This window comes from Pseudomonas putida (genome assembly GCF_002906855.1).
Classification (GTDB): domain Bacteria; phylum Pseudomonadota; class Gammaproteobacteria; order Pseudomonadales; family Pseudomonadaceae; genus Aquipseudomonas; species Aquipseudomonas putida_N.
In genome coordinates this window covers 681,937-793,499 of sequence record NZ_MINI01000038.1, presented here as the reverse complement: position 1 = coordinate 793,499, position 111,563 = coordinate 681,937, and the positions used below count along the sequence as shown (strand labels likewise).

At 61.7% G+C, this 111,563-nt stretch carries 121 protein-coding genes, 5 tRNA genes, 1 pseudogene and 1 riboswitch (2 of these 128 only partly in view); of the genes and pseudogenes, 39 read left to right on the top strand and 88 right to left on the bottom strand.

Translation table 11 applies throughout. From position 1 onward, the window contains the following. Both BGP85_RS16195 and BGP85_RS16190 read left to right on the top strand, forming a co-directional pair. Positions 1–1,130, top strand: partial view of a C13 family peptidase gene (locus BGP85_RS16195; RefSeq protein WP_103448819.1) — the 3' portion only. The gene continues 604 nt to the left of window position 1, outside the view; only the last 1,130 of its 1,734 coding nucleotides appear in the window; its start codon lies off the left edge, out of view; the stop codon is at positions 1,128–1,130. A 27-nt stretch (positions 1,131–1,157) separates the two neighbouring features. Continuing rightward, positions 1,158–1,802: an oxidoreductase gene (locus BGP85_RS16190; protein ID WP_103448818.1), complete on the top strand. Its 645-nt coding sequence runs from the start codon at positions 1,158–1,160 to the stop codon at positions 1,800–1,802. Positions 1,803–1,805: 3 nt separating this feature from the next. Here the strand turns inward: BGP85_RS16190 and BGP85_RS16185 are convergent, their stop codons facing one another. The 4 genes from BGP85_RS16185 to BGP85_RS16170 all read right to left on the bottom strand — a co-directional run bounded on the left by BGP85_RS16185 (position 1,806) and on the right by BGP85_RS16170 (position 6,036). Next, positions 1,806–2,081, bottom strand: a complete 276-nt coding sequence (locus BGP85_RS16185) for a YceK/YidQ family lipoprotein (protein ID WP_103448817.1) — start codon at positions 2,079–2,081, stop codon at positions 1,806–1,808. A gap of 8 nt (positions 2,082–2,089) precedes the next feature. After that, the gene (ubiX, locus tag BGP85_RS16180) at positions 2,090–2,719 is read right to left on the bottom strand and encodes a flavin prenyltransferase UbiX (RefSeq protein WP_060509549.1); all 630 of its coding nucleotides are present in this window, start codon (positions 2,717–2,719) and stop codon (positions 2,090–2,092) included. Beyond that, entirely contained in the window at positions 2,716–4,065 is a 1,350-nt protein-coding gene (gene mpl, locus BGP85_RS16175; protein WP_103448816.1) for a UDP-N-acetylmuramate:L-alanyl-gamma-D-glutamyl-meso-diaminopimelate ligase, read from the bottom strand. Before mpl ends, ubiX begins: the two co-directional genes overlap by 4 nt. A gap of 66 nt (positions 4,066–4,131) precedes the next feature. After that, complete coding sequence (locus BGP85_RS16170; protein WP_103448815.1) at positions 4,132–6,036, bottom strand: sigma-54-dependent Fis family transcriptional regulator; 1,905 nt, start codon at positions 6,034–6,036, stop codon at positions 4,132–4,134. A 255-nt stretch (positions 6,037–6,291) separates the two neighbouring features. Here BGP85_RS16170 and exaC point away from each other — a divergent pair, with 255 nt between their 5' ends. From exaC to BGP85_RS16125, 9 genes are all read left to right on the top strand, one after another. Then, complete coding sequence (exaC, locus tag BGP85_RS16165; RefSeq protein ID WP_103448814.1) at positions 6,292–7,812, top strand: acetaldehyde dehydrogenase ExaC; 1,521 nt, start codon at positions 6,292–6,294, stop codon at positions 7,810–7,812. A gap of 116 nt (positions 7,813–7,928) precedes the next feature. Beyond that, on the top strand, positions 7,929–9,377 hold the full coding sequence (eat, locus tag BGP85_RS16160; RefSeq protein WP_103448813.1) for an ethanolamine permease: 1,449 nt from the start codon (positions 7,929–7,931) through the stop codon (positions 9,375–9,377). Positions 9,378–9,423: 46 nt separating this feature from the next. After that, positions 9,424–10,818: an ethanolamine ammonia-lyase subunit EutB gene (locus BGP85_RS16155; RefSeq protein ID WP_103448812.1), complete on the top strand. Its 1,395-nt coding sequence runs from the start codon at positions 9,424–9,426 to the stop codon at positions 10,816–10,818. Positions 10,819–10,827: 9 nt separating this feature from the next. Then, positions 10,828–11,658: an ethanolamine ammonia-lyase subunit EutC gene (eutC, locus tag BGP85_RS16150; RefSeq protein WP_103448811.1), complete on the top strand. Its 831-nt coding sequence runs from the start codon at positions 10,828–10,830 to the stop codon at positions 11,656–11,658. Positions 11,659–11,767: 109 nt separating this feature from the next. After that, entirely contained in the window at positions 11,768–12,226 is a 459-nt protein-coding gene (locus BGP85_RS16145) for a GNAT family N-acetyltransferase (RefSeq protein WP_103448810.1), read from the top strand. 281 nt (positions 12,227–12,507) lie between these two features. Next, complete coding sequence (locus tag BGP85_RS16140) at positions 12,508–13,155, top strand: DedA family protein (protein ID WP_103448809.1); 648 nt, start codon at positions 12,508–12,510, stop codon at positions 13,153–13,155. A gap of 8 nt (positions 13,156–13,163) precedes the next feature. Continuing rightward, positions 13,164–13,979 (top strand): M90 family metallopeptidase, encoded by an 816-nt coding sequence (locus BGP85_RS16135; RefSeq protein ID WP_103448808.1) that lies wholly within the window; start codon positions 13,164–13,166, stop codon positions 13,977–13,979. A 93-nt stretch (positions 13,980–14,072) separates the two neighbouring features. Continuing rightward, positions 14,073–14,600, top strand: a complete 528-nt coding sequence (ppa, locus tag BGP85_RS16130) for an inorganic diphosphatase (protein WP_003255365.1) — start codon at positions 14,073–14,075, stop codon at positions 14,598–14,600. Between the two features lie 176 nt (positions 14,601–14,776). Next, a complete protein-coding gene (locus BGP85_RS16125) occupies positions 14,777–15,475 on the top strand; it encodes a LexA family transcriptional regulator (protein WP_103448807.1) in 699 nt (232 codons plus the stop codon). 308 nt (positions 15,476–15,783) lie between these two features. Here the strand turns inward: BGP85_RS16125 and BGP85_RS28725 are convergent. After that, positions 15,784–15,918: pseudogene (locus BGP85_RS28725) on the bottom strand (DUF3077 domain-containing protein); the annotation flags it as partial. After that, entirely contained in the window at positions 15,903–17,108 is a 1,206-nt protein-coding gene (locus tag BGP85_RS16120; RefSeq protein WP_103448806.1) for an RtcB family protein, read from the bottom strand. The gene BGP85_RS16120 and the pseudogene BGP85_RS28725, both read right to left, overlap by 16 nt. Before the next feature lie 92 nt (positions 17,109–17,200). Then, positions 17,201–17,342, top strand: a riboswitch (FMN riboswitch). Positions 17,343–17,422: 80 nt separating this feature from the next. Between BGP85_RS16120 and ribB the strand changes: the two genes are divergently transcribed. The 5 genes from ribB to BGP85_RS16095 all read left to right on the top strand — a co-directional run bounded on the left by ribB (position 17,423) and on the right by BGP85_RS16095 (position 23,408). Beyond that, on the top strand, positions 17,423–18,073 hold the full coding sequence (ribB, locus tag BGP85_RS16115) for a 3,4-dihydroxy-2-butanone-4-phosphate synthase (protein WP_103448805.1): 651 nt from the start codon (positions 17,423–17,425) through the stop codon (positions 18,071–18,073). Between the two features lie 191 nt (positions 18,074–18,264). Beyond that, positions 18,265–18,507 carry an exodeoxyribonuclease VII small subunit gene (locus tag BGP85_RS16110; protein ID WP_008092375.1) on the top strand — a complete coding sequence of 81 codons (243 nt, stop codon included), beginning with the start codon at positions 18,265–18,267 and terminating at the stop codon, positions 18,505–18,507. Further along, complete coding sequence (ispA, locus tag BGP85_RS16105; RefSeq protein WP_103448804.1) at positions 18,504–19,391, top strand: (2E,6E)-farnesyl diphosphate synthase; 888 nt, start codon at positions 18,504–18,506, stop codon at positions 19,389–19,391. Before BGP85_RS16110 ends, ispA begins: the two co-directional genes overlap by 4 nt. A 133-nt stretch (positions 19,392–19,524) precedes the next feature. Continuing rightward, on the top strand, positions 19,525–21,420 hold the full coding sequence (dxs, locus tag BGP85_RS16100) for a 1-deoxy-D-xylulose-5-phosphate synthase (RefSeq protein ID WP_103448803.1): 1,896 nt from the start codon (positions 19,525–19,527) through the stop codon (positions 21,418–21,420). Between the two features lie 116 nt (positions 21,421–21,536). Next, positions 21,537–23,408 (top strand): TonB-dependent receptor domain-containing protein, encoded by a 1,872-nt coding sequence (locus BGP85_RS16095; RefSeq protein ID WP_103448802.1) that lies wholly within the window; start codon positions 21,537–21,539, stop codon positions 23,406–23,408. Here the strand turns inward: BGP85_RS16095 and BGP85_RS16090 are convergent. The 12 genes from BGP85_RS16090 to nrdR all read right to left on the bottom strand — a co-directional run bounded on the left by BGP85_RS16090 (position 23,386) and on the right by nrdR (position 32,105). After that, positions 23,386–24,198 (bottom strand): cobalamin-binding protein, encoded by an 813-nt coding sequence (locus BGP85_RS16090; RefSeq protein WP_103448801.1) that lies wholly within the window; start codon positions 24,196–24,198, stop codon positions 23,386–23,388. The two genes, BGP85_RS16095 and BGP85_RS16090, sit on opposite strands and share 23 nt — an antisense overlap. Further along, a complete protein-coding gene (locus tag BGP85_RS16085; RefSeq protein ID WP_103448800.1) occupies positions 24,198–24,617 on the bottom strand; it encodes an MFS transporter in 420 nt (139 codons plus the stop codon). The genes BGP85_RS16090 and BGP85_RS16085 overlap by 1 nt, the downstream gene beginning before the upstream one ends. Further along, positions 24,614–25,231 carry a GTP cyclohydrolase II gene (ribA, locus tag BGP85_RS16080; RefSeq protein ID WP_103448799.1) on the bottom strand — a complete coding sequence of 206 codons (618 nt, stop codon included), beginning with the start codon at positions 25,229–25,231 and terminating at the stop codon, positions 24,614–24,616. The genes BGP85_RS16085 and ribA overlap by 4 nt, the downstream gene beginning before the upstream one ends. Positions 25,232–25,377: 146 nt before the next feature. Beyond that, positions 25,378–26,121, bottom strand: coding sequence for a substrate-binding periplasmic protein (locus BGP85_RS16075; protein ID WP_103448798.1), 744 nt, complete (start codon positions 26,119–26,121; stop codon positions 25,378–25,380). 16 nt (positions 26,122–26,137) lie between these two features. Further along, on the bottom strand, positions 26,138–26,641 hold the full coding sequence (locus BGP85_RS16070) for a phosphatidylglycerophosphatase A family protein (RefSeq protein ID WP_027917812.1): 504 nt from the start codon (positions 26,639–26,641) through the stop codon (positions 26,138–26,140). Next, positions 26,638–27,606, bottom strand: a complete 969-nt coding sequence (gene thiL / locus BGP85_RS16065) for a thiamine-phosphate kinase (protein WP_103448797.1) — start codon at positions 27,604–27,606, stop codon at positions 26,638–26,640. Before thiL ends, BGP85_RS16070 begins: the two co-directional genes overlap by 4 nt. Before the next feature lie 18 nt (positions 27,607–27,624). Further along, the gene (gene nusB, locus BGP85_RS16060) at positions 27,625–28,125 is read right to left on the bottom strand and encodes a transcription antitermination factor NusB (protein ID WP_003255393.1); all 501 of its coding nucleotides are present in this window, start codon (positions 28,123–28,125) and stop codon (positions 27,625–27,627) included. Beyond that, positions 28,122–28,598 carry a 6,7-dimethyl-8-ribityllumazine synthase gene (gene ribH / locus BGP85_RS16055; protein ID WP_103448796.1) on the bottom strand — a complete coding sequence of 159 codons (477 nt, stop codon included), beginning with the start codon at positions 28,596–28,598 and terminating at the stop codon, positions 28,122–28,124. Before ribH ends, nusB begins: the two co-directional genes overlap by 4 nt. A 91-nt stretch (positions 28,599–28,689) precedes the next feature. Continuing rightward, positions 28,690–29,781 carry a bifunctional 3,4-dihydroxy-2-butanone-4-phosphate synthase/GTP cyclohydrolase II gene (ribBA, locus tag BGP85_RS16050; RefSeq protein ID WP_027917815.1) on the bottom strand — a complete coding sequence of 364 codons (1,092 nt, stop codon included), beginning with the start codon at positions 29,779–29,781 and terminating at the stop codon, positions 28,690–28,692. 18 nt (positions 29,782–29,799) lie between these two features. Further along, complete coding sequence (locus tag BGP85_RS16045) at positions 29,800–30,465, bottom strand: riboflavin synthase (RefSeq protein ID WP_103448795.1); 666 nt, start codon at positions 30,463–30,465, stop codon at positions 29,800–29,802. Positions 30,466–30,507: 42 nt separating this feature from the next. Then, on the bottom strand, positions 30,508–31,638 hold the full coding sequence (gene ribD, locus BGP85_RS16040; RefSeq protein ID WP_103448794.1) for a bifunctional diaminohydroxyphosphoribosylaminopyrimidine deaminase/5-amino-6-(5-phosphoribosylamino)uracil reductase RibD: 1,131 nt from the start codon (positions 31,636–31,638) through the stop codon (positions 30,508–30,510). Positions 31,639–31,640: 2 nt separating this feature from the next. After that, positions 31,641–32,105 carry a transcriptional regulator NrdR gene (gene nrdR / locus BGP85_RS16035; RefSeq protein WP_009685710.1) on the bottom strand — a complete coding sequence of 155 codons (465 nt, stop codon included), beginning with the start codon at positions 32,103–32,105 and terminating at the stop codon, positions 31,641–31,643. A 105-nt stretch (positions 32,106–32,210) separates the two neighbouring features. Between nrdR and BGP85_RS16030 the strand changes: the two genes are divergently transcribed. From BGP85_RS16030 to trxA, 3 genes are read left to right on the top strand one after another with little or no spacing between them, the layout of a single operon-like run. Next, positions 32,211–32,663, top strand: a complete 453-nt coding sequence (locus BGP85_RS16030; RefSeq protein WP_103448793.1) for a YbaY family lipoprotein — start codon at positions 32,211–32,213, stop codon at positions 32,661–32,663. Next, positions 32,664–33,323, top strand: coding sequence for a class I SAM-dependent methyltransferase (locus tag BGP85_RS16025; RefSeq protein WP_103448792.1), 660 nt, complete (start codon positions 32,664–32,666; stop codon positions 33,321–33,323). Between the two features lie 31 nt (positions 33,324–33,354). After that, the gene (trxA, locus tag BGP85_RS16020) at positions 33,355–34,227 is read left to right on the top strand and encodes a thioredoxin (protein ID WP_103448791.1); all 873 of its coding nucleotides are present in this window, start codon (positions 33,355–33,357) and stop codon (positions 34,225–34,227) included. A 45-nt stretch (positions 34,228–34,272) separates the two neighbouring features. Here the strand turns inward: trxA and BGP85_RS16015 are convergent, their stop codons facing one another. Continuing rightward, positions 34,273–34,608 carry a hypothetical protein gene (locus BGP85_RS16015; RefSeq protein ID WP_103448790.1) on the bottom strand — a complete coding sequence of 112 codons (336 nt, stop codon included), beginning with the start codon at positions 34,606–34,608 and terminating at the stop codon, positions 34,273–34,275. 130 nt (positions 34,609–34,738) lie between these two features. On the opposite strand from BGP85_RS16015, the gene BGP85_RS16010 reads away from it, so the two are divergent. The 5 genes from BGP85_RS16010 (at position 34,739) to BGP85_RS15990 (ending at position 38,609) form a co-directional block, all read left to right on the top strand. Then, a complete protein-coding gene (locus tag BGP85_RS16010) occupies positions 34,739–35,314 on the top strand; it encodes a DUF2796 domain-containing protein (protein ID WP_103448789.1) in 576 nt (191 codons plus the stop codon). Position 35,315: 1 nt separating this feature from the next. Beyond that, a complete protein-coding gene (locus BGP85_RS16005) occupies positions 35,316–36,026 on the top strand; it encodes an ABC transporter ATP-binding protein (RefSeq protein WP_103448788.1) in 711 nt (236 codons plus the stop codon). After that, on the top strand, positions 36,026–37,291 hold the full coding sequence (locus BGP85_RS16000) for an ABC transporter permease (RefSeq protein WP_103448787.1): 1,266 nt from the start codon (positions 36,026–36,028) through the stop codon (positions 37,289–37,291). The genes BGP85_RS16005 and BGP85_RS16000 overlap by 1 nt, the downstream gene beginning before the upstream one ends. Before the next feature lie 9 nt (positions 37,292–37,300). After that, entirely contained in the window at positions 37,301–37,816 is a 516-nt protein-coding gene (locus tag BGP85_RS15995; protein WP_103448786.1) for a DUF3299 domain-containing protein, read from the top strand. 109 nt (positions 37,817–37,925) lie between these two features. Continuing rightward, positions 37,926–38,609, top strand: a complete 684-nt coding sequence (locus tag BGP85_RS15990) for an OmpW/AlkL family protein (RefSeq protein WP_054886541.1) — start codon at positions 37,926–37,928, stop codon at positions 38,607–38,609. Here BGP85_RS15990 and BGP85_RS15985 read toward each other — a convergent pair. Continuing rightward, positions 38,597–39,832 (bottom strand): MFS transporter, encoded by a 1,236-nt coding sequence (locus BGP85_RS15985; RefSeq protein WP_374755318.1) that lies wholly within the window; start codon positions 39,830–39,832, stop codon positions 38,597–38,599. The two genes, BGP85_RS15990 and BGP85_RS15985, sit on opposite strands and share 13 nt — an antisense overlap. Before the next feature lie 61 nt (positions 39,833–39,893). Between BGP85_RS15985 and BGP85_RS15980 the strand changes: the two genes are divergently transcribed. Then, complete coding sequence (locus BGP85_RS15980) at positions 39,894–40,337, top strand: winged helix-turn-helix transcriptional regulator (protein ID WP_103448785.1); 444 nt, start codon at positions 39,894–39,896, stop codon at positions 40,335–40,337. 30 nt (positions 40,338–40,367) lie between these two features. Here BGP85_RS15980 and BGP85_RS15975 read toward each other — a convergent pair whose 3' ends face one another. Beyond that, entirely contained in the window at positions 40,368–41,300 is a 933-nt protein-coding gene (locus tag BGP85_RS15975; protein ID WP_103448784.1) for an NAD-dependent epimerase/dehydratase family protein, read from the bottom strand. After that, entirely contained in the window at positions 41,293–42,177 is an 885-nt protein-coding gene (locus BGP85_RS15970; protein WP_103448783.1) for a sugar nucleotide-binding protein, read from the bottom strand. Before BGP85_RS15970 ends, BGP85_RS15975 begins: the two co-directional genes overlap by 8 nt. A 278-nt stretch (positions 42,178–42,455) precedes the next feature. On the opposite strand from BGP85_RS15970, the gene BGP85_RS15965 reads away from it, so the two are divergent. Both BGP85_RS15965 and BGP85_RS15960 read left to right on the top strand, forming a co-directional pair. Further along, positions 42,456–43,496: a hypothetical protein gene (locus tag BGP85_RS15965; RefSeq protein ID WP_103448782.1), complete on the top strand. Its 1,041-nt coding sequence runs from the start codon at positions 42,456–42,458 to the stop codon at positions 43,494–43,496. 17 nt (positions 43,497–43,513) lie between these two features. Next, the gene (locus tag BGP85_RS15960; protein ID WP_103448781.1) at positions 43,514–44,308 is read left to right on the top strand and encodes a TSUP family transporter; all 795 of its coding nucleotides are present in this window, start codon (positions 43,514–43,516) and stop codon (positions 44,306–44,308) included. 8 nt (positions 44,309–44,316) lie between these two features. Here the strand turns inward: BGP85_RS15960 and BGP85_RS15955 are convergent, their stop codons facing one another. Next, on the bottom strand, positions 44,317–45,126 hold the full coding sequence (locus tag BGP85_RS15955) for a helix-turn-helix domain-containing protein (RefSeq protein WP_103448780.1): 810 nt from the start codon (positions 45,124–45,126) through the stop codon (positions 44,317–44,319). Between the two features lie 178 nt (positions 45,127–45,304). On the opposite strand from BGP85_RS15955, the gene BGP85_RS15950 reads away from it, so the two are divergent. Continuing rightward, positions 45,305–46,747, top strand: a complete 1,443-nt coding sequence (locus BGP85_RS15950; protein WP_103448779.1) for an alanine/glycine:cation symporter family protein — start codon at positions 45,305–45,307, stop codon at positions 46,745–46,747. A 72-nt stretch (positions 46,748–46,819) separates the two neighbouring features. After that, entirely contained in the window at positions 46,820–47,806 is a 987-nt protein-coding gene (locus BGP85_RS15945) for an asparaginase (protein ID WP_103448778.1), read from the top strand. Between the two features lie 68 nt (positions 47,807–47,874). Here the strand turns inward: BGP85_RS15945 and BGP85_RS15940 are convergent. From BGP85_RS15940 to BGP85_RS15890, 10 genes are all read right to left on the bottom strand, one after another. After that, positions 47,875–47,970, bottom strand: a tRNA-Sec gene (locus tag BGP85_RS15940). Positions 47,971–47,976: 6 nt separating this feature from the next. After that, the gene (gene selB / locus BGP85_RS15935) at positions 47,977–49,899 is read right to left on the bottom strand and encodes a selenocysteine-specific translation elongation factor (protein ID WP_103448777.1); all 1,923 of its coding nucleotides are present in this window, start codon (positions 49,897–49,899) and stop codon (positions 47,977–47,979) included. Continuing rightward, positions 49,896–51,323, bottom strand: a complete 1,428-nt coding sequence (selA, locus tag BGP85_RS15930; RefSeq protein ID WP_103448776.1) for an L-seryl-tRNA(Sec) selenium transferase — start codon at positions 51,321–51,323, stop codon at positions 49,896–49,898. Before selA ends, selB begins: the two co-directional genes overlap by 4 nt. 145 nt (positions 51,324–51,468) lie before the next feature. After that, positions 51,469–52,389 carry a formate dehydrogenase accessory protein FdhE gene (gene fdhE / locus BGP85_RS15925; protein ID WP_103448775.1) on the bottom strand — a complete coding sequence of 307 codons (921 nt, stop codon included), beginning with the start codon at positions 52,387–52,389 and terminating at the stop codon, positions 51,469–51,471. 4 nt (positions 52,390–52,393) lie between these two features. Further along, positions 52,394–53,050 (bottom strand): formate dehydrogenase subunit gamma, encoded by a 657-nt coding sequence (locus tag BGP85_RS15920; protein ID WP_103448774.1) that lies wholly within the window; start codon positions 53,048–53,050, stop codon positions 52,394–52,396. Then, entirely contained in the window at positions 53,047–53,997 is a 951-nt protein-coding gene (gene fdxH / locus BGP85_RS15915; protein WP_103448773.1) for a formate dehydrogenase subunit beta, read from the bottom strand. Before fdxH ends, BGP85_RS15920 begins: the two co-directional genes overlap by 4 nt. Continuing rightward, on the bottom strand, positions 53,997–57,065 hold the full coding sequence (gene fdnG, locus BGP85_RS15910) for a formate dehydrogenase-N subunit alpha (RefSeq protein ID WP_146048987.1): 3,069 nt from the start codon (positions 57,063–57,065) through the stop codon (positions 53,997–53,999). Before fdnG ends, fdxH begins: the two co-directional genes overlap by 1 nt. Positions 57,066–57,209: 144 nt before the next feature. Beyond that, on the bottom strand, positions 57,210–57,971 hold the full coding sequence (locus BGP85_RS15900) for an SDR family NAD(P)-dependent oxidoreductase (protein WP_103448770.1): 762 nt from the start codon (positions 57,969–57,971) through the stop codon (positions 57,210–57,212). A 22-nt stretch (positions 57,972–57,993) separates the two neighbouring features. Further along, entirely contained in the window at positions 57,994–58,779 is a 786-nt protein-coding gene (locus BGP85_RS15895) for a sulfite exporter TauE/SafE family protein (RefSeq protein ID WP_099814604.1), read from the bottom strand. A 32-nt stretch (positions 58,780–58,811) separates the two neighbouring features. Beyond that, positions 58,812–59,837 (bottom strand): TauD/TfdA family dioxygenase, encoded by a 1,026-nt coding sequence (locus BGP85_RS15890; RefSeq protein WP_103448769.1) that lies wholly within the window; start codon positions 59,835–59,837, stop codon positions 58,812–58,814. A 425-nt stretch (positions 59,838–60,262) separates the two neighbouring features. On the opposite strand from BGP85_RS15890, the gene BGP85_RS15885 reads away from it, so the two are divergent. Continuing rightward, positions 60,263–61,663 carry an aminotransferase-like domain-containing protein gene (locus BGP85_RS15885; RefSeq protein ID WP_103448768.1) on the top strand — a complete coding sequence of 467 codons (1,401 nt, stop codon included), beginning with the start codon at positions 60,263–60,265 and terminating at the stop codon, positions 61,661–61,663. Between the two features lie 80 nt (positions 61,664–61,743). Here BGP85_RS15885 and BGP85_RS15880 read toward each other — a convergent pair whose 3' ends face one another. Together BGP85_RS15880 and BGP85_RS15875 are read right to left on the bottom strand one after the other, a co-directional pair. After that, a complete protein-coding gene (locus tag BGP85_RS15880) occupies positions 61,744–62,292 on the bottom strand; it encodes a single-stranded DNA-binding protein (protein WP_103448767.1) in 549 nt (182 codons plus the stop codon). Positions 62,293–62,301: 9 nt separating this feature from the next. Beyond that, complete coding sequence (locus tag BGP85_RS15875) at positions 62,302–63,696, bottom strand: MFS transporter (RefSeq protein ID WP_103448766.1); 1,395 nt, start codon at positions 63,694–63,696, stop codon at positions 62,302–62,304. A 129-nt stretch (positions 63,697–63,825) separates the two neighbouring features. On the opposite strand from BGP85_RS15875, the gene uvrA reads away from it, so the two are divergent. Then, the gene (gene uvrA, locus BGP85_RS15870; protein WP_181004530.1) at positions 63,826–66,660 is read left to right on the top strand and encodes an excinuclease ABC subunit UvrA; all 2,835 of its coding nucleotides are present in this window, start codon (positions 63,826–63,828) and stop codon (positions 66,658–66,660) included. Positions 66,661–66,732: 72 nt separating this feature from the next. Here uvrA and bfr read toward each other — a convergent pair whose 3' ends face one another. The 51 genes from bfr to tyrS form a co-directional block, all read right to left on the bottom strand. Next, positions 66,733–67,197, bottom strand: coding sequence for a bacterioferritin (gene bfr / locus BGP85_RS15865; RefSeq protein ID WP_003257116.1), 465 nt, complete (start codon positions 67,195–67,197; stop codon positions 66,733–66,735). 164 nt (positions 67,198–67,361) lie between these two features. Then, positions 67,362–68,801, bottom strand: coding sequence for a catalase (locus BGP85_RS15860; RefSeq protein ID WP_103448764.1), 1,440 nt, complete (start codon positions 68,799–68,801; stop codon positions 67,362–67,364). A gap of 172 nt (positions 68,802–68,973) precedes the next feature. Further along, entirely contained in the window at positions 68,974–69,360 is a 387-nt protein-coding gene (rplQ, locus tag BGP85_RS15855) for a 50S ribosomal protein L17 (RefSeq protein WP_003255451.1), read from the bottom strand. 42 nt (positions 69,361–69,402) lie between these two features. Then, entirely contained in the window at positions 69,403–70,404 is a 1,002-nt protein-coding gene (locus BGP85_RS15850) for a DNA-directed RNA polymerase subunit alpha (protein WP_003255452.1), read from the bottom strand. Positions 70,405–70,426: 22 nt separating this feature from the next. Continuing rightward, the gene (rpsD, locus tag BGP85_RS15845) at positions 70,427–71,047 is read right to left on the bottom strand and encodes a 30S ribosomal protein S4 (protein ID WP_027917844.1); all 621 of its coding nucleotides are present in this window, start codon (positions 71,045–71,047) and stop codon (positions 70,427–70,429) included. A gap of 15 nt (positions 71,048–71,062) precedes the next feature. After that, entirely contained in the window at positions 71,063–71,452 is a 390-nt protein-coding gene (gene rpsK, locus BGP85_RS15840; RefSeq protein ID WP_003255454.1) for a 30S ribosomal protein S11, read from the bottom strand. Between the two features lie 18 nt (positions 71,453–71,470). Continuing rightward, a complete protein-coding gene (gene rpsM, locus BGP85_RS15835) occupies positions 71,471–71,827 on the bottom strand; it encodes a 30S ribosomal protein S13 (RefSeq protein WP_003255457.1) in 357 nt (118 codons plus the stop codon). A gap of 131 nt (positions 71,828–71,958) precedes the next feature. Beyond that, positions 71,959–72,075, bottom strand: coding sequence for a 50S ribosomal protein L36 (gene rpmJ, locus BGP85_RS15830; protein WP_002555468.1), 117 nt, complete (start codon positions 72,073–72,075; stop codon positions 71,959–71,961). A gap of 28 nt (positions 72,076–72,103) precedes the next feature. Then, on the bottom strand, positions 72,104–73,435 hold the full coding sequence (secY, locus tag BGP85_RS15825; protein ID WP_103448763.1) for a preprotein translocase subunit SecY: 1,332 nt from the start codon (positions 73,433–73,435) through the stop codon (positions 72,104–72,106). Beyond that, positions 73,436–73,870, bottom strand: a complete 435-nt coding sequence (rplO, locus tag BGP85_RS15820) for a 50S ribosomal protein L15 (RefSeq protein WP_023382625.1) — start codon at positions 73,868–73,870, stop codon at positions 73,436–73,438. It lies immediately after the preceding gene. A gap of 3 nt (positions 73,871–73,873) precedes the next feature. Beyond that, a complete protein-coding gene (gene rpmD, locus BGP85_RS15815) occupies positions 73,874–74,050 on the bottom strand; it encodes a 50S ribosomal protein L30 (RefSeq protein WP_003255463.1) in 177 nt (58 codons plus the stop codon). A 2-nt stretch (positions 74,051–74,052) separates the two neighbouring features. Then, positions 74,053–74,553 carry a 30S ribosomal protein S5 gene (gene rpsE / locus BGP85_RS15810; RefSeq protein ID WP_003255465.1) on the bottom strand — a complete coding sequence of 167 codons (501 nt, stop codon included), beginning with the start codon at positions 74,551–74,553 and terminating at the stop codon, positions 74,053–74,055. A gap of 3 nt (positions 74,554–74,556) precedes the next feature. Then, positions 74,557–74,907, bottom strand: coding sequence for a 50S ribosomal protein L18 (gene rplR, locus BGP85_RS15805; RefSeq protein ID WP_003255467.1), 351 nt, complete (start codon positions 74,905–74,907; stop codon positions 74,557–74,559). 10 nt (positions 74,908–74,917) lie between these two features. Next, entirely contained in the window at positions 74,918–75,451 is a 534-nt protein-coding gene (gene rplF / locus BGP85_RS15800; protein ID WP_103448762.1) for a 50S ribosomal protein L6, read from the bottom strand. A gap of 12 nt (positions 75,452–75,463) precedes the next feature. Further along, positions 75,464–75,856: a 30S ribosomal protein S8 gene (gene rpsH, locus BGP85_RS15795; protein WP_003255471.1), complete on the bottom strand. Its 393-nt coding sequence runs from the start codon at positions 75,854–75,856 to the stop codon at positions 75,464–75,466. A gap of 209 nt (positions 75,857–76,065) precedes the next feature. After that, a complete protein-coding gene (gene rpsN, locus BGP85_RS15790; RefSeq protein ID WP_012316516.1) occupies positions 76,066–76,371 on the bottom strand; it encodes a 30S ribosomal protein S14 in 306 nt (101 codons plus the stop codon). 13 nt (positions 76,372–76,384) lie between these two features. After that, complete coding sequence (gene rplE, locus BGP85_RS15785) at positions 76,385–76,924, bottom strand: 50S ribosomal protein L5 (RefSeq protein WP_003255474.1); 540 nt, start codon at positions 76,922–76,924, stop codon at positions 76,385–76,387. 20 nt (positions 76,925–76,944) lie between these two features. Next, positions 76,945–77,259 carry a 50S ribosomal protein L24 gene (gene rplX / locus BGP85_RS15780; RefSeq protein ID WP_003255476.1) on the bottom strand — a complete coding sequence of 105 codons (315 nt, stop codon included), beginning with the start codon at positions 77,257–77,259 and terminating at the stop codon, positions 76,945–76,947. Positions 77,260–77,270: 11 nt separating this feature from the next. Further along, positions 77,271–77,639: a 50S ribosomal protein L14 gene (gene rplN, locus BGP85_RS15775; protein WP_008089810.1), complete on the bottom strand. Its 369-nt coding sequence runs from the start codon at positions 77,637–77,639 to the stop codon at positions 77,271–77,273. A gap of 23 nt (positions 77,640–77,662) precedes the next feature. After that, on the bottom strand, positions 77,663–77,929 hold the full coding sequence (rpsQ, locus tag BGP85_RS15770) for a 30S ribosomal protein S17 (protein WP_008089812.1): 267 nt from the start codon (positions 77,927–77,929) through the stop codon (positions 77,663–77,665). Between the two features lie 2 nt (positions 77,930–77,931). Next, entirely contained in the window at positions 77,932–78,123 is a 192-nt protein-coding gene (gene rpmC, locus BGP85_RS15765) for a 50S ribosomal protein L29 (RefSeq protein ID WP_002555481.1), read from the bottom strand. Continuing rightward, complete coding sequence (rplP, locus tag BGP85_RS15760; protein WP_003255479.1) at positions 78,123–78,536, bottom strand: 50S ribosomal protein L16; 414 nt, start codon at positions 78,534–78,536, stop codon at positions 78,123–78,125. The genes rpmC and rplP overlap by 1 nt, the downstream gene beginning before the upstream one ends. Positions 78,537–78,548: 12 nt before the next feature. Further along, positions 78,549–79,235, bottom strand: coding sequence for a 30S ribosomal protein S3 (gene rpsC, locus BGP85_RS15755; protein ID WP_003255481.1), 687 nt, complete (start codon positions 79,233–79,235; stop codon positions 78,549–78,551). A gap of 13 nt (positions 79,236–79,248) precedes the next feature. Further along, on the bottom strand, positions 79,249–79,581 hold the full coding sequence (gene rplV / locus BGP85_RS15750; protein ID WP_003103908.1) for a 50S ribosomal protein L22: 333 nt from the start codon (positions 79,579–79,581) through the stop codon (positions 79,249–79,251). An 11-nt stretch (positions 79,582–79,592) separates the two neighbouring features. Continuing rightward, positions 79,593–79,868, bottom strand: a complete 276-nt coding sequence (rpsS, locus tag BGP85_RS15745; RefSeq protein WP_003255482.1) for a 30S ribosomal protein S19 — start codon at positions 79,866–79,868, stop codon at positions 79,593–79,595. Between the two features lie 16 nt (positions 79,869–79,884). After that, positions 79,885–80,709, bottom strand: a complete 825-nt coding sequence (rplB, locus tag BGP85_RS15740) for a 50S ribosomal protein L2 (protein ID WP_003255483.1) — start codon at positions 80,707–80,709, stop codon at positions 79,885–79,887. 14 nt (positions 80,710–80,723) lie between these two features. Further along, entirely contained in the window at positions 80,724–81,023 is a 300-nt protein-coding gene (gene rplW / locus BGP85_RS15735) for a 50S ribosomal protein L23 (RefSeq protein WP_003255484.1), read from the bottom strand. Beyond that, positions 81,020–81,622 (bottom strand): 50S ribosomal protein L4, encoded by a 603-nt coding sequence (gene rplD, locus BGP85_RS15730; RefSeq protein ID WP_027917846.1) that lies wholly within the window; start codon positions 81,620–81,622, stop codon positions 81,020–81,022. Before rplD ends, rplW begins: the two co-directional genes overlap by 4 nt. A 12-nt stretch (positions 81,623–81,634) precedes the next feature. Then, entirely contained in the window at positions 81,635–82,270 is a 636-nt protein-coding gene (gene rplC / locus BGP85_RS15725; RefSeq protein WP_027917847.1) for a 50S ribosomal protein L3, read from the bottom strand. A gap of 80 nt (positions 82,271–82,350) precedes the next feature. Then, on the bottom strand, positions 82,351–82,662 hold the full coding sequence (gene rpsJ / locus BGP85_RS15720) for a 30S ribosomal protein S10 (RefSeq protein WP_003186070.1): 312 nt from the start codon (positions 82,660–82,662) through the stop codon (positions 82,351–82,353). A 142-nt stretch (positions 82,663–82,804) separates the two neighbouring features. Next, a complete protein-coding gene (locus BGP85_RS29625; protein WP_103466497.1) occupies positions 82,805–83,086 on the bottom strand; it encodes an EF-Tu C-terminal domain-related protein in 282 nt (93 codons plus the stop codon). A gap of 31 nt (positions 83,087–83,117) precedes the next feature. Further along, positions 83,118–85,265, bottom strand: a complete 2,148-nt coding sequence (fusA, locus tag BGP85_RS15710; protein WP_103448761.1) for an elongation factor G — start codon at positions 85,263–85,265, stop codon at positions 83,118–83,120. Between the two features lie 30 nt (positions 85,266–85,295). Further along, positions 85,296–85,766 carry a 30S ribosomal protein S7 gene (rpsG, locus tag BGP85_RS15705; RefSeq protein ID WP_023628750.1) on the bottom strand — a complete coding sequence of 157 codons (471 nt, stop codon included), beginning with the start codon at positions 85,764–85,766 and terminating at the stop codon, positions 85,296–85,298. A 106-nt stretch (positions 85,767–85,872) separates the two neighbouring features. Continuing rightward, a complete protein-coding gene (gene rpsL / locus BGP85_RS15700) occupies positions 85,873–86,244 on the bottom strand; it encodes a 30S ribosomal protein S12 (RefSeq protein WP_003255492.1) in 372 nt (123 codons plus the stop codon). 211 nt (positions 86,245–86,455) lie between these two features. Beyond that, positions 86,456–90,655: a DNA-directed RNA polymerase subunit beta' gene (gene rpoC / locus BGP85_RS15695; protein ID WP_103448760.1), complete on the bottom strand. Its 4,200-nt coding sequence runs from the start codon at positions 90,653–90,655 to the stop codon at positions 86,456–86,458. A gap of 64 nt (positions 90,656–90,719) precedes the next feature. Then, entirely contained in the window at positions 90,720–94,793 is a 4,074-nt protein-coding gene (gene rpoB / locus BGP85_RS15690; protein ID WP_103448759.1) for a DNA-directed RNA polymerase subunit beta, read from the bottom strand. Positions 94,794–95,012: 219 nt separating this feature from the next. Continuing rightward, on the bottom strand, positions 95,013–95,378 hold the full coding sequence (gene rplL / locus BGP85_RS15685; RefSeq protein ID WP_003255496.1) for a 50S ribosomal protein L7/L12: 366 nt from the start codon (positions 95,376–95,378) through the stop codon (positions 95,013–95,015). A gap of 77 nt (positions 95,379–95,455) precedes the next feature. Continuing rightward, positions 95,456–95,956 carry a 50S ribosomal protein L10 gene (gene rplJ / locus BGP85_RS15680; RefSeq protein WP_060513244.1) on the bottom strand — a complete coding sequence of 167 codons (501 nt, stop codon included), beginning with the start codon at positions 95,954–95,956 and terminating at the stop codon, positions 95,456–95,458. Positions 95,957–96,154: 198 nt separating this feature from the next. Beyond that, on the bottom strand, positions 96,155–96,850 hold the full coding sequence (rplA, locus tag BGP85_RS15675; RefSeq protein ID WP_103448758.1) for a 50S ribosomal protein L1: 696 nt from the start codon (positions 96,848–96,850) through the stop codon (positions 96,155–96,157). Further along, positions 96,850–97,281: a 50S ribosomal protein L11 gene (gene rplK, locus BGP85_RS15670; RefSeq protein WP_003255500.1), complete on the bottom strand. Its 432-nt coding sequence runs from the start codon at positions 97,279–97,281 to the stop codon at positions 96,850–96,852. Before rplK ends, rplA begins: the two co-directional genes overlap by 1 nt. A 119-nt stretch (positions 97,282–97,400) precedes the next feature. Further along, positions 97,401–97,934 carry a transcription termination/antitermination protein NusG gene (gene nusG, locus BGP85_RS15665; RefSeq protein WP_003255501.1) on the bottom strand — a complete coding sequence of 178 codons (534 nt, stop codon included), beginning with the start codon at positions 97,932–97,934 and terminating at the stop codon, positions 97,401–97,403. Between the two features lie 9 nt (positions 97,935–97,943). Further along, positions 97,944–98,312 carry a preprotein translocase subunit SecE gene (gene secE / locus BGP85_RS15660; RefSeq protein ID WP_008089117.1) on the bottom strand — a complete coding sequence of 123 codons (369 nt, stop codon included), beginning with the start codon at positions 98,310–98,312 and terminating at the stop codon, positions 97,944–97,946. Between the two features lie 44 nt (positions 98,313–98,356). Further along, positions 98,357–98,432: transfer RNA gene (locus BGP85_RS15655), tRNA-Trp, on the bottom strand. A 54-nt stretch (positions 98,433–98,486) separates the two neighbouring features. Beyond that, entirely contained in the window at positions 98,487–98,768 is a 282-nt protein-coding gene (locus BGP85_RS29620; protein WP_103466497.1) for an EF-Tu C-terminal domain-related protein, read from the bottom strand. Positions 98,769–98,847: 79 nt separating this feature from the next. Next, positions 98,848–98,923, bottom strand: a tRNA-Thr gene (locus BGP85_RS15645). 29 nt (positions 98,924–98,952) lie between these two features. Next, a tRNA-Gly gene (locus BGP85_RS15640) sits at positions 98,953–99,026 on the bottom strand. Positions 99,027–99,050: 24 nt separating this feature from the next. Beyond that, positions 99,051–99,134: transfer RNA gene (locus tag BGP85_RS15635), tRNA-Tyr, on the bottom strand. Between the two features lie 153 nt (positions 99,135–99,287). After that, on the bottom strand, positions 99,288–99,713 hold the full coding sequence (locus BGP85_RS15630; protein ID WP_103448756.1) for a hypothetical protein: 426 nt from the start codon (positions 99,711–99,713) through the stop codon (positions 99,288–99,290). A 7-nt stretch (positions 99,714–99,720) separates the two neighbouring features. Continuing rightward, on the bottom strand, positions 99,721–100,470 hold the full coding sequence (locus tag BGP85_RS15625) for a pantothenate kinase (RefSeq protein ID WP_103448755.1): 750 nt from the start codon (positions 100,468–100,470) through the stop codon (positions 99,721–99,723). Continuing rightward, complete coding sequence (birA, locus tag BGP85_RS15620; protein ID WP_103448754.1) at positions 100,460–101,419, bottom strand: bifunctional biotin--[acetyl-CoA-carboxylase] ligase/biotin operon repressor BirA; 960 nt, start codon at positions 101,417–101,419, stop codon at positions 100,460–100,462. Before birA ends, BGP85_RS15625 begins: the two co-directional genes overlap by 11 nt. A 395-nt stretch (positions 101,420–101,814) precedes the next feature. Continuing rightward, positions 101,815–103,014 (bottom strand): tyrosine--tRNA ligase, encoded by a 1,200-nt coding sequence (tyrS, locus tag BGP85_RS15615; protein WP_103448753.1) that lies wholly within the window; start codon positions 103,012–103,014, stop codon positions 101,815–101,817. 215 nt (positions 103,015–103,229) lie between these two features. Here tyrS and BGP85_RS15610 point away from each other — a divergent pair, with 215 nt between their 5' ends. Together BGP85_RS15610 and BGP85_RS15605 are read left to right on the top strand one after the other, a co-directional pair. Further along, positions 103,230–104,648: a peptidoglycan DD-metalloendopeptidase family protein gene (locus tag BGP85_RS15610; RefSeq protein ID WP_103448752.1), complete on the top strand. Its 1,419-nt coding sequence runs from the start codon at positions 103,230–103,232 to the stop codon at positions 104,646–104,648. Positions 104,649–104,651: 3 nt separating this feature from the next. Next, a complete protein-coding gene (locus BGP85_RS15605) occupies positions 104,652–105,743 on the top strand; it encodes an anhydro-N-acetylmuramic acid kinase (RefSeq protein WP_103448751.1) in 1,092 nt (363 codons plus the stop codon). A 58-nt stretch (positions 105,744–105,801) separates the two neighbouring features. On the opposite strand, the gene erpA is transcribed toward BGP85_RS15605, so the two are convergent. Both erpA and argC read right to left on the bottom strand, forming a co-directional pair. Then, a complete protein-coding gene (gene erpA / locus BGP85_RS15600; RefSeq protein ID WP_027917433.1) occupies positions 105,802–106,152 on the bottom strand; it encodes an iron-sulfur cluster insertion protein ErpA in 351 nt (116 codons plus the stop codon). 157 nt (positions 106,153–106,309) lie between these two features. Beyond that, positions 106,310–107,344 carry an N-acetyl-gamma-glutamyl-phosphate reductase gene (gene argC / locus BGP85_RS15595; RefSeq protein ID WP_103448750.1) on the bottom strand — a complete coding sequence of 345 codons (1,035 nt, stop codon included), beginning with the start codon at positions 107,342–107,344 and terminating at the stop codon, positions 106,310–106,312. A 142-nt stretch (positions 107,345–107,486) separates the two neighbouring features. Here argC and hemJ point away from each other — a divergent pair, with 142 nt between their 5' ends. The 6 genes from hemJ to BGP85_RS15565 form a co-directional block, all read left to right on the top strand. Continuing rightward, positions 107,487–107,912 (top strand): protoporphyrinogen oxidase HemJ, encoded by a 426-nt coding sequence (gene hemJ, locus BGP85_RS15590; protein ID WP_103448749.1) that lies wholly within the window; start codon positions 107,487–107,489, stop codon positions 107,910–107,912. A gap of 23 nt (positions 107,913–107,935) precedes the next feature. After that, positions 107,936–108,892 (top strand): NAD(P)H-dependent flavin oxidoreductase, encoded by a 957-nt coding sequence (locus BGP85_RS15585; RefSeq protein WP_103448748.1) that lies wholly within the window; start codon positions 107,936–107,938, stop codon positions 108,890–108,892. A 67-nt stretch (positions 108,893–108,959) separates the two neighbouring features. Then, a complete protein-coding gene (locus BGP85_RS15580; RefSeq protein ID WP_103448747.1) occupies positions 108,960–109,742 on the top strand; it encodes an SDR family NAD(P)-dependent oxidoreductase in 783 nt (260 codons plus the stop codon). Between the two features lie 62 nt (positions 109,743–109,804). Then, positions 109,805–110,143: a histidine triad nucleotide-binding protein gene (locus tag BGP85_RS15575; RefSeq protein WP_011531867.1), complete on the top strand. Its 339-nt coding sequence runs from the start codon at positions 109,805–109,807 to the stop codon at positions 110,141–110,143. A 66-nt stretch (positions 110,144–110,209) separates the two neighbouring features. Continuing rightward, complete coding sequence (gene coq7 / locus BGP85_RS15570; RefSeq protein ID WP_103448746.1) at positions 110,210–110,857, top strand: 2-polyprenyl-3-methyl-6-methoxy-1,4-benzoquinone monooxygenase; 648 nt, start codon at positions 110,210–110,212, stop codon at positions 110,855–110,857. A gap of 13 nt (positions 110,858–110,870) precedes the next feature. Further along, positions 110,871–111,563 carry the 5' portion of a DUF2157 domain-containing protein gene (locus BGP85_RS15565; RefSeq protein ID WP_103448745.1) on the top strand. Its footprint extends 348 nt past the window's final position, so the window shows 693 of its 1,041 coding nt (coding positions 1–693); the start codon lies at positions 110,871–110,873; its stop codon lies off the right edge, out of view.

Below are 111,563 nucleotides of genomic sequence, written 5' to 3'. Positions count from 1 at the left end.
GCCTGGAAGGCCGCGGCCGTTATGAAAATGCCGACGGCGACGTGTGGATCGGCGATTTCAAGGACGGTTCACTGGTTGGCGAAGGTGAATTGCTCGGCAGCGACGGCAGCCACTATAAAGGCACCTTCGTTGACTGGCGCCTCTCCGGCCAAGGCAGCCTGCAGCTGCCTGATGGCAGCAAGTACGTCGGCGGTTTCGACAACGATGCCTACCAGGGTCACGGCAAGCTGACCCTGGCCAGTGGCAAGGTCGAAAGCGGCATCTGGGCCAATGGCGTGCGCATTCGCGACCAGAAAGGCAAACTGCTGCCCGACCCGCTGGACCTGGCCCTGCTCAACCAAGGCCGCCTGCTCGAAGAAGCCCTGGCCCGGGTACCGCGCTCGGCCCCCCCCATCCAGCTGTACAGCCTGGTACTGGCCGGCGATGGCCAGCAGAGCGTGTTCCTGCGTGAAGCGGACTATGTCAGCAACATGCTCAAGGTGCGTTTCGGTGCCCGCGGCCAGGTCACCCTGGTCAACCACCGCGACCAGATGGCCACCCGCCCCATGGCTACCCGAGAGAACCTCACGCGCGCCGCCCGCACCCTGGCCGAGCGCAGCGGCCCGGAAGACCTGATCTTCATCTACCTGACCAGCCACGGCAGCCAGGACCACCAGCTGGTACTCGATCAGCCACGACTGCAACTGGCCGACCTGTCCGCCGACGAACTGGCCAGCGCCCTGGCACCGCTCAAGGACCGCGACAAGATCATTGTCATCTCCGCCTGTTATTCAGGTGGCTACATCGCTCCGCTAAAGGACGATCGCACGTTGATCATGACTGCGGCACGCGCCGACCGGGTGTCGTTCGGCTGTTCGGAAGAAGCCGATTTCACCTACTTCGGCGATGCCCTGTTCGCCGAGGCGCTGAACCAGACCGACGACCTGAAACAGGCGTTTGAACTGGCGCGCACCAGTGTTGCCGAAAGAGAACGAAGGGAAGGTTTCGAAGCCTCCGAGCCACAATTCTGGGCGCCGCCCGCAGTACTGGCACACTGGCAGCAACTGCGTCAGCAACAGGCCGAAGAAGCCTTGCGCAATGCGGCACAGGCCAAGGCCGAGGAACAGGCAAAAACGCCTGCCAGCCGCTAAGCTTGTGTGTAACAAGGGAGAGACATCATGTATTTGACGCCTCAGCATGTCCTGCTTGCCGGAGCTACCGGCCTTACCGGTGAGCACCTGCTCGACCGCCTGCTCAACGAACCCACCATCAGTCGCGTGCTGGCACCGACCCGCCGGCCACTGGCCGAACACCCTCACCTGGAAAACCCGGTGGGCGACCCGGCAGTGTTTCTCCCACAACTGGCCGGTCGGGTCGATATTGCCTACTGCTGCCTGGGTACCACCCTCAAGCAGGCAGGCTCGGAGCAGGCGTTTCGCGCCGTCGATCTGGACATGGTCGTCGCCTTCAGCAAGCGCGCGCGGGAAATGGGTGCGCGCCACCTGTTGGTGGTCAGCGCCCTTGGTGCCGATCCCAAGTCGTCGATCTTCTACAACCGGGTCAAAGGTGAGATGGAAGAAGCGCTCAAGGCTCAGGACTGGCCTCAACTGACCATCGTGCGGCCTTCGCTGTTGCTCGGAGAACGGATACAACCACGGTTGGGCGAGAAACTGGCGTCACCGTTTTCGAAGTTGATACCGGGCAAATACCGGGGGATCGAGGCCTGCACCCTGGCCCGTGCACTCTGGCGCCTGGCGCTGGAGGAAGAAGACGGCATTCGGGTTATCGAGTCTGACGAGTTGCGCAAACTCGGCAAGAAATAGCCCCTACAGGCCGCCCGTAGCCTGAAACCCTATGCCTGCCGCCGTCAGCAATGACAGCGGCAGGAACAGTGTATCCAGCAGCATGCTGCCAGGCAGGTCCAGGTGCGGATACGCTGGCGCCTCAGCCCCGAAGCGATCCTTGGGGCAACACCCGCCATTGATCACATACATGTCCAGCCGGGTCCCGGCGTATACCACCGGTGCCCCTGGTTTGTTGGCATCCAGCGTGCGCACCGTGGCGCAGCCGCCGAGCAGGCTTGCCGCCAGCAACCCGGCCATGAAACGCCTCAATCATCCGCCCCGAAATGATGCTCGCCCCAGCGCGGCAACATGTCCTGCGGAATGTTCAGCAGGTTGAGGATGCGCGCCACGACGAAGTCGACCAGGTCATCGATGGTCTGCGGCTGGTGATAGAAGCCCGGCGCCGCAGGCAGGATCACCGCCCCCATCTGCGAAAGCTTGAGCATGTTCTCCAGGTGAATGGTCGAAAACGGTGCCTCGCGCGGCACCAGGATCAACTGCCGGCGCTCCTTGAGAGTGACGTCGGCGGCCCGCTCGATCAGGTTGTTGCAGGCACCGGTGGCGATTGCTGACAAGGTGCCGGTAGAACACGGCACCACCACCATTGCCGCTGGAGCACCGGAGCCCGAGGCCACCGGTGACATCCAGTCTTCCTTGCCGTATACACGGATCTGCCCGTCGGCAGCACCAGTGTATTCGGTGAGAAACGCCTGCATGGCCTGCGGCTTGGCCGGCAGGACCACATCGGTCTCGGTGGCCATCACCAGTTGCGCAGCCTTGGAGATGAGGAAATGCACCTCACGGTCCTCACGCACCAGGCAATCGAGCAAGCGCAGGCCATACTGCGCCCCGGAAGCGCCGGTCATGGCCAGGGTGATACGTTCCGGTCCGCTCACTTCAAGGCCTCGGCCAGCTTGCCATGCAGGCCGCCGAAGCCGCCGTTGCTCATGATCACCACATGAGTGCCCGGGCGGGCCTGGCCCTTGACCCGCTCGATGATCGCGTCGAGGCTGTCGGCGACCACGCTTGGCACCTTGCACTGCGCGGCAGTGGCAGCCAGGTCCCACCCCAGGTTGGCGGGTGCGTACCAGATCACCTGGTCGGCGTCGTTGACGCTTTCCGGCAGGCCGTCCCGATGGGCGCCGAGCTTCATGGAGTTGGAGCGCGGCTCGATGATGGCGATGACCGGCGCTTCGCCAACCCGCTTGCGCAGGCCGTCGAGAGTGGTGGCGATGGCGGTCGGGTGGTGGGCGAAATCGTCGTAGATGGTCACACCCTGAACATCAGCAACCTTCTCCATGCGCCGCTTGACGCTCTTGAACGCACTCAGGCCTTCGATGCCCATGGCCGGCACCACGCCCACATGGCGGGCAGCGGCCAGCGTGGCGAGGGCGTTGGCGACGTTGTGCTGGCCGGTCAGGGCCCAGTCCACCACACCCTGCACTTCACCCTCGAACAGCACCTCGAAACGCGAGCCATCGGCACTGAGCAGGCGCGCCTGCCATTGGCCTCCTTCGCCGGTGGTCTGCACAGGGGTCCAGCATCCCATGCCGATCACACGCTCTAGCGCCTGCTCGGTGGTCGGGTGAATGACCAGGCCTTCACTCGGGATGGTCCGCACCAAGTGGTGGAACTGCCGTTCGATGGACGCCAGGTCAGGGAAGATGTCCGCGTGATCGAACTCAAGGTTGTTGAGGATCGCGGTGCGGGGGTGGTAATGCACGAACTTCGAACGCTTGTCGAAGAAGGCGCTGTCGTATTCGTCGGCCTCCACCACGAAGAACGGCGTGCCGCCCAGACGCGCCGACACCGAGAAGTTCTGCGGCACGCCGCCGATCAGGAAGCCCGGGCTCATGCCGGCATGCTCCAGCACCCAGGCCAACATGCTGCTGGTGGTAGTCTTGCCGTGGGTGCCCGCCACGGCCAGTACCCAGCGGCCCTGCAGCACATGGTCGGCCAGCCACTGCGGGCCGGACACATAGGGCAGCCCTTTGTTCAGCACATACTCCACCGCCGGGTTGCCCCGCGACATGGCGTTGCCGATCACCACCAGATCAGGTGCAGGGTCCAGCTGAGCCGGGTCGTAACCCTGGGTCAGCTCGATGCCCTGGGCTTCGAGCTGGGTGCTCATTGGCGGATAGACGTTGGCGTCGGAGCCGGTGACGCGGTGGCCGAGCTCTTTGGCCAGCACTGCCAGCGACCCCATGAAAGTGCCGCAAATACCGAGAATATGAATATGCATGGTCGACCTCGCAAAACTTCGAGGCAGGGTAGCCCAGGGCGCGGGAAATCGCACCCGGTGTTTTGCTCATACGCCCCTGGCGATGCCGTGTTTGCGCAGTTTTCGATACAAGGTATTGCGGCTGATGCCCAGGTGCTCGGCGACCCGGGTCAAGTGCCAGTGTTTTGCCTCCAGGATGTCCATTAGCGCCTGACGCTCGGCATCTTGAAGAAGCGCGCCCCCGTCCATAGCTAAACCCGCTCCTACATAGGTCTCATGAGCTTTGATGATGGCGGGGAGATCCGAGAACTCGATAAGCGAGTTTTCACACAGGGCCACCAAGGTCCGCAACACATTGCGCATCTGCCGCACGTTCCCCGGCCAGGCAAAGCTCAGCAGCGCCTGCCGCGCTTCTGGCGCCAGTTGCACAACCTGCCCCTGCGCCTCCTGGCGTAACAGAAAGTCCAGCAACGACTCCTTGTCGCTACGCTCGCGCACCGCTGGAAGCGCCACTTCCAAGCCATTTAACCGGTAGTACAGGTCTTCACGGAAACTGCCCTGCTCCACCCGCTCCAGCAGGTCCCGGTGGGTGGCACTGACGATACGCACATCCACCGCCTGCGGCTCACCGCCGATCGGTACCACCTGGCGCTCTTCCAGCACCCGCAACAGGCGGGTCTGCAAGGCCAGCGGCATGTCGCCGATCTCGTCCAGCAGCAAGGTACCGCCATCGGCCTGCAGCAGCTTGCCGCGCATGCCCTCCTTGCGCGCGCCGGTAAAACTTCCGCCGCGATAGCCGAACAGCTCGCTCTCGATCAGGCTCTCGGGAATCGAGGCACAGTTCACCGCTACGAAAGGCTTGCCACGGCGCTGACTGGCCTGGTGCACGGCCTGGGCGAAGGCCTCTTTGCCGCAACCGGTCTCGCCACACAGCAGCAGCGGCACATCGCGCTCGAACACGCGCACGGCACGGTAGAAGTCATGCTGCAAGGCCGGGTCCAGCAGGCAGATGCCCGGCTCCACGGCGGCCCTGGCCTGGGGCAGGCTGGCCGGCACCGTCCACAGCGGCGCCCTCGCCTGCCCGCGCAGGCTGGCGAACACCTGGCGGCCATCACGGGTGCGCAACGGCCAGACCGTACTGCCACCGGGCGTGGCACGGCTGAACAGCTCGTCATGGCTGCAGGCGAAGAACATTTCCAGCGGCTTGCCCAGCACGCCACCGCGAATGGTGCCTAACAGGTTCAGGGCACTCTGGTTGGCGGCGCAAATGCGGCCATCGCCGTCGAACGCCAGCAACCCTTCGCTGAACTGGCCGACCGACTCGGCCTGCACGTGAATGCGCAGCAACCACTGCTGCTCGAAATGGCGCAGGAAATAGCAGCTCTCGATCATCTTCGCCGAGAGGTTGACCAGTGCCATGGTGTGAAACTGGCTCTGGCGCGACACGTCCGGCCGCGCCGAGGACACATCGAGCACTGCCAGCAGTTCACCGTGCGGGTCGAACACCGGACTCGCCGAGCAGGTCAGTCCGGTATGGCGGCCGCGAAAGTGCTCATTCTGGTGAATGGTCAGGGCCTGGCGCTCGACCAGGCAGGTACCGATACCGTTGGTGCCCTCGCGGGCCTCACTCCAGTCCGCCCCCAGCCACAGCCCGGCGCGCTCGAAGTTGCGCCGCTCGGAGGGCGCGGTCACGCAGTTGAGGATCACCCCACGGGCATCGGTCAGCAGCACAGCATGGCCGGCGCCGGATAGCTGCTGGTGCAGGCTGTTCATTTCGTTGTCGGCGATCTTCAGCACCTGGCGCAGCCGTTCGCGGCTCTCCAGCAGGCGGCCGTGCTCAAGCACCACCGGAGCCTCGATCACCGACGGGTCGAGGTGATAGTCGTCCAGGCAGCGCAACCAGGAGCGGGCAATGGACGGATCGCTACCCGCTTCGCCTCGGGCAACGGTATGCACCTGCTGGGCATGGCGGCTGAATGAGTTGCTCTGCATTTGTTGTTGTTCTCCGCAGATAGAGATTCACGCCAGCATCCTCCACCCGCGCAGGCTTTGCAACGTGCCCGCCCGCCACGTGTCGCAAACGGTACAAAGTGTCACCCCGGCCGTGCCAGGCCTGGCACAGCGCGCCTTCCCGCTGCACCTGGGCATGACCCAAGTCGTTGATTCCACGAGGGTGCACCACGCTGGCCCAACCTTTGCTCTACGCTTTTCAACTCCTCAACAAACATAACAGCCAGGAGACACACCATGCGTTACGCACATCCCGGTACCGAGGGCGCGAAGGTTTCCTTCAAGAGCCGTTACGGCAACTTCATCGGCGGTGAGTTCGTGGCCCCGGTCAAAGGCCAGTACTTCGAGAACACCTCGCCGGTGAACGGCCAGTTGATCGCCGAATTCCCTCGTTCCACTGCCGAAGACATCGAAAAGGCCCTGGATGCCGCCCACGCCGCCGCCGACGCCTGGGGCCGCACCTCGGTCCAGGACCGCTCCAACGTCCTGCTGAAAATCGCCGACCGTATCGAACAGAACCTGGAACTCCTGGCCATCACCGAAACCTGGGACAACGGCAAGCCGATCCGCGAAACCCTCAACGCCGACATCCCGCTGGCCGTCGACCACTTCCGCTACTTCGCTGGCTGCATCCGCGCCCAGGAAGGCGGCGCCGCCGAAATCAACGAAACCACCGTGGCCTACCACATCCACGAACCGCTGGGCGTGGTCGGGCAGATCATCCCGTGGAACTTCCCGATCCTGATGGCCGCCTGGAAGCTCGCCCCGGCCCTGGCCGCCGGCAACTGCGTGGTGCTCAAGCCGGCCGAGCAGACCCCTTTGGGCATCACCGTGCTGGTCGAGCTGATCGGTGACCTGCTGCCCAAGGGCGTGCTCAACGTGGTGCAAGGCTATGGCCGCGAGGCCGGTGAAGCGCTGGCCACCAGCAAGCGCATCGCCAAGATCGCCTTCACCGGCTCCACCCCGGTCGGCTCGCACATCATGAAATGCGCGGCCGAGAACATCATCCCGTCCACCGTCGAGCTGGGCGGCAAGTCGCCCAACGTGTACTTCGAAGACATCATGCAGGCCGAGCCGAGCTTCATCGACAAGGCCGCCGAAGGCATGGTGCTGGCGTTCTTCAACCAAGGCGAGGTGTGCACCTGCCCATCGCGCGCCCTGGTGCAGGAGTCGATCTACCCGCAGTTCATGGAAGTGGTGATGAAGAAGGTGCTGCAGATCAAGCGCGGCGACCCGCTCGACACCGACACCATGGTCGGCGCCCAGGCCTCGCAGCAGCAGTTCGAGAAGATCCTCTCGTACCTCGAGATCGCCCAGAACGAAGGCGCCGAACTGCTGACCGGCGGCAAGGTGGAAAAACTCGAAGGCGCGTTGGCCACCGGTTACTACATCCAGCCGACCCTGCTCAAGGGCAACAACCGCATGCGCGTGTTCCAGGAAGAAATCTTCGGCCCGGTGGTCAGCGTCACCACCTTCAAGGACGAAGCCGAAGCCCTGGCGATTGCCAACGACACCGAGTTCGGCCTCGGTGCCGGCGTGTGGACCCGCGACATCAACCGCGCCTACCGCATGGGCCGCGGCATCAAGGCCGGCCGCGTGTGGACCAACTGCTACCACCTGTACCCGGCGCATGCCGCGTTCGGTGGCTACAAGAAGTCCGGCGTCGGCCGTGAAACCCACAAGATGATGCTCGACCACTACCAGCAGACCAAGAACCTGCTGGTGAGCTACGACATCAACCCGTTGGGCTTCTTCTAAAACAGTGCACTGGGGCCGCCGAATGGCGGCCCCAACCGCTCTGGCTCGCTTCCTGCAGTACCTATCACCATCGGCCGGCCCCCTTCCGGCCATCAAGAAAAAGAACAGGTGAATCTATGCCAAGCGATCATTCCGCCGGTGCGCCGGCAGGGTCTTCCGTCGACTTCGAAAAAGTCGGTTCGGACTATTTCCAGCAACGTGAACTGAAAAAAGGCGCCGCCGGATGGGTACTGCTGGTGGGCCTGGGCGTTGCCTACGTGATTTCCGGCGACTATGCCGGCTGGAACTTCGGCCTGGCCCAAGGCGGCTGGGGCGGCATGTTCCTCGCCACCTTGCTGATGGCCACCATGTACCTGTGCATGTGCTTCTCGCTGGCCGAACTTTCTTCGATGATCCCCACTGCGGGCGGCGGCTACGGCTTTGCCCGCAGCGCCTTCGGCCCATGGGGAGGCTTCCTGACCGGCACCGCGATCCTCATCGAATACGCCATCGCCCCGGCCGCCATCGCCACGTTCATCGGCGCCTATTGCCAGTCACTGTTCGGCATCGGCGGCTGGATGATCTACCTGGCGTTCTACGTGGTCTTCATCGGCATCCACATTTTCGGTGTGGGTGAAGCGCTGAAGCTGATGTTCATCATCACCGCCATCGCGGCTATCGCCCTGGCCGTGTTCCTGGTGGCAATGGTGCCCCATTTTGATGCAGCCAACCTGTTCGACATCGCCAAAACGGACGCCGCCGGCGCCAGCAGCTTCCTGCCATTCGGCTATGTCGGTGTGTGGGCCGCGATCCCTTACGCCATCTGGTTCTTCCTAGCCGTCGAAGGCGTGCCGCTGGCCGCCGAAGAAACCAAGAACCCCAAACGTGACCTGCCCCGCGGCCTGATTGGCGCGATGCTTGTGCTGTTGGCCTTCGCCCTGCTGATCCTGGTGGTCGGCCCTGGCGGTGCGGGTTCCGAAGCCCTGAAGGCCTCGGGCAACCCGCTGGTCGAGGCGCTGGCCAAGGCCTACGGCGGCGCCACCTGGATGGGCAGCTTCGTCAACCTGGTGGGCCTGGCCGGCCTGATCGCCAGCTTCTTCTCGATCATCTACGCCTATTCGCGGCAGATCTTCGCCCTCTCCCGCGCCGGCTACCTGCCGCGCAAGTTGTCGGAAACCAACAAGAGCAAGGCCCCGGTCATGGCGCTGGTGATCCCGGGCATCATCGGTTTCGCCCTGTCGCTGACCGGCCAGGGCGACCTGCTGATCCTGGTGGCGGTATTCGGTGCCACACTGTCGTATGTGCTGATGATGGCTGCGCACATCACCCTGCGCATCCGTCGGCCGAAAATGGAACGCCCCTACCGCACCCCGGGCGGCATCTTCACCTCGGGCCTGGCCCTGGTGCTGGCCTGCATCGCCGTGGTCGCGGGCTTCCTGGTCGACCCACGGGTGGTGATTGGCGCTGCGGTGATCTATGCGGTACTTATTGCCTACTTTGCGTTTTACAGCCGCCACCACCTGGTGGCGGGCACACCGGAAGAGGAATTCGCCGCGATCCAGAAGGCCGAAGAGGCCCTGCACTGATCGCCGCCACCTGCCGCGGGCCAGCCCGCGGCTCTGGAGATTCTGTATGGCAAGTTTCGTACACACAGTGGGCCACCTGGTCTACCGCTTCGACAGCCTCAAGGAGGTGATGGCCAAGGCCAGCCCGGCCCGTTCCGGGGACTTCCTGGCCGGTGTTGCCGCCAGCAACGACGGCGAACGGGTCGCCGCGCAGATGGCCCTGGCCAACATCCCGCTCAGCCATTTCCTCAATGAAGCGCTGATCCCCTACGAAGAGGATGAGATCACCCGGCTGATCGTCGACAGCCATGATGCCCAAGCCTTTGCCCCGGTCAGCCACCTGACCGTTGGCGGCCTGCGCGACTGGCTGCTCGGCGAAGAGGCCAACGAACAGAGCCTGCGTGCCCTCGCCCCAGGGCTGACCCCGGAAATGGCCGCCGCGGTGTCAAAGATCATGCGCGTGCAAGACCTGGTGTTAGTGGCGCAGAAGATCCGCGTGGTCACCCAGTTCCGCGGCACCATGGGCCTGCGCGGGCGCCTGTCCACCCGCCTGCAGCCCAACCACCCGACGGATGAGCCGGCCGGCATCGCCGCCAGCATCCTCGACGGCCTGCTCTACGGCAACGGTGACGCCATGATCGGCATCAACCCCGCCACCGACAGCATCGCCTCGATCTGCGCCCTGCTGGAAATGCTCGACGCCATCATCCAGCGCTACGACATCCCAACCCAGGCTTGCGTGCTGACCCACGTCACCACCTCGATCGAAGCGATCAACCGCGGCGTGCCGCTGGACCTGGTGTTCCAGTCGATCGCCGGCACCGAGGCGGCCAACGCCGGCTTTGGCATCAACCTCAACGTGTTGCAGGAAGGTTACGAGGCCGGCCTGTCGCTCAAGCGCGGCACCCTCGGGCAGAACCTGATGTACTTCGAGACCGGCCAGGGCAGCGCGCTGTCGGCCAACGCCCACCACGGTGTCGACCAGCAAACCTGCGAGACCCGCGCCTACGCCGTGGCCCGCCACTTCAAGCCGTTCCTGGTCAACACCGTGGTCGGCTTCATCGGCCCCGAATACCTGTACAACGGCAAGCAGATCATCCGCGCCGGCCTCGAAGACCACTTCTGCGGCAAGCTGCTCGGCGTGCCGATGGGCTGCGACATCTGCTACACCAACCACGCCGAAGCCGACCAGGACGACATGGACACCCTGCTGACCCTGCTGGGCGTGGCCGGGATCAACTTCATCATGGGCATCCCCGGCTCCGACGACATCATGCTCAACTACCAGACCACGTCATTCCACGACGCGCTGTATGCGCGCCAGACCCTGGGCCTGAAGCCCGGGCCGGAATTCGAGGCCTGGCTGCAACGCACCGGCATCTTCACCCAGGCCGATGGCCGCGTGCGCTTTGGCGACAACCTGCCGCCGGCATTCCGCCAGGCCTTGGCGCAACTGGCATAAGAGGTGACCATGGCAGACCGATCCCCACCCACGCTCTCTACCCAGGAAAGCCCTTGGCTGGCCCTGCGCAACCTGACCCCGGCGCGTATCGCCCTGGGCCGTTGCGGCACCAGCCTGCCCACCGGCGCGCAACTGGACTTCCAGTTCGCCCACGCCCAGGCCCGCGACGCCGTGCACCTGGCGTTCGACCACGCAGCCCTGAGCGAACAGCTCAAGGACCGTGGCCGCGACAGCCTGGTGCTGCACAGTGCCGCCAGCGACCGCCACCAATACCTGCAACGCCCCGACCTGGGCCGGCGGCTGAACGAAGACTCGGCCGAACGCTTGCGCCAGCATGCCCAAGCCAACCCCGATGGCGTCGACCTGGCCATCGTGGTCGCCGACGGCCTCTCGGCCCTGGCCGTGCACCGCCATACCTTGCCGTTCCTGGCCCGCTTCGAGGAGCAGGCCGCTACCGATGGCTGGACCAGCGCCCCGGTGGTGCTGGTAGAGCAAGGCCGGGTGGCGGTGGCGGATGAAGTGGGCCAGCTGCTCGGGGCGCGCATGACCGTGATGCTGATCGGCGAACGCCCGGGGCTGAGTTCGCCAGACAGCCTGGGCCTGTATTTCACCTACGCGCCCAAGGTCGGCCTGACCGATGCCTATCGCAACTGCATCTCCAATATCCGCCTGGAAGGCCTGAGTTACGGCATGGCGGCCCATCGCCTCCTATACCTGATGCGCGAAGCCTGCAGGCGACAGCTTTCCGGTGTGAATCTTAAGGACGAGGCCGAGGTCCATAGCATCGACAGTGAAAATGCCCCCACCCAGCGAGGCAACTTCCTGCTCGGTGAACGTTAAAGAACATGTAACGGAAGGCGGATTGCGCTGATGGCCAGCATTGGGGCAGCATGCCCATGAAAGCTGCAGGCATTCCGCTGTTTCCCCAAATGGACTCTGAGGGCCGCACATGCGCATCATCAAGGCAACCCTGGAACACCTCGACCTGCTCACCCCGCTGTTCGTCAGATATCGCGAGTTCTATGGGCAGCTCCCTTATCCGGACAGTTCGCGCAAGTTTCTGCAAAAGCGCCTTATGCGCAGTGAATCAATCATCTACCTGGCTTTGCCGGTTGACGATGACAGCAAATTGCTGGGTTTCTGTCAGCTTTATCCGAGCTATTCGTCGCTGTCGCTGAAGCGGGTGTGGATTCTCAATGACATCTTCGTGGCCGAAGACTCACGGCGCATGCTGGTAGCTGACCACCTGATGCGCGAGGCCAAGAAGATGGCCAAGGAAACCAACGCGGTGCGCATGCGGGTTTCGACCAGCGCCAACAACGAGGTGGCGCGCAAGACCTATGAGTCGATGGGCTTTCGCAAAGACACCGAGTTCGAGAACTACATTCTGCCGATCAATCCGGACTGACCTGTACCGGCCCATCGCCGGCAAGTGCCGCTCCCACAGGATTTTCACAGGCCCAATGATTACATGATGCCTGTGGGAGCCAACTGCCTCGCGAAAGAGCCGGTACGTTTGACGCAGTAACCCCCCGCTACAAACTCCCCGGGCAGGTTTCCGACTTCGCCGTATAATGCTTCGACCTGTCATGTGTGAAATTTCCCCACCCACAGGTAGTCATGCCGACGCCCAGGGCATTGTCCGTCATCGCGTGCCCGTAAAGCGGGTCAAGAACACAGGTGCTGTACATGGAATTCAACCCGCTGGACTTAATCCTGCATCTCGATACCTACCTCGACCTGCTGGTTAGCAACTATGGCCCCTGGATCTACGCGATCCTGTTTGCTGTGATCTTCTGCGAAACCGGTTTGGTGGTGATGCCGTTCCTGCCGGGCGACTCACTGCTGTTCATCGCCGGCGCCGTGGCCGCCGGTGGCGGCATGGACCCCGTCCTGCTGGCGGGCCTGCTGATGGCCGCCGCCATTCTCGGCGACAGCACCAACTACATCATCGGCCGCACGACGGGCGAAAAACTGTTCAGCAATCCCAATTCGAAGATCTTCCGGCGCGACTACCTGCAGCGCACCCACGAGTTCTATGAACGCCATGGCGGCAAGACCGTGACCATGGCGCGCTTCCTGCCGATCCTGCGCACCTTTGCACCGTTCGTAGCCGGTATCGCCCACATGCACTACCCGCGTTTCCTCGGTTTCAGCGTGGCGGGTTCGCTGCTGTGGGTCGGCGGCCTGGTGACCCTGGGCTACTTCTTCGGCAACGTGCCGTTCATCAAGCAGCACCTGTCGCTGATGGTGGTCGGCATCATCGTGCTGTCGCTGGTGCCGATGATCCTCGGCCTGCTGCGCAGCCGCCTGGGCCGCACCGCCAAGGCCCACTGACAGCCGACATGTGGTCCTTCAGCGCCTGGCGGCGCAAGCGCAACCTCGCGCGCTACCCGATCGAGCCAGGGCAATGGCAGGTGATCCGTGATCGCCTGCCGATGCTCGATGGCATCAGCGATGCGGAAGACCAGTGGCTGCGCGAAGCATGCATCCTGTTCCTGCTCGACAAGCACCTGACCACCCTCCCCGGGGTCGAACTTGACGACGAGCAGCGCCTGTTTCTTGCCGCCCAGGCGCAGCTGCCACTGCTGCACCTGGGCGAGTTGAACTGGTATCAGGGTTTCCACGAGATCATCCTCTACCCCGACGACTTCAAGAGCCCGCAACGCCACCGCGATGCCAGCGGCGTAGAGCACGTGTGGGATGCCGAGCACAGCGGCGAAGCCTGGCAACAGGGGCCGATCATCCTGGCCTGGGCCGGAGTGCTGGCCAGTGGCGGCTGGGAGGCCTACAACCTGGTGATCCACGAGCTGGCGCACAAGCTCGACATGCTCAATGGCGATGCCAACGGCCTGCCGCCGCTGCACCCAGGCATGCACGTGGAAGACTGGGCTGCAGCCATGCAGCAAGCCTATGACGACCTCAATCGCCAGCTCGACGCCAACCCCGATGCCGAAACCGCCATCGACCCTTACGCCGCGGAAAACCCGGCGGAATTCTTCGCCGTCACCAGTGAGTACTTCTTCAGCGCTCCCGACTTGCTGGAGCAGGCTTATCCACAGGTGTACCGGCAGCTGACGCTGTTCTACCGGCAGAACCCTCTCGAGCGCCTGCTGAAGCTGCAGGCCGGGCACCCGGATTACCGTGAAAGCCACGCCTGATGCGGCCGCACATCCGTCCACACGTGGCATGGCCTGGCGGAATATGCCTATAATCGCCGCCACTTTTTTGATCAAACACGGGGGCACTGCCCAATGAGCTACAGCAAGATTCCGGCTGGCAAAGACCTGCCGAACGACATCTACGTCGCCATCGAGATCCCGGCCAACCACGCGCCGATCAAGTACGAAATCGACAAGGACAGCGACACCCTGTTCGTCGACCGCTTCATGGCCACCCCGATGTTCTACCCGGCCAACTACGGCTTCATCCCGAACACCCTGGCCGACGACGGTGATCCGCTGGACGTGCTGGTCGTGACCCCATACCCGGTTGCTCCAGGCTCGGTCATCCGTGCCCGTCCGGTCGGCGTGCTGAACATGACCGACGACGGCGGCGGCGACGCCAAGGTCATCGCCGTTCCTCACGACAAGCTGAGCCAGCTGTACGTCGACGTTAAGGAATACACCGACCTGCCAGCCCTGCTGATCCAGCAGATCGAGCACTTCTTCGCGAACTACAAGGATCTCGAGAAGGGCAAGTGGGTCAAGATCGAAGGCTGGGAAGGCGCTGACGCCGCCCGTGCCGCGATCACCAAGTCGGTCGCTGCCTACAAGGGCTGATACCGCCTTGCATAAAAAAACCCGCCTCGGCGGGTTTTTTTATGGGCGACGCCGAAGGTAGGTAAAAATTCCTACGCAGCCCTACACATTTGCCCTACCTTCAGGCCGTTTTCACACCGTTCACGTCAACATCACGTTCATTTCGCTACTGGCAACCGGCCGCTACACTCGGCGTCATGAACAGATCCGGTGACAGACTCAAGGCACTCCTCCGGGAATGTGGCCTGACCCCCGCAGACTTCGCTGCCCAGCGCCGCGTCACGTCGCAGCACATCAACAACTGGTTCACCCGCGGCATCCCGATTGCCCGCCTCGATGAAATGGCCGAATTGTTCTGTGTGCAGCGTCGCTGGTTGCAAACGGGCGAAGGCCCCAAGCACCCGCATTCGCTTCTGCGCATGTACGCGCCACAGGCAATGCCGATAGACGCATTCGGTGCGTCATCGGACCAGCCTGTCCCGCTGGTTCAAGTGCCCTTCCACGAGCTGCGCAATGGCCAGGTCATCGCGCTCGACGGCCATCACCTGGCCATGCCGGCACCTGCGCTGGAGGCATTGGCCGTACCCGTGGAGCAAGCCATCTGCATGACCATGCCGGCCGCCAACATGGCGCCGTGGATTCCGCGCGATGCCATCCTGGCGATCGACCTCAGCTACACCCGGGTGGTTGATGGCGAGATCTATGCCCTGCTGCACAACGGCAGGCTCAGGGTGAACAGCCTGAGCCTCGGCCACCAAGGCACCCTGTGCCTGCACAGCCACAACCGGCGTGAGGTGGTGGAGCGCTACACACCGTTACAGCGCAAGGCGCAGAAGCTGGAAGTACTCGGCTGGGTGTTCCATTGGTCGCATTACCGCCAGCGACGCCCCGGCTGACACACGCTGTGCCATTTTTTTCTGGGCATACCGCGCCAGCCCTTGTATGCTACGCGGCACATTCAGCCCCGGCCGGCGCAAGCCGCGTTCCAGAGGGCTAGGCGACGCTCCACACGACCGTTTGCCATCTCTTTCAGGCCCTTGCTGGCCACACAGTTAAGGCGGTTGCGACTTACCATAAATTAGTCGGAACCGTCCCCGAGAAGCCGGCCACAAGCCGGCTTTTTAATGCCCTTTGTCCCGTCTTGAATAAAGGTTTACACCTCCTATCCCGAATTTCCGGACAATCAGATGGAGCAAGGTGTAAAGCGCACATAGCCCATCAATTCCGAGGCCAGCTCGCGGGCATCGTGGCAGGGGATGCCGGGTTCGATGCGGAACAATGGGTGGGTCTGGTTTTCACCTTGGAAGAACAGGCCAGTACAGGTCAACCTTTCACACACACCACCTGCCGCAGCGTGTGCACCACCTCCACCAGTTCGCTCTGCGCCCGCATCACCGCATCGATGTCCTTGTACGCCATCGGAATCTCGTCGATCACGTCCTTGTCCTTGCGACACTCCACATGTGCCGTCGCCCGCCGCTGATCCTCCAGGGTGAATTGGCTCTTGGCCCGGGTCCGGCTCATTACCCTGCCCGCGCCATGGCTGCAGGAGCAGAACGACTCCTCGTTGCCCAACCCCCGCACAATGAAACTCCTGGTCCCCATGGAGCCGGGAATGATGCCCAGCTGCCCCTTCTGCGCCGAAACCGCGCCCTTGCGCGTCACCAGTACCTCGCGGCCGAAATGCTGCTCGCGCTGCACATAGTTGTGGTGGCAGTTGACCGCCTCCAGGCTTGCCTCGAAGGGTTTGCCCAGGGCCTTGCGGGTGGTGGCGACCACAGCCTGCATCATCAATTCACGGTTGCGCCGGGCAAAGTCCTGCGCCCATTCCACCGCCTCGACATAGTCGGCGAAATGGCGGCTGCCCTCCTTGAAGTAGGCCAGGTCCTTGTCGGGCAGGTTGGCCAGGTGCTGGCGCATGTCGGCCTGGGCCAGTTCGATGAACAGGTTGCCGATGGCATTGCCGACACCGCGCGAGCCGCTGTGCAGCATGAACCACACCCGGTCGGCCTCGTCCAGGCACACTTCGATGAAGTGGTTGCCGCCGCCCAGGGTGCCCAGGTGGTGGCGACTGTTGGTCTTTTCCAGGCGCGGGTACTTGTCGGTAATGGCCTTGAAACGCCCGGCGAGCTGGCCCCAGGCTTTGTCTGCCAAGCCCGGTACCTTTTCCCAGGCACCTTGGTCGCGTTTGCCGAAGGTCTTGCCGTGGGGTACCGCCTGCTCGATGGCGCTGCGCAGGCCGTGCAGGTTGTCCGGCAGGTCACGCGCGTGCAGCGAGGTACGCGCGGCGATCATGCCGCAGCCAATGTCGACGCCCACCGCGGCGGGGATGATCGCGCCGACCGTGGGGATCACGCTGCCAATGGTCGAGCCCTTGCCCAGGTGCACATCCGGCATCACCGCCAGGTGCTTGAAGATGAACGGCATCTTCGCCGTATTGAGCAGTTGCCGGCGGGCGTCGTCTTCGACCGGCACGCCGTCGGTCCACAGTTTGACCGGCTTGCCACCGGCGACCTGGAGAATGTCCATGGAGCTGTTCCTGTTGAGCCATGCCTGCATGATACCGCCGAAGGTCGTAGAGCAGCGGCTTGCCAGCAAGGTGGCACAGTGCTGTATGCTTGGCCGGTCTTCAGGGCGGGGTGAAAGTCCCCACCGGCGGTAAATCGAAAGATGAGCCCGCGAGCGCCCCGGCCATGCCGGGGGTCAGCAGATCTGGTGCGACTCCAGAGCCGACGGTCATAGTCCGGATGAAAGAAGGCGTCAGGCAGGGGCCATTCGGGCGCCCCTGCGCGCGCATTTTGTTCGCCCCGAGACGTTCATCGATCAATCACGAGGAGCGTTTCATGTCCCCTTTGCTGCAAAAACAATTTCCCAATGTGTTCGCCGCCATCGCCGCCTTCCAGGCCGGGCGCCCTGTGCTGCTGCTCGACGATGACGACCGCGAGGACGAAGCCGACATCGTCGCCGCCGCCGAGAACCTGCCGCTGCAGACCATGGCCATGATGATCCGCGACTGCAGCGGTATCGTCTGCCTGTGCCTGGACGAAGCCACGGTCGATGCCCTGCAGCTGGCGCCGATGGTGCAGAACAACCAGGCCCGTCACGGCACCGGCTTTACCGTCACCATCGAAGCGGCCGAAGGCGTGAGCACTGGCGTTTCCGCGCAGGACCGCATCACCACCATCGAAGCGGCGCTGCGTTCGACCGCCGAGCAACGCCATATCGTCAGCCCGGGCCATGTATTCCCGCTGCGTGCGCGTGATGGTGGCGTGCTGACCCGCCGCGGCCACACCGAAGGCTCGGTGGACCTGGCACGTCTGGCCGGTCTGCGGCCGGCGGCGGTGCTGTGCGAGCTGATGAACCCCGATGGCAGCATGGCGCGGGGCGAGCAGGTGGCGGTGTATGCGCGGCAGTACAACCTGCCGGTGCTGACCATCGAAGAGCTGGCACGGTGCCGTGAAGCCATGGTGGAGCTGGAAGCCGAGCCGGCCTGATAGACCGCACGGGGCCGCTTTGCGGCCTCTTCGCGGGGCAAGCCCGCTCCTACAGGGCGCTGTGAGGCTGTGCGATACCTGTAGGAGCAGGCTTGCCCCGCGAAGAGGCCGGCAAATCCAGCGGAAGTTTGCTCCCCTAGCCCCGCTCTGCTAACGTCGCGCGGTTCTGATCCGCCAACGAGACTGTCGCCATGGCCCGCAAAAAAGCCTCCATCGATTTCGAACAATCCCTCGCCGACCTGCAAGCCCTGGTCGAGCGCCTGGAGAACGGCGAACTGTCGCTGGAAGACTCGCTGGCCGCGTTCGAGCAAGGCATCGCCCTGACCCGCGATTGCCAGGGCGCCCTGGCCCAGGCCGAACAGAAGGTGCAGATCCTGCTGGAACGTGACGGCGAACTCGCCGCGCAGCCGTTCGATGCGGAGCCAGAAGCATGATCACCGCTTACCAGGCCAGCTGCCAGGCCCGTGTCGATGCTGCCCTCGAGCCGCTGTTCATCGCCCCGACCAAAGAGCTTGAACGCCTGTATGCCGCCATGCGCTACAGCGTAATGAACGGCGGCAAGCGCGTGCGCCCGCTGCTCGCCTACGCTGCCTGCGAAGCCCTTGGCGCGCCGGCCGAGCAAGCCAACGGTGCCGCCTGTGCGGTAGAGCTGATCCACGCCTATTCGCTGGTCCATGACGACCTGCCGGCCATGGACGACGACGATCTGCGCCGTGGCCAGCCAACTACCCACAAGGCCTTCGACGAAGCCTGCGCGATTCTCGCCGGTGACGGCTTGCAGAGCCTGGCGTTCAGCGCCCTGCTCGACCCACGCCTGAGCCCGCAGGCCGATAGCACCCGCCTGGCCATGGTCCAGGCCCTGGCCAAGGCTGCAGGCCCTGCAGGCATGGTCGGTGGCCAGGCCATCGACCTCGGCTCGGTCGGCCTGAAGCTTGACCAGCAGGCCCTGGAATTCATGCACCGGCACAAGACCGGTGCGCTGATCGAAGCCAGCGTGCGCCTGGGCGCCCTGGCCAGTGCCCGCGCCGAGCAAGCGCAGCTGGACGCCCTGCAGACTTATGCACAGGCCATTGGCCTGGCCTTCCAGGTGCAGGACGATATCCTCGACGTGGAAAGCGACACCGCCACCCTGGGCAAGCGCCAGGGTGCCGACATCGCCCGTGACAAACCGACCTACCCGGCCCTGCTGGGGCTGGAAGCCGCCAAGGCCTATGCCATCGAACTGCGCGACCAGGCGCTGGTCGCACTGCAAGGGTTTGGCGAAAATGCCGAGCCGCTGCGGGCGTTGGCACGCTATATCGTCGAACGCCGCCATTAAGGCTTGATAGCAATCCCCTGTGGGAACGGGTTTACCCGCTCCCACAGGGTTCGCGTAACCCGTGGTCGAATGGGCACTTTTCCCACAATGGGGTAAACTGCCGCGTCTTCACACACCTATAACGACTCGCCTGATGCCCACGACGTTTCAAGAGATCCCCCGCGAACGCCCGGTCACGCCGTTGCTCGACCGCGCTGACACGCCTGCCGGCCTGCGCCGGCTGGCCGAAGCCGACCTGGAGACCCTGGCCGACGAATTGCGCCAGGAGTTGCTCTACACCGTTGGTCAGACCGGTGGGCATTTCGGCGCCGGCCTGGGCGTCATCGAGCTGACGATCGCCCTGCACTACGTCTTCGACACCCCGGACGACCGGCTGGTGTGGGACGTTGGCCACCAGGCCTACCCGCACAAGATCCTTACCGGGCGCCGCAAGCGCATGCTCAGCCTGCGCCAGAAGGACGGCATCGCCGCCTTCCCGCGCCGCAGCGAGAGCGAGTACGACACCTTCGGCGTCGGCCACTCCAGCACCTCGATCAGTGCCGCGCTGGGCATGGCCATCGCCGCCCGCCTGCAGAACAGCGCACGCAAGTCGATCGCCGTGATCGGCGACGGTGCCCTCACTGCCGGCATGGCCTTCGAAGCGTTGAACCACGCCCAGGAAGTCAACGCCGACATGCTGGTGATCCTCAACGACAACGACATGTCGATTTCGCGCAATGTCGGCGGTTTGTCCAACTACCTGGCCAAGATCCTCTCCAGCCGCACCTACGCGAGCATGCGCGAGGGCAGCAAGAAGGTGCTGTCGCGCCTGCCAGGCGCCTGGGAAATTGCCCGTCGCACCGAGGAATACGCCAAGGGCATGCTGGTGCCGGGCACGCTGTTCGAAGAGCTGGGCTGGAACTACATTGGCCCGATCGACGGCCATGACCTGCCGACCATGATCGCCACCCTGCGCAACATGCGTGACCTCAAAGGTCCGCAGTTCCTGCACGTGGTGACCAAGAAGGGCAAGGGCTTCGCCCCGGCCGAGGTCGACCCGATCGGCTACCACTCCATCACCAAGCTCGAACCCGCCGACAAGCCAGCTGCGCCGAAGAAGGTCAGCGGGCCGAAGTACTCTGCGGTGTTCGGCCAGTGGCTGTGCGACATGGCCGCCGCCGACAACCGCCTGGTGGGCATCACCCCGGCGATGAAGGAAGGCTCCGACCTGGTCGATTTCAGCGAGCGCTACCCTGAGCGCTACTTCGACGTGGCGATCGCCGAGCAGCACGCGGTGACCCTGGCCGCAGGCATGGCCTGCGAGGGCAGCAAGCCGGTGGTGGCGATCTACTCTACCTTCCTGCAGCGTGGCTATGACCAGCTGATCCACGACGTGGCGGTGCAGAACCTCGATGTGCTGTTTGCCATCGATCGCGCCGGCCTGGTCGGCGAAGACGGCCCGACCCACGCCGGCGCCTATGACCTGTCGTACCTGCGCTGCATCCCTGGCATGCTGGTGATGACCCCGAGCGACGAGAACGAGCTGCGCAAGATGCTCAGCACCGGCCACCTGTACAACGGCCCGGCCGCTGTGCGCTACCCGCGCGGCACCGGCCCGAATGCACCGATCAGTGGCGACCTCGAACCGCTGGAGATCGGCAAGGGCGTGATTCGCCGCAAAGGCGAGAACGTTGCCCTGCTGGTGTTCGGCGTGCAGCTGGCCGAGGCCCTGCAGGTTGCCGAGCAGATCAACGCCACCGTGGTCGACATGCGCTTCGTCAAACCGCTGGACGAAGCCCTGGTGCTGGAACTGGCTGCCAGCCATGCGCTGTTGGTGACGATCGAGGAAAACAGCATCATGGGTGGCGCCGGGGCGGCCGTGGGCGAGTTCCTGGCCCATGAGGGCGTGGTCAAGCCGCTGCTGCACCTGGGGCTGCCGGACATCTATGTCGAGCATGCCAAGCCTGCGCAGATGCTGGCCGAGTGCGGGTTGGATGCTGCTGGTATCGAGGCCTCCGTCAAAGCTCGAATGGCCAAGCTCGGCCTGTAAGGCCCTTTCGCGGGACAAGTCGGATCGCCGCACCGCCGCTCCTCCAGGTCTTCACGATCCTGTAGGAGCGGCGGTGCGGCGACCCGACTTGTCCCGCGAATGCTATGGAACTGCCCATGAAAAAGTCTGCCTGTGCCGCGCTACTCTGCGCCCCCACCTTCCTGCTGGCCGCCGAGCGCGACGACGCCCTCAAGCTCCCCGACATGCTGATCAGCGCCAACCGCCAGGTCGAATCGCGTACCGCCACCAGCGCCGCCAACACCGTCTTCACCCGCGCCGACATCGACCGCCTGCAACCCAGCAGCGTCACCGACCTGCTCACCCGCGTGCCCGGCGTGCAAGTCGCGCCCACTGGAGGCCGCGGCAGCCTGCCGGGCATCTTCATCCGTGGCACCAAGACCGCTCAGAGCCTGGTGCTGGTCGATGGCGTGCGCATCGCCAATGCCACCTCCGGCGACAGCGGCTTGCAGTTTCTCGATGTCGACCAGATCGAACGCGTCGAAGTACTGCGCGGCTCGCGCTCGGCGGTGTATGGCAGCGATGCCATTGGCGGGGTGATCCAGATCTTCACCCGCCGCAGCAGCGGCCCCGGCCTGCAACCGCGCCTGCGCCTGGCAGCAGGCAGTAACCAGACGTTCCAGCGCAGCCTCGGGCTGTCCGGCGGTGACGATGCAACCCGTTTCAACCTCGGCGCCAGCCTCGATGAAACCGCTGGCATCGACTCGACTGGCCCGTCGTTTGCCAGTGACGGCGACCACGACGCCTACCGCAACCAGTCACTCAACTTGAGCCTGAGTCATACCTTCGACGAGCGCTTCGAGGCCGGCATGAACCTGCTCGACAGCCGTGGCCGCAGCGAATACGACAACCCATTCGGCCGCTTCGACCCGGTCACCTTCGAGAGCTTCGGGCAAAAGCCCTACACCGACTTCAGCGTCAGCAGCCTGGGCAGCTATCTTGACGCTCAGCTCAACGATGTCTGGCATTCGCGCCTGGAACTTGCCCACAGCGAAAACCGTGACGACAAGCGCGACAAGCTCAGCGACGAGCGTTTCGTGTTCAACACCTACCGCGACCAGATCACCTGGCAGAACGACCTGAAGCTGGCCGAGCGGCACAACCTGTTGCTGGGCGGTGACTGGTACGAAGACCGCGTGCATGGCAGCACCGACTTTACCGAAGACAGCCGCTGGAACCGTGCGGCCTTCATCCAGCACCGCTACAGCGGTGAAGACTTCTCCACCGAGCTGGGTGTACGGCACGACGAGAACCAGCAGTTCGGCGGCCAGACCACCTGGAGCGGCAGCCTCACCGTGCCGCTGAATGCCCGCAATGACGTGCTGCTGTCCTACAGCGAAGGCTTCCGCGCCCCGACGTTCAACGACTTGTACTACCCGCAATTCAGCAACCCGGACCTCAAGCCCGAGCGTTCGAAGAGCTATGAAGTACAGTGGCGCAGCCAGCTGACCCACGACAGCCGCCTGGAGACCTCGCTGTACCGCACCGACCTGCGCGACGCGATCATCTTCGGCCAGGACTCGATTCCGCAAAACGTCGCTACGGCACGTATCAACGGCCTGGAAATGGCACTGGATCAGCAATGGGGCGAATGGCGCAGCCAACTTGGCCTGGCGCTGATCGACCCACGCGACCGCGACAGTGGCCATACCCTCGCCCGCCGCGCCCGCCGTACCCTGAGCCTTGACCTGGATCGCCAGTTCGAACGTTTCACTCTGGGCGCCAGCTGGCAGGCCGTGAGCGCCAGCTACGATGACGAAGCCAACCGCAATCGACTCGGCGGCTACGGCTTGCTGGGCCTTCGGGCAGGCTGGCTGGTAACCGAGGAACTGAAGCTGGAAATGAAGCTGGATAACCTACTGGACAAAGACTACAGCCGGGCGCTGTACAGCTTCGATGGGGCCAGCTACGGCTACCGCGAAGAAGGCCGCACCGCGCTGTTCAGCGTCACCTGGACGCCGGCACTCTAGCCGCCAGCAGCGCGCACAGGCGGGCGGTGGCTTCGATCATCTGCCCGCTAGGCCGCTCCAGGCCCTTGTCCGGCACCACCAGCAATCCCTCGCCGGCCACCGCGCTCAGCCGTGGCCAGGCTTTCCAGCTCGCAAGCTGCGCCTCATCAGCCGCCAGGATCACCTGCGGGTCACGCATCAGCACCGACTCGACATTCACCTGCGGTGCCGGCTGGCTCAGATCGGCAAAGACATTGCGCGCCCCGCACACGGCCAGGGCATCGCTGACCACCTGCCGCCCGCCCAGGGTGTACAGCGGCCGATCCCACACCTGATAGAACACCCGCAACGGCTGCTCGCGCCGGTACTGCTGGCGCAGCTGCTGCAGGCGCTCGCGCAACGCCTGCACGTAGGGCCTGCCTTGCTCGCCCCGCCCGACGTGCACGGCAATGGCCTCGATCTGCTCGAGCAGCTGATTCAGGTCGTGGGGTTCGGCGCTGTAAGTGGCAATGCCCAAGCGCTTGAGCTGGTCGCGCTGGGCGGGCGCCACGCTACCGGGCCAGAGCAGCAGCAGGTCGGGCTTGAGGCTGAGCAGGGTTTCCATGTCCAGCTGGCCCTGGCGCCCGACCGAAGGCAGCCTATGCAGCGCTTGCGGCCGCTCACCGCCGTCGAGCACGCCCACCAGCAGGTCATCGGCGTGCAGTTCGAGCATGATTTCGCTCATCGACGGCGCGAGGCTGACCACGCGCAAAGGCTCGTCGGCCCTTGCGCCAAGGGCCAGCAATGCCAGCAGGCAAAGCAGGATGCGCATCAGCCCAGCTGACGCGGAATGCGGTAGAGGTAGAGCAGCACCACGGTGGACAGCGCGAGGAGGATCTGCGGCACCGCCTCCAGCCCGACCAGCACCGACAGCGCAGCGATCCAGGCCGGGAAGCAGGCAAACAGCATGGCCATGCGCCGCACCCGCGCCAGGATGATCCAGGCGGCTGGCTCTTCAGCCGTGCCCAGCACCTTCGAGGTGGCGATCAGTGCCCGCTTGTAGGCGCCGAAGCGCGGCAGGCTGAGGAACATGGTCGCGGCACCGGCGATGAACAGCGGCATCGCCAGCACCGGGATCAGCGCATCGCCGCCGCCAAAGGCCCAGGCCATCACCGGCAGCGGCACCAGGCCGACTGCCAGGTACTGCCACCAGGCCAGCGCCAGGCGCCGCTTGACCTCGCCGCGGGTCACGCCTGGGGCACCTCGCCCTGGTGTTCGTTACCCAGCATGTGACCGAGCTTGCCAGCCTTGGTCGCCAGGTAGTAACGGTTGTGCGGGTTGTGCCCGGTGTGCAGCGGCACGCGCTCGGCGACCTTGATGTTCATGTCGGTCAGCGCCTTGACCTTGCGCGGGTTGTTGGTCATCAGGCGCAGCGCTTTCACACCCAGGTGCTCGAGCATTGGCAGGCACATGGCATAGTCGCGCTGATCGGCGGCGAAGCCCAGGCGCTCGTTGGCCTCGACGGTGTCGGCACCACCGTCCTGCAGCTCATAGGCGCGGATCTTGTTCAAAAGGCCGATGCCGCGGCCTTCCTGACGCAGGTACAGCAGCACGCCACGGCCTTCGCGGGCGATAGCCTGCAGCGCGGCTTCCAGCTGCGAACCACAGTCGCAGCGCTGGCTGAACAGGGCATCGCCGGTCAGGCACTCGGAGTGCAGACGCCCCAGCACCGGCTCGCCGTCGGCGATATCACCCAGGCTGAGCACCACGTGCTCACGGCCAGTGGCTTCGTCGAGGAAGCCATGCATGGTGAAGATCGCAAAAGGAGTCGGGAGTTTCGAGGCGGCAACAAAGACGACGGGCACGTTGTGCTCCTGGATAAAGTAGGAAATTTCTCGTGAGCCGATTGTATCAGCAGGTCGCCGCGTGTGCGCTCGTTGAATACCGTGGCTTAAGATCGAAAAGTTCGATGCTTAGCTGTCACTGTGGGAGCGAGCTGTGCCAGAACGGGTTATTGCGGTTTGCTGTCCGCTGTGAAGGGATACGGTTGCTTCCAGTGCTCGAAGATCGGCTTCAGCTCGCCGCTGTGCACCAGCTCGGCCATGCGTTTGTCGAACAGGTCGCACAGGGCTTTGGCGTGCTCGTTCCTGGAGAACGCCAGGTACAACGGCAGCTCGGCCACATGGGTGCTGCGAAAACGCTCCGGCTGCGAGGCCTGCCCGAGCACATAGTCAACTTCGGTCTGCGCATCGATGTAGAAATCCACACGCTCATGTTCGAGCATCGGCAGGATGCCTTCACGGCGCTGGATTTCGCGGAAGTTGTGCGCGTTGGGCAGGTAACTGCTGTAGTCATAGCCACGCACCCAGGCCAGGCGGTACTGGCCGACGGTGGCCAAGGTCGGCACCGGCTTGCTGGCCAGGCCCAGGGCATAGATGTGGTCCATATCGAAATGCCAGCGCGGGTAGAGGTTGTCGTCGTTTTCTTCCTTGTACGACCCGACCCAGGCATCCGCCTCGCCACGCTTGACCAGGCCAACCGCGCGGCTGTAAGGCGCACTCTGAGGCACCACCTTGACCCCGGCAGGCTCGAACACCTTGCGCAACACATCCCAGGCCACACCGCTGCCATCGGCGTTGGTGTAATCAATCCACTCTTCGCTGACCAGATGAATCTGCTTCGGTAGCGCATCGGCCGCCATCGCCCAAGGAGCAAGGCTCAGCATCATTGCCAGCAGCACAGTCCTTATGGCCATCGAAACGCTCCCCGCTTCAGCCTACCGCCCACACCAGAATCTGCATGCCCAGCCAGGCGAAAACACCGGCCAGGATATCGTCGAGCATGATCCCGACACCCCCGTGCACATGGCGGTCGATCCAGCGAATCGGCCATGGCTTGAGAATGTCGAAGAAGCGGAACATCAGGAACCCGGCGAGGATCCACTGCCACCCTTCCGGCACCAGCCAGAGGGTGATCCACATGCCGACCATCTCGTCCCAGACAATGCCTTCATGGTCGTGCACACGCAAGTCATTCGCAACTTTACCGCACAGCCAGAAGCCGAACAGCATCATCACGCCCAGCAGCAGCCAGTAGCCCCAGTCGGGCAGCATCTGCCACAGCGGGATGAACGGGATCGCAACCATCGACCCCCAGGTGCCGGGGGCCTTGGGCAGGGTGCCAGAGCCGAAGCCAAAGGCGATGAAGTGCCACGGGTTGCGCCAGACCGATGGCGGAACGAACTCCGCAGGCACCTGGTTGGGGTGGTCGGTCACGGTGTCTCCCTAAAGTGTTGATAGCCCCGTTGAACCGGGGTGATGTCCTGGCCCTGCGAGTCGCGCAGGGTCACGCCCTGGCCTTCGAGCACGCGGCCGATCACGTGCACCTCGGCGAAACCGAGGTCGGTCAGCGGGGCGAGCGCCGCAGGCGGCAGGGTGAAGGCCAGTACATAGTCGTCGCCACCGGTCAGCGCTGCCAGCCGTGCCGCATCCTGGCCAAGGAAGGCTTCCAATGCAGGAGACACTGGCACCTGCGCCAGGTTCACCTCTAGTGCGACCCCGGACGCCTTGGCGATATGCCCACAGTCGGCGAGCAGGCCATCGGAAATGTCCAACGCCGCCGTGGCCCGGCCGCGCAGCAGCTGGCCCAGGTTGAGCTGAGGCATCGGCGACCAGTAGTGCTGGAGCAGCGGCTCGGCCAGTTCCACCGGCGCCTCGCGCTCACCCAGTACCAGCGGCAACGCCCCTGCCGCCTTGCCGAGCGAGCCGCCGACACACAGCAGGTCGCCCGGCCGTGCGCCGCTGCGGCGCAACGCCTGGCCGGCCGGCACGCGGCCGAACACGGTGACGGTGATGCTCAGCGGACCACGGGTGGTATCCCCACCGATCAGGCTCATGCGGCAACGGTGGGCCATACGGCTGAGACCGTCGGCATAGGCCGCCAGCCAGTCGGGGCCGACATCAGGCAGGGTCAGGGCGAGGGTGAAGCCGATCGCCGTCGCGCCCATGGCCGCCAGGTCACTGGCCGCCACGGCCAACGAGCGCTGGCCAAGCAGCAGCGGATCGCACACCGCGGGGAAATGCACCCCGGCGACCAGGGTGTCGGTCGACACCGCCAGTTGTTCACCGGGTGGAAGGTCCAGCAGGGCACAGTCGTCGCCGATACCCAGGGCCACACCCTCGCCGCCCTGCGCACAAGGCGCGGCGGCGAAGTAATGGTTGATCAGCTCGAACTCACCCATGGGCAGGCAGCGCCAGAATCAGCGCTTATTCGCCTTGACTTCTGCTTCACGCAGGGCCGGGGCGAGCTTGTCCAGCACACCGTTGACGAACTTGTGGCCGTCGGTGGCACCGAAGACCTTGGCCAGTTCCACGCCTTCGTTGATCACCACGCGGTACGGTACGTCGACGCGCTTGATCAGTTCCCAGGTGGACAGCCGCAACACGGCCAGCTCGACCGGGTCGAGCTCTTCCAGGGCGATGGTCATGCAAGGCACCAGCGCCTTGTCGATTTCGCCCTTGATCGCCGGGACCCCGTGGAGGATCTCGCGGAAATAGGCACCGTCGACATCGGTGAAATCGTTATCCACCCGGAACTGCGCTTCGATCTCGTTCAGCGAATGCTGGGCCATGTGCCACTGGTACAGGGCCTGGGTCGCGAGCTTGCGGGCTTCGCGGCGCTTGGCGCTCTTCGATGGCTTGCCGGCATCCGCAGGTTTTGGATCGCGCGGGTTGAAACGATCGCTTTCGTCGCTAATCACTTGGCCTCCAACTGCGCCAGCAGGCTGACCATTTCCAGAGCGGACAGGGCAGCTTCACCGCCTTTGTTGCCAGCCTTGGTGCCGGAGCGCTCGATGGCTTGCTCGATGGAGTCGACGGTCAGAACGCCGAAGGCCACCGGAACGCCGAACTCCATGGACACCTGGGCCAGGCCCTTGGTGCATTCGCCCGCCACGTATTCGAAGTGCGGGGTACCGCCACGGATCACTGCGCCCAGGGCGATGATCGCGTTGTATTCACCTTGCTGGGCGACTTTCTGTGCCACCAGCGGGATTTCGAACGCGCCCGGGGCACGGATGATGGTGATGTCGCTTTCGCTGACACCGTGGCGTACCAGGGTATCAACGGCGCCGCTTACCAGGCTTTCGACGACGAAGCTGTTGAAGCGGCCAACCACCAAAGCATAGCGACCTTTGGGGGCGATGAAGGTACCTTCGATGGTCTTCAGGGTCATTCCGATATTCTCATCTTCAAGAGCGAGGCCGCATACAAGCGGCCTCGACAGGGGTCTGGACTCGAGCTCAGGGCGTCAATGCCGCCTCAAGTCACTCGGAGGGCACGTATTCTACAACTTCCAGATCGAATCCGGATATCGCATTGAACTTCATCGGCGAACTCATCAGGCGCATCTTGCGCACGCCGAGGTCACGCAGGATCTGCGAACCGGCACCGACGGTGCTGTAGGTGGTCGGTGCCTTGGTCGGTGCATCGCCCGCGCTCTCGCGGATGTGCGCCAGCAGCACGTCGCCGTCCAGCGGGTGGCCCAGCAGCAGTACCACGCCACTGCCCGCCTCGGCCACGGCGGCCATGGCCGCGCGCAGGCTCCAGCGGCCCGGCTGCTTGACCAGCAGCAGGTCGCGCAGCGGGTCCATGTTGTGCACGCGCACCAGGGTCGGCTCTTCGGCGCAGATGTTGCCCAGGGTCAGGGCCATGTGCACGTCGCCTTCCACCGCATCACGGTAGGTAACCAGGTTGAACTCGCCCAGCTCGCTCTCGATCGGCTGCTCGGAGACGCGCTGCACGGTGCGCTCGTGGATCATGCGGTAGTGGATCAGGTCGGCAATGGTGCCGATCTTCAGGCCGTGCTCGGCGGCGAACACTTCCAGCTCGGCGCGGCGCGACATGGTGCCGTCGTCGTTCATCACTTCGCAGATCACGCCGCTCGGCTCAAAGCCCGCCATGCGCGCCAGGTCGCAAGCTGCTTCGGTGTGGCCGGCGCGGGCCAGGGTGCCGCCCGGCTGGGCCATCAGCGGGAAGATGTGGCCTGGGCTGACGATGTCTTCGGCCTTGGCGTCCTTGGCAGCGGCAGCCTGCACGGTGCGCGCGCGGTCAGCGGCGGAAATGCCGGTGGTGACGCCCTCGGCGGCTTCGATCGACACGGTGAACTTGGTGCCGAAGCCCGAACCGTTGCGCGGCGCCATCAGCGGCAGTTTCAGGGTTTCGCAGCGCTCGCGGGTCATCGGCATGCAGATCAGGCCGCGGGCGTGCTTGGCCATGAAGTTGATGTGCTCAGGCAGGCAGCACTCGGCCGCCATGATGATGTCGCCTTCGTTCTCGCGGTCTTCGTCATCCATGAGGATGACCATTTTGCCCTGGCGGATGTCTTCGACCAGTTCTTCGATGCTGTTGAGCGCCACTCGGCACCCCCTTCTCAATCAGGATTTCATGAAGCCGTTGGCGGCCAGGAAGCTTTCGGTGATGCCACTGCCCTTGCTCGGTTCGGCAGCCTTGTCGCCCAGCAGCAAACGCTCCAGGTAACGGGCCAGCAAGTCGACCTCAAGGTTGACCCGACGCCCTGCGCGGTAGTCGGCCATGATGGTTTCGGACAGGGTATGCGGGACAATGGTCAGCTCGAATTCGGCGCCATTGACCTCGTTGACCGTCAGGCTGGTGCCGTCGACGGTGATCGAACCCTTGTGGGCGATGTACTTGGCCAGCTCCTTGGGCGCGCGCACGCGGAACTGGATGGCGCGGGCGTTATCGCTGCGCGAGATGATTTCACCGACGCCGTCGACGTGGCCGCTGACCAGGTGGCCGCCCAGGCGGGTGGTCGGGGTCAGGGCTTTTTCCAGGTTGACCTTGCTGCCGCTCTTGAGGTCGATGAACGCGGTGCGCTTGAGGGTTTCGACGCTGACGTCGGCCCAGAACCCGTTGCCCGGCAGCTCGACGGCGGTCAGGCACACGCCGTTGACGGCGATGCTGTCGCCGAGCTTTACGTCACCCAGGTCGAGCTTGCCGGTTTCGACGTAGACGCGCACGTCACCGCCCTTGGGGGTCAGGCTGCGGATGGTGCCGATGGATTCGATGATGCCGGTGAACATGGGGACTTCCTCAGAAACAGGTTGCGCGGGGCAAGCCAGGCATTATACGCCGGGCGCTGGCAGAGGGATGACCGTGACCCGCCAGTCATCGCCCACTGCGCGCATTTCGGTGATTTTCAGCCGCGGTGCCTGGCTCATCTTGTCCAGCGGCCAGTCCAGCAATGGCCGGGCCTGGGAGCCGAGGAAGGTGCCGGCGACGAACAGCTGGTATTCGTCGATCAGGCCCAGCTGGGCAAAGGCGCCGACCAGGCCGGCACCGGCCTCCAGCAGGATTTCGTTGACGCCGCGCGCAGCCAGCACCTGCAACAGTGCTGGCAGGTCAACTTGGCCATTGTCGCCCGGCAGGCTAAGCAGTTCATGGCCGGCAGCGGCAAAGCGCGGGTCATCTGCGACGGCGGTGACCACCAGTACCGGGCCGGCCTGGAAGAACGGCGCGTCCAGCGGCAAACGCAGGCGGCCGTCGATCAGCACGCGCAACGGCGTGCGGCTCAGCGCCAGGGCGGTGGTTTCGGCATCCAGGCCCAGCTCGGCGCCACGCACGGTCATCCGCGCGTTGTCGGCCAGCACGCTGGCCGCGCTGGTCAGCACCGCGCTGGAGCGGGCGCGCAGGCGCTGCACCGCCGAGCGGGCTGCGGGCCCGGTGATCCACTGGCTTTCGCCGCTGGCCATGGCGGTGCGGCCGTCCAGGCTCATGGCCAGCTTGGCGCGAACGAACGGCAGGCCGTGTTCCATGCGTTTGAGGAACCCGGGGTTGAGGGCGCGGGCCTCGGCTTCGAGCACGCCGCTGGCCACGATGATGCCGGCATCGGCCAGGCGCCGCAGGCCTCGGCCTGCGACTTGCGGGTTGGGGTCCTGCATGGCGGCGACCACACGGGCCACGCCGGCCTTGACCAGCGCTTCGGCGCACGGCGGCGTGCGGCCATGGTGGCTGCACGGTTCCAGGGTCACGTAGGCGCAGGCGCCGCGGGCCAGTTCGCCGGCCTGACGCAGGGCATGCACTTCGGCATGCGGCTCGCCGGCACGCACATGCCAGCCTTCACCGACTACCTCGCCATCGCGGACGATCACGCAACCCACGCGCGGGTTGGGGTGGGTGGTGTACACGCCCTTGCGCGCCAGCTCCAGCGCGCGGGCCATGTAATGGGCGTCGAGGATCGCGGTCTGGCTGGGCATGCTCACTCTTTGGCCGGCTCGCGGGCCAGGCGGTCGATTTCTTCGCGGAATTCGTCAAGGTCCTGGAAGCGCCGGTACACCGAGGCGAAGCGGATATAGGCCACTTCGTCGAGCTTGCGCAGCTCGGCCATGACCATTTCGCCTACCACCAGTGACTTGACCTCACGCTCGCCAGTGGCGCGCAGGCGGCTCTTGATATGCGCCAGCGCAGCTTCCAGGCGCTCGACGCTGACCGGGCGCTTCTCCAGCGCACGCTGCATGCCGGCGCGCAGTTTGTCTTCATCGAAGGGCTGGCGCGTGCCGTCCTGCTTGATCAGCCGGGGCAATACCAGCTCTGCGGTTTCGAAGGTGGTGAAGCGCTCGCCGCAGGCAACGCATTCACGGCGGCGGCGCACCTGTTCGCCCTCGGCGACCAGACGCGAGTCGATGACCTTGGTGTCGTTGGCACCGCAAAAGGGACAGTGCATGGTGGCAGGCAACAAAAAAAGGGAGGGCCATGGTAGCGCATTGCACTGGCAAGACAAGCCAAAGGGGTTAACATCCATACAATTCTGCCCGTGAAGGACCCACCCATGCATCTTCGTGCGCTCGTCGTGCTGTGCTGCGCTTCCCTGCTCGCTGCCTGCGGCAGTGACCGCCCCAAGACCGAAGCAGTCCCCGCACCAACAGCGGCCAAGGTGGCGAAAAATGCCGAACCGCTTGGCCCGCTGCCGGCCTATCAGCGTGAATTGAGCGGCACCTTGCTGGAAATCCCCGCCGGCGCCGACGTGGAGCTGGCACTGCTGGTCATCGACGACCGTGACCGCCCGCAACAGCTGCTGGCCAGCAGCACCCTGACCGGCACCGGCCAGGCCCTGCCCTATCACCTGCGTTTCAACCCCGAAGCCTTCCCTGCCGGGGCCCGCGTCGAGCTGCGCGGGCGCGCCAGCAGTTCCGGCCAGCTGATCATGCACCTGCCCCCCGTGCGTATCATCCAGGCCCAGACCCAGGCCACTGGCCCGCTGCGCTTCGAGAAGGCGCCGTAAGTGGCGCCGCTTGCCCTGCAACAGGCCCTCAGCGGCCTGATCGGCGAAGCGCGCCTGGTGGTCAGCGACTTGCCCGAGTGCGAACTGAAGCTGTGGCTGATCGATGATCAGAACATGGACCGCGCCTTCAGCAGTGAGGAAACCCGGCGCATCCTCGAAGAACCGCCGTACTGGAGTTTCTGCTGGGCCAGCGGCCTGGCCATGGCCCGCTACCTGGGTGCGCACCCCGAGTGGGTCGCCGGCAAGCGCGTGCTGGACTTTGGCGCCGGCTCCGGCATCGCCGGGATCGCGGCGGCCCGTGCCGGGGCACTGGAAGTGATCGCCTGTGATCTCGACCCGCTGGCCCTGGAAGCCTGCCGTGCCAATGCCCTGCTCAACGATGTCGAACTGGGATACAGCAGCGACTTCTTCGCCGAAGCCGACCGCTTCGACCTGATCCTGGTCGCCGACGTGCTCTATGACTGCGCCAACCTGCCGCTGCTCGATGCCTTCCTGAGCCGTGGCCGCCAGGCACTGGTGGCCGACTCGCGTGTCCGTGATTTCAGCCACCCGCTTTACCGCCAGCTTGGCGTGCTCGAAGCCCTGACCCTGCCGGACCTGGCCGAGCCGCACGAATTCCGCCGGGTCAGCCTGTACCACGCCAGCCGCGACACCTTATAGTGGTGTTATCCACGAGTTTGCGAGAGTCGCGATGACCCAAGACACGCCTTACATTTTCGACGCTACCGATGCCACCTTCCAGCAACTGGTGATCGAGAACTCCTTCCACAAACCGGTGCTGGTGGACTTCTGGGCCGAGTGGTGCGCGCCGTGCAAGGCGCTGATGCCGCTGCTGGCGAAGATCGCCGAGGGCTACCAGGGCGAGCTGCTGCTGGCCAAGATCAACTGCGACGTCGAGCAGCAAGTGGTGGCCCAGTTCGGCATCCGCAGCCTGCCGACCGTGGTGCTGTTCAAGGATGGCCAGCCGGTTGACGGCTTTGCCGGTGCGCAGCCGGAATCGGCGATCCGCGCCATGCTCGAGCCTCATGTGCAGCTGCCGGCCGCGCCAGCCGCTTCGCCGCTGGAGCAGGCCAAGGTGCTGTTCGCCGAAAGCCGTTTCGCCGAGGCCGAGGCTGCGCTGAAGGCACTGCTGGGTGAAGACAACAGCAATGCCGAAGCACTGATCCTGTATGCCCGTTGCCTGGCCGAGCGTGGCGAACTGGGCGAGGCTCAAGTGGTGCTGGATGCGGTCAAGACTGACGAGCACAAGGCTGCACTGGCCGGTGCCAAGGCGCAGCTGACCTTCCTGCGCCAGGCCGCCAGCCTGCCGGAAGTTGCCGACTTGAAGAGCCGCTTGGCGCAGAATCCGCAGGATGATGAGGCGACCTACCAGCTGTGTGTACAGCAGTTGGCGCGTCAGCAGTATGAAGCAGCACTGGACGGGTTGCTGAAGCTGTTCCAGCGTAATCGTGGGTATGAGAACGGCTTGCCGCAGAAGGCGATGCTGCAAGTGTTCGAACTGCTGGGCAGTGATCATCCGCTGGTGGGTGTTTACCGCCGCCGTTTGTCCTCCGCCATGTTCTGAATTTGAGATTGCCGGGGCCGCTTTGCGGCCCCAGAATCCAGAGCCTCAACCCACCCAGTGATACACCGGCGCATCCACGCCACTTTCCACCTTCACCTCACTGCTGTGCCGCAAGCGCACCAGCAGCCGCTTGCCCGCCGCCGTACTCCCGGCCAGCCCCTCCAGCCGGTCGAGCAACTCCGGCCCGCTCATCTGCCCGGCCAGGCGAAGCACCTCACATGCCGCGTGCCACTGCCTATCATCCTGGCGCGGCGCTGCTACCGCGGCGACCGGTTCAGCCCCCGGCACCTCGATCTGCCGCCCCAACTGCGCCCACTCCTGCGGCTCCAGTTCGATGGTCAGGTCCACCGGCCAGTCACCAATCTGTCCACGAATTCTCACGATGCGTTCCTTGAACTCAGGTCAATGCACCATGCTACCGCAACATGAAACCTGCGCCACACAGGCTGGCGACGCGAAGAAAAGTTGTTATAACATAACCGAATCTTCCAGCCCGCTCCCGGAGTCGTCCATGCGTCGTCTGCTGCTCGCCCTGCCCTTCGCCCTGCTGCCCCTGGCCGTGGCCCATGCCCACGACGAACATGACCATGATCACGCCCACGGCACCCTCGGCGCCCACGAGCATGGCGTGGCCAAGCTCAATGCCGTGCTCGACGGCAACACCCTGGAGCTGGAGCTGGACAGCCCGGCGATGAACCTGGTCGGCTTCGAGCACATGGCCAGCAGCGACGCCGACAAGGCCAAGGTTGCCGCCGTGCGCCAGCAACTCGAACAGCCGCTGAAGCTGTTCGCCCTGGCCTCGGCCGCCGGCTGCAAGGAAGACCAGCAAGAGCTGGAAAGCCCGCTGTTCGGCGATGCAGCCAAGGCTGACGACGACGGTGACGAGCACGAGAAAGGCCACGTGCACAGCGACATCAATGCCCACTACCAGCTGACCTGCGCCACCCCGGAAAAACTCGCCCAGATCGACCTTTCCCCGCTGTACAAGGCCTTCCCGGCCACCCAGAAGATCAACGTGCAACTGATCGGCCCGAACGGCCAGAAAGGGGTCGAGACTTCGCCGGCCAAGGCCGTGGTCGCGTTCTGAAATGAGCCAGGCGTTGATTGAACTGCAGGACCTGGTGTTCGCCTGGCCCGGCCAGGCGCCGCTGCTGGATATCCCGGCGTTCTGCCTGGAAGCCGGCGAAGCACTGTTCCTCAAGGGCCCCAGCGGCAGTGGCAAGACCACCCTGCTGGGCCTGCTCGGCGGGGTCAACCGGCCGGGCCAGGGGCGTATCCAGTTGCTCGGGCAGGACCTCGCCCTGCTCGGCCAGGGTGCGCGTGACCGCTTCCGGGTCGACCATACCGGCTACATCTTCCAGCAGTTCAACCTGCTGCCGTTTCTCTCGGTGCGCGAGAACGTCGAGCTACCCTGCCGTTTCTCGCGCAGCCGCGCCGAGCGTGCCATCCAGCGCCACGGTAGTGTCGACCAGGCCGCCAGCGAGCTGCTGGCGCACCTGGGCCTGGGTGACCCGGCGCTGCTCGCACGGCGTGCCGACAGCCTGTCGATCGGCCAGCAGCAGCGCGTTGCTGCTGCACGCGCGCTGATCGGCCAGCCCGAACTGGTGATAGCCGACGAGCCGACCTCGGCCCTGGACGCCGACACCCGCGAAGCGTTCATCCGCCTGCTGTTCGACGAATGTCGCGCAGCCGGCTCCAGCCTATTGTTCGTCAGCCATGACCAGAGCCTGGCACCGCTGTTCGACCGTCATCTTTCCCTGGCCGAACTCAACCGCGCCGCCAAGCCCCAGGAGGCCTGATGTACCTGCTCCGTCTTGCCTTGGCCAGCTTGGCCAACCGCCGATTCACCGCATTCCTCACCGCCTTCGCCATCGCCCTGTCGGTGTGCCTGCTGCTGGCCGTCGAACGCGTGCGCACCGAAGCGCGCGCCAGCTTTGCCAGCACCATCAGCGGCACCGACCTGATCGTCGGCGCCCGCTCGGGTTCGGTGAACCTGCTGCTGTATTCAGTGTTCCGTATCGGCAACGCCACCAACAACATCCGCTGGGACAGCTTCCAGCACTATGCCCAGGACCCACGGGTGAAGTGGGCGATCCCGATCTCGCTGGGTGACTCGCACCGTGGCTACCGTGTGATGGGGACCACCACCGATTACTTCAGCCATTACCAGTACGGGCGCAAGCAGCATCTGGAGCTGAGCCAGGGCCGTGAATTCGCCAGCGACCCGTTCGAAGTGGTGCTCGGCGCCGAAGTAGCTGACGCGCTGCACTACAAGCTGGGCGACAAGCTGGTACTGGCGCACGGTGTCGCCGCGATCAGCCTGGTCAAGCACGACGACAAGCCGTTCACCGTGGTCGGCGTGCTCAAGCGCACCGGCACGCCAGTCGACCGCACTCTGCACATCAGCCTTGGCGGCATGGAGGCCATCCACATCGACTGGCACAACGGCGTGCCGGCCCGCGGTGCAGGGCGCATCAGTGCGGAACAGGCGCGGACCATGGACCTGCAGCCAGCAGCCATCACCGCGTTCATGCTTGGCCTGAACAACAAGATCGCCACCTTCAGCCTGCAGCGCGAGATCAACGAATACCGCAACGAGCCGTTGCTGGCGATCTTGCCTGGGGTTGCCTTGCAGGAGCTGTGGAGCCTGATGGGCACCGCCGAGCAGGCGTTGTTCGTGGTGTCGCTGTTCGTGGTGCTGACCGGCTTGATCGGTATGCTCACAGCGATTCTCACCAGCCTCAACGAACGCCGCCGGGAGATGGCGATCTTGCGGTCGGTGGGTGCGCGGCCATGGCATATCGCCGGGCTGCTGGTGCTTGAAGCGTTGGCACTGGCGGTGACGGGCATCGCCGCAGGGCTTGGGTTGCTGTATGCGGGCATCGCCCTGGCCCAGGGCTACCTTCAGGCCAACTATGGACTGTACCTGCCCCTGACCTTGCCCAGCGCACATGAATGGACGCTGCTGGCTATCATCCTTGGCGCAGCGCTGCTGATGGGCAGCGTACCGGCCTGGCGTGCCTATCGGCAGTCGCTGGCCGATGGCCTGTCCATTCACCTTTGAGAACGCACCATGCTCCGCGTACTACTGCTATCGATCCTGTTCCTTGCCGCCCCTGTGTGGGCCGGCGAGGTACGCGAACTGGACTGGCCCGCGCTGATTCCCGAAGGCGCGCCGGTCATCCCGCCACAACTGGCACCGCTGCACGACATGTCGCAGCTGAGCGACGCGCTGTCTGCCGAGTCGGCCCCGCCGGCACGCCAGCAGGCGCCCGACGCCCCGGTGGTGAAAAGCCTCGATAGCCAACAGGTCAAGATCCCGGGCTACATCGTACCGCTGGAGGTGAGCGAAGAAGGCCGCACCACGGAGTTCCTGCTGGTGCCTTACTACGGCGCCTGCATCCATGTGCCGCCCCCGCCCTCGAACCAGATCGTGCACATTTTCAGCGAAATGGGTGTGCGTGTGGAGGACCTCTACCAGCCCTACTGGATCGAGGGAAAGATGCAGGTTAGAGCCTCCAGCAGCGAATTGGCCGACGCCGGATATCAGATGGAAGCAGAGAAAATATACGCTTATGTTCTCAAGTGAGAACTGTTTCGAATTCGTGACGACGCTTCTTTGAGCTGGGTCAAACTTTCGGTTCAGACGCATCCGTACCATTGGACTACTCGATTACTCACGTCCTTTGGGAGCTTCCATGAACAAGTCCTTGCTCGGCGCCTCGCTTGTGGCCCTTGCGCTCGCCGCCCCTGTTGCCCACGCCCACCAGGCGGGTGATGTCATCGTCCGTGCCGGTGCCATCACCACTGCCCCGAACGAAAGCAGCGGCGACCTGAAATTCGACGGCAACAAGGTGTCGGGCACCAAGGCGACCCTGGACAGCGACACCCAGCTGGGCCTGACCTTCGCCTACATGCTCACCGACCACATCGGCCTGGAGCTGCTGGCCGCAACCCCGTTCAAGCACAGCGTAGGCGTCAAAGGCCTGGGCGGCGGGCTGGACGGCAAACTGGCCGACATCAAACAGCTGCCACCGACCCTGTCCGTGCAGTACTACCCGATGGAGCCTAACTCCAAGTTCCAGCCCTATGCCGGCGTCGGCATCAACTACACCCTGTTCTTCGACGAAGACCTGACCAGCGAGCGCAAGCAGCAGGGCTTCAGCAACCTCAAGCTGCAGGACTCGGTGGGTATCGCCGGCCAGTTGGGCATGGACTACATGATCACCGACAACCTGCTGGTCAACGCCTCGGTCTGGTACGTCGACATCGACACCAAGGCCAGCGTCAATGGCCCGACCGCCCTGGGCTACAGCAAGACCAAGGTCGACGTCGATGTCGACCCTTGGGTGTACATGGTCGGCCTTGGCTACAAGTTCTGACCTGAACACGACAGGGCGGCCTCGGTCGCCCTTTCTCGTTGCCCCCAAGACCAGTACCCCAGGGCCAGCCCACTGATCACCATCCCCAGCCCGCATACCGCAGCCCAGCCCCAGCGCGCATACACCCAGCTCGCCAGCACCGCCCCCAAACCGCTGCCGATCGAGTAGCAACACATGTAGGCGCCGATCAAGCGGCTGGCCATCGCACCACGCCCCGCCAGCAGCAGGCTCTGGTTGGTGACATGCACCGCCTGCACGGCGAAATCCAGCATCAGCACACCCAGCACGAACAACGCCAACGATTGACCAACGAAGGCTGTCGGCAGCCATGACAGCGTCAACAGCGCCAGCGCCAGGCCGGTGGTGCGCTCGCCCAGCCCTCGATCAGCCAGACGCCCGGCTCGCGACGCCGCCAAGGTGCCGGCGATACCTGCCAGGCCGAACAGGCCGATCTCGGTATGGCTGAGCGCAAGCGCAGGTGCGCTCAGGGGCAGCACCATGGCACTCCACAGCACGCTGAATGCAGCGAAGATCAGCAGGCCGAGCAACCCACGCCGGCGCAGCAGGCTGTCGTGGCGATACAAGGCGTACAAAGAGCCAATCAGTTGCAGGTAGCCAGGTCGTTGCGCGGGTAACCGACTCACTGGCAGCCAGCGCCAGAGCACCACGGCCATCAGCATGAGCAGTGCCGCCGCCACGAAGTACACACTGCGCCATCCGGCCAGGTCGGCGAGCGCTCCCGAGACCAGACGCGCCAGCAAGATGCCCAGCACGACCCCGCTGGTGACCGTACCCACCGCCTGGCCCTGGCTGGCTGGGGTGGCGAGGGTCGCGGCGTGGGCGACCATCACCTGCACCATGACCGCCATCAGCCCGACCAGGGCAAGGGCTGCCAGCAGAACCAGCCAGTCCTGTGCCAGGCCAACACCGACCAGGGCCAGAGCGGCAACCAGCAACTGCACCAGCAGCAGGCGCTTGCGCTCGATCAGATCGCCCAGCGGTACGATCAGGATCAACCCAAGGGCATAACCCGCCTGGGTCGCACCAACTACCCAACCGATCTGCTGCTGCGCCACCCCCAGATCGCTGGCGATCGACTCGAGCAGAGGCTGGGCGAAATAGACCGTGGCCACTGCCATGGCGCAGGTGGCGGCAAGCAACAGGGTTATCCAGCGATTCATCGGGCTGATTCCTTCACATCTGGTTTCAATTTGAAACCACATGATGGATATTTAGCAAATGTGGTTTTAATCTGCAACCAGATGAATCATGCAGGTGCTGCCAATGCTCGATGAAGTGAATGCTCAATGCCCTGTGGCCCGAGCGCTGGAAGTGCTGGGTGACCGTTGGGCGCTGATGATCCTGCGTGATGCCTTCGATGGCCTACGCCGTTTCAGCGAGTTCCAGAAGAACCTGGGGCTGGCGAAGAACATCCTGGCGTCGCGGTTGAAGCTGCTGGTGGAGAGTGGCTTGATGACGTTGCAGCCGGCGTCCGATGGCAGCGCCTATAAGGAATATGTGCTGACCGAGAAAGGGCGGGCGTTGTTTCCGATAGTGGTGGGGTTGCGCCAGTGGGGGGAGCGGTATCTGTTCGCGACGGGGGAAGCGCGGTCGGAGTTGGTGGACAGTGCCAAGGGGCGACCAGTCGGAATTCTTCAGGTGCGATCCGAGGATGGCAGGCTTCTGGCAGCGGAGGATTGCCTGCGCAAGGTTGTGCGGCATTCATGAACCTGGGGCCGCTTTGCGGCCCCGGCTATCTCAAGCCTTGCCGAGCAGCTTGGCCAAAGCCTCGACCATTGGGGTCGGCTGAGGGAAAGCAAAGCGCGCCAGCAATCGTTGGTTGTCCGCCCGCGAATGGCGAATGTCACCCGAGCGCGCCTGGCCGTAGCTGATCGCCGGCAAGCTGCCCACCACCTGCTCCAGTGCCTCGAGCATCTGGTTCAGCGAAGTTGCCTGGTTCAGGCCGACGTTCACCGCGCCCTCTTCCACCTGCGGCTTCTCAAGCGCCTGCACCATCACCTGCACCAGGTCGCCGACGTAGAGGAAGTCACGGGTCTGCTCGCCGTCACCAAACACGGTGATCGGCAACCCGTGCACCGCCCGTTCACTGAAGATACTGATCACGCCGGAGTACGGCGAGGATGGGTCCTGGCGCGGGCCGAAGATGTTGAAGAAGCGGAACACCACCGGCTCCAGGCCATGCTGGCGGCGGTAGAAGTCCAGGTACTGCTCGCTGGCCAGCTTGTCCACCGCATAGGGCGTCAGCGGCGCCTTCGGCGTGTCCTCGGCAATCGACTCGCCTTCGCCATTGTTGCCATATACCGCCGCGCTCGATGCAAAGAGCACGCGGCGCACGCCATGTACGCGCATGGCCTCGGCCACGTTGAGGGTGCCGATGAAGTTGCTCTGATGGGTCTTCACCGGGTCTTCGACCGACGCCTGCACCGACGCCACTGCAGCCAGATGGACCACGGCACCGCAACCGGCAGTGGCACGCTGAACCAGCTCGGCATCGGCCACATCACCCTCGATCAGTTCGAGGCGCGGGTTGCCCAGTTGCAGGTTGTCGCGCTTGCCGGTGGAAAGGTCGTCGAGAATACGTACGGCAAAGCCCTTGGCCAGCAACGCATCGCACAGGTGGGAGCCAATGAAGCCGGCACCGCCGGTGATCAGGATGGGGGCATCAGCCATGGCGGTAGAATCGATCCAGTAGTGGCGGCAAGCCTGCGCGCCAGGCACGCGGCTTGATGCCGAAAGTGTGAAGTATTTTCTTGCAGGCCAACACCGCGTGCTGCGGCTCTTCGCTGGCATCCGGCCGTGCGGCATGGGCCTGCGCGGTCGGCGCCTGTACGGCAAGCTGACGGTACTGCCCAGCCTCGCTGAGAATTGCCTGGCCCAGCGCCAGCGGCGTGGTCGCTTCGTTGCCGGCGTAATGGTAGGTGCCCCACAGCGGTGCGCTGCAATCGAGCTGCTTGAGCACCGAGAGGATCACCCGCGCGGCATCGTCGACCGGCGTCGGGTTGCCGCGGCGGTCATCAGCCAGCAGCAGCTCCTGCGGTTGCTCGGCACGGGTCAGGAAGCGGCCAAGGGCACCGTCGATGCTTTCGTCCAGCAACCAGCCGAAGCGCAGCAGCACATGCTGCGGGCACGCCGCGCGCACGCTCTGCTCGATACGCCACAAGGCCTGGCCACGCTGGCCCAGCGGTACCGGCTCATCCTTCTCGCTGTAGGCCGTGGCCCGCGAACCGTCGAACACCCGGTAGCTAGAAGGCTGCACCAGGGTGATCTGGTGGTGCTGGCACAACTCCGCCAGCCGCTCCACTGCCCGCTCCTGCAGAGCCAGGCGCTGATCGCTGACCGACTCGGCCTGGAACCAGTCGAAGTAGTAGGCCAGGTTGACCACGGCATCGGGGCGATGATCGTCAAGCAGCTGAGTGAGGCTGGCCGGAGCCCAGCCGTTCTCCGGCGGGCGAGGTGCCAGGAATGCGATGTCCTCCTCGGCCCCGAGACGAATCAGCGCTTGCCCGAGGGCATTGCCACCACCCAACAGCATCAGGCGCATACGCATAGAGTCAGCAGATCCGAACAGGTTGATAGAAGGAAAGGAGCCATTTTGCGGTTTCCGGGCGGGGAAGTCCAACACGGGGTCTGGACGGCACCAATGTCCAGGTTCCTCATCGATCAGCGCGATTACAAGATGAATTCTCCTACAGCTCTCAACGAACAAGCTGACTTTAGTTCAACAGCATAACGACATTGAATTGTTGACCTGTCTACTTGCCGGTTGCTGAAGCATTTTTCGAGCGGCGGCAGGGGTACTTCACCCATTTTTACAAGGAACGTTCCATGCCGCATTCAGAAGTCGCGTATCTGGACTTCAACCAGGGGCAAGCACACGCCATAGACCTTGCAAGCGATTTTCTTAACGGCTTAGGGGGACCTCAGGCTGGAAAAGTGGCAGATCAGGCAAGCTTGTTCGCCAAGCAGCTCAAATCAACATTGAGTACTGATCAAAAATCGACACTGCAGCGTTTTAGCGACGGCTTGCTATCCGCGTTGATGTTCAGGGGAATGCCTTGCCCCACCGATTCGGCCCCAGAGCAGTTGGCGGACATTTCAGTAATGGCGCGCAGCAACCGCTGCCAATACCTGGCTTCACGCAACCAAGTGCTGTTGGCGCTGGCGCAACATCGAAGTTTCGCTTTCGACATCGACAATGAAGGCAAGCAAGTGCGCCTGGTCGGTAACTTCAAAGGGGGCGGCTGCATCCCCAGGCCCGACGAGAGACCCGATGCTGAAATCGAAATCAGCTCACATGCGGGATTGCAGCTGGGACCACACACCGAAGCGCCCTACAACTGTTCAACAATTGCCAGTGATGGCCACTCACCCGCGCCTTGCGCACTGATCCTCACCGCACGCTGGAACCCTGCCCATGAACCGACGCATGTAATTCCACTTCGCGGCATCATCGAAGGCATGGCCAGCCTTGATGTACTTGCCCTTACTTCGCCTTCTTTCGACTTCACCCGCAGTGACTGCTTCGCTCACGGGCACGGCAATCCAGGTAAAGCCGTGTCGATACTGCAGTACAACGCCAATGGCGGCTTCTCGCTTCGGTACAACAGCTACCGCTTTTCGCTCAATGACAATGCTGACAGCACAGTTGCCCGTGCTTTTGATGCATTTCAGGAAGCCGTGCACAGCGCGCAACCCGAGACGTTCGACCTGCAGGCTGACACCGCGCTGCTGATCAACAACGGGCGCGCCTTGCATGGCCGCAACATCATTCAGGACAACCGACGCTTACTGGTGCGCCAGTTCGGATACTCCCGTTTCGCTGCACCCATCGTGATCGCTGAAGACCCGCTGCTGGTTCGTGGCTGAGAACAGGAAGTTACCCGATGATCGAACTCGATTTTTCATTCATTCTCATACTCGCCCTAGTCGCTTTCACCGCCGGCTTCTTCGATGCGATCGCCGGCGGCGGCGGCCTGATTACACTGCCGGTATTGTTTGTAGCCGGTATCGAACCTCTGGCGGCGATTGCCACCAACAAATTTCAGGCCGCTTCGGCTACGGTATCGGCTACATGCGCCTTTGCCCGTAAAGGCATGATCGATTGGAAATGTGGCAGCCCAATGGCACTTATGTCTTTCATCGGCGGCGCGCTCGGCGCCTTGTCAGTCAGCCTGATACCTAAGACGCTACTGCAGGCATCCGTTCCCATACTGCTGATTCTGGTAGCCGCGTATTTCGCGTTCAGCCCGAAACCCAATGAGCAGTCGCGCAAGGCGAAGCTTTCAACCAGCGTGTTCTGCATTGCCGTGGCGCCAGTCATTGGCTTCTATGACGGGATCTTCGGCCCAGGCGTCGGCTCGTTCTTCATGCTCGCCTGCGTCATCCTGTTGGGCCAGCATCTGCTACAGGCCGTTTGCAACAGCAAGCTGCTGAACGCCGCGTGCAACCTGGGCGCACTGTCAGTGTTTTCACTGAGCGGAGCAATCATCTGGCCTCTAGCGCTGGCCATGGCAAGCGCGGCGTTTGTCGGTGCTCAACTGGGCGCTCGCTGCGCCGTGTACTTCGGCCCCCGCCTGATCAAACCATTATTGGTCTGCGTGTGCTGCATCATGGCAACCAAGTTGTTGCTCGACTCAGGCAACCCAATCGGCGAGTGGCTACGCCGGCTGACGCTTTGAAGGCGTCATCATTCGATTTCGAACAGGCTGTTACGCAACGGCCCTACACTTAACCGCTCACGCACATCGTCATCGATGCGTGGGTCATCCGGCCGGTACAGCCTGACCTGCCGATAGGCATTGATGCGGTTGATCTCCTCCCCCAGGTATTCCCACACCACCCGGGTACATGCCGGGTTGCGCCGGTCGCCGCTGGACACCCCGGACTTCAGGCCGTTCAGGCGGGTGATGCGGCTCTTGAAGCTAGGGATAAGAATGGTCTGGCTCATCTCGTTGAAAGTCAGCGACTCGTAGTCGATGAGGAACATCCGGTCCTGCAGCTGGAACGCCGCGCCCAGGTAGCGGCAGCGCACCTCGGCATGCTGGTCGGTGGCGCTGGAGCGCTCCTGGCGTTCCTGGCGCTCGAACAGGAACCGGCCGCGTTCTTCCCACAGGTGCACCAGCGACACCAGGATGGTGCCGGGTACCGACATGCAGTTGGAATACTCGAAGTAATAGCCGCAATAGCGTGACAGGTTGCCGGCGTGTTCGTGCAGTGGGCGGAACAGTTCGCTGATCGGGTCGTCGGGTTGGTCGGAGACCGCCGACACACGTGCGCCGATCAGGCGAGCGAACTGTTCGGCCGGCAAATTCAGCTCGTAATCCTCGACACCGAAGAAATCACCGATGCGCTTGAGGTTGAACGGCGTCGGGCGGCTCTGGCCGCTCAGGTACTTGTTGAACTGCGCGCGGTTGATCGACAGCTGGCGGCAAACTTCCGAGATAGAGCGGTAATGGCTGCAGGCCAGTTTGAGGTTGGTCGCGAAATGATCGCTCATGACAGGGGGCTCAGGTGACGCGAATGATGCCAGTCTAGCATCAAGTCGCACCAAATCAGAGCAACCCGCGAAATTGTAACCACCTTTGTCATGGCCAACCATGCGCCCCAACGAATAGCGGTGCGCCTGCCGTCCGCTGTCTTTCCACGCGAACAATAAGAATCGAGGTCATTTTCCAATGCTCGAAGTAATCAACGATTTCCTCTCGGGGAAACTTCTCATCGTGCTGATCGTGGGGCTGGGTAGCTACTTCACCATCCGTTCCCGGTTCGTTCAGTTCCGCCACTTCGGCCACATGTTCGCTGTATTCAAGGAATCGCTGCGTGGCCAGGCAGGCCAGCTGAGCTCCTTCCAGGCCCTGATGCTGAGCCTCGCCGGCCGCGTGGGCGCCGGTAACATCGCCGGTGTCGGCATCGCCGTGACCCTGGGTGGCCCAGGCGCGGTGTTCTGGATGTGGGTCACTGCCCTGGTCGGCATGGCCAGCAGCTTCTTCGAATGCACCCTGGCCCAGGTGTACAAGCGCGCCGACGGCGACGGCCTGTACCGTGGCGGCCCGGCCTACTACATCCAGCACGGCCTGAAGCGCAAAAGCATGGCCATCGTGTTCTCGATCCTGCTGCTGGTCACCTACGGCTTCGCCTTCATCGGCCTGCAGTCGTATACCGTGACCCACTCGCTGCAGAACGCCTTCGCCTTCGACCCGCGCCACACCGGCATTGTCCTGGCCGTATTGCTGGCCATCACCTTCCTCGGTGGCATCAAGCGCATCGCGGCGGTGTCGGACCTGCTGGTACCGATCAAGACCCTGGCCTACATCGGCGTGACCCTGTACGTGATCGGCACCCAGATCGAGCACGTGCCGGCCATGCTGGAAACCATCTTCAAGAGCGCTTTCGGCCTCGACCCGGCATTCGGCGGCCTGCTCGGCAGCGCCATCGTCATGGGCGTGAAGCGTGGCGTGTTCGCCAACGAAGCAGGCCTGGGCAGTGCGCCAAACGTGGCCGCCGTGGCTGCGGTGAAGCACCCGGGCGCCCAGGGCGTGGTCCAGGCGTTCAGCGTGTTCCTCGACACCTTCGTGATCTGCACCTGCACCGCGCTGCTGATCCTGCTGTCGGGCTTCTACACCCCAGGCTTCGAAGGTGACGGCATCGTCCTGACCCAGAACTCGCTGGCCGCCGTGGTCGGTGACTGGGGTCGCCTGTTCGTCAGCGTGGCACTGTCGCTGTTCGTATTCACCTGCATTCTCTACAACTACTACCTGGGCGAGAACAGCCTGCAGTTCCTCAGCCGCAACCGCATGGTACTGCTGGCGTTCCGCGCCCTGGTACTGGCGCTGGTGGTGTGGGGTTCGATGCAGGACCTGTCGACCGTGTTCGCCTTCGCCGACATCACCATGACCTGCCTGGCCTTCGTCAACCTGGTGGCCCTGGCCCTGCTGTTCAAGGTCGGCCTGCGGGTGATGCGCGACTATGATGACCAGCGCAAGGCTGGCATCAAGCAGCCAGTGTTCGACTCGTCGAAGTTCGCCGACCTGGATCTGGACCGCAACGCCTGGCCTGCCAATCTGCAGGCGGAAACAGCCACTGACAAAGCAGTCGGCCAAGCTCAGCTGCAGCGCTGATATCCTGCCCTGCCCAGCCGCCCCGTCCGTGGGCGGCTGCTCTACCTCCGCTCACCGCTACGGATGTTTTCCATGCGTGCAGTCAAGAATCTCCTTGTCCTCTACACCGGTGGCACCATCGGCATGCTCGAAACCGCCGAAGGCCTGGCACCGGCCGGTGGTTTCGATGCGCGGATGCGCGAACACCTCGCCCAGCTGACCGATGCGCCCCAGGTGCAATGGACACTACAGGATATGAACCCGCTGCTCGATAGCGCCAACATGCAGCAGCACAACTGGCTGGCGATGCGCGATGCCATCGTCGAGGCGGTGGACGCCGGCCATGACGGTGTGCTGGTGCTGCATGGCACCGACAGCCTGGCCTACAGCGCCGCGGCGCTGTCGTTCTTGCTGCTGGGCCTGCCGGTGCCGGTGCTGCTGACCGGCTCGATGCTGCCGGCCGGTGCGCCGGGCAGCGATGCCTGGGCTAACCTGTGCGGGGCCTTGCGCCTGGTCGAACAGGGCATGGAAGCTGGCGTGCAGTTGTACTTCCACGGCCAGCTGCTGCATGGCTGCCGGGCTTCGAAGCTGCGCAGCGAGGCCTTCGATGCCTTTGCCGCGCTGCCGCGCCATCGTGACGGTGAGCGTGCCGCCGAACTGCCTGCTGCCCTGGGCTATCGGCAGCAGCGCCAGCCAGTCAACCTGGCGGTGATGCCGGTGTTCCCGGGCCTGCAGGCCGGGCACCTGAAGGCACTGCTCGACAGCGGCGTGCAAGGTCTGCTGCTGGAATGCTATGGCAGCGGTACCGGGCCGTCGGATGACCAGGCGCTGCTCGACGTGCTACGTGAAGCGCGCCAGCGTGGTGTGCTGCTGGCTGCCATCAGCCAGTGTCCGGAAGGGGCGGTGGTGTTTGATACCTATGCAGCGGGTAACCGCTTGCGTGGCGCCGGACTGGTCAGTGGTGGTGGCATGACCCGTGAGGCGGCGCTGGGCAAGATGTTTGCGCTGCTGGGGGCCGGGCTGGATGTCGATGCGGCGGAGCGGTGGTTTGCGCTGGATCTGTGCGGGGAGCGAGCCTGATTATCGCCTGCCAGGGCCTCTTCGCGGGGCAAGCCCGCTCACACAAAGGCCCTGACTGGCAGTAAGAATGGCGGAAGGCAGCGGGAGTCGAACCTGCCCGGGAACGGCTGCCGTCCCCAACCGGGTTTGAAGCCCGGCCGCGCCACCGGGCGCGATTGCCTTCCTTGAACTCAGTGCCTGGCCTGCTGCTGGGCCAGGGCGCTGTCGGCGCGAATGTAGCGCTGGTCGGCCACCCGACGGGTCAAGCCGATGCGGTCGAAGTATTCGAGAATCTGCACACTGCGCTTGCGACCGATGCCCAACATATCGCGAAACGCAGCAACCTGCACTATCGGCGTCTCGCTGGCCTGCCCCAGCAGCAGCTCTGCCATGCGCCCTAGCGTCACCTCTGGGTAGAACAGGTCGCGCACTACCTGATGCACCAGGCCCAGACGGGCCAGCTTGCGCAGCAGCAGGCGCACATCCGCCTCCGCGCAGTTTTCTTCAGCAGCCAACGTCCGAACCCAGGGCGGGTCATATTGCCCTGCCAGCAACTTCGGCTGCAGTCGCTCCCACAAAACACTGTCGGCGGCGCTCAACTGCACCTTGTGATCAGGCAAATGCAGCCATGGCCCGCTGCTGGCTATCACCTCCTCATTAAGCAGCTCATCGATCAAGCTGACAAACGCGGGACGCTCCAGCGGCAAGGCGGCGAAGCGCCGCAGGCGGTCACGGTCCGGGCCGAGCTGGTCAGGCTCCTGTTCGTGAAAACGCGCCAGCTGCTGCAGCACCTGATGCTTCAGCGCAAGCCATCGACCTTTGGCAAACAGCAACGGGCCCTGGCGTGTGGCTACCACCAGTACATCATTGGGCAACAACCAGGTATCGCGCTGGCGATTGAACTGGCGCTCCAGGCGCTGCGGGTCGAGGCCACCGAGCGCACTGGCAAGCAAGGCCGGCAGTGCCTCCTCCAGGCTCTCGGCATCACGCAGCACCTGTAGCTGGCGCAGGCGTTCTTCACTGCGGCGCTGCCGACTCGGCGCGAATGGGTCGAGCACCTTGCCGCCGCCAAGGGTGCGCTGGGCACGCTGATCCCGTAGCACCAGGCGGTCACCGTGAACCGCCTGCAACGGCGCGTTGAGCAGCAACTGGGCAAACATGCGTTGGCCAGCGGCCAGGGTTTCGCCTTCGAGCAAGGCCACCCGGGCCGTCACATCCTGGGTACCGAGGTGTACGTGAACAGCACTGAAATGCTCGAAAATGCGGGTTTCCCCGGGCAGCAGGCACAGTTCGATGTCCACCCGCACGCTGGGTGCATGCAGCCATTCGGGCATCAACCAGTCGCCTCGGTGCACCTGCTCCACCGCCAGGCGTTCGGCAGTGATGTTCAACGCCACCCGCTGGCCGGCCTCTGCCACCAATGCCACTTGGTTCTGCGCGTGCAGGCCACGCACCCGCACCGGCTTGCCGGCCTTGCCCAGCAGCAATGTGTCGCCGGTACTGACGCGCCCGGCCAGTGCCGTGCCGGTCACGACCACCCCGGCGCCGGTCACGGCGAAGGCCCGATCGACCGCAAGGCGAAAACCGCCGCGCACGCTGCGCTGGCGCACCCGCACTTCGGCCTCCAGCAAGGCCCGGCGCAAAACATCGATACCCTCCCCGGTGACACTCGACACGGGGAATTGCCGAGCCTTGGCATAAGGCCCCTCTGCCAGCAATGCCCTGACCTGCGCCTGCACCTCGGCCAGGCGTTCGGGCTCGACCCGGTCGCATTTGCTGATCACCACCAATGCCTGGGGAATACCCAGCAGCTCGATGATCGCCAGGTGCTCGCGGGTCTGCGGCATTACCCCGTCGTCGGCGGCCACCACCAGCAGCACCAGGTCGATACCATGAGCGCCGGCCAGCATGTTGTGGATAAACCGCTCATGCCCCGGCACATCGATGAAACCGGTCAGCGCCGCACCTTCGGCCAGCGCCGCGTAGCGGTAGCCGAGGTCGATGGTCATGCCACGGGCGCGTTCTTCCTGGCGCTGGTCACCGGCCTGCCCGGTGAGGGCCTGAAGCAACGCGGTCTTGCCGTGGTCGATGTGGCCGGCAGTGCCGACGATCATTGCACTGGCCCCAACTGCAAGGCCGGCAGTTGCGCCAGCCACTGGGCCTCATCGTCAAGCTGGCGCAGGTCGAGCCACAAGGCGTCGTCATCGATACGCCCGAGCACCGGCACCGGCAGGTCGCGCAGGGCCCGCTCCAGCACATGGAGGCTGCGCCCGCGCAGCTTCTTCGATACTTGCGGGCGCAGGCACAGCGCCGCACTGGGCAAGCGCGCCACCGGCTGGCTGCCACTACCGATCATGCCCAGCGCGGGCTCGACGCTGATCCGCCACTGTTCACCCAGGTGTGCCTTGAGTTCGGGGGCAAGGCGTTCGGCCTGGGCCTGGATCTCGGCCTGGCTGCGGGTCAACAGGCGCAGGCTCGGCAGGCGCTCGGCCAGGCGGTCGGGGTTGCGGTACAGCGCCAGCACCGCCTCGAGTGCCGCAAGGGTAATCTTGTCGACGCGCAGTGCACGCTTGAGCGGGTTCTTCTTGATCCTGGCGATCAACGCTTTGCGACCGACAATGATCCCGGCCTGGGGGCCGCCCAGCAACTTGTCGCCGCTGAAAGTGACAATATCGGCGCCATCGGTCAGGGCCTGGCGTACTGTCGGTTCGGCGGGCAGGCCCCAGCGCGTGAGATCGAGCAGGCTGCCGCTGCCGAGGTCTTCGAGCAGTGGCAGATCATGCTGGTGGGCAATGCGCGCCAGTTCGGCCGTCGGTACCTGATGGGTGAAGCCCTGGATGCTGTAGTTGCTGCAGTGCACGCGCATCAGCAGGCCGGTGCGCGGGCCGATGGCGGCTTCATAGTCGCGGGCGTGGGTGCGGTTGGTAGTGCCGACCTCATGCAGCTTGACCCCGGCCCTGGCCATGATGTCGGGGATGCGGAAGGCTCCGCCGATCTCGATCAGCTCGCCGCGGCTAATGATGCCCTCCTTGCGTGCGCCCAGGCTGTTGAGCGCCAGTAGCACGGCGGCGGCATTGTTGTTAACCACGGTGACGGCCTCGGCGCCGGTCAGCTCGCGGATCAGGCCTTCGATCAGGTCGTCACGGTCGCCACGCTTGCCGGTGGCCAGGTCGAACTCCAGGTTGAGCGGGTAGCGGGCGGCAGTCTGCATGGCCTCGACCGCTTCCTCGGGCAGCAGTGCGCGGCCGAGGTTGGTGTGCAGGACGGTACCGGTGAGGTTGAACACGCGGCGGACTTGGCTGCGCTGCTGAATCGACAGGCGTTCGCCGGTACGGCCAAGGAGGATTTCAGGGGCCAGTTCGGCGCCGCTGAGCTCGCCGTTGCGGGCGGGGTCACGCAAGTCATCGAGCAGCTGGCGCAAGGTGGCCAGCACGGCGTCGCGACCGTGGCGGTCGATCAGCGCAAGGCAGGCCGGGTGGCGCAGGAGGGTGTCGATGGAGGGCAGGCGTGGGGTGTCGCTGGCTAGGCTGGAGGACATGCGGTACTACCTTGGACTGATCCGTTGTCATTGATGGCCCTTTCGCTGGACAAGCCCGCTCCTGCAGGGAGAACGCATGTCCCTGTAGGAGCGGGCTTGTCCAGCGAAACAGGCGACTCGGTATTACAGTGTAGACACTCCCTCACTACCCAGGCGCAAGCATCAGGTTAGGTGCCAGGCGATGGAAGCCCTCCTCGTCCAGGCGAATGTCCAGCGCCAGGCTGGCCAAGTCGTCGGCCAACGGCTCGGCCGCCGCATCGTTTTCCAGGTAATTCTGCTTCAGGTAGCTCTCGCATTCCGGGCAGCATTCGGCCCGCAGCGGCGCCTTCCCCGGCACATGGCGGTCGTCTTCAAGGCTGGTGTAGCGCAAATCCTTGCTCGACTCGCAATACACGCATTTGACCCGCACCACATGCCACTCACAGGCGCACAGCGAACAGGCCAGATAACGCAGGCCGTTGTGCTTGCCACGGTTGCGCACCACCCCGGCCATTGCCGGCGAACCACAGGCCGGGCACTGCGCCAGGCTACCGGCAGCCTTCAATTCAGGGGCAGGCAGCGCCAGCAACCAGCTCGACCAGGCGGCCTGCAAGGCAGCGCCAATGAACGGTACCAACGCCGCCGGCACCGCGTCGTATTGCCCGGACAGCAAGGCGATACCCCAGCCCTTGCGCTGAGTCTCGTCACTGTCACGCAGGGTTTGCAGCGCCTCACCCAGCGCGCCACTGGCCTCGCTATCGAAGTGCGAAAGCAAGGCCTGCAACCAGACCAGCCACGGCCCCTCACGCACCAGGCTGTCAGCTGCCAGCGGCGGCAGGCCATGACTTATGCACAGGCGCTGACGCTCCTCGGCCACCGGCAACCCGCCGGGAGGGTTATCCACAAGCTGCTGCTGGACGCGGCACAACTGAGCGATCAATTGCAGGTAATCACCCAGGGCGTTGCCCTCGGCCAGGTATTCCAGGCGCACTGCGCGCAGTGCAAACAGATTGGCAGGCGGCAGATGCAGAAACGGCGGCATCACCGCCGACGCTTCGATCTGCCCGGGTTCGAGTATCGTGCTCAAGCGCTCATCCTTCTTTTCGTCCGTGATTGCCCGGCGTCTTGTCGCCGGTCACTTCGCGGTACCACAACTCATGGTGCTTGCGTGCCCAGGCGCGGCTGACCCAGCCATGCAGCATGGCGCCGATCGAGCCCTTGATCCAGATACCGGCGTAGATGTGCACGATGATGCTGAGGATCAGCACGAACGCTGCCACGGCATGGGCCAGCGCCGACAGGCGAATGGCCTCGATACCGAACAGGTGGCTGAAATACGCGCGCCAGATCACCACGCCGCTGAGCAACAGCACCAGCATGCACGCCAGCAGGGTCCAGAACAGCAGCTTCTGCCCTGCGTTGTACTTGCCGATCGGCGGCACGCCCTCCTCCTTGTTCAGCATCACCCGGTCCACGCGGCGCAGCCACAGGCGGTCGTTGGCGGTGATGAAGTTGGCACGCCAGAAGCGGAACACCAAGCCAAGGAAGAAAACGAACATCGCCACGCCCAGAAACGGATGCAGGATGCGCGTCCATGGCCCGCCGCCGAACAGGTGGCTCAGCCAGAATAGCGCCGGGTGGAACAGTGCCAGCCCGGAAAGCCCCGCCGTCATGAACAGGATCGCGACGATCCAGTGGTTGGTCCGCTCGTTGGCGTTGTAGCGCAGGATGGGTTTGTTGTCGTTCATGGCCGCGGCTCCCCTTGCCCACCGGGCTTGGTCGGATCATAGACATGGACCGACGGGTCCACCTCATGCACGCTGTCGTCCGGCGGCGTGGGGTGTTCGTCCTCTTCCACCCGCTGTGGGCCAACCCGCACGTAGTGGAAGAACCCGGCCAACACCGCCGCGCCCATGGCCAGCAGCGCCAGCGGCTTGGTGAAGCCCTTCCACAAGCCCACCAGCGGGCTGATCACCGGCTGGTCCGGCAGGCCGGCATACAGCTTTGGCGTGTCGGCATGGTGCAACACATACATCACGTGGGTGCCGCCGACACCGTCCGGGTCGTACAGCCCGGCCTGGTCGAACCCGCGCGACTTGAGGTCGACGATGCGCTCGGCGGCATGCACCTTCATCTCCTCCTTGCTGCCGAACACGATCGCACCGGTCGGGCAGGTCTTCACGCAGGCCGGTTCCAGGCCCACGCTCACGCGGTCGGAACACAGGGTGCACTTGTACGCCTTGTGGTCCTTCTGCGAAATGCGCGGGATGTTGAACGGGCAGCCGGTGATGCAGTAGCCGCAGCCGATGCAATGGTCCTGGTTGAAGTCGACGATGCCGTTGGCGTGCTTGATGATCGCGCCCGGGCTCGGGCAGGCCTTCAGGCAGCCGGGGTCGGCGCAGTGCATGCAGCCGTCCTTGCGGATCAGCCACTCCAGGTTGCCGTCCTCGCGCTCGTGCTCGGTGAAGCGCATCAGGGTCCAGGTCTCGGCAGTGAGGTCCTGGGGATTGTCGTAGGTGCCGTGGTTGTGGCCGACCTCGTCACGCAGTTCGTTCCACTCCGAGCACGCCACCTGGCAGGCCTTGCAGCCGATACACTTGGTAGTGTCGATCAGCTTGGCGACCTCTTCCAGCTGGCGTACCGAGGGCGGAACGGTGGTGGTGGCCGAGCGGGCGATGATGTCTTGGCTGGCCATCAGAGTTTCTCCACTTTGACGAGGAACGACTTGGACTCTGGCGTCTGGGTGTTGCCGTCACCGAGGAACGGCACCAGGGTGTTGGTCAGGTAGCCATGCCGGGTGGTCCCGGTGAACCCCCAGTGCAGCGGGATGCCGATCTGGTGCACGGTCTGGTTGTTGACCTGCAGCGGGCGAATCCGCTTGGTCACTACCGCCACCGCATCGATGTGCCCCCGCTTGCTCGACACCCGCACCCGGTCACCGGCTTTGATGCCTTTCTCATTGGCCAGTACCTCGCCGATCTCGACGAACTGCTCGGGCTGGGCGATGGCATTGAGGCGGCAATGCTTGCTCCAGAAGTGGAAGTGCTCGGTCAGCCGGTAGGTGGTCGCCGCGTATGGGAACTCGTCGTGCTTGCCGAGGGTGTCCCACACTGAATCGAAGATCCGCCCGGCCGGGTTGCTGGTGGCCTTCTTGTTCTGCGGGTGCAGCGGGTTGATGCCAATCGGTGTCTCGAATGGCTCGTAGTGCTCGGGGAACGGGCCTTCGGCCATCTTGTCGATGGCGAAGAAACGCGCCACACCTTCGGGGTTCATGATGAACGGGTTCATCCCCGCCTCCGGTGGCGAGTCAACCTTGAAGTCGGGCACGTCGGTGCCGGTCCAAGCCTTGCCGTTCCACCAGACCAAGCGCTTCTTCTCCGGGTCCCACGGCTTGCCTTGCGGGTCGCTGGAGGCGCGGTTGTAGAGGATGCGGCGGTTGGCTGGCCAGGCCCAGGCCCAGTTCTGCACCTGGTGCATGCCGTACGGGTCGCTGTTGTCGCGCCGGGCCATCTGGTTGCCCTGTTCGGTCCAGCAGCCGGCGAAGATCCAGCAGCCGGACGCGGTGCTGCCGTCGTCCTTGAGCTGACCGAAGCCCGCCAGTTGCTGGCCGGCCTTTATGACCGCGCCGGTCGGGTCGGTGACATCGGTCACTGCCCAGCCGTTCATCTCCTTGGCCAGCTCCTCGGGCGAAGGTTCTTCAGGAATCTTGTACGGCCAGTGAATGTTCATCATGGCGTCCGGATAGGCACCGCCTTCGGCCTGGTAACGCTGGCGCAGACGAATGAACAGCTCGCTCATGATTTGCACGTCGGTGCGGGTCTCGCCCGGGCCGTCGGCGCCCTTCCAGTGCCACTGCAGCCAGCGGCTGCTGTTGACCAGCGAACCATCCTCCTCGGCGAAACAGGTGGTGGGCAGGCGGATCACCTCAGTCTGGATACTGGCCGTGTCGACGTCGTTGAATGGCCCGGCGTTGCGCCAGAATTCCGAGGTTTCGGTCGCCAGCGGGTCCATGATCACCAGCCACTTGAGCTTGCCCAAGGCTGCGGTGACACGATTCTTGTCCGGCAGCGCAGCAATCGGGTTGAAACCCTGACACATGTAGCCGTTGACCTTGCCCTGGCTCATCATCTCGAACATGCGCAGCACGTCGTATGCCGGTACATCCAGCTTGGGCAGCCAGTCGTAGCCCCAATTGTTTTCCGCTGTTGCGTTGGGGCCGTACCAGGCCTTCATCAGGCTGACGTGGAACTTGCCGTAGTTCTGCCAGTACGACAGCTGCCCCGGGCGCAACGGCTTGGACGCACGCTTGTCGATGTAGGTGGCGTAGTCCTGCTCGGCGTCGCCCGCCAGGGTCAGGTAACCCGGCAGCGAGTTGGACAGCAGGCCGAGGTCGGTCAGGCCCTGGATGTTGGAGTGCCCGCGCAGGGCGTTGACTCCGCCACCCGGCATGCCGACGTTGCCCAGCAGCAGCTGGACCATGGCCGCACTGCGGATGATCTGCGCGCCGATGGAATGCTGCGTCCAGCCGAGTGCGTAGAGGATCGTCATGGTCTTGCCCGGTACCGAGCAGCTGGCGATCTCTTCCCAGATCTTCATCATGGCGTCCTGCGGCATGCCGCAGGTCATGCTGGCCAGTTCCGGGGTATAGCGGCTGTAGTGCTGTTTCATCAGCTGGTACACGCAGCGCGGATGCTGCAGGGTCGGATCGACCTTGGCGAAGCCGTCCTCGCCCAGCTCGTAGCCCCAGCCGGATTTATCCGCATACACGCGCTTGGCCTCGTCGTAGCCGCTGAACAGCCCGTCTTCGAAGCCATAGTTCTCTTTGACGATGAACGACACGTCGGTGTAGTTGCGCACGTACTCGTGCTGGATTTTGTCGTTGCTCAGCAGGTAGTTGATCAACCCGCCCATGAAGGCGATGTCGGTACCGGTACGGATCGGCGCGTAATAGTCCGCCACCGAAGCGGTACGGGTAAACCGCGGGTCGACCACGATCAGCCGCGCCTGGTTGTGCGCCTTGGCTTCGGTCACCCATTTGAAGCCGCACGGATGCGCTTCTGCTGCGTTGCCACCCATCACCAGGACCAGATTCGCGTTGGCGATATCGGACCAGTGGTTGGTCATGGCGCCACGGCCGTACGTCGGGGCAAGACTTGCCACCGTCGGGCCATGTCAGACACGTGCCTGGTTATCGAACCCCAGCATGCCTGTTGCGCGGACGACCTTGTGGGTCAGGTAGCCGGCCTCGCTGGAGGCGGCGGAGGCAGCGAGGAAACCGGTGGTGAGCCAGCGGTTTACCGTTTGCCCCTGGGCGTTCTTCTCGATGAAGTTGGCGTCGCGGTCCTGCTTCATCAGGTCGGCGACGCGGTCGAGCGCCTCGTCCCAGCCGACCCGCACCCACTCCTTGCTGCCCGGCTTGCGCACCTCGGGGTACTTGAGGCGGCTCGGGCTGTGGATAAAGTCGAGCAGCCCGGCACCTTTCGGGCACAGGGTGCCGCGGTTGACCGGGTGATCGGCGTCGCCTTCGATGTGGATGATGTTCTGTTTGACGTTCTTGCCCGCATCGCCCTGGCTGTACAGGATCAGGCCGCAGCCGACCGAGCAGTAGGGGCAGGTGTTGCGGGTTTCTTTGGTGTGCGCCAACTTGAAGTGACGCACCTGCTCGGCGAAGGCCGGCGTCGGGGCCATGCCCAACGCCGCCAGGCTCGAACCTCCAAGGCCCACTGCGGCGACCTTGAAGAACTGCCGACGGTTGAGATCCATCGTGCACTCCTGATCAGGTTTGGACGCACGGAACGTGGCCGGCGCCTCTTGGTAGTCACGGTGGCGGCTAATTGATGGCCGCCAGTAGATAAGACTAGTCAAGAAACGAGAAGGTGCGATGACATGGGTCAGGGAGTGCGCCAATCAACAGCGCGGCAGGTTACGCGCCACATTGAGTGCCGCACTGCTCTGGGCCACCGGCATGATCTCGACGGTATTGATGTTCACATGCCCCGGTTGCTCGGCAATCCACGCCACTGTGGCGGCGATGTCCTCCGGCAAGATGGCCTCCACATCGCGGTAGAGGGCTTGCACAGCGTCCAGGTCACCGTTCAGGCGCACCACCGAAAAGTCGGTGCCCGAGCACAACCCCGGTTCGATATTGCTCACCCGCACACGGGTGCCGGCCAGGTCGGCGCGCAGGTTGAGGCTGAACTGGCGGACGAAGGCCTTGCTGGCGCCATACACGTTGCCACCCGGGTACGGGTAAGTGCCGGCGATGGACCCCATGTTGATGATCATGCCGCTGTCGGCCTCCACCATCTGCGGTAGGACTTTGTGGGTCACCATCGCCAGGCCGGTGACGTTGGTGTCGATCATCTGCTGCCAGTTCTCGCTGCTGCTGGCCTGGGCGCGGTCGACACCCAGCGCCAGCCCGGCATTGTTCACCAGCAGGTCAATCTGCAGCGAGGCGTCACGGACTTGGTCGAACGCCGACTCGATCGACAGCGGATCGGTGACATCCAGCGCCAGTGCAATGAAATTGTCGCCTAGCTCGGCCTCCAGCACTTGCAGCTTGTCCATGCGCCGGGCGGCGCCGATCACACGATAACCCTTGCCGATCAGGGTGCGGCAGATGGCCCGGCCAAAGCCCGAAGAAGCGCCGGTCACGAATGCAGTTTTCATCAGTTATCTCCTTTGAAAGGGGTCAGGCCAGGTACTTCACACCCAGGCTGGTAAACAGGCAGAGCATCGAGAACACCAACGCCTTGCGCACCACTTCATTTCCTTTGCGCAGGGCCAGGGCGCTGCCCAGGTGGTTGCCGAGGATGTTGCAGGCCACCAGCGGTAGCGCCAGCAAGTACACGACCTTGCCCGCCATGACGAACGCCACCAGGGCGCCGATGTTGGAGGCGAAGTTGAAGGTTTTGGAGTTGGCGGAGCTGGAGACCAGGTCCATGCGCAGCAGGTAGTGGAATGCGATGATGAACATGCTGCCGGTGCCGGGGCCGAAGAAGCCGTCATAGAAGCCGATGGCCAGGCAGGTCAGCGGAACCACGGTGAACAGCATGCGCGGCGATAGTTCGCGCTCTTCCACCGGGCGGTCCTTGGGAGTGAGGAAGATGAGGATGCCGAACGGGATCAGCGCCAGGATGATCTTGCCCACGGTTTCCTGGGGGATCGACACGATCAGGTGCGCGCCCAGATAAGCCCCAAGCAAAGAAAACGGCACCCCGACCAGCGCCACCTGCCAGACCATCTTGCTGTTGGCCAGGAAGTTACGGATGGCCGCGAGCGTGCCGAGGGTGCTGACCAACTTCTCCTGCCCCAGGGCAACCTGCGGTGGCATGCCCACAAGCAGAAAGCCGGGCACCAGAAACAGCCCACCACCGCCGGCGATGCTGTCGACAAAGCCTGCAACGAATGCGATAGCGCCCAGCATCAGGATCGCCAGTAACCAGTGTTCCGCCCAGAAGGCGCCTAACAGTTCCATATCGGTACGTCCGTCGAGTCAGTAAAAAAGAATCAGGAGAGCACTTCGTAAAGGTGATCGGCCCGAGCGAAATGCACACGGTTCAGGTCGTTGACCGCGAACAGGCGCAGCAGCCAGCGGTCGGCGCCATCGTTCTGCGGCTCGAAGCCATCGCGGGCATGCAGCACACGCTGGTTCTTGAAGACCATGAAGTCGCCCGGCAGCAGCAGGTGGGGTTCGTCGAAGCGACGGGTTTCCAACACACTCCGCAGGCTGGCCAGTGCCTGCTCGGCCCGCAGGTTGAGGCCGTGGGTGTTCTCGCTGTCGAAACGGCACAACCATTCACCGGCCTGGCCGCGCACCAGCACCGGGAGTTCGGCCGTGCGACGGCGGTTGCCGCTAAAGGAATCCGGGCGGCGGATCTCGAACTGAGGCAGGCACAGTTCGCGCACGGTGGTAGCGGGCAGTGCCGCCACAACGGCATCGAGGCTCACCAGTGTGGTGCTGATGCGCGGATCGCAGCGCATGCCGAAGAACGACAGGTATTCCGGGCAGCAGGACGTGTCGCCGAGCGGCTCGGATGACAGCGGCAGGTCCGGGTTGTCCACGTGATAGGAGAAGCGCAGCTTCGAGCCATGGGAGCTCTTGTGGCTGGAAGAATGGCGCGAAGGAATGACATGGCGGAACAGCCGGCCATCGTTCTCACCCTCGTAGACCACCGGGTTGATCCCCATCAGGCTCTGCATGGTCAGGCTGACCAGGCAGGCAACCGGCGTGCTGCGCGGGCTGAGTACGCCCGAATAAGGTGTGGGTGGGATGTCACGGTCACGCGGGCAATTGCGCACGATCATGCTGGTCAGGTACGGGTCCGTGACAAAGCCACGGATCTGTTGGCACAGCGCCTTGCCCAGCACGTCCTGGGCCTGGTCCTTGAGCTGTGGATAAAGCTCCTTGCTCGTCTCGAAGTCGAGCGGTGTGTTGTTCAGCAAGGTTTGCCAGGCGCTGGAGATGACCCAGGGCAGACGGATCTCCAGTGAGGCTTGAAGCTCGGCGCCTTGATGCAGGTGTGCACTTTCCATTTGCAGTGATATTCCATGTTGCTGGCTTGAGGCCAATCGGTGTCGGCGGCAGATGTTTATGTTTTTGAAGCCGGTCACAGCGGGGCGATGCAAGCAGCTGAATCCATCGAGAGGCCAGCGAATTGAATCGACTCAATCATTGTAATTACAAAAATAACGTCGATTCAATCCATTTTCCGAAAGGCCTCGACAGACAATTAAGTCGATTCAATCAACTTATTGATTTCAAAAGGTTTCTGGCGAACGTGGTGAAACCGCGCAGGATGCAGACCCGCTTTATCTCAATCAGGGCCACGCTTGAAGGTCCGTGATCGACTGATCGATGCGATTCAATCAAGGTAATTTACACGTAAGAAAACACAATTACTTCCATCAGACCTTTCGTGCTAGGCTTCCGCGTTCTCGCAGATTCTGGTGCCATTTCTATGTGGGTTCCTCACTACAGCGACCTGGCGCAGCCGGTCTACCTGATGATCGCCGACGCCCTGGAGCAGGACATCGGCAGTGGCCGGCTGGTGGCTGGCGAACGCTTGCCAACCCTCAAGGACCTGGCCGAGTCCCTGGACGTGACGCCCGGCACCATCGGCCGAGCCTATGACGAAGCCGCCAAGCGTGGCCTGGTGGTGGGTGAGGTTGGGCGCGGGACTTTCGTGCTCCCGCAACGCCAGGCGCAGCCCCCTGCCCCACTTGCGCCTGCACGGCCCAGCCCAAGCAGCGCCGAGCGCGAGAGCGGGCAGATCGACCTGTCGATCATCAAGCCCAATGACGCCCACATGACCGATTGGCTGCGCGGCGCCATCAACGAACTGGCCCAGTCGCCCGACCTGGCCCAGGTGCTGGACTATGTCACCGAGGGCGGCCATGCGACCCACAAGCAGGCCGGTGCGGCCTGGATCCAGCGCTGGCTGCCCGAGGCCCGCTGGCAACAGGTGGTGCTGACGTCCGGCGCCCAGCATGGCTTGCTGGTGGCCATCAGCAGCCTGTCGAAGAGCGACGACGTGGTGCTTTGCGAATCGTTTTGCTACCCAGGCATCATCTCCCTGGCCCACAGCATGGGACGTCGCCTGCGTGGCGTGGCCATGGACGAATTCGGGCTGATTCCCGAGGCGCTGCGTGCGGCATGCCTGGAACATCGCCCCTCGCTGCTGGTTTGCGTCACCACGCACCAGAACCCGACCAACTCGATCATGCCCCATGCCCGGCGCGAAGCCATCGCGGAAATCGCTCGCGAGTTCGACCTGTTCATCGTCGATGACGACATCTATGGTTTTCTTGAACCCACCCCGGACTACAAGCCGCTTGCCGCGTATGCCCCTGAGCGGTCGGTGTACCTCACCAGCCTGTCCAAGAGCGTGCTGCCGGCACTGCGTATCGGCTACCTGTATGCCCCGCCGCAAACCCTCTCGCGGCTATCATCGATGGTACGCAGCAGCGTCTGGATGCCATCGCCATTGATGGCGCAACTGGCCAGCAACCTGATCAACAGCGGCATGGCCGATCAGTTGGTGCAGGTGCAGCAGGAGGAAGCGGCTGCGCGTCAGCACATGGCGCAAGAGATTCTGGGCAAGTACAGGATCCGCAGCCAGCCCAACAGCTTCCATATCTGGCTGGAATTGCCCGAGCCCTGGACCAGTGACGAGTTTGCCAACCTGGCACGCAACAATGGCGTCACAGTGGTCAGCGGCAGCCAGTTCCTGCCCGAGCGCAGCCATGCCACCTGTGGTGTGCGCATTGCCTTGATGTCTCCCAGCCGCCAGGAGCTGGGCTTTGCCTTGACCAAATTGGCGAGCCTGCTGGATTCCCCGGAGCCGCGATTGTTTTATTGAGCGGGGTTGTGGGAAGGGCATAAAAAAACCCAGGGCAACTGCCCTGGGTTTCTGTTTCAGCTAGACGCCTTGCCGCTCGATCAGAACGGAATATCGTCATCGAAGCTGTCGAAGTCAGCAGCCGGCTGCGGCGCAGGCTGCTGTGGCGCCGGGCGCTGTTGCTGCTGCGGGCGCTGGGCCTGCTGGCGTGGCGGAGCCTGGTTGTACTGTTGCTGCTGACCACCACCCTGGTTGTAGTTGCCGCCACCCTGGTTGTACGGGTCACCGCCCTGCTGCTGGCCCTGCGGACGACCGCCAAGCAGCTGCATGGTGCCATTGATGTCGACGATGATCTCGGTGGTGTAGCGCTTGATGCCGTCTTTTTCCCACTCGCGGGTCTGCAGCTTGCCTTCGATGTAGCACTGCGAACCTTTGCGCAGGTATTCGCCAGCGATTTCGGCAACCTTGCCGAACAGCGACACACGGTGCCACTCGGTACGCTCGACCTTCTGGCCCGACTGCTTGTCGGTCCACTGCTCGCTGGTGGCCAGGCTCAGGTTGGTCACGGCGTTACCGTTGGGCAGGTAGCGGACTTCGGGATCCTGGCCACAGGTACCGACCAGAATGACTTTGTTAACCCCACGGGCCATAACGTTCTCCTAGGCTTCGCACGCCGAAGAGGCTGGATTCACCAGTCGCTCGAGGGTCGCACGGTCCAAAATTTTCGTATCCAGTTTGATATAGATGGCGGCTTCATCTGCCACCACCACGGCGTCGGTCACACCCGGCACGGCCATCAGGCGCTCGGTCAAGCCGGCTTCCCGAACTGCCTCTGGCGTCAGCGGCATGCGCAGGCTGGTCACATAGGGCGGCTCGTTCATGCGCAAGGCAACGACCAACCAGATGGCACACAGGATTGCGCAACCAAGGAACACCATGTTCAGCCCGCCGTGCTGGAACAGCCAGCCACCGAGGATTCCTCCCAGGGCGGCGCCGAGGAACTGGCTGGTGGAATACACCCCCATCGCCGTCCCCTTGCCACCAGCAGGCGACACCTTGCTCACCAGCGAAGGCAACGAGGCCTCCAGCAGGTTGAATGCGGTAAAGAATACCACGGTGCCAATCACCAGTCCGCGCAAACCGTCAGCCCACTGCCAGAAGAACACTTCCGTCAGCAGCAGGACACTGACCGCACCGGCCAACACACGTTTCATCTTGCGCTTTTTTTCGCCGTAGATGATGAACGGGATCATTGCAAAAAATGAGATCAGCAGCGCGGTCAGATAGACCCACCAGTGCTGCTCCTTGGGCAGGCCACCGCGCTCGACGAACGCCAGGGGCAGCGCGACGAAACTGGCCATGAGGATGGCGTGGAGAATGAAAATGCCCACGTCCAGGCGCAAAAGGTCCGGGTGACGCAGGGTCGGGCCGAGGGCCTGGCGCGCCACACCCGACTCGCGGTGCTGCAAGGTGCTGTGGGTATTGGGTACGACGAAGGCGATCAACAGGATGCCGACCAGGGCAAGTCCTGCGGTGGCAAGGAACAATCCTGACAAGCCGAAGTGGCTTGTGAGCAATGGGCCAATGACCATGGCCACGGCGAACGACAGGCCGATGCTCATGCCGATCATCGCCATCGCCTTGGTCCGGTGCTGCTCGCGGGTCAGGTCCGAGAGCAAGGCCATGACCGCAGCGGAAATTGCCCCGGCGCCCTGCAGGATTCGCCCGGCGATCACGCCCCAGATGGAATCGGCCTGGGCCGCCAACAGGCTGCCCAGGGCAAAGACCACCAGCCCCAGGTAGATCACCGGCCGGCGGCCGATGCGGTCGGAAATCATCCCGAACGGGATCTGCAATACTGCCTGGGTCAGGCCATAGGCGCCAATGGCCAGGCCGATCAGCGCGGGGGTGGCGCCGGCCAGGTCCATGCCGTAGGTGGCCAGCACCGGCAAGACCATGAACATGCCCAGCATACGAAAGGCAAAGACCAGGGCCAGGCCGCTAGCAGCGCGGGTTTCGCCGCTGCTCATGCGCTCGTTGTGGGTGTCGTGCATGGATAAACCTCGTGTGAACCGGCGGCGATTCTATCAGTCCGACAGCTTGACGGCATCTACGCGACGCTTTGCCGCGTACTGGCAGCGCGCCGTATACTTCCTTGTTTATGCCCGCCGAGCGAGGCCGCAGTGGACAAGATCCTGATTCGTGGGGCGCGTACCCACAACCTGAAGAATATCGACCTGACCCTGCCGCGGGACAAGCTGATCGTGATCACCGGCCTGTCCGGATCCGGCAAGTCGTCCCTGGCGTTCGATACCCTCTACGCCGAAGGCCAGCGCCGCTACGTGGAATCGCTATCGGCCTATGCCCGGCAATTCCTGTCGATGATGGAGAAACCCGACGTCGACACCATCGAAGGCCTGTCGCCGGCCATTTCCATCGAGCAGAAGTCGACCTCGCACAACCCCCGCTCCACGGTCGGCACCATCACCGAGATCTACGACTACCTGCGCCTGCTGTACGCGCGCGTCGGTACGCCACGCTGCCCGGACCATGATATTCCGCTGGAAGCGCAAACGATCAGCCAGATGGTCGACCTGGTGCTGGAGCGCCCGGAAGGCAGCAAGCTGATGCTGCTGGCGCCAGTGGTGCGCGAACGCAAGGGTGAGCACCTGGCGGTGTTCGATGAGCTACGCGCCCAGGGCTTCGTCCGTGCACGGGTCAACGGCAAGCTCTATGAGCTGGACGAACTGCCCAAGCTGGACAAGCAGAAAAAGCACAGCATCGACGTGGTGGTGGACCGTTTCAAAGTGCGCGCCGACCTGCAACAACGCCTGGCCGAGTCGTTCGAGACCGCGTTGAAGCTGGCCGACGGCATCGCCCTGGTGGCGCCAATGGACGACGAGCCTGGCGAAGAGATGATCTTCTCCGCACGCTTCGCCTGCCCGGTGTGCGGCCACGCGATCAGCGAGCTGGAGCCGAAGCTGTTCTCCTTCAACAACCCGGCCGGTGCCTGCCCGACCTGCGACGGCCTGGGCGTCAAGCAGTTCTTCGATACCAAGCGCCTGGTCAACAGCGAGCTGACTCTGGCCGAAGGCGCGATCCGCGGCTGGGACCGGCGTAATGTGTATTACTTCCAGATGCTCGGCTCGCTGGCCGCGCATTACGGCTTCAGCCTGGAGGAGCCGTTCGGCGAACTGTCAGCCGACCACCAGAAGGTGATCCTGCAGGGCAGCGGCAAGCAGAGCGTCGACTTCAAGTACCTGAACGACCGCGGCGATATCGTCAAGCGCTCGCACCCGTTCGAAGGCATCGTGCCGAACCTCGAACGCCGCTACCGTGAGACCGAATCCGCCACCGTGCGTGAAGAGCTGGCCAAGTTCCTCGGCACCCAGCCCTGCCCGGATTGCCGCGGCACCCGCCTGCGCCGCGAAGCCCGCCACGTGTGGGTTGGCGAGAAGACCCTGCCAGCGGTGACCAACCTGCCGATCGGGGAAGCCAGCAGCTACTTCGGCGACCTGACCCTGACCGGCCGCCGCGGCGAGATCGCGGCGAAGATCCTCAAGGAGATCTGCGAGCGCCTGCAGTTCCTGGTCAACGTCGGCCTCGACTACTTGACCCTGGACCGCAGTGCCGACACGCTGTCTGGCGGTGAGGCCCAGCGTATCCGCCTGGCCAGCCAGATCGGTGCCGGCCTGGTCGGGGTGATGTACATCCTCGACGAACCGTCCATCGGTCTTCATCAACGCGACAATGACCGCCTGCTGGCCACCCTCAACCACCTGCGCGACCTGGGCAACACGGTGATCGTGGTGGAACACGACGAGGACGCCATCCGCCTCGCCGACTACGTGGTGGACATTGGCCCGGGTGCCGGTGTGCATGGTGGCCAGATCGTTGCCGAGGGCTCGCCGCAAGAGGTGATGGACCACCCTGACTCGCTGACCGGCAAGTACCTGTCCGGGCGCAAGAAGATCGTCGTGCCGGCCCAGCGCACCCCGCGCAACAAGAAGCTGCAGCTCAAGCTCAAGGGCGCGCGGGGCAACAACCTGCAGAACGTCGACCTGGAGATTCCGATTGGCCTGCTGACCTGCGTGACCGGTGTGTCCGGCTCGGGCAAGTCGACGCTGATCAACAACACTCTGTTCCCCCTCGCCGCCACCGCCCTCAACGGCGCGAGCAGCCTGGAAGCCGCACCGCACAGCAGCATGGACGGCCTGCAGCACCTGGACAAGGTGGTGGACATCGACCAGAGCCCGATCGGCCGCACCCCGCGCTCGAACCCGGCGACCTACACCGGTATCTTCACGCCGATTCGCGAGCTGTTCTCCGGCGTGCCGGAATCGCGCTCGCGCGGCTACGGCCCGGGGCGCTTCTCGTTCAACGTCAAGGGCGGGCGTTGCGAGGCCTGCCAGGGCGACGGTCTGATCAAGGTCGAAATGCATTTCCTGCCGGACATCTACGTGCCCTGCGACGTGTGCAAGAGCAAGCGCTACAACCGCGAAACCCTGGAGATCAAGTACAAGGGCAAGAACATCCACGAGGTGCTGGAAATGACCATCGAGGATGCCCGCGAGTTCTTCGATGCGGTGCCGGCGCTGGCGCGCAAGCTGCAGACGCTGATGGACGTGGGGCTTTCGTACATCAAGCTGGGGCAATCGGCGACCACCTTGTCCGGTGGCGAGGCGCAACGGGTGAAGCTGTCCCGTGAGCTGTCCAAGCGCGACACTGGCAAGACTTTGTACATCCTCGACGAACCGACCACCGGCCTGCACTTCGCCGACATTCAGCAGTTGCTGGACGTTCTGCATCGCCTGCGTGACCACGGCAACACCGTGGTGGTGATCGAGCACAACCTGGATGTGATCAAGACCGCCGACTGGCTGGTAGATCTGGGGCCGGAAGGCGGTTCCAAGGGCGGGCAGATCATTGCCTGCGGTACCCCGGAAGAGCTGACCAAGATGAAGCAGTCGTATACCGGGCACTACCTCAAGCCACTGCTGGAGCGTGACCGGGCCTGAGGGTTGCCGGTGACATGAAAAAGCCCCTGGTACCTATGGTGCCAGGGGCTTTTTTGTGAAGCTGTGGATAACTTACATCTGCGACTGCAGGTAGTTTTCCAGGCCGATGGCCTTGATCAGGCCCTGCTGCTTCTCCAGCCAGTAGGTGTGATCTTCTTCGGTGTCAGCCAGCTGCGCGCGCAGGATGTCGCGGCTGATGTAGTCCTTGTGCAATTCGCACAGCTCAATGCCTTTGCACAGCGCGCCACGCACCTTGTACTCGAGCTTGAGGTCGGCCTCGATCATTTCCGGCACGGTGCTGCCCACTTCGAGGTCGTCCGCGCGCATGTCGGGAGTGCCTTCGAGCATGAGGATACGACGCATCAGGGCATCAGCGTGCTGCGTCTCTTCTTCCATCTCGTGGTTGATACGCTCGTAGAGCTTGGACAGGCCCCAGTCTTCGTACATGCGCGAGTGAATGAAATACTGGTCGCGAGCCGCCAGTTCGCCCTTCAGCAACGTGACGAGGTAGTTGATTACGTCCGGGTGACCTTGCATCGCCCTGATTCTCCCTGTGAAAACGGCTTGATGCACATAGTGTGAACCAGCTTTTGCGCGCGGTCACTGAAAAGCGCGCAATTACATGCAAAAAATCGGTTAAACAGTAGTGATTTTCATTGAAAAACCGCCCAAATGAGGGCGGTTCTACTTATCACTTCGACTTAGGCGAGATTCACGCCCAATGCCTTGGCGATGCCTTCGCCATAGGCAGGGTCGGCCTTGAAGAAGTGCTGCAACTGGCGCTGAATCACGTCTTCGCTGACGCCCGCCATGGTGCCGGCGATGTTGCTGATCAGCAGCGCCTTCTGCTCGTCGCTCATCAGGCGGAACAACGCACCGGCGTGGCTGTAGTAGTCGTTGTCCTCGCGGTGGTCGTGACGGTCCGCTGCACCGCTGAGGGCCAGTGCGGGTTCGGCGTGGCGTGGCGACTGCTTCGGCGCATCAGCGTAGCTGTTGGGCTCATAGTTCGGCGTACTGCCATAGCTGCCCATGGTCATCGAACCATCGCGCTGGTAGCTGTTCACCGGGCTGCGTGGGGCGTTCACCGGCAGTTGCTGGTGGTTGGTACCCACACGGTAGCGGTGTGCATCGGCGTAGGCGAATACGCGGCCCTGCAGCATGCGGTCAGGCGACAGGCCGACACCCGGGACCATGTTGCTGGGGCCGAACGTCGCCTGTTCCACTTCGGCAAAGTAGTTCAGCGGGTTGCGGTTGAGCTCCAGTACACCGACCTCGATCAGCGGGTAGTCCTTCTGCGACCAGGTCTTGGTAACGTCGAACGGGTTCTCGTCGCGGTTGGCGGCCTCGGCCTCGCTCATCACCTGGATGCACACGGTCCAACGCGGGAAGTCGCCACGCTCGATGGCTTCGAACAGGTCACGCTGGGCGTAGTCCGGATCAGTACCGGCCAGGCGTGCGGCATCGGCCGGAACCAGGTTCTTGATGCCTTGCTGGGTCTTGAAGTGCCATTTGACCCAGGTGCGCTCGCCTTTGGCATTGATCAGGCTGTAGGTGTGGCTACCGAAGCCGTGCATGTGCCGGTACCCGTCCGGGATACCGCGGTCAGAGAACAGGATGGTGACCTGGTGCAGCGCCTCGGGCGAGTGCGACCAGAAGTCCCACATCATCTGGGCGTTCTTCAGGTTGGTTTGCGGGTGGCGCTTCTGGGTGTGGATAAAATCCGGGAACTTGAGCGGGTCACGGATGAAGAACACCGGCGTGTTGTTGCCAACGATGTCCCAGTTGCCTTCCTCGGTGTAGAACTTCACCGCAAAACCACGTGGGTCACGTTCGGTATCCGCCGAGCCACGCTCGCCGCCGACCGTCGAGAATCGCAGGAAGGTCTCGGTCTGCTTGCCGATCTGTTCGAACAACTTGGCACTGGTGTGCGAGGTGATATCGCGGGTGACGGTGAAGGTACCGTAGGCACCCGAGCCTTTGGCGTGCACACGGCGCTCAGGGATGTTCTCACGGTTGAAGTGGGCGAGCTTCTCGATCAGGTGGAAGTCGTCGAGCAGCAGCGGGCCGCGTGGGCCGGCCGAGCGGGAATTCTGGTTGTCGGCTACAGGTGCACCGCTGGCGGTGGTGAGAATTTTGCTCATGGGCTCTCCTTATCGGTCTTCAGGCGCCGGCTAAACGGCTTGAGAAGGAGTATCGACGAGCGGTTGTTTCAGAACAAATTCATTACATGACTTGTATCAATAGAAATAAACAATATCTGCAGACACAAAAAACCGGGCACTAGGCCCGGTTCTTTGTAGCAGACAGAACGTCTTACTCAGCAGCTTCTACAGCACCGCCGACCGGACGATCAACCAGCTCGACGTACGCCATAGGCGCGTTGTCGCCAGCGCGGAAACCGCACTTCAGGATGCGCAGGTAGCCGCCCTGACGGGTGGCGTAACGCTTGCCCAGGTCGTTGAACAGTTTGCCAACAGCGGACTTCGAACGGGTACGGTCGAAGGCCAGACGACGGTTAGCAACGCTGTCTTCCTTGGCCAGGGTGATCAGCGGCTCGGCAACGCGGCGCAGTTCCTTGGCTTTCGGCAGGGTGGTTTTGATCAGCTCGTGCTCGATCAACGACACTGCCATGTTCTGGAACATAGCCTTGCGGTGAGAGCTGGTACGGCTCAGGTGACGTCCACTTTTACGATGACGCATGATTCATTCCTTACCAAACACTACGTTCGGTGATTACGACGATCAGGCGGTCGCCTTGTCGTCTTTCTTAAGACTTGCAGGCGGCCAGTTGTCGAGGCGCATGCCGAGAGACAGACCACGAGAGGCCAGAACGTCCTTGATTTCAGTCAGGGACTTCTTGCCAAGGTTAGGAGTCTTCAACAGCTCTACTTCGGTACGCTGAATCAGGTCGCCGATGTAGTAGATGTTCTCCGCCTTGAGGCAGTTGGCCGAACGTACAGTCAGTTCCAGGTCGTCAACCGGGCGCAGCAGGATCGGATCGATCTCGTCTTCCTGCTCGACTACGACAGGCTCACTGTCACCTTTGAGGTCGACGAACGCGGCCAGCTGCTGTTGCAGGATGGTCGCAGCGCGGCGGATAGCCTCTTCAGGATCCAGGGTGCCGTTGGTTTCCAGATCAATGACCAGCTTGTCCAGGTTGGTACGCTGTTCAACACGGGCGTTCTCGACCACATAGGCGATACGACGCACCGGGCTGAACGAAGCGTCCAGCTGCAGACGGCCAATGCTACGGCTTTCGTCTTCGTCGGTTTGACGGGAGTCAGCCGGCTCGTAACCACGACCACGAGCTACGGTGAGCTTCATGTTCAGGGCGCCGTTGGACGCCAGGTTCGCGATTACGTGATCGGGGTTGACGATCTCGACATCGTGATCCAGCTGAATATCGGCAGCGGTAACCACCCCCGAACCCTTTTTCGACAAGGTCAGCGTAACTTCGTCACGACCGTGCAGTTTGATAGCCAGGCCTTTCAGGTTCAACAGGATTTCAATTACGTCTTCCTGAACACCTTCGATCGCGGAGTACTCATGGAGTACGCCATCGATCTCGGCCTCGACTACTGCACAGCCAGGCATGGAGGACAACAGGATGCGGCGCAGCGCGTTGCCCAGGGTATGGCCGAAACCACGCTCGAGAGGCTCGAGCGTAATCTTGGCGCGGGTCGGACTGACTACCTGCACATCAATATGGCGGGGAGTCAGGAACTCATTTACCGAAATCTGCATGGATGCACCTATTTTCTAGCCCTTACTTGGAGTAGAGCTCGACAATCAGGTTTTCGTTGATGTCGGCAGACAGATCGCCACGAGCTGGAACGTTCTTGAAAACGCCCGACTTCTTAGCGGAATCTACGTCTACCCACTCAACTCGGCCACGCTGGGCGCACAGTTCAAGGGCTTGAACAATGCGCAGCTGGTTCAGCGACTTCTCGCGAACCGCGACCACGTCACCCGGACGAACTTGGTAGGATGGAATGTTTACAGTCTTACCGTTGACGCTGATCGCTTTGTGCGAAACCAGCTGACGGGATTCGGAACGAGTCGAACCGAAGCCCATACGGTAAACGACGTTATCCAGACGGCACTCGAGCAGCTGCAGCAGGTTCTCACCGGTTGCGCCTTTTTTCGAGGCAGCAGCTTGGTAGTAACCGCGGAACTGACGCTCCAGAACACCGTAGATACGACGGACTTTTTGTTTCTCGCGCAGCTGGGTACCGTAGTCGGACTGACGGCCACGGCGCTGGCCGTGGATACCTGGGGCTGCTTCGATGTTGCACTTCGATTCCAGAGCGCGAACGCCGCTCTTCAGGAACAGGTCGGTGCCTTCACGACGAGACAGTTTGCATTTTGGACCAATGTAACGTGCCATTCTTCTGTCTCCTGATTACACGCGACGCTTCTTCGGCGGACGGCACCCGTTGTGCGGGATTGGCGTCACGTCGGTGATGCTGGCGATCTTGTAGCCGCAGCTGTTCAATGCACGAACGGCGGATTCACGACCTGGACCTGGACCCTTGACGTTGACGTCGAGGTTCTTCAGACCATATTCCAGCGCAGCTTGACCAGCACGCTCAGCAGCAATCTGGGCTGCGAACGGGGTGGATTTGCGCGAACCACGGAAACCCGAACCACCGGAAGTAGCCCAGGACAGTGCGTTGCCCTGACGGTCGGTGATGGTCACGATGGTGTTGTTGAAAGAAGCGTGGATGTGGGCGATGCCATCAACCACTGTCTTTTTGACTTTCTTACGAGGACGAGCAGCAGGTTTTGCCATGTCTATATTCCTGGGCGATTACTTGCGGATCGGCTTACGCGGGCCCTTACGGGTGCGTGCGTTGGTCTTGGTGCGCTGACCGCGAACCGGCAGACCTTTACGATGACGCAGGCCGCGGTAGCAACCCAGGTCCATCAAGCGTTTGATCTTCATGTTGATGTCACGACGCAGGTCACCTTCGGTGGTGAACTTCGCGACTTCGCCACGCAGGGTTTCGATTTGCTCGTCGCTCAGATCCTTGATCTTTGCGGCTGGGTTGACACCAGCGTCTGCACAGATCTTCTGTGCAGTTGTGCGACCGACACCATAGATGTAGGTCAGCGAGATAACAGTATGCTTGTTATCTGGAATGTTGACGCCTGCAATACGGGCCATTCAGTGGGACTCCAATTGACAGCTACCTACGCCCCGGAAGCCAAGAAATAGGGCGCGAGATAATATCGCTGTAGAAACGAATAATCAACCCAGCAGCACACTAGCTGCTGGGTTTGAAGCGCAGATCACACTCAGCCTTGGCGCTGTTTGTGACGCGGTTCCGCGCTGCAGATCACTCGTACGACGCCTTCGCGACGGATGATCTTGCAGTTACGGCACAGCTTTTTCACCGATGCACGAACTTTCATTACCGACTCCTCGAACCTTAGGGGCGTATCAGCGCAGCAGACCGCTGCCGCCGTAGCCTTTCAGGTTGGCTTTCTTCATCAGGGATTCGTACTGGTGCGAAACGAGGTGCGATTGTACTTGGGACATGAAGTCCATCACAACCACTACCACAATCAGCAACGAGGTCCCGCCAAGGTAGAACGGCACATTTGCTGCCACCACCAGGAACTGGGGCAGAAGGCAGACGGCCATCATGTAAAGAGCACCGAACATGGTCAGACGAGTCAGAACGCCATCAATGTAGCGTGCGGACTGCTCACCAGGACGGATACCCGGAATAAAGGCACCGGACTTCTTCAGGTTTTCCGCTACGTCTTTCGGGTTGAACATCAACGCTGTGTAGAAGAAGCAGAAGAAAATGATCCCTGCACTAAACAGCAGAATGTTCAACGGCTGACCAGGAGCGATCGACTGCGAGATGTCCTGCAGCCAGCCCATACCTTCGGACTGACCGAACCAGGCACCCAGCGAAGCCGGGAACAGCAAAATGCTGCTCGCGAAAATGGCCGGGATAACCCCTGCCATGTTCACCTTCAGCGGCAAGTGGCTGGTCTGCGCAGCGAAGACCTTGCGGCCCTGCTGACGCTTGGCGTAGTGAACGGCGATACGACGCTGACCACGCTCAATGAACACCACGAAACCGATGATCGCTACTGCAAGCAAACCGATTGCGACCAGGGCGAAAATGTTGATATCGCCTGTGCGTGCAGACTCGAAAGACTGCCCGATTGCTCTCGGAAGACCGGCAACGATACCTGCGAAGATCAACATCGAGATACCGTTGCCCACACCGCGCTCGGTGATCTGCTCGCCCAGCCACATCATGAACATCGCGCCTGCCACAAAGGTGGAGACAGCAACGACATAGAAGCCGAGACCCGCAGAAAACGCCACGCCCTGGTTGGCCAGGCCAATGGACATGCCAATGGCTTGAACCAGTGCCAGGATAACGGTGCCGTAGCGGGTGTACTGGCTGATCTTGCGACGGCCAGCTTCACCTTCCTTCTTCAACTGCTCCAGTTGCGGGCTGACCGCCGTCATCAGCTGCATGATGATCGATGCCGAGATGTACGGCATGATCCCCAGTGCAAAGATGCTCATGCGCTCAAGCGCGCCACCGGAAAACATGTTGAACAAGCTAAGAATGGTCCCCTCATTCTGCCGAAACAGATCCGCCAGACGGTCCGGATTGATGCCAGGAACCGGGATATGCGCACCTATCCGATAGACGATGATCGCCATGAACAGAAAGCGCAGACGAGCCCAGAGTTCCGACATCCCGCCCTTACCGAGCGAAGAGAGAGCACCTTGCTTAGCCATTTATTCCTCGAACTTGCCGCCAGCTGCTTCGATAGCCGCACGCGCACCCTTGGTGGCTGCGATGCCCTTGATGGTGACTGCGCGAGTGACTTCGCCAGACAGCATGATTTTCACACGCTGTACGTTCTGGCCAATCACGTTGGCGTCCTTCAGGGACTGTACGGAAACCACGTCGCCTTCCACTTTGGCCAGCTCGGACAGACGCACTTCAGCGCGGTCCATGGCTTTCAGGGAAACGAAGCCGAACTTCGGCAGACGACGGTGCAGCGGCTGTTGACCGCCTTCGAAGCCAGGAGCGATCGAACCACCGGAACGGGAGGTCTGACCTTTGTGGCCACGGCCGCCGGTCTTACCCAGACCGCTACCGATACCACGACCTGGACGATGCTTCTCGCGACGGGAACCCGGCGCTGGACTCAGATCATTGAGTTTCATCGATTAACCCTCGACCTTCAGCATGTAGTAAGCCTTGTTGATCATCCCGCGGTTCTCGGGAGTATCCTGGACTTCTACAGTGTGACCGATGCGACGCAGACCCAGACCTTTAACGCACAGTTTGTGGTTAGGCAGGCGGCCCGAGACGCTCTTGATCAGCGTTACTTTTACGGTTGCCATGATTAGAAGATCTCCTCAACGCTCTTGCCGCGCTTGGCAGCAATGGACTCAGGAGATTGCATGGCTTTCAGACCCTTGAAGGTGGCGTAAACCACGTTCACCGGGTTGGTCGAACCGTAGCACTTGGCCAGGACGTTCTGAACACCAGCAACTTCCAGGACGGCACGCATGGCGCCGCCGGCGATGATACCGGTACCTTCCGAGGCAGGCTGCATGTAAACCTTCGAGGCGCCGTGGGCAGCCTTGGTGGCGTACTGCAGGGTAGTGCCCTTCAGGTCAACCTGGATCATGTTGCGACGAGCAGCTTCCATGGCTTTCTGGATCGCAGCAGGTACTTCGCGCGACTTGCCACGGCCGAAACCGACGCGACCCTTGCCATCACCAACCACGGTCAGCGCGGTGAAGGTGAAGATACGGCCGCCTTTAACGGTTTTAGCTACGCGGTTAACTTGAACCAGCTTCTCGATGTAGCCTTCGTCGCGCTTTTGATCGTTATTTGCCATAACTTAGAACTCCAGCCCGCCTTCACGAGCAGCATCAGCCAGCGCTTTGACGCGGCCGTGGTACTTGAAGCCGGAACGGTCAAAGGCAACTTGAGATACACCGGCGGCTTTCGCACGCTCAGCTACCAGCTTGCCAACCTTAGTGGCCGCGTCGATGTTGCCAGTGGCGCCATCACGCAGGTCTTTGTCCAAGGTCGAGGCGCTTGCCAGAACCTTGCTGCCGTCGGCCGAAATGACCTGGGCGTAGATGTGCTGCGAGGAGCGGAACACGCACAGGCGCACGACTTCGAGTTCGTGCATCTTGAGGCGTGCTTTGCGAGCGCGACGCAGTCGAATAACTTTTTTGTCGGTCATTTGCTAGGCCCTACTTCTTCTTGGCTTCTTTACGACGGACTGCTTCGTCCGCGTAACGTACACCCTTGCCTTTGTAAGGCTCTGGCGGACGGAACCCGCGGATTTCAGCGGCCACCTGACCTACCAGCTGCTTGTCGATACCCTTGATCAGGATGTCGGTCTGGCTAGGCGTTTCAGCGGTGATGCCGGCTGGCAGTTCGTAGTCCACTGGGTGAGAGAAGCCCAGGGCCAGGTTCAGGATTTCGCCTTTGGCCTGCGCCTTGTAACCAACACCGACCAGCTGGAGCTTGCGCTCGAAGCCTTGGCTTACGCCTTGGACCATGTTGTTCACCAGGGCACGGGTAGTACCGGCCATGGCGCGAGCTTGCTGGTCACCATTGCGAGCGACGAAACGCAGCTCGCCAGACTCTTCGGTAACTTCAACAGACGAGTGAACGTTCAGTTCGAGAGTGCCTTTGGCACCCTTCACCGAAAGCTGCTGACCGGCGAATTTGACTTCGACACCGGATGGCAGCTTAACGGGGTTCTTAGCGACGCGAGACATGCCTATCTCCCCTTAGAACACTGTGCACAGAACTTCGCCGCCGACACCGGCAGCGCGCGCAGCGCGGTCAGTCATCACACCTTTGTTGGTGGAGACAATAGACACGCCCAGACCGCCACGAACTTTCGGCAGGTCGGTGACGGCCTTGTACTGGCGCAGGCCAGGACGGCTGGAACGCTTCAGTTCCTCGATGACCGGACGGCCTTCGAAGTACTTCAGTTCGATCGAAAGGGAAGGCTTGGCCTCACCAGTTACCTGGTAACCAGCAATGTAACCTTCGTCTTTCAGAACTTTGGCAACCGCGACCTTCAGGGTGGAGGAAGGCATGCTTACGACGGACTTTTCAGCCATCTGGGCATTACGGATGCGAGTTAGCATGTCCGCTAACGGGTCCTGCATACTCATGGGCTAGATGCTCCTGATACAAGAAATATTAGCCTTGCGGCTATCACAACCACCCAAGCGGGCAGGGTAAAAAACCCAGGCTCGGGTGAGCCGGTCATTCTAGACACAAGGCAGAAACGAAACAAGCCCCATGAAGGGGCTTGTTTGTTGGCGAGGTCACCGGCGGTCGGAAGATCGCTCCCCTTCCGCCGGGATCACACCTGCAGCGATTACCAGGAGGCTTTGACCAGGCCTGGTACGTCGCCGCGCATTGCAGCTTGACGCAGCATGTTACGGCCCAGGCCGAACTTACGGTATACACCGTGAGGACGACCGGTCAGGCGGCAACGGTTGCGCAGACGCGCAGCGCTGGCATCACGCGGCTGCTTCTGCAGAGCGACAACGGCAGCAAAACGCTCTTCTGGAGAGGCGTTCAGATTGACGATGGTCGCTTTCAGCTCAGCACGCTTTTTGGCGAACTTGGCTACCGTGAGCTGACGCTTCAGCTCGCGGTTTTTCATGCTCTTCTTGGCCATTTTCCTACTCCAATCAGTTGCGGAACGGGAATTTGAATGCACGCAGCAGAGCGCGGCCTTCGTCATCCGAACGAGCAGTGGTGGTCAGGGTGATGTCCAAACCGCGCAGAGCATCGATCTTGTCGTAATCGATTTCCGGGAAGATGATCTGCTCTTTCACGCCCATGCTGTAGTTGCCACGGCCATCGAAGGACTTGGCATTCAGGCCGCGGAAGTCGCGTACCCGAGGCAGGGAGATCGCCAGCAGGCGGTCCAGGAATTCGTACATCTTGTCGCTACGCAGGGTCACCTTGACGCCGATCGGCCATCCCTCACGGACTTTGAAGCCCGCGATGGATTTACGAGCGAAAGTCACGACCGGCTTTTGACCGGTGATCTTTTCCAGGTCGGCTACAGCGTGCTCGATGACTTTCTTGTCGCCGATCGCTTCGCCCAGACCCATGTTCAGGGTGATCTTGGTAACGCGCGGAACTTCCATCACGTTCGACAGCTTAAGTTCTTCCTTAAGCTTAGGAGCGATTTCGTTCCGGTAAATCTCTTTCAGTCGTGCCATGGTCTTCTACCTAGCAGTGTTCAAGCATCAACCGCTTTTTGGGTCGACTTGAAGACACGAATTTTCTTACCGTCTTCTACTTTGAAACCAACGCGGTCAGCCTTGTTGGTTTCGCCATTGAAGATGGCAACGTTGGAAGCGTGCAGAGGCGCTTCTTTTTCGACGATACCGCCCTGAACGCCCGCCATCGGGTTAGGCTTGGTATGACGCTTAACCAGGTTCACGCCACCGATGACCAGACGGTCATCAGCCAGAACCTTCAGCACCTTACCGCGCTTACCTTTGTCTTTGCCGGCGATCACGATGATCTCGTCGTCACGACGAATCTTTTGCATGTCGGATCTCCTTACAGCACTTCAGGGGCGAGCGAGACGATCTTCATGAACTTCTCAGTACGAAGTTCACGGGTCACTGGCCCGAAAATGCGAGTGCCGATCGGCTCTTGCTTGGTGTTCAGCAGAACAGCAGCGTTGCCGTCGAAACGAATGATGGAACCGTCAGCGCGACGTACACCGTGACGGGTACGGACGACAACAGCAGTCATCACCTGGCCTTTTTTGACCTTACCGCGCGGAATTGCTTCCTTGACGGTTACTTTGATGATGTCACCGATGCCGGCGTAACGGCGGTGCGAGCCGCCGAGCACCTTGATGCACATGACGCGACGAGCGCCGCTGTTATCGGCCACATCGAGCATGGATTGAGTCTGAATCATAAAATTTCTCCGACCCCTAGCCCTTAGACTTCAACAGCGCGTTCGAGGACTTCAACCAGTGCCCAGGACTTGGTCTTGGCCAGCGGACGGGTTTCACGGATGGAAACCTTGTCGCCGATTTTGCACTGGTTGGATTCGTCGTGCGCGTGCAGCTTAGTCGAACGCTTAACGTATTTACCGTAGATCGGGTGCTTTACGCGACGCTCGATCAGAACGGTGATGGTCTTGTCCATTTTGTCGCTGACGACACGGCCAGTCAGCGTACGGACGGTTTTTTCAGCTTCAGCCATGATCACTTACCTGCCTGCTGGTTAAGCACAGTTTTCACGCGAGCGATGTCACGCTTAACTTGCGAGAGCAGGTGCGACTGCCCCAACTGGCCAGTTGCTTTCTGCATACGCAGATTGAACTGGTCGCGCAGCAAGCCGAGCAGTTGCTCATTCAGTTGCTGTGCAGATTTTTCACGAAGTTCATTCGCTTTCATCACATCACCGTCCGCTTAACAAAGGAGGTGGCGAGAGGCAGCTTTGCAGCAGCCAGGGCGAAAGCTTCGCGCGCCAGCTCTTCAGAAACACCCTCGATCTCGTACAGGACTTTGCCTGGCTGGATCTGGGCAACCCAGTATTCCACGGAGCCTTTACCTTTACCCATACGAACCTCGAGAGGCTTCTTGGAGATCGGCTTGTCCGGGAACACACGGATCCAGATCTTACCGCCACGCTTAACGTGACGGGTCAGCGCACGACGTGCGGACTCGATCTGGCGAGCGGTGAGGCGACCGCGAGCAACAGCTTTCAGGGCGAATTCGCCGAAGCTGACTTTGCTACCGCGCAGTGCCAGACCACGGTTGTGGCCAGTCATCTGCTTGCGGAATTTTGTACGCTTTGGTTGCAACATTTGGCGTACCCCTTACTTAGCAGCTTTTTTACGAGGCGCTGGTGCTTGTGGTTTCAGTTCTTCTTGGCGACCACCAATAACTTCGCCTTTGAAGATCCAAACCTTCACACCGATCACACCGTAAGTGGTGTGAGCTTCGTAGGTGTTGTAGTCGATATCGGCACGCAGGGTGTGCAGAGGCACACGACCTTCGCGATACCACTCGGTACGAGCAATCTCAGCACCGCCGAGACGACCGCTCACCTGGATCTTGATGCCCTTGGCACCAATACGCATGGCGTTCTGTACGGCGCGCTTCATGGCGCGACGGAACATTACGCGGCGTTCCAGCTGCTGAGCTACGCTCTGCGCAACCAGCATAGCGTCGAGTTCCGGCTTGCGGATCTCTTCGATGTTGATGTGCACAGGCACACCCATCTGCTTGGTCAGGTCCTGACGCAGCTTCTCGACATCTTCACCTTTCTTCCCGATAACGATACCTGGACGAGCGGTGTGGATGGTGATGCGTGCAGTTTGAGCCGGACGATGAATATCGATACGGCTTACGGACGCGCTTTTTAGTTTGTCTTGGAGGTACTCACGCGTTTTCAGATCCTTCAACAGGTAATCTGCGTAAGTAGCACCGTCTGCGTACCAGACGGAGGTGTGCTCCTTGACGATTCCCAGGCGAATGCCAGTGGGATGTACTTTCTGACCCATCTGATCGACTCCGTTACTTGTCCGCAACCTTGACAGTGATATGGCAAGACCGCTTGACGATGCGATCAGCACGGCCTTTGGCACGTGGCATGATGCGCTTCAGCGAACGCCCTTCGTTGACGAAGACGGTGGAGACCTTCAGGTCATCAACGTCTGCGCCTTCGTTGTGTTCGGCGTTGGCTACGGCCGACTCGAGGACTTTCTTCATGATTTCAGCGGCTTTTTTGCTGCTGAAGGCCAACAGGTTGAGCGCTTCGCCCACCTTCTTCCCGCGGATCTGGTCGGCGACCAAGCGGGCTTTCTGGGCGGAGATGCGAGCGCCCGACAACTTAGCGGCTACTTCCATTTCCTTACCCCTTAACGCTTGGCTTTCTTGTCAGCCACGTGCCCGCGATAGGTGCGGGTACCGGCGAACTCGCCCAGTTTGTGGCCGACCATGTCTTCGTTCACGAGAACTGGGACATGCTGGCGACCGTTGTGAACCGCGATGGTCAGACCGACCATTTGTGGCAGGATCATCGAGCGACGCGACCAGGTTTTAACTGGCTTGCGATCGTTCTTCTCCACCGCCACTTCGACCTTCTTCAACAGGTGAAGATCGATAAAAGGACCTTTTTTCAGAGAACGTGGCACTGTCGTATCCCTCTAGTTACTTGCGACGACGGACGATCATGTTGTCGGTACGCTTATTACCGCGGGTCTTCGCACCCTTGGTTGGGAAGCCCCATGGCGATACCGGATGACGACCACCGGAGGTACGACCTTCACCACCACCATGTGGGTGGTCAACCGGGTTCATGGCAACACCACGAACGGTTGGGCGAACGCCGCGCCAGCGTTTGGCACCAGCTTTACCCAGCGAACGCAGGCTGTGCTCGGAGTTCGAGACTTCGCCCAGGGTCGCACGGCACTCAGCCAGGACTTTACGCATTTCACCAGAGCGCAGACGCAGGGTCACGTAGACACCTTCGCGGGCGATCAGCTGAGCCGAAGCACCAGCGGAACGTGCGATCTGAGCACCTTTACCCGGCTTCAGTTCGATGCCGTGAATGGTGCTACCTACTGGGATGTTGCGCAGCTGCAGGGAGTTACCGGCCTTGATTGGGGCCAGAGCACCTGCGATCAGCTGGTCGCCAGCGCTCACGCCTTTAGGGGCGATGATGTAGCGACGCTCACCGTCTGCGTAGCACAGCAGGGCGATGTGAGCAGTACGGTTTGGATCGTATTCGATACGCTCGACAGTGGCTGGAATGCCATCTTTGTCGTTGCGACGGAAGTCGACCAGACGGTAATGCTGCTTGTGACCACCACCAACGTGACGAGTGGTAATGCGGCCATTGTTGTTACGACCACCAGACTTCGATTTTTTCTCGATCAGCGGTGCGTGAGGAGCGCCTTTGTGCAGCTCCTTGTTGACCACCTTGACCACGAAACGGCGGCCAGGGGAAGTCGGTTTGCATTTAACGATTGCCATGATGCACCCCTTCCTTACTCAGCACTGCTGCTGAAATCGAGATCTTGGCCTGGCTGAAGGGAGACGATCGCCTTCTTCCAGTCATTACGCTTGCCCAGACCACGTGCGGTACGCTTGGTTTTACCCAGAACGTTAACAGTCGACACGTTTTCAACTTTTACGTTGAACAGGCCTTCGACAGCTTTCTTGATTTCCAGCTTGGTTGCATCGGTAGCAACCTTGAATACGAACTGGCCTTTTTTCTCAGCCAGAACGGTAGCCTTCTCGGAAACGTGCGGGCCAAGGAGGACTTTGAATACGCGTTCCTGGTTCATCCCAGCAGCTCCTCGAATTTCTTCACGGCCGAGACGGTGATCAACACCTTCTCGTATGCGATCAGACTGACCGGGTCGGAACCTTGAACGTCACGTACGTCGACGTGCGGCAGGTTGCGAGCAGCCAGGTACAGGTTCTGATCAACAGCGTCGGAAACGATCAGTACGTCGTTCAGACCCATGCCGTTCAGCTTGTTCAGCAGATCTTTGGTTTTCGGCGCTTCAACAGCGAAGTCCTGAACCACGACCAGACGGTCGCTACGCACCAGCTCAGCGAGGATGGAGCGCAGAGCTGCGCGATACATCTTCTTGTTGAGCTTCTGCGAGTGATCTTGAGGACGAGCTGCGAAGGTTACACCACCGCCACGCCAGATCGGACCACGGGTGGTACCAGCACGAGCACGGCCAGTACCCTTCTGACGCCATGGGCGCTTACCGCCACCAGCCACGTCGGAACGGGTCTTTTGCTGCTTGGTGCCCTGACGGCCGCCGGCCATGTAGGCCACGACTGCTTGGTGTACCAGCGTCTCGTTGAATTCGCCACCGAAAGCCAGTTCGGAAACTTCGATCGCCTGAGCGTCATTTACATTAAGTTGCATGTCAGTATCCCCTTAACCGCGAGCCTTGACAGCTGGACGTACAACCACGTCGCCGCCAGTAGCGCCAGGAACGGCACCCTTGACGAGCAGCAGGTTGCGCTCAGCGTCTACGCGAACTACTTCCAGGGACTGAACAGTCACGCGCTCGGCGCCCATGTGACCGGACATTTTCTTGCCCTTGAACACACGACCAGGAGTCTGGCACTGGCCGATGGAGCCCGGGACACGGTGCGACACGGAGTTACCGTGGGTGTTGTCCTGGCCACGGAAGTTCCAGCGCTTGATGGTACCGGCGAAGCCTTTACCTTTGGACTGACCAGTAACGTCAACCAGCTGGCCTGCAGTGAAGAGTTCAGCTTTGATAGAGTCGCCAGCCTGGAACTCGCCTTCTTCAAGACGGAACTCCCAGACACCGCGACCAGCGGCAACGTTGGCCTTGGCGAAGTGACCTGCCTGAGCGGCAGTCACACGCGAAGCACGACGCTCGCCGACAGTGACTTGCACTGCACGGTAGCCATCGGTTTCTTCAGTTTTGAACTGGGTGACACGATTCGGCTCGATCTCAATGACCGTGACCGGAATGGAGACACCTTCTTCGGTGAAAATGCGGGTCATACCGCACTTGCGACCGATTACACCAATAGTCATGTTGTAAACCTCATGAGTGTACGGGGCTTTCACCCGCTATGGCCGCCCATTTCAGAGCGTTACACGACTAGACCGAAGTCTTAGCCGAGGCTGATCTGTACTTCCACACCTGCCGCCAGATCAAGCTTCATCAGCGCGTCAACGGTTTTATCCGTTGGCTGGACGATGTCCAGAACACGCTTATGAGTGCGAATCTCGTACTGGTCACGCGCGTCTTTGTTGACGTGCGGGGAGACCAGAACGGTGAAACGCTCTTTGCGGGTAGGCAGTGGAATTGGACCACGCACTTGTGCACCAGTACGTTTCGCGGTTTCCACGATTTCCTGGGTGGATTGGTCGATCAGGCGATGGTCGAAAGCCTTCAACCTGATACGGATTTGCTGATTTTGCATTGGATTTCAGACTCCAGGCTGTTCCCAACGGACGCACTACGCCCGCTAAAAGGAGGCGTGATTCTATAGACGCCCCAATTTAGTGTCAACCCAATAAAAAAAACCCCCGCTGAGCGGGGGTTTTTTTCAATCGGTCGAGTGATTACTCGATGATTTTGGCTACGACGCCGGCGCCGACGGTACGACCGCCTTCACGGATAGCGAAGCGCAGACCGTCTTCCATTGCGATGGTCTTGATCAGGGTAACAGTCATCTGAATGTCTGGAGCCGAGTCGATTTTGTCGAACTCAACGACGGCCGAACCGAAAACTTCGGAGCAGACGCGAGTCAGAGCTGCGGTCAGAGTGGTCTTACCGTGGTCAACGTGGCCGATAGTGCCGACGTTAACGTGGGGAAGGGAACGATCAAATTTTTCTTTAGCCACGACAGTGAACTCCTAGCCTAAAGGGGCTGAATCAGCCTTGTTTTTTAATGAGAGCTTCGACGATGTTCGACGGAGCTTCAGCGTATTTCGAGAATTCCATGGAGTAGCTTGCGCGACCCTGAGACATGGAACGAACGTCGGTTGCGTAACCGAACATCTCTCCCAGCGGCACCTCAGCAGTGATTACCTTGCCGGACACCGAGTCTTCATTACCCTGGATCATCCCACGACGACGGCTCAGGTCACCCATCACGTCACCCAGGTAATCTTCCGGGGTTACAACTTCGACCTTCATGATCGGCTCAAGCACCACGCCACCGCCCTTCTGGGCCAGTTGCTTGGTCGCCATCGAAGCAGCGATCTTGAACGCCATTTCGTTGGAGTCGACGTCGTGGTACGAACCGTCGAATACCGTAGCCTTCAGGCCGAGCAGCGGATAGCCGGCAACAACGCCGTTCTTCATCTGCTCTTCGATACCCTTCTGGATCGGGGCGATGAATTCCTTAGGAATCACACCACCAACGACTTCGTTGGTGAACACCAGACCTTCGGTGATGTTGCCCTTCTCGTCGACGTCCGGCTCCGAGAAACGGATCCAGCAGTGACCGAACTGACCACGACCACCCGACTGACGAACGAACTTACCTTCGATTTCGACGTTGGACTTGGTGATCTTCTCGCGGTACGAAACCTGCGGCTTGCCGACGTTGCACTCGACGTTGAACTCGCGCTTCATGCGGTCAACGAGGATGTCCAGGTGCAGCTCACCCATACCGGAGATGATGGTCTGACCCGTCTCTTCGTCGGTCTTGACGCGGAACGACGGGTCTTCCTGGGCCAGCTTGCCCAGTGCGATACCCATCTTCTCCTGGTCAGCCTTGGTCTTCGGCTCTACGGAGAGCGAAATCACCGGCTCAGGGAAGTCCATACGCTCAAGGATGATCGGCTTGTCGGCGTTGCACAGGGTGTCACCGGTGGTGACGTCCTTCATGCCGATCAGAGCAGCGATGTCGCCTGCACGTACTTCCTTGATCTCTTCACGCTGGTTGGCGTGCATCTGAACCATACGACCAACGCGCTCTTTCTTGCCCTTGACCGAGTTGATGACGGAGTCACCGGAGGTCAGGAAGCCCGAGTAAACGCGAACGAAGGTCAGAGTACCAACGAACGGGTCGGTGGCAATCTTGAACGCCAGGGCCGAGAACGGCTCGTTGTCGTCAGCAGGACGCTCGTCGTACTGCTCTGGAGTGACCTCGTCCTTCGGCACGTCGATCAGATCAGGGTGGATACCCTTGATCGCAGGGATCTCGGTTGGCGCAGGCAGGAAATCAATAACGGCGTCGAGAACCAGGGGAACGCCCTTGTTCTTGAACGAGGAACCGCAGACAGCAGGAACGATCTCGCTCGCCAGGGTACGGGCGCGCAGACCAGCCTTGATGTCTTCGACGGACAGGTCACCTTCTTCAAGGTACTTGTTCATCAGCTCTTCGTTGGCCTCGGCAGCAGCCTCGACCATGTTGCTGCGCCATTCGTTGGCCAGGTCCACCAGCTCAGCAGGAATTTCTTCCTCGCGGTAGGTAGTACCTTTGTCGTCGTCGTTCCAGTAGATGGCTTTCATCTTGATCAGGTCAACCTGACCCTGGAAGTCATCTTCCGCACCGATAGCCAGCTGGACCGGAACCGGGGTGTGACCCAGGCGGTTCTTGATCTGACCGATAACGCGCAGGAAGTTGGCACCAGCACGGTCCATCTTGTTCACGTAGACAACACGTGGAACGCCGTACTTGTTGGCCTGACGCCATACGGTTTCGGACTGTGGCTCAACGCCGGAAGTACCGCAGAACACAACGACCGCGCCGTCGAGCACACGCAGCGAACGCTCTACTTCAATGGTGAAGTCAACGTGGCCGGGGGTATCGATGACGTTTACGCGGTAGTTGTCGTACTGACCACGGGAACCTTTCCAGAAGGTGGTAACGGCAGCGGAGGTAATGGTGATACCGCGCTCCTGCTCCTGCACCATCCAGTCGGTGGTCGCGGCGCCATCATGCACCTCGCCCATCTTGTGGCTCAGACCTGTGTAGAACAGGATCCGCTCGGTAGTGGTAGTCTTGCCCGCGTCAACGTGGGCACAGATACCGATGTTACGGTAGCGGTTAATTGCTGTAGTACGAGCCATAAAGCCCTCGCAAAATGATTGATGCTTGAATTAGAAGCGGTAGTGCGAGAACGCTTTGTTGGCTTCAGCCATACGGTGCACGTCTTCACGCTTCTTGACTGCAGCACCTTTGCCTTCGGCAGCATCCAGCAGTTCGCCGGCCAGGCGCAGAGCCATCGACTTCTCGCCGCGCTTGCGGGCGTAGTCTACGAGCCAGCGCATTGCCAGAGCGTTACGACGGGATGGACGAACTTCAACCGGAACCTGGTAAGTGGCACCGCCTACACGGCGGGACTTAACTTCGACCAGCGGAGCGATGGCGTCGAGAGCTTTCTCGAAGATTTCCAGGGGGTCGCTGTTCTTGCGTGCTTTGACGGCATCCAGGGCACCGTAAACGATGCGCTCGGCTACGGCCTTCTTGCCGCTTTCCATCACGTGGTTCATGAACTTGGCGAGGATCTGGGATCCGTACTTCGGATCGTCAAGGATCTCACGTTTTGCTGCTACACGACGTCTTGGCATGATAAGCCCTCAAACGGTCTTCAGGTTAGCCCGGGACGTGGGTCTTCGACCCCTGCCCGACCTTACTCTTATCGACTCAAAAAAATGGATGTCTGCAAACGGCCGATTACTTCGGACGCTTGGTACCGTATTTCGAACGACCCTGGTTACGGCCTTTAACGCCCGAGGTATCCAGAGAGCCGCGAACGGTGTGGTAACGAACACCTGGCAAGTCTTTTACACGGCCGCCACGGATGAGGACGACGCTGTGCTCTTGCAGGTTGTGGCCTTCACCGCCGATGTACGAGGAAACCTCGAAACCGTTGGTCAGACGCACACGGCATACTTTACGCAGTGCCGAGTTAGGTTTTTTCGGCGTGGTGGTGTACACGCGGGTGCACACGCCACGACGCTGCGGGCAGTTCTGCAGCGCAGGAACGTCGGACTTCTCGACCGAACGCTTGCGCGGCTGACGTACCAGCTGGTTGATAGTTGCCATCTACTAGCTCCACTGATTGTCTTGCGACTCTATTGTCTTGCAAGAAAGCCAAAAATTGGCGAGACGGAGCCTCACCAAATTTAAGGGTACAAAAGTCTACGGAGGATCTTGCACCCAGTCAAGACGAGGCCCCGGCCCTCCTCGCCCGATCATCGGCAACATTTCATGTCACCGATGGCCGTTCGAGGCTTGCCGGGGCCCTGCCCTGTACTTAGTTGCCGCTGGAGTTCAGCGCTTCGGTCAGTGCGGCTTCCACCTCACTGGCGCTCACACGCAGCGGTTTGTCGGCATCACGGCGGCGCTTGCGCTCGCTGTGGTAGGCCAGACCAGTACCAGCCGGGATCAGACGACCCACGACCACGTTCTCTTTCAGGCCGCGCAGGTAGTCGCGCTTGCCGGTTACTGCCGCTTCGGTCAGTACGCGGGTGGTTTCCTGGAAGGAAGCCGCGGAGATGAACGATTCGGTCGACAGCGACGCCTTGGTGATACCCAGCAGCACGCGGGTGAACTTGGAGACGAACTTGTCTTCCCCTGCCAGGCGCTCGTTTTCCATCAGCACCTGGGTCAGTTCCATCTGGTCGCCCTTGATGAAGCTGGAGTCACCCGACTCGGCGATCTCGACCTTGCGCAGCATCTGACGCAGGATGGTCTCGATGTGCTTGTCGTTGATCTTAACGCCTTGCAGACGGTAAACGTCCTGGATCTCGTTGACGATGTACTTCGCCAGCGCGCTCACACCCAGCAGACGCAGGATGTCGTGCGGATCGCTCGGGCCGTCGGAGATAACTTCGCCGCGGTTTACCTGTTCGCCTTCGAAGACGTTCAGGTGGCGCCACTTCGGAATCAGCTCTTCGTACGGATCGCTGCCGTCGGTCGGAGTAATGACCAGACGACGCTTGCCCTTGGTCTCTTTACCGAACGCGATGGTGCCGCTGACTTCAGCCAGAATCGAGGCTTCTTTCGGACGGCGCGCTTCGAACAGGTCGGCAACGCGTGGCAGACCACCGGTGATGTCACGGGTCTTCGACGTTTCTTGCGGGATACGCGCGATAACGTCACCAACACCGATCTGAGCACCGTCAGCTACACCTACCAAGGCGTTAGCTGGCAGGAAGTACTGGGCAGGTACGTCGGTACCCGGCAGGTACAGGTCCTTGCCAGCGGCGTCGACCATCTTGATTGCCGGACGGATTTCCTTGCCTGCGGCAGGGCGATCCTTGACGTCCAGTACTTCAATGTTGGTCAAGCCGGTCAGCTCATCGGTCTGACGCTTGATGGTGATGTTTTCTTCCATGCCCACGAAGGTCACGGTACCTTTCAGTTCGGTAACGATCGGGTGGGTGTGCGGGTCCCACTTGGCGACGATGGCGCCAGCTTCGACCTTGTCACCTTCCTTGACCGAAATCACCGCACCGTAAGGCAGCTTGTAGCGCTCACGCTCACGACCGAATTCGTCGGCAATGGCCAGCTCGCCGGAACGCGATACGGCAACCAGGTTACCGTCGGCACGCTCAACCTGTTTCAGGTTGTGCAGGCGAACCATACCGCCGTTCTTCACCTGGACGCTGTCGGCAGCCGAAGTACGGCTTGCAGCACCACCGATGTGGAACGTACGCATGGTCAGCTGGGTACCCGGCTCACCGATCGACTGTGCAGCGATAACGCCGACAGCTTCACCGATGTTCACCTGGTGACCACGAGCCAGGTCACGACCGTAGCACTTGGCGCAGATACCGAAGCGGGTTTCGCAGTTGATCGGCGAACGCACGATCACTTCATCGATGCTGTTCAGCTCGATGAACTCGACCCACTGCTCGTCGACCAGGGTACCGGCCGGAACGATGACGTCCTCGGTGCCTGGCTTGAACACGTCACGGGCGATGACACGACCCAGTACACGCTCACCCAGCGGCTCTACAACGTCGCCGCCTTCGATGTGCGGGGTCATCAGCAGGCCCTGGTCGGTGCCGCAGTCGATCTCGGTCACGACCAAGTCTTGTGCAACGTCTACCAGACGACGAGTCAGGTAACCGGAGTTCGCAGTCTTCAGTGCGGTATCCGCCAGACCCTTACGAGCACCGTGGGTCGAGATGAAGTACTGGAGTACGCTCAGACCTTCACGGAAGTTCGCGGTGATCGGCGTCTCGATGATCGAGCCGTCCGGCTTGGCCATCAGGCCACGCATACCGGCCAGCTGACGGATCTGGGCTGCGGAACCCCGCGCACCCGAGTCAGCCATCATATACATCGAGTTGAAGGACTCTTGGTCGACTTCGTTGCCTTCGCGGTCGATGACCTTCTCTTTCGAGAGGTTGGCCATCATCGCCTTGGACACTTCGTCGTTCGCCTTCGACCACAAGTCGATGACCTTGTTGTACTTCTCGCCCTGGGTTACCAGGCCGGAGGCGTACTGGCTCTCGATTTCCTTCACTTCGTCGGTAGCGTTACCGATGATGCGGGCTTTCTCGTCCGGGATAACGAAGTCGTTAACACCGATGGAAACGCCGGAAATGGTCGAGTAAGCGAAACCGGTGTACATCAGCTGGTCAGCGAAGATAACGGTCTCTTTCAGACCAACCACGCGGTAGCACTGGTTGATCAGCTTGGAGATCGCCTTCTTTTTCATCGGCTGGTTGACCACGTCGTACGGCAGGCCTGCCGGAACCACCTGGAACAGCAGCGCACGGCCGACGGTGGTGTCGACGATACGGGTGTTCTTGGTGATGCTGCCATCGCGGTCTTTCACGGTTTCGTTGATACGAACCTTGATTTTCGCGTGCAGGGCAGCTTCGCCGGCGCGGAACACGCGGTCGACTTCCTGCAGGTCGGCGAATACGCGACCTTCGCCCTTGGCGTTGATGGCTTCACGGGTCATGTAGTACAGACCCAGTACAACGTCCTGCGACGGAACGATGATTGGCTCACCGTTGGCTGGCGACAGGATGTTGTTGGTCGACATCATCAGCGCGCGCGCTTCGAGCTGGGCTTCCAGCGTCAGCGGCACGTGAACGGCCATCTGGTCACCGTCGAAGTCGGCGTTGTACGCGGCACAGACCAGCGGGTGCAGCTGGATAGCCTTACCTTCGATCAGAACCGGTTCAAAGGCCTGAATACCCAGACGGTGCAGGGTCGGTGCACGGTTGAGCAGTACGGGGTGTTCGCGGATCACCTCGGCGAGCACGTCCCACACCTCTGGCAGCTCGCGCTCGACCATCTTCTTGGCAGCCTTGATGGTGGTCGCCAGACCACGCATTTCCAGCTTGCCGAAAATGAACGGCTTGAACAGCTCGAGGGCCATCTTCTTCGGCAGACCGCACTGGTGCAGACGCAGGGTCGGGCCTACGGTAATTACCGAACGGCCGGAGTAGTCCACACGCTTACCGAGCAGGTTCTGACGGAAGCGACCTTGCTTACCTTTGATCATGTCGGCCAGGGACTTCAGCGGACGCTTGTTCGAGCCAGTGATGGCGCGACCGCGACGGCCGTTGTCCAGCAGGGCGTCGACCGCTTCCTGCAGCATGCGCTTTTCGTTGCGCACGATGATGTCCGGCGCCGACAGATCGAGCAGGCGCTTCAGACGGTTGTTACGGTTGATCACCCGACGATACAGGTCGTTCAGGTCGGAGGTCGCGAAGCGGCCGCCGTCCAGCGGTACCAGCGGACGCAGGTCCGGCGGCAGCACTGGCAGGACGGTCAGGACCATCCACTCAGGCAGGTTGCCCGAGCCCTGGAAAGCTTCCATCAGCTTCAGGCGCTTGGACAGCTTCTTGATCTTGGTTTCCGAGTTGGTCTGCGGAATCTCTTCACGCAGGCGGCCAATCTCGTGCTCCAGGTCGATCGCGTGCAGAAGCTCGCGGACAGCCTCGGCACCCATGCGGGCATCGAAGTCGTCACCGAACTCTTCCAGCGCTTCGAAGTACTGTTCGTCGTTGAGCAGCTGACCCTTCTCGAGGGTGGTCATGCCCGGATCGATCACCACGTAGCTCTCGAAGTAGAGCACGCGCTCGATGTCACGCAGCGTCATGTCCATCAGCAGGCCGATACGGGACGGCAGCGACTTCAGGAACCAGATGTGGGCAACCGGCGAGGCCAGTTCGATGTGCGCCATGCGCTCACGACGAACCTTGGCCAGGGCAACTTCAACGCCGCACTTCTCGCAGATCACGCCGCGGTGCTTGAGGCGCTTGTACTTGCCGCACAGGCACTCGTAGTCCTTGACTGGGCCAAAGATCTTGGCGCAGAACAGGCCGTCACGCTCAGGCTTGAACGTACGGTAGTTGATGGTTTCCGGCTTCTTAACTTCACCGAACGACCACGAACGGATCATTTCAGGCGACGCCAGACCGATGCGGATGGCGTCGAACTCTTCGACTTGACCCTGGTTTTTCAGCAAATTCAGTAGGTCTTTCAAGGCCTTTCCTCCTGGCGGAGCAGGGAGCGGGCATTACCTGCCCCACTCCCCTTCGCGTCACGTGTTATTCGGTTTCCAGATCGATATCGATACCGAGCGAACGGATCTCTTTGATCAACACGTTGAAGGACTCGGGCATGCCCGGCTCCATACGGTGATCGCCATCCACGATGTTCTTGTACATCTTGGTACGGCCGTTCACGTCGTCCGACTTCACTGTGAGCATTTCTTGCAGGGTGTATGCCGCGCCGTATGCTTCCAGCGCCCACACTTCCATCTCCCCGAAACGCTGACCACCGAACTGCGCCTTACCACCCAGCGGCTGCTGGGTAACCAGGCTGTAGGAACCAGTGGAACGCGCGTGCATCTTGTCGTCCACCAAGTGGTTCAGCTTGAGCATGTACATGTAACCAACGGTCACAGGACGCTCGAACTTGTTGCCGGTACGGCCGTCGAACAGCACCATCTGGCCGCTTTCTGGCAGGTCTGCCAGTTTCAGCATGGCCTTGATCTCACGCTCCTTGGCACCGTCGAAGACCGGGGTGGCCATCGGCACACCTTTCTTCAGGTTGTTCGCCAGGGCGATGATCTCTTCGTCGGTGAACTCTTCCAGGTTCTCCTGACGACCACCGATCTCGTTATAGATCTCGGTGAGGAAGGTGCGCAGTTCAGCGGCTTTACGCTGCTCTTCGATCATGCGGTCGATCTTCTCGCCCAGACCTTTGGCCGCCAGGCCCAGGTGGGTTTCGAGGATCTGACCGACGTTCATACGCGAAGGTACGCCCAGCGGGTTCAGTACCACGTCAACCGGAGTACCGTTGGCGTCATGCGGCATGTCTTCTACCGGCATGATCACCGAGACGACACCCTTGTTACCGTGACGACCGGCCATCTTGTCACCCGGCTGGATGCGACGGCGGATTGCCAGGTAGACCTTGACGATCTTCAGTACGCCTGGAGCCAGGTCATCGCCCTGCTGCAGCTTGCGCTTCTTGTCTTCGAACTTGTCGTCCAGCAGACGGCGACGGTCGACGATGTACTGTTGAGCCTTTTCCAGCTGCTCGTTCAGTGCATCTTCGGCCATACGCAGTTTGAACCACTGGCCGTGCTCCAGACCGTCCAGCACTTCGTCAGTGATCACGGTGCCTTTCTTCAGGCCCGCGCCACCGTCGACCACCTGGCCGTTCAGGGCAGCACGCAGACGCTCGAAGGTTGCACCTTCGACGATGCGGAACTCTTCGTTGAGGTCCTTGCGGATCTCGTCCAGCTGCATCTTCTCGATGGACAGGGCTCGGCTATCGCGCTCGACGCCATCACGGGTGAAGACCTGTACGTCGATGACGGTACCTTTGGTGCCGGTTGGCACGCGCAGGGAGGTGTCCTTAACGTCGCTGGCCTTCTCACCGAAGATTGCGCGCAGCAGTTTTTCTTCCGGAGTCAGCTGGGTTTCGCCTTTTGGCGTGACCTTGCCGACCAGGATGTCGCCAGCGCCGACTTCGGCACCCACGTAGACGATACCGGCTTCGTCCAGCTTGTTCAGAGCGGCTTCACCCACGTTCGGGATGTCCGCAGTGATTTCCTCTGGGCCAAGCTTGGTGTCACGCGCCACACAGGTCAGTTCCTGGATGTGGATGGTGGTGAAGCGGTCTTCCTGAACCACACGCTCGGACAGGCAGATGGAGTCTTCGAAGTTGAAGCCGTTCCACGCCATGAACGCGATGCGCATGTTCTGACCCAGTGCCAGTTCACCCATGTCGGTGGACGGGCCGTCGGCCATGATGTCGCCACGCTGAACCTTGTCACCCTTGCTGACCAGCGGACGCTGGTTGATGCAGGTGTTCTGGTTCGAACGGGTGTACTTGGTCAGGTTGTAGATATCAACACCGGCTTCGCCGGTCTCGACTTCGTCATCAGCAACGCGAACGACGATACGGCTGGCGTCGACCGAGTCGATCACACCACCGCGGCGAGCAACCACGCAGACACCGGAGTCGCGGGCAACGTTGCGCTCCATGCCGGTACCTACCAGCGGCTTGTCGGCACGCAGGGTTGGCACAGCCTGACGCTGCATGTTGGAACCCATCAATGCACGGTTGGCGTCGTCGTGCTCGAGGAACGGAATCAGCGACGCAGCAACAGAAACAACCTGCTTCGGCGAAACGTCCATCAGGGTGACGTCTTCCGGCGCCTTGACGGTGAATTCGTTCAGGTGACGAACGGCTACCAGCTCATCGATCAGCTGCTTCTTCTCGTTCATCGCGGCCGAGGCCTGGGCGATGACGTGATCGGCTTCTTCGATGGCGGACAGGAACACGATGTCGTCGCTGACCACGCCTTCCTTCACCACGCGGTACGGGCTTTCCAGGAAGCCGTACTGGTTGGTGCGGGCATAGGCTGCCAGGGAGTTGATCAGACCGATGTTCGGACCTTCAGGGGTCTCGATCGGGCACACGCGGCCGTAGTGGGTCGGGTGTACGTCACGGACTTCGAAGCCAGCACGCTCACGGGTCAGACCGCCAGGGCCGAGTGCGGAAACACGGCGCTTGTGGGTAATCTCGGAGAGCGGGTTGTTCTGGTCCATGAACTGCGAGAGCTGGCTGGAACCGAAGAACTCCTTCACCGCCGCCGCTACCGGCTTGGCGTTGATCAGGTCTTGCGGCATCAGGCCTTCGCTTTCCGCCATCGACAGACGTTCCTTGACCGCACGCTCAACACGTACCAGGCCAACGCGGAACTGGTTCTCGGCCATCTCGCCAACGCAACGAACGCGACGGTTACCCAGGTGGTCGATGTCGTCGACGATGCCTTTGCCGTTACGGATATCGACCAGGGTCTTCAGAACCTCAACGATGTCTTCCTTGCTCAGCACGCCCGAACCTTCGATCTCGGTACGACCGATACGACGGTTGAACTTCATGCGGCCAACGGCGGACAGGTCGTAACGCTCGGCGCTGAAGAACAGGTTGTTGAACAGGGTCTCGGCAGCATCCTTGGTCGGCGGCTCGCCTGGACGCATCATGCGGTAGATCTCGACCAGAGCTTCCAGCTGGTTGCTGGTGGTGTCGATCTTCAGGGTATCCGAGATGAATGGACCGCAGTCGATGTCGTTGGTGTACAGGGTCTCGATGCGGACAACCTGAGCCTTGGCGATCTTGATCAGCAGCTCGGTGGTCAGCTCGGTGTTGCACTCGGCCAGGATCTCGCCAGTCGCCGGGTGAACGATGGCCTTGGCGGTGGTACGACCGAGGACGTATTCCATCGGCACGTCCAGCTGGTTGACACCAGCCTTCTCGAGCTGATTGACGTGACGCGCGGTAATACGACGACCCTGCTCGACAATGACCTTGCCGCTGTCGTCATGGATGTCCATGACCGCGACTTCACCACGCAGACGCTGAGGTACCAGTTCCAGGCTGAGTTTTTCGCCGGAAATGTGGAATACGTTGGTGGTGTAGAAGGTGTTGAGCACTTCTTCCGTGCTGTAACCCAGCGCGCGCAGCAGTACCGAGGCCGGCAATTTGCGGCGACGGTCGATACGCACGAACACGCAGTCTTTCGGGTCGAACTCGAAGTCCAGCCACGAACCGCGGTAAGGGATGATGCGAGCGGAGTACAGCAGCTTGCCGGAGCTGTGCGTCTTGCCACGGTCGTGGTCGAAGAACACACCAGGCGAACGGTGCAGCTGGGAAACGATTACTCGTTCGGTACCGTTGATAACGAAGGTACCGTTCTCAGTCATCAGGGGGATTTCACCCATGTAGACTTCTTGCTCTTTGATGTCCTTGATCGCTTTGTTCGACGATTCCTTGTCGAAGATGATCAGGCGCACCTTGACCCGCAGTGGGACCGCGAAGGTCACGCCACGCAGGACACATTCCTTCACATCGAAGGCGGGATCGCCCAGGCGGTAGCCTACGTACTCCAGGGCAGCATTGCCGGAGTAGCTGATGATCGGGAATACCGACTTGAAGGCCGCGTGCAGGCCGACGTCACGGAACTGATCCTTGGATGCTCCCGCTTGCAGGAATTCGCGATACGAATCCAGCTGGATGGCCAGAAGATATGGCACATCCATGACGTCCGGCAACTTGCTAAAGTCCTTGCGGATACGTTTTTTCTCAGTGTATGAGTAAGCCATCAGCGTTCCCCAGCTTGGTCACCTGCTTGTTTGGCTTCTCCCGGCGGGAGCAGCCAGAAAATCGTGCAAACCCCTTGGTTTGCGCACCCACATGGGTGTCTTGCAGCGTGTTATCGGGGCCGGCTTGACCAGCCACCAATAACGGAAAAAGGCCGGTGGCATAAGCCACCAGCCATCAGCCTTTCGCTCAACGCTCAGGCTGGCATCGCAAAGTCGAAATTACTTCAGCTCGACTTTAGCGCCTGCTTCTTCCAGCTTCTTCTTAGCGTCTTCAGCGGCTTCTTTCGAAACGCCTTCAGCTACAACCTGAGGAGCGCCATCGACTTTCTCTTTGGCTTCTTTCAGGCCCAGACCGGTCAGTTCGCGAACGGCTTTGATCACGTTCACTTTCTTGTCGCCGGCTTCAACCAGAACAACGTTGAACTCGGTCTGCTCTTCGACAACGGCAGCAGCAGCAGCTGGGCCAGCAGCGGCAACAGCAGCGGTAACGCCGAAGGTTTCTTCCATAGCTTTGATCAGCTCAACAACTTCCAGAACGGTTTTCTGGCCGATTGCTTCGATGATTTGTTCGTTAGTCAGAGACATGACTTAAATCCTGTATTGGGGTGACAGCCTACGCAGCCATCAAATTAAACGTATGATTTTGAAAGAATTCGCGTGCCTTAGGCAGCGGTAGCTTCTTTCTGGTCGCGAATGGCTGCCAGAGTACGAGCCAGCTTGCTGGTGGCGCCTTGAATAACGCTCATCAGTCGTGCAATAGCTTCGTCGCGGGTCGGCAGGGAAGCCAACACGTCGATCTGGTTCGCTGCAATCAGATTGCCGTCAAATGCGGCTGCCTTGATCTCGAACTTGTCCTGACCCTTGGCGAACTCTTTGAACAGTCGGGCAGCAGCGCCCGGGTGTTCGTTGGAGAAAGCAATCAGGGTCGGGCCTTTGAACGCGTCGTTGAGGATCGAGAATTCGGTGCCTTCAACAGCGCGCTTGAGCAGGGTGTTACGTACGACACGTACGTAAACGCCAGCTTCGCGGGCCTCTTTACGGAGTCCGGTCATTGCGCTTACAGTCACACCGCGGGCATCGGCCACGACAGCGGACAGAGCGACTTTGGCAGCCTCGTTGACTTCAGCGACGATGGCCTTCTTGTCTTCGAGTTTAATTGCCACGGGTTTACTCCTGGTTTCTACCGTTTCATCTGGCCGAAGCCGGATGTCGTTTTGGTGTCTGATTCGATAAACGAATCGGGAGCACCATCTGCGTGGGCTGGTATTTTAAGGCTTGCGCCGCCTACGGTCTTGGATAGCCCCCGCCAGGCAGGGACCCCAATTTTTGCTGGTGGCGCGACACGTCGCGCCACCATGTTCTTACACGTTCAGCGAGCTCTGATCGATGACCAGACCTGGGCCCATGGTGGTGCTCAGGGTAACGCGCTTAACGTAGATACCTTTCGAAGAGGCCGGCTTGATACGCTTCAGATCAGCGATCAGGGCTTCAACGTTTTCCTTCAGCTTGTCAGCTTCGAAGCCGATTTTGCCAACGGAGGTGTGGATGATACCGTTTTTGTCGGTACGGTAGCGAACCTGACCAGCCTTGGCGTTTTTGACAGCGCCGGCTACGTCTGGAGTCACGGTACCAACTTTCGGGTTAGGCATCAGGCCGCGAGGACCCAGAACCTGACCCAGCTGACCTACAACGCGCATGGCATCAGGCGATGCGATGACGACGTCATAGTTCAGGTCGCCGCCTTTCATTTCGGCAGCCAGATCGTCCATACCTACACGGTCAGCGCCGGCAGCCAGAGCGGCTTCAGCAGCTGGACCCTGGGTGAAGACAGCAACACGTACGGTCTTGCCAGTGCCGTGTGGCAGCACGGTAGCGCTACGAACGACCTGGTCGGATTTACGCGGGTCAACACCGAGGTTAACGGCGATGTCGTAGGATTCTACGAATTTGGCAGCCGGCAGCGAAGCGAGCAGGGTTGCAGCTTCTTCGAAGTTGTAGGCCTTGCCTGCTTCGATTTTCTCGGCGATTGCCTTTTGGCGCTTGGTCAGCTTAGCCATTACACACCCTCCACGTTCAGGCCCATGCTGCGGGCAGAGCCAGCGATGGTGCGTACAGCTGCGTCCAGGTCAGCGGCAGTCAGATCAGCCTGTTTAGCTTTGGCGATATCTTCCAGCTGAGCACGGGTAACGGTACCGACTTTAACGGTGTTCGGGCGAGCCGAACCACTGGTCAGGCCAGCAGCTTTCTTCAGCAGAACCGAGGCAGGGGTGCTCTTGGTCTCGAAGGTGAAGCTACGGTCGCTGTAGACAGTGATGATCACTGGAGTCGGCAGGCCGGCTTCTTGACCCTGAGTACGGGCGTTGAAGGCCTTGCAGAACTCCATGATGTTCACACCGTGTTGGCCCAGAGCTGGACCGACGGGTGGGCTTGGGTTGGCCTGGCCGGCCTTAACTTGCAGCTTGATGTAAGCCTGAATCTTCTTAGCCATGAGCTACTCCAAAATCGGGTACGAACGCCTATTGGCTCCCCGGATGACTTGCGTTTTATCCCAGTGACGACAAAACCCCGCAGCACACAGGGCTGCGGGGTATGGGATGCTTCGTCCGCCTAGACCTTTTCGACCTGGCTGAACTCGAGCTCCACCGGAGTAGAGCGACCGAAAATGAGCACTGCAACCTGCAGGCGGCTCTTCTCGTAGTTAACCTCTTCGACACTACCATTGAAGTCAGCGAACGGACCGTCAATGACACGAACCACTTCACCTGGCTCGAACAGCGTCTTCGGCTTCGGCTTGTCACTACCGTCGGCAACGCGACGCAGGATAGCCTCAGCTTCTTTATCGGTAATCGGCGCAGGCTTGTCTGCAGTACCACCGATGAAGCCCATCACACGAGGGGTGTCCTTGACCAAGTGCCAAGTCCCTTCGTTCATCTCCATCTGGACCAGTACATAGCCAGGGAAGAATTTGCGCTCACTCTTGCGCTTCTGGCCGTTGCGCATTTCAACGACTTCTTCGGTCGGGACCAGGATCTCGCCGAAACCGTCTTCCATGCCAGCCAGCTTCACACGCTCGATCAGGGAGCGCATTACATGCTTCTCGTAACCCGAGTAAGCATGCACAACATACCAACGCTTAGCCACGGGACACCTTTAGCCAACGATCAGGGAGACCGCCCAGCCGAGCAGGGAATCAAGACCCCACAGCAGCAGTGCCATAACCAGCACGACAGCCACGACAATCAGCGTGGTCTGGGTGGTTTCCTGGCGGGTCGGCCACACGACTTTACGGATCTCGGTACGAGCTTCCTTCGCCAGCGCAAAGAACGACTTACCCTTCGCAGTCTGCAGAGCTACAAAGCCTGCGACAGCAGCCAGGGCGAGAAGTGCAAGGACGCGATACAGAATCGGAGAAGCGGAGTAATATTGATTACCCACGACACCAACAACCACCAAAGCCACTACAGCCAGCCACTTGAACAGATCAAAACGCGATTCTTGGGCTTCAGTTTTGGGGGTCATCGAGGAGGATCCTGTAAGAAGAAAGCCATCACACCGAGGTGAAATGGCAGGTCAGGAGGGAATCGAACCCCCAACCTACGGTTTTGGAGACCGTCGCTCTGCCAATTGAGCTACTGACCTGTAACGCTGTATCAGGCCGGCCATTATACCGGCCTGATTAGGAAAATCAACTACTTATTCAATAATTTTTGCTACGACGCCGGCGCCGACGGTACGACCGCCTTCACGGATAGCGAAGCGCAGACCGTCTTCCATTGCGATGGTCTTGATCAGGGTAACAGTCATCTGAATGTCTGGAGCCGAGTCGATTTTGTCGAACTCAACGACGGCCGAACCGAAAACTTCGGAGCAGACGCGAGTCAGAGCTGCGGTCAGAGTGGTCTTACCGTGGTCAACATGGCCGATAGTGCCGACGTTAACGTGGGGAAGGGAACGATCAAACTTTTCCTTAGCCATCGATACAATCCTCCGCAGAAGAAAATAGTCTTACGCTGATAAAACAAAGGCAGATATTTTCATATCTGCCTTGTTTATATGGAGCTCTTGAGCGGACTTGAACCGCTGACCTCACCCTTACCAAGGGTGTGCTCTACCAACTGAGCTACAAGAGCGAAACACTTTGCGCAAAATCCAGCAAACTTGGAGCGGGTAGCGGGAATCGAACCCGCATCATCAGCTTGGAAGGCTGAGGTTCTACCACTAAACTATACCCGCGGAGCTTGCGGCTCTCGCTAAAACTGGTGGAGGGAGAAGGATTCGAACCTTCGAAGCTCTCGCAACGGATTTACAGTCCGTCCCCTTTGACCGCTCGGGAATCCCTCCAGATGTGGCCGGCATTCTATTTGTCTGCCGTCCTAGTGTCAAGCTTTTTTTCAAATTTTTTCAATCAAATCTGAAACTTAGCTGCTTTGACACTCGCTTCCGGATCTACCACCTGAGTGGTGTTCCCTGTGAAGCGGGCGCCATTCTATCAAGCTATTCGCCAGTTGCAATACCCTGGCAGAAAATAATTTTATGTTTTAAGTCTTTGAAATCGTTGGAAAGAGTCTCGAGGACGGATTGGTCCAGCAAACGCTCGCTTTCCGGGGAAATCTTGAGCCAGAAACCTTCGGCTCCAGGTAGCTGGCCAGACACTGGCGCGGCATTGATATCCAGGGTCAGCAGGCGTTGTCGCAACGCATCGAGCTGATCGCGAGCAACCAGCCCTCCTACCACCAGGCATTCGTCACGTCGCCGGGGCGGTGCAGACGCTCCCGTTTCCTTGAGCAGGCGAATCTCTTGCTGATTACCTTTGTACAACGACAACGGCGCGACATCCTTCGCCTTGAGCGGGGCTTCCTGTTGGTGCCACACGTAATAGAAGACGTTGAGCACCAGCAACAGCAGAAACAACCAACGCATAAGCACCTCAGTCCAGTGGACAGGCCATGGCCAGGCCGACAAATACCAGGTCAGGGACTACCCTGGCCTGCGGCGCCGCCTCTCGCACCAGCGGCGCATCCCCGCCTGTCAGGAACACCGTGAAGTCTTCACCCCACAAGGCCCGAGCCTGCTCGAGCTGCGTGCGGGCAAAACCCTGAAGCATCAATACACAACCGCGCTCTACTGCTTCTACAGTGGAGCGCCCTGGGACAAGGCTGCTTACGGCACGCTCAGCCGAAGCGTCGTCGTAGCGGATACGGCGGGTATGCGTACGCAGTTGGCTACGCATGAGTGGCATTCCGGGGCAGATGTATCCTCCCAGGTGCTCACCATCGGCCGAGACGAAATCCGCCTTGGCCGCAGTGCCCAGATCAATGACCAGGCACGCGCCCTTGGCGAGATGGAACGCACCCAATGCCGCCAGCCAGCGATCCATGCCGAGGCGCTGGTAGTCGTCATAACCATTGCGTACACCTGCCATCTCCTGCGCAGGTTCGGCAACACTGGCAACGACCGCAAAAGCCTTGGCAATCAGTGCACAGAGGGCTGCGGTTTCATCCTCGCTACGCACACTGACGATTCGACAGCCCGTAAGGCGCAATGATGGGAGCGCCGCGACCTCGCCTATCAGTGCTTGGTCCGAATCGACAATACCACCACCGACAATGGTGGCGTCGGCAGCGTGAATGACACGCCACTTGATGAAGCTGTTACCGCAATCGAGCTCAAGAATCATCACGCAACCTCAAACTGAGCTCACCACCACTGAAGCTCTTTTCCACACCGTCGACCTCAAGGCGCAAGCCGCCCTGCCCGTCCACGCCCAGCACCACACCATCGATGCGGCTGGTACCCGCAATGAGAGACACATTACACCCCTGCCACAGATGCGCTTGCTCCCATTCTTCCTGGAATGCCGCAAAACCGTAGCGTCGATGACGGGCCAATTCATGTTGCAACTGCTGGCTGAGCATGGCCACCAGCCGGTTGCGATCAATTGTCACGCCAACTTCACGTCGCATCGAGGTCCACTGCTGATCGACCTGATCATTGACTTGCATGTTCACATTGATGCCGATGCCAAGCACGACATGACAGACGTCTGCAGGATCACCCACAAGCTCAAGGAGAATGCCGGTGATCTTCTGTCCGCGAACCAGGACATCGTTGGGCCACTTCAACCCCACGTCCTTTACGTTAAACCCCTGCAGCGTACGCATCACGGCCAACCCGACCACCAGGCTGAGGCCCTCCAGCTGACGCATGCCACCATCGACGCGCAAGACCAGGCTGTAATAGAGGTTTTCTGCAAATGGACTTATCCACATGCGACCGCGTCGCCCACGCCCGGCACTCTGGCGCTCAGCCAGGACCAGAAATGGCGCTGTTTGCCCCTCGCTGGCAAGGCGCAAGCCTTCGGCATTGGTCGAATCGATGGTTTCATGGATGAAAACGGGCCAGCGCTCACCTTCGGAGAACTCTGCGATCGCCTGCGCATCAAGCAAGCTCAGCGGCGCCGACAACTGGTAGCCACGCCCACGAACTTTATGAATGGTCAGGTTCAGCTCACTTTCCAGGTGTTGCAGCTGTTTCCAAACGGCGCTGCGACTTACCCCGAGGGCTGCCCCCAAGGTTTCTCCGGAATGGAACCGGCCATCCTTGAGGAGATTCAACAACTTCAGCATGCCAGTCTCGACTTGGAATAAGGCTGGCATGATAGCTAGGGGTCGTTGACTTGCATAGGAAAAGGGCTGCAGGTGAGCGCCACATGACCGCGTATTTCGGCCAGAAAAGACAAAACCCCTACCTGCGTGCGCAGATAGGGGTTTTGCGAAATGAATCTTGACGATGACCTACTCTCACATGGGGAAACCCCACACTACCATCAACATCACCTCAACTACTTAACTCATTGAATTCCAAGGAGTTTGTCGTTCCGATGTCGCTGGAAGTGGGGCGCATTATAAGGGGATTCGAAAGCGCGTCAACCTTTAATTTCAAGAAACTTCAACATCGCTGAAAAGCAAAGCGGGGAGGCCTATCGGCCTCCCCGCTTCTATATAGCTACACCACCAGGCGATCACTCAGCCTTGAGGGTAACCCGGCCAAACGACTTCTTACCCGCCTGGCACACATGAGTCGCGCCGAGGGCAAACATGAAATCCTTGTCGACCACCGCACCATCGACCTTCACCGCCCCACCACTGAGCAGGTCACGCGCCTGCGCCGAATTCTTCACCAGGCCCGCACGATTCAGCACGGCAGCGATTGGCAAGTCTTCAGCTGCAGCCACTTCGATCTCTGGCAGATCCTCCGGCAGTTCGCCTTCCTTCATGCGGTTACCCGCCGCACGGTGAGCATTGGCCGCAGCCTCTTCACCATGGAAGCGCGCAACGATCTCTTCGGCCAGCTTGATCTTGATATCACGCGGATTCGCACCGTTGGCAACGTCGGCACGGAACTGATCGATCTCTTCCATCGAGCGGAAGCTCAGGAGTTCGAAGTAACGCCACATCAGGGTGTCCGGGATCGACACCAGCTTGCTGTACATCACACCCGGCGCTTCCTGGATGCCAACATAGTTACCCAGCGACTTGGACATCTTCTTCACGCCATCAAGCCCTTCGAGCAATGGCATGGTCACGATGTTCTGTGCCTCCTGCCCATAGGAACGCTGCAACTCGCGCCCCATCAGCAGGTTGAACTTCTGGTCGGTACCACCCAGCTCCACATCAGCCTTCAGCGCCACGGAATCGTAGCCCTGCACCAACGGGTAGAGGAACTCGTGGATCGCAATCGGCTGATTGGTGGTGTAACGCTTGTCGAAGTCGTCACGCTCGAGCATGCGCGCAACGGTGTACTGCGATGCCAGGCGAATGAAGTCGGCCGGCGTCAGCTTGTCCATCCAGGTGGAGTTGAACGCAACCTCGGTCTTGGCCGGATCGAGAATCTTGAACACTTGCTGCTTATATGTCTCGGCGTTGTCCAGCACCTGCTCGCGGGTCAGCGGCGGACGCGTGGCGCTCTTGCCGCTCGGGTCACCGATCATGCCGGTGAAGTCACCGATCAGGAAGATGACCTGGTGCCCCAGCTCCTGGAACTGGCGCAGCTTGTTGATCAGCACCGTGTGCCCCAGATGCAGGTCCGGCGCAGTCGGGTCGAAGCCTGCCTTGATACGCAGAGGCTGGCCGCGCTTGAGCTTCTCGACCAGTTCCGACTCGACCAATACCTCTTCCGCACCGCGCTTGATAAGCGCCAGCTGCTCTTCAACCGACTTCATAGACAGACCCGCAAGGCTCAGATTCAAAGGGAGCCAACCATACAAGATCGGCCGTCAATTACAAGTTTCGAAATGAAATGTGACCCGACCGACGCGTCACGGCGTCTACGCGCCCTTGCGCGAAAGTAGATTTGGTTATATTTTATACAGTTATTTCATCTTCATCATGTCATTCATCTTTTCCATATTCATTTTTCTTCAAAGTCACCTTACCTATGACCAACGAAACGCCTAAAGCGCCCCCGCTTTATCCGAAAAGCCATCTGTTGGCCGCCAGCGGCATCGCCGCCCTGCTCAGCCTGGCACTGCTGGTATTTCCCTCCAGCGAAGTCGAAGCCAAGAAGACCACCCTCAGCCTGGAGCTGGAAAGCCCGGCCGAGCAGCTGAAGGATGAGTCCAACGCCGCCCCGCTGGTACAGACTCAAGGCGATCAGGGTTCTCCCTTCGCCCAGATCGACGGCGCCGAAACCAACACCGAACAGGCAGCACAAGAAGCGCCTGCCAGCGAGAAAAAGCCTGAAGCCAAGGAGCCCGGCCACCGCGAGGTCACCGTTTCCCGCGGCGACACGCTGTCTACCCTGTTCGCCAAGGTCGGCCTGCCGGCCAATGCAGTGCACGACCTGCTGGCCAGCAACAAGCAAGCCAAGCAGTTCAGCCAGCTGAAGCATGGCCAGGTGCTGCAGTTCGAACTCGACAAGGATGGCCAACTGGCCAGCCTGCACAGCAAAGTCAGCAACCTCGAAACCATCCGCCTGACCAAGACCGCCAAGGGCTACACCTTTGATCGCGAGATCAGCAAGCCTGTGGTCCGCACCGCTTACGCCCATGGCGTGATCAAGAGTTCGTTGTCGGCCTCGGCCCAGCGCGCCGGCCTGTCCCACAGCATGACCATGGACATGGCCAAGGTATTGGGCTACGACATCGATTTCGCCCAGGATATCCGCCCGGGCGACGAGTTTGACGTGGTCTACGAGCAGAAGGTCATGGACGGCAAGGTGGTCGGTACCGGCAACATCCTGTCCGCACGCTTCACCAACCGCGGCAAGACCTACACCGCCGTGCGCTATACCAACAAGCAGGGCAACACCAGCTACTACACCGCCGACGGCAACAGCCTGCGCAAGGCGTTCATCCGCACCCCAGTGGACTTCGCCCGCATCAGCTCGCGCTTCTCCGCCGGCCGCAAGCACCCCATCCTGAACAAGATCCGCGCGCACAAGGGCGTGGACTACGCCGCCCCGCGTGGTACGCCGATCAAGGCAGCCGGTGATGGTCGCATCGAACTGGCTGGCCGCCGCGGTGGTTACGGCAACACCGTGATCATCGCCCACGGCAACAGCTACAAGACCCTTTACGGTCACATGCAGGGCTTTGCCAAGGGCATCAAGACCGGCAGCAACGTGAAGCAGGGCCAGATCATCGGCTACATCGGCACTACCGGCCTGTCGACCGGCCCGCACCTGCACTACGAGTTTCAGGTCAACGGCGTGCACGTCGACCCGCTGAGCCAGAAGGTGCCGATGGCTGACCCGATCGCCAAGAACGAACGTCAGCGCTTCCTGCAGCAGAGCCAACCACTGATCGCCCGCATGGACCAGGAAAAGGCCACCATGCTCGCAGCGAACAAGCGCTGATCCATGGCGCTATATCTGGGGGTGATGTCCGGCACCAGCCTCGATGGCCTGGACATCGCCTTGATAGATCAAGGCGAGCGGCTTCAGCTGCTCGCCACTCACTACGTCCCCATGCCGGCCGAGCTGCGCCAGCAACTGCTCAGCCTCTGCAGCAGCGGCGCTGACGAGATTGCCCGCGCCGCCCTGGCAGAAAACCGCTGGGCCAGCCTGGCAGGTGAAGGTGTGCGGCAACTGCTGGCCAAGCACGGGCTCCAGGCCGACGCCATCCGCGCCATCGGCAGCCATGGCCAGACCATCCGCCATGAGCCGGCTCGCGGCTTCACTGTGCAGATCGGCAACCCGGCGCTGCTCGCCGAACTGACCGGCATCAGCGTGGTTGCCGACTTCCGCCGTCGCGATGTAGCGGCAGGTGGCCAGGGTGCCCCGCTGGTGCCGGCATTCCATGAAACCCTGTTCAGCCACCTCGGCCAACGCCTGGCGGTGCTCAATGTGGGCGGTTTCAGCAACCTGAGCCTGATCGAACGCGACAAGCCAGTGCATGGCTTCGACTGCGGGCCAGGCAACGTATTGCTGGACGCCTGGATCGAGCGAAAGCGAGGCCAGGCCTATGATGCCGATGGTGCCTGGGCTGCCAGTGGCAAGCTGCAAGGCGATTTGCTCAGCAGCCTGCTGAGTGACCCGTTCTTCGCCGGCAGCGGCCCGAAAAGCACCGGCCGTGAAGTGTTCAATCTGCCCTGGCTGGATGGCCACTTGGCGAATCTGCCTGCCTTCCGTGACGAAGACGTCCAGGCTACCCTGCTGGAGCTGACCGCGCGCAGCATCATCGAATCGCTGCAGAACGCCCAGCAAGATACCGAGGCGCTGCTGGTCTGCGGCGGAGGTGCTCGCAATGGTGCCCTGATGGCTCGGCTTGCCGAACTGCTGCCAAAGGCCAAGGTCACCAGCACCGGCGCCCATGGCGTGGACCCGGACTGGGTTGAAGCCATGGCCTTTGCCTGGCTTGCCCACTGCTGCCTTGAAGGCATACCCGCCAATCGCCCAAGCGTCACGGCAGCCAAGGGGCTACGCGTACTCGGCGCGATCTACCCGGCCTGATCCCAAGCCAGAATGCAAAACGCCGCGCAATTGCGCGGCGTTTTCATACAGCCTGGCCTCAGATCGAGAACGAGGAGCCACAACCGCAGGTAGTCGCGGCATTCGGGTTCTTGATCACGAACCGAGAACCTTCCAAGCCTTCCTGATAGTCCACTTCGGCACCGGCCAGATACTGGTAGCTCATCGGGTCGACCACCAGCGAAACACCTTCACGCTCGACAATGGTGTCATCTTCGGCCACATCTTCATCGAAGGTGAAACCGTACTGGAAGCCCGAGCAGCCGCCACCGGTGACGAACACGCGCAGCTTCAGGCGGTCATTGCCTTCCTCGGAAACCAGGTTCTTCACCTTTTGCGCGGCGCCGTGGGTGAATTCCAAAGCCGTAGGGGTGAAGGTTTCGACGCTCATGTTGATTCTCCCGGCGCAGTAGCCGCCATAAAACTCGATGACGCGCATTATCCGCTTCTCCGAGAAAATTGGTCAAGAATTGTGCGGCTTTAGTCGCGACAAACAAAAAGGCCCGCACATGGCGCGTCCATGGCGGGCCTTTTCCATCAACAAGCGCTTACGGCAGCAGGCCGGCGTGTGACAGGCCCATGCGCTCGTCCAGACCAAACAAGATGTTGAGGTTCTGCACTGCCTGGCCCGACGCGCCCTTGACCAGGTTGTCGATCACCGACAGCACCACCACCAGGTCACCACCCTGCGGGCGATGAACGGCGATGCGGCAGACGTTGGCACCGCGCACGCTGCGAGTTTCCGGGTGGCTGCCGGCCGGCATCACGTCGACGAACGGCTCATCGGCATAGCGCTTCTCGAACAGCGCCTGCAGGTCTACCGACTTGTCGGTGACGGTCGCATACAGGGTGGCGTGGATGCCACGGATCATCGGGGTCAGGTGCGGCACGAAGGTCAGGCCGATGTCCTGGCCAGCGGCCAGGCGCAGGCCCTGACTGATCTCGGGCAGGTGACGGTGCCCCTTGACCGCGTAGGCCTTCATGCTTTCGCCAGCCTCACAGAACAGCGAGCCGACTGCTGCACCACGGCCAGCACCGCTGACGCCCGACTTGCAGTCGGCAATCAGGCGCGAAGGGTCGGCCAGGCCGGCTTCCAGCAGCGGCAGGAAGCCCAGCTGGGTGGCGGTTGGGTAGCAACCCGGCACCGCAATCAGGCGCGCCTGGCGGATCTTTTCACGGTTGACTTCAGGCAGGCCGTACACGGCGTCCTTGAGCAGCTCTGGAGCGCCATGGGGCTGGCCATACCATTTGCCCCATTCGGTCGCGTCCTGCAGCCGGAAGTCTGCAGACAGGTCGATGACCTTGGTCCCGGCAGCCAGCAGTTCGCCAGCCAGGGCGTGGGCGACACCGTGCGGGGTAGCGAAGAACACCACGTCGCAAGCGGCCAGAGTCTTGCTGTCCGGCACGCTGAAAGCCAGGCCGTCATAGTGACCGCGCAGGTTCGGATACATGTCGGCGACCGCCACGCCCGCTTCGGAGCGCGAAGTGATGACCGCCACTTCGGCCTGTGGATGCTGTGCCAGCAGACGCAAAAGTTCGACGCCGGTGTAACCCGTGCCGCCGACGATACCGACCTTGATCATAACGCTTGCCCCTTATCAACGAGCCGTCTGGAAAGCGCACGATAATAGGGGCGCAAAGCGTCTGTAACAACTCTTGGGGTGCCCCTTCGGGCGCTTGAGCTCTACTATCTGACGACCGTGATCACCTGAAGGAACTCCCTCCATGCTTTACCTATGGATCAAAGCGCTGCATATCATCAGCGTGGTCTGCTGGTTCGCCGGCCTGTTCTACCTGCCCAGGCTGTTCGTCTACCACGCCCAGAGCCAGGACAGCATCAGCCAGGAACGCTTCGTCACCATGGAGCGCAAGCTGTACCGCGGCATCATGAACCCGGCAATGATCGCCACCTACGTGTTCGGCGCCTGGATGCTCTACCTAACCCCAGGCTGGCTGAGCCAAGGCTGGCTGCATGCCAAGCTCACCCTGGTGATCCTGCTGACCGGCTACCATCACATCTGTGGTGCCCAGCGCAAACGCTTCGCAGCGGGCAGCAATACCCGCAGTCACGTGTACTACCGCTGGTTCAACGAGGTGCCTGTGCTGTTCCTGCTGGGCATCGTGATTCTCGTGGTGGTCAAACCGTTCTGACATAACCCGATGGAGCCTTACCCATGTCCCTGCCCGCCTCGCTCGAACAACGCCTGCGCTTGCCTGTGGTGGCGGCGCCGATGTTCCTGATCTCCAATCCCCAGCTGGTGTTGGCCTGCTGCGGCAGCGGCGTGGTCGGCAGCTTCCCGGCGCTGAACCAGCGTGACAGCGCCGGCTTCAAAGCCTGGCTGGAAGAAATCGAGGCTGGATTGGCACAGTTGCTGGCGCCAGCGCCCTATGCTGTGAACCTGATCGTCCACCCGACCAATCCGCGATTACAGACCGATCTCGCACTGTGCGTCGAGCACCGTGTACCCATTGTCATCACCAGCCTCGGCGCCGTGAAGGAGGTGGTGGATGCGGTGCACGGCTACGGCGGCCTGGTGTTTCATGATGTCACCACCCGGCGCCACGCGGAGAAAGCCGCCGAAGCCGGCGTCGATGGCCTGATCGCCGTGGCAGCGGGCGCCGGTGGCCATGCCGGTACCTGGAGCCCGTTTGCCCTGGCAGCCGAGATCCGCCAGTTCTTCGACAAGACCCTGCTGCTGGCCGGATGCATCAACCACGGCCATGAGATTCTCGCCGCGCAGCTGCTCGGTGCCGACCTGGCCTACATGGGCACACGTTTTATTGCCACCCACGAAAGCCATGCCCAAGCGGCCTACAAGCAGATGCTGCTTGTGGCCCAAGCCGCAGACATCGTTCACACCCCCGCCGTGTCCGGCATCCCCGCCAGCTTCCTGCGCCCCAGCCTGGAACAGGCCGGCTATGACATGGCCGCACTTAAATCCGGGCACGAGCAAGGCAAGCTCAAGCCGATCGACGATGAAGCCAAGGCCTGGAAAACCGTCTGGTCCGCCGGCCAGGGTGTCGGCGACATCCATGACCTGCCCACTGCCGCCATGCTGATCGAACGCCTGCACGGCGAGTACCGCACCGCTCTGGAGCGTATCCAAGCCTTGCGTGTCAAGGCCTTGTAGCAAAAGGCAACAACTCGCCTGGCCAGGCTGTACACTAGGCGCCCTCTTCAGCCCCCAGGAGCCTTGCATGACCCGTTACGCCATGATTACCGGAGCTTCCAGCGGCCTGGGCCTGGCCCTGGCGGAAGCCCTGGCACGGCGCGGGCGCAACCTGATCCTGGTGGCACGCCATCGAGAAACGCTGGAGCCGATAGCGCTCGAACTGGCCCAACGCTTCGGCGTCGAAGTGCTGCTGCGCGCCTGCGACCTCAGCCAGCCCCTGCGGCTGTCCGGTTTCGTGCTGGAACTGGAAGAAGGCGAACGACGCATCGACCTGTTGGTCAACTGCGCCGGCCAGCGCACCTATGGCCCGTTCCTGGCGCACGAATGGGCCGACGAGCAGGACCTGCTGGAGGTCAACATCCTCGCCCTGAGCCGCCTGTGCCACGCCATTGGCAACCTGATGGCGGTGCAAGGTGGCGGGCAGATCCTCAACGTCGCCGGCCTGGCCGCCGTCGCCCCGGGGCCGGGCATGGCCACCTATGCCGCCAGCAAGGCCTATGTGATGAATTTCAGCGAAGCGCTGCGCGAAGAGCTCAAGCCCGCTGGCATCAAGGTATCGGTACTCTGCCCCGGCCCGGTACGCTCGGCGCGCCGACGCATCCCCAGGCTTGAAGGCAACACCCGTTGCCTGAGCCCTGAAGAAGTGGCGCTGTATACCGTGCGCGCACTGGCCAAAAATCGCGCAGTGATCATGCCGGTACGCCGCAATCGCTGGCTGGCCTTCGCTCCGCGCCTGCTGCCGCGCTGGCTGACGCGCAAGCTGGCCGGCTTCATCCACCGCCGTTACTGCCCGGTCGGCATGGAATAGCCTCTGGGCGAGTGGCGCCCGGCTGAGTACACTCGGCCGACACTCACCATGGAGCACGTGCTGTGGACGATCTATTCCTCAAAATCATCAACCGGGAAATCCCGGCGGATATCATCTATGAAGATGACCAGATCCTGGCCTTCAAGGACATCGCCCCAGCGGCGCCGGTACATTTTCTGGTCATCCCGAAGAAACACATCCGCACCCTCAACGACCTGACCGAAGAGGACAAGGCCCTGGCCGGCCATATCCTGTTCACCGCACAACGCCTGGCGGTCGAGCAAGGTTGCGAAGAAGGCTTCCGCGTGGTCATGAACTGCAACCCGAAAGGTGGCCAGACCGTCTACCACATCCACATGCACGTGCTTGGCCAGCGCCAGATGCACTGGCCACCGGGCTGACCCAAGGCAAGCTCCTCCCAAGCGATTGAGGTAAACTGTCGGGCATCACTTAAGCGGAGGTGCCCGATGGCCACCGAACGTCACTACTCGCCGCTCGACCGCTTGTTGCTGCAGGCCGATACCGCCATGCGCACCTTGCTGCCCTTCAGCGGCCAACCATCCCGCCCATCGCCGGCGATCATCCAACCGGATGCTGAGCTGGACGACGACCAGACCCGCCACATTGCCGGGCTCATGCGTATCAACCACACCGGCGAAGTCTGCGCCCAGGCGCTGTATCAGGGCCAGGCCCTGACCGCCAAGCTGCCGCAAGTGCGCAAGGCCATGGAGCATGCCGCCGAGGAAGAAATCGACCACCTGGCCTGGTGCGAACAGCGCATCCGCCAGCTGGGCAGCCACCCGAGCGTGCTCAACCCACTGTTCTACGGCATGTCGTTCGGCATCGGCGCCCTCGCCGGCCTGGTCAGCGACAAAGTCAGCCTTGGTTTCGTCGCCGCCACCGAGCATCAGGTGTGCAAGCACCTGGACGAACACCTGGAACAGCTGCCGCAGGAAGACGAGAAATCCCGCGCCATCCTCGAACAGATGCGCATGGATGAAGAGCAGCACGCCGAGTCAGCACTCGAAGCTGGCGGCTATCGCTTCCCGATGCCGGTGCGTTTCGGCATGAGCCTGCTGGCCAAGGTCATGACCAAAAGCACCTACCGCATCTGACAAGGGCGCACCCATGACGGACCGTATCGACGCCAAGGACCTGGCGCGCGCCGTTCAAGCCGGCATTCTCCAGCCAGGCCAGGATCAGGCCTTGCTGGCGTTTCTGCGCCGGCAACCGCCCACCCGTGGCAGTTTCCAGCTTGCCCATGTCGCCTTCTACTTCGGCGCACTGCTTATCATGGGGGCGATGGGCTGGCTGCTCACCAAAGCCTGGATGAGTATTGGCGATGGCGCCTTACTGGCAGTCGCCACGCTTTATATCGTCCTCCTCACGTCGTTCGCCCTCAACCTGCAAAAGCGCAAGCAACCGGTTGCCGCCGGTGTACTGGCCGCCGTCGCGGTCAGCATCGTGCCGTTGGTCGTGTTCGCCATCGAACGCCTGACGGGCTGGTGGCCACTGGATGATGCACAAGCGGACTACCACCAGTACTACACCTACGTGCAGGGCGGTTGGCTGCTGATGGAGGCCGCCACAGTGGTTGCCGGGCTGCTGATGCTGCGCCTGATCCCCTACCCCTTCGTAGTGATGCCAATTGCCGTAGCCCTGTGGTTCATGTCCATGGATCTGAGCGAATGGGTATTTGGCTCGCCCTTCTCCTGGGAACAGCGGCGCACGGTGTCGCTGTGGTTCGGGCTCGGTTTGCTGCTGGTGTTCCTGGCTATCGACGGTCGTACCCGCCAGGACTTCGCCCATTGGGGCTACCTG

Excerpts from the sequence above, each read along its gene's own strand:
- hemJ (WP_103448749.1), top strand. The coding sequence starts at position 107,487 with ATGCTTTACCTATGGATCAAAGCGCTGCATATCATCAGCGTGGTCTGC.
- BGP85_RS16010 (WP_103448789.1), top strand. The coding sequence starts at position 34,739 with ATGCGTCGTCTGCTGCTCGCCCTGCCCTTCGCCCTGCTGCCCCTGGCC.
- rpmD (WP_003255463.1), bottom strand. The coding sequence starts at position 74,050 with ATGGCAACCGTAAAAGTAACGCTGATCAAGAGCGTCTCGGGCCGCCTG.
- BGP85_RS15960 (WP_103448781.1), top strand. The coding sequence starts at position 43,514 with ATGATCGAACTCGATTTTTCATTCATTCTCATACTCGCCCTAGTCGCT.
- BGP85_RS16045 (WP_103448795.1), bottom strand. The coding sequence starts at position 30,465 with ATGTTCACCGGCATCATCGAATCCATCGGCACCATCCGCAGCCTGACC.
- rpsJ (WP_003186070.1), bottom strand. The coding sequence starts at position 82,662 with ATGCAAAATCAGCAAATCCGTATCAGGTTGAAGGCTTTCGACCATCGC.
- BGP85_RS15900 (WP_103448770.1), bottom strand. The coding sequence starts at position 57,971 with ATGAAAACTGCATTCGTGACCGGCGCTTCTTCGGGCTTTGGCCGGGCC.
- BGP85_RS15580 (WP_103448747.1), top strand. The coding sequence starts at position 108,960 with ATGACCCGTTACGCCATGATTACCGGAGCTTCCAGCGGCCTGGGCCTG.
- rplD (WP_027917846.1), bottom strand. The coding sequence starts at position 81,622 with ATGCAACTTAATGTAAATGACGCTCAGGCGATCGAAGTTTCCGAACTG.
- BGP85_RS15895 (WP_099814604.1), bottom strand. The coding sequence starts at position 58,779 with ATGGAACTGTTAGGCGCCTTCTGGGCGGAACACTGGTTACTGGCGATC.
- BGP85_RS29620 (WP_103466497.1), bottom strand. The coding sequence starts at position 98,768 with ATGGCTAAGGAAAAGTTTGATCGTTCCCTTCCCCACGTTAACGTCGGC.
- fdxH (WP_103448773.1), bottom strand. The coding sequence starts at position 53,997 with ATGGCCAGCCAAGACATCATCGCCCGCTCGGCCACCACCACCGTTCCG.
- ppa (WP_003255365.1), top strand. The coding sequence starts at position 14,073 with ATGAGCTACAGCAAGATTCCGGCTGGCAAAGACCTGCCGAACGACATC.
- BGP85_RS15630 (WP_103448756.1), bottom strand. The coding sequence starts at position 99,713 with ATGCGTTGGTTGTTTCTGCTGTTGCTGGTGCTCAACGTCTTCTATTAC.
- BGP85_RS16125 (WP_103448807.1), top strand. The coding sequence starts at position 14,777 with ATGAACAGATCCGGTGACAGACTCAAGGCACTCCTCCGGGAATGTGGC.
- BGP85_RS15955 (WP_103448780.1), bottom strand. The coding sequence starts at position 45,126 with ATGAGCGATCATTTCGCGACCAACCTCAAACTGGCCTGCAGCCATTAC.
- BGP85_RS16190 (WP_103448818.1), top strand. The coding sequence starts at position 1,158 with ATGTATTTGACGCCTCAGCATGTCCTGCTTGCCGGAGCTACCGGCCTT.
- rplW (WP_003255484.1), bottom strand. The coding sequence starts at position 81,023 with ATGAACCAGGAACGCGTATTCAAAGTCCTCCTTGGCCCGCACGTTTCC.
- rplQ (WP_003255451.1), bottom strand. The coding sequence starts at position 69,360 with ATGCGTCATCGTAAAAGTGGACGTCACCTGAGCCGTACCAGCTCTCAC.
- BGP85_RS15585 (WP_103448748.1), top strand. The coding sequence starts at position 107,936 with ATGTCCCTGCCCGCCTCGCTCGAACAACGCCTGCGCTTGCCTGTGGTG.
- eutC (WP_103448811.1), top strand. The coding sequence starts at position 10,828 with ATGGCAGACCGATCCCCACCCACGCTCTCTACCCAGGAAAGCCCTTGG.
- rplK (WP_003255500.1), bottom strand. The coding sequence starts at position 97,281 with ATGGCTAAGAAGATTCAGGCTTACATCAAGCTGCAAGTTAAGGCCGGC.
- rplF (WP_103448762.1), bottom strand. The coding sequence starts at position 75,451 with ATGTCTCGCGTCGCTAAGAACCCCGTTAAGCTGCCATCCGGTGTCGAA.
- fusA (WP_103448761.1), bottom strand. The coding sequence starts at position 85,265 with ATGGCTCGTACTACAGCAATTAACCGCTACCGTAACATCGGTATCTGT.
- BGP85_RS15875 (WP_103448766.1), bottom strand. The coding sequence starts at position 63,696 with ATGCACGACACCCACAACGAGCGCATGAGCAGCGGCGAAACCCGCGCT.
- BGP85_RS15885 (WP_103448768.1), top strand. The coding sequence starts at position 60,263 with ATGTGGGTTCCTCACTACAGCGACCTGGCGCAGCCGGTCTACCTGATG.
- BGP85_RS15850 (WP_003255452.1), bottom strand. The coding sequence starts at position 70,404 with ATGCAGATTTCGGTAAATGAGTTCCTGACTCCCCGCCATATTGATGTG.
- BGP85_RS16145 (WP_103448810.1), top strand. The coding sequence starts at position 11,768 with ATGCGCATCATCAAGGCAACCCTGGAACACCTCGACCTGCTCACCCCG.
- BGP85_RS15965 (WP_103448782.1), top strand. The coding sequence starts at position 42,456 with ATGCCGCATTCAGAAGTCGCGTATCTGGACTTCAACCAGGGGCAAGCA.
- BGP85_RS16095 (WP_103448802.1), top strand. The coding sequence starts at position 21,537 with ATGAAAAAGTCTGCCTGTGCCGCGCTACTCTGCGCCCCCACCTTCCTG.
- secE (WP_008089117.1), bottom strand. The coding sequence starts at position 98,312 with ATGACCCCCAAAACTGAAGCCCAAGAATCGCGTTTTGATCTGTTCAAG.
- rpsQ (WP_008089812.1), bottom strand. The coding sequence starts at position 77,929 with ATGGCTGAAGCTGAAAAAACCGTCCGTACGCTGACTGGCCGTGTCGTC.
- rpsC (WP_003255481.1), bottom strand. The coding sequence starts at position 79,235 with ATGGGTCAGAAAGTACATCCCACTGGCATTCGCCTGGGAATCGTCAAG.
- rpsD (WP_027917844.1), bottom strand. The coding sequence starts at position 71,047 with ATGGCACGTTACATTGGTCCAAAATGCAAACTGTCTCGTCGTGAAGGC.
- rpmC (WP_002555481.1), bottom strand. The coding sequence starts at position 78,123 with ATGAAAGCGAATGAACTTCGTGAAAAATCTGCACAGCAACTGAATGAG.
- BGP85_RS16140 (WP_103448809.1), top strand. The coding sequence starts at position 12,508 with ATGGAATTCAACCCGCTGGACTTAATCCTGCATCTCGATACCTACCTC.
- rpsM (WP_003255457.1), bottom strand. The coding sequence starts at position 71,827 with ATGGCCCGTATTGCAGGCGTCAACATTCCAGATAACAAGCATACTGTT.
- BGP85_RS15605 (WP_103448751.1), top strand. The coding sequence starts at position 104,652 with ATGGCGCTATATCTGGGGGTGATGTCCGGCACCAGCCTCGATGGCCTG.
- argC (WP_103448750.1), bottom strand. The coding sequence starts at position 107,344 with ATGATCAAGGTCGGTATCGTCGGCGGCACGGGTTACACCGGCGTCGAA.
- rplX (WP_003255476.1), bottom strand. The coding sequence starts at position 77,259 with ATGCAAAAGATTCGTCGTGACGACGAGATCATCGTGATCGCCGGCAAA.
- BGP85_RS15920 (WP_103448774.1), bottom strand. The coding sequence starts at position 53,050 with ATGAACGACAACAAACCCATCCTGCGCTACAACGCCAACGAGCGGACC.
- rplL (WP_003255496.1), bottom strand. The coding sequence starts at position 95,378 with ATGTCTCTGACTAACGAACAAATCATCGAAGCAATCGGCCAGAAAACC.
- BGP85_RS15890 (WP_103448769.1), bottom strand. The coding sequence starts at position 59,837 with ATGGAAAGTGCACACCTGCATCAAGGCGCCGAGCTTCAAGCCTCACTG.
- rplP (WP_003255479.1), bottom strand. The coding sequence starts at position 78,536 with ATGTTGCAACCAAAGCGTACAAAATTCCGCAAGCAGATGACTGGCCAC.
- BGP85_RS15980 (WP_103448785.1), top strand. The coding sequence starts at position 39,894 with ATGCTCGATGAAGTGAATGCTCAATGCCCTGTGGCCCGAGCGCTGGAA.
- BGP85_RS16185 (WP_103448817.1), bottom strand. The coding sequence starts at position 2,081 with ATGGCCGGGTTGCTGGCGGCAAGCCTGCTCGGCGGCTGCGCCACGGTG.
- BGP85_RS15625 (WP_103448755.1), bottom strand. The coding sequence starts at position 100,470 with ATGATTCTTGAGCTCGATTGCGGTAACAGCTTCATCAAGTGGCGTGTC.
- rpsN (WP_012316516.1), bottom strand. The coding sequence starts at position 76,371 with ATGGCCAAGAAGAGCATGAAAAACCGCGAGCTGAAGCGTCAGCTCACG.
- rpoB (WP_103448759.1), bottom strand. The coding sequence starts at position 94,793 with ATGGCTTACTCATACACTGAGAAAAAACGTATCCGCAAGGACTTTAGC.
- BGP85_RS16005 (WP_103448788.1), top strand. The coding sequence starts at position 35,316 with ATGAGCCAGGCGTTGATTGAACTGCAGGACCTGGTGTTCGCCTGGCCC.
- exaC (WP_103448814.1), top strand. The coding sequence starts at position 6,292 with ATGCGTTACGCACATCCCGGTACCGAGGGCGCGAAGGTTTCCTTCAAG.
- rplR (WP_003255467.1), bottom strand. The coding sequence starts at position 74,907 with ATGACCGACAAAAAAGTTATTCGACTGCGTCGCGCTCGCAAAGCACGC.
- trxA (WP_103448791.1), top strand. The coding sequence starts at position 33,355 with ATGACCCAAGACACGCCTTACATTTTCGACGCTACCGATGCCACCTTC.
- mpl (WP_103448816.1), bottom strand. The coding sequence starts at position 4,065 with ATGCATATTCATATTCTCGGTATTTGCGGCACTTTCATGGGGTCGCTG.
- ribD (WP_103448794.1), bottom strand. The coding sequence starts at position 31,638 with ATGCCCAGCCAGACCGCGATCCTCGACGCCCATTACATGGCCCGCGCG.
- BGP85_RS15975 (WP_103448784.1), bottom strand. The coding sequence starts at position 41,300 with ATGGCTGATGCCCCCATCCTGATCACCGGCGGTGCCGGCTTCATTGGC.
- rplO (WP_023382625.1), bottom strand. The coding sequence starts at position 73,870 with ATGAAACTCAATGATCTGAGTCCAGCGCCGGGTTCCCGTCGCGAGAAG.
- coq7 (WP_103448746.1), top strand. The coding sequence starts at position 110,210 with ATGGCCACCGAACGTCACTACTCGCCGCTCGACCGCTTGTTGCTGCAG.
- BGP85_RS16170 (WP_103448815.1), bottom strand. The coding sequence starts at position 6,036 with ATGCAGAGCAACTCATTCAGCCGCCATGCCCAGCAGGTGCATACCGTT.
- BGP85_RS16030 (WP_103448793.1), top strand. The coding sequence starts at position 32,211 with ATGCATCTTCGTGCGCTCGTCGTGCTGTGCTGCGCTTCCCTGCTCGCT.
- BGP85_RS16135 (WP_103448808.1), top strand. The coding sequence starts at position 13,164 with ATGTGGTCCTTCAGCGCCTGGCGGCGCAAGCGCAACCTCGCGCGCTAC.
- BGP85_RS15985 (WP_374755318.1), bottom strand. The coding sequence starts at position 39,832 with ATGTGGTTTCAAATTGAAACCAGATGTGAAGGAATCAGCCCGATGAAT.
- BGP85_RS15610 (WP_103448752.1), top strand. The coding sequence starts at position 103,230 with ATGACCAACGAAACGCCTAAAGCGCCCCCGCTTTATCCGAAAAGCCAT.
- birA (WP_103448754.1), bottom strand. The coding sequence starts at position 101,419 with ATGCTGAAGTTGTTGAATCTCCTCAAGGATGGCCGGTTCCATTCCGGA.
- BGP85_RS16120 (WP_103448806.1), bottom strand. The coding sequence starts at position 17,108 with ATGGACATTCTCCAGGTCGCCGGTGGCAAGCCGGTCAAACTGTGGACC.
- rpsL (WP_003255492.1), bottom strand. The coding sequence starts at position 86,244 with ATGGCAACTATCAACCAGCTGGTACGTCAGCCGCGCAAGCGTTCGGTC.
- rplE (WP_003255474.1), bottom strand. The coding sequence starts at position 76,924 with ATGGCACGACTGAAAGAGATTTACCGGAACGAAATCGCTCCTAAGCTT.
- eat (WP_103448813.1), top strand. The coding sequence starts at position 7,929 with ATGCCAAGCGATCATTCCGCCGGTGCGCCGGCAGGGTCTTCCGTCGAC.
- rpsH (WP_003255471.1), bottom strand. The coding sequence starts at position 75,856 with ATGAGTATGCAGGACCCGTTAGCGGACATGCTAACTCGCATCCGTAAT.
- thiL (WP_103448797.1), bottom strand. The coding sequence starts at position 27,606 with ATGGGTGAGTTCGAGCTGATCAACCATTACTTCGCCGCCGCGCCTTGT.
- BGP85_RS15990 (WP_054886541.1), top strand. The coding sequence starts at position 37,926 with ATGAACAAGTCCTTGCTCGGCGCCTCGCTTGTGGCCCTTGCGCTCGCC.
- ispA (WP_103448804.1), top strand. The coding sequence starts at position 18,504 with ATGATCACCGCTTACCAGGCCAGCTGCCAGGCCCGTGTCGATGCTGCC.
- rplB (WP_003255483.1), bottom strand. The coding sequence starts at position 80,709 with ATGGCAATCGTTAAATGCAAACCGACTTCCCCTGGCCGCCGTTTCGTG.
- BGP85_RS16110 (WP_008092375.1), top strand. The coding sequence starts at position 18,265 with ATGGCCCGCAAAAAAGCCTCCATCGATTTCGAACAATCCCTCGCCGAC.
- BGP85_RS16090 (WP_103448801.1), bottom strand. The coding sequence starts at position 24,198 with ATGCGCATCCTGCTTTGCCTGCTGGCATTGCTGGCCCTTGGCGCAAGG.
- BGP85_RS15860 (WP_103448764.1), bottom strand. The coding sequence starts at position 68,801 with ATGAGCAAAATTCTCACCACCGCCAGCGGTGCACCTGTAGCCGACAAC.
- BGP85_RS16000 (WP_103448787.1), top strand. The coding sequence starts at position 36,026 with ATGTACCTGCTCCGTCTTGCCTTGGCCAGCTTGGCCAACCGCCGATTC.
- selA (WP_103448776.1), bottom strand. The coding sequence starts at position 51,323 with ATGTCCTCCAGCCTAGCCAGCGACACCCCACGCCTGCCCTCCATCGAC.
- rplV (WP_003103908.1), bottom strand. The coding sequence starts at position 79,581 with ATGGAAGTAGCCGCTAAGTTGTCGGGCGCTCGCATCTCCGCCCAGAAA.
- rplC (WP_027917847.1), bottom strand. The coding sequence starts at position 82,270 with ATGACTATTGGTGTAATCGGTCGCAAGTGCGGTATGACCCGCATTTTC.
- ribB (WP_103448805.1), top strand. The coding sequence starts at position 17,423 with ATGTCCCCTTTGCTGCAAAAACAATTTCCCAATGTGTTCGCCGCCATC.
- rplN (WP_008089810.1), bottom strand. The coding sequence starts at position 77,639 with ATGATTCAGACTCAATCCATGCTCGATGTGGCCGATAACAGCGGCGCT.
- erpA (WP_027917433.1), bottom strand. The coding sequence starts at position 106,152 with ATGAGCGTCGAAACCTTCACCCCTACGGCTTTGGAATTCACCCACGGC.
- rpmJ (WP_002555468.1), bottom strand. The coding sequence starts at position 72,075 with ATGAAAGTTCGTGCATCGGTGAAAAAGCTGTGCCGTAACTGCAAGATC.
- BGP85_RS16155 (WP_103448812.1), top strand. The coding sequence starts at position 9,424 with ATGGCAAGTTTCGTACACACAGTGGGCCACCTGGTCTACCGCTTCGAC.
- BGP85_RS15970 (WP_103448783.1), bottom strand. The coding sequence starts at position 42,177 with ATGCGTATGCGCCTGATGCTGTTGGGTGGTGGCAATGCCCTCGGGCAA.
- rplA (WP_103448758.1), bottom strand. The coding sequence starts at position 96,850 with ATGGCTAAGCTGACCAAGCGCCAAAAGGCAATCGCCGAGAAAATCGAA.
- rpsK (WP_003255454.1), bottom strand. The coding sequence starts at position 71,452 with ATGGCAAAACCTGCTGCTCGTCCTCGTAAGAAAGTCAAAAAGACAGTG.
- BGP85_RS15945 (WP_103448778.1), top strand. The coding sequence starts at position 46,820 with ATGCGTGCAGTCAAGAATCTCCTTGTCCTCTACACCGGTGGCACCATC.
- BGP85_RS15880 (WP_103448767.1), bottom strand. The coding sequence starts at position 62,292 with ATGGCCCGTGGGGTTAACAAAGTCATTCTGGTCGGTACCTGTGGCCAG.
- nrdR (WP_009685710.1), bottom strand. The coding sequence starts at position 32,105 with ATGCACTGTCCCTTTTGCGGTGCCAACGACACCAAGGTCATCGACTCG.
- BGP85_RS15950 (WP_103448779.1), top strand. The coding sequence starts at position 45,305 with ATGCTCGAAGTAATCAACGATTTCCTCTCGGGGAAACTTCTCATCGTG.
- ribH (WP_103448796.1), bottom strand. The coding sequence starts at position 28,598 with ATGACCCTGAAGACCATCGAAGGTACCTTCATCGCCCCCAAAGGTCGC.
- BGP85_RS15995 (WP_103448786.1), top strand. The coding sequence starts at position 37,301 with ATGCTCCGCGTACTACTGCTATCGATCCTGTTCCTTGCCGCCCCTGTG.
- rpsG (WP_023628750.1), bottom strand. The coding sequence starts at position 85,766 with ATGCCAAGACGTCGTGTAGCAGCAAAACGTGAGATCCTTGACGATCCG.
- dxs (WP_103448803.1), top strand. The coding sequence starts at position 19,525 with ATGCCCACGACGTTTCAAGAGATCCCCCGCGAACGCCCGGTCACGCCG.
- bfr (WP_003257116.1), bottom strand. The coding sequence starts at position 67,197 with ATGCAAGGTCACCCGGACGTAATCAACTACCTCGTCACGTTGCTGAAG.
- BGP85_RS16075 (WP_103448798.1), bottom strand. The coding sequence starts at position 26,121 with ATGGCCATAAGGACTGTGCTGCTGGCAATGATGCTGAGCCTTGCTCCT.
- rpsE (WP_003255465.1), bottom strand. The coding sequence starts at position 74,553 with ATGGCAAATAACGATCAAAAGCGCGACGAAGGCTACATCGAGAAGCTG.
- secY (WP_103448763.1), bottom strand. The coding sequence starts at position 73,435 with ATGGCTAAGCAAGGTGCTCTCTCTTCGCTCGGTAAGGGCGGGATGTCG.
- selB (WP_103448777.1), bottom strand. The coding sequence starts at position 49,899 with ATGATCGTCGGCACTGCCGGCCACATCGACCACGGCAAGACCGCGTTG.
- tyrS (WP_103448753.1), bottom strand. The coding sequence starts at position 103,014 with ATGAAGTCGGTTGAAGAGCAGCTGGCGCTTATCAAGCGCGGTGCGGAA.